This window comes from Paenibacillus sp. 1_12, from assembly GCF_900114475.1.
In the GTDB taxonomy this organism is placed as follows: domain Bacteria; phylum Bacillota; class Bacilli; order Paenibacillales; family NBRC-103111; genus Paenibacillus_S.
On the sequence record NZ_FOTE01000010.1, the window covers coordinates 173015 to 263053 of the forward strand.

Annotated in this window: 83 protein-coding genes and 1 pseudogene (1 of these 84 running past the window's edge); 18 read left to right on the forward strand and 66 right to left on the reverse strand. The window is 44.6% G+C overall.

Features of this window, described 5'->3' with window-relative positions:
- Positions 1–159 carry the 3' portion of an ASCH domain-containing protein gene (locus BM210_RS21765; RefSeq protein WP_076228557.1) on the forward strand. 171 nt of this gene lie to the left of the window's left edge, so 159 of the gene's 330 nt are visible here — the last part of the coding sequence; its start codon lies off the left edge, out of view; it ends in the stop codon at positions 157–159.
- 41 nt (positions 160–200) lie between these two features.
- Positions 201–677: a DUF2269 family protein gene (locus BM210_RS21770; protein ID WP_091173413.1), complete on the forward strand. Its 477-nt coding sequence runs from the start codon at positions 201–203 to the stop codon at positions 675–677.
- Positions 678–728: 51 nt separating this feature from the next.
- On the opposite strand, the gene BM210_RS21775 is transcribed toward BM210_RS21770, so the two are convergent.
- From BM210_RS21775 to metH, 28 genes are all read right to left on the reverse strand, one after another.
- Positions 729–1019 carry a Dabb family protein gene (locus BM210_RS21775; RefSeq protein ID WP_091173415.1) on the reverse strand — a complete coding sequence of 97 codons (291 nt, stop codon included), beginning with the start codon at positions 1017–1019 and terminating at the stop codon, positions 729–731.
- 356 nt (positions 1020–1375) lie between these two features.
- The gene (locus BM210_RS21780; protein WP_091173417.1) at positions 1376–2938 is read right to left on the reverse strand and encodes an ABC-F family ATP-binding cassette domain-containing protein; all 1563 of its coding nucleotides are present in this window, start codon (positions 2936–2938) and stop codon (positions 1376–1378) included.
- Positions 2939–2990: 52 nt separating this feature from the next.
- Positions 2991–3863 (reverse strand): PP2C family protein-serine/threonine phosphatase, encoded by an 873-nt coding sequence (locus tag BM210_RS21785; RefSeq protein WP_091173419.1) that lies wholly within the window; start codon positions 3861–3863, stop codon positions 2991–2993.
- 3 nt (positions 3864–3866) lie between these two features.
- Positions 3867–5558: a DUF6382 domain-containing protein gene (locus BM210_RS21790; RefSeq protein ID WP_091173422.1), complete on the reverse strand. Its 1692-nt coding sequence runs from the start codon at positions 5556–5558 to the stop codon at positions 3867–3869.
- Between the two features lie 18 nt (positions 5559–5576).
- A complete protein-coding gene (locus tag BM210_RS21795; protein WP_091173424.1) occupies positions 5577–6089 on the reverse strand; it encodes an A24 family peptidase in 513 nt (170 codons plus the stop codon).
- Complete coding sequence (locus tag BM210_RS21800; RefSeq protein ID WP_091173426.1) at positions 6089–6760, reverse strand: hypothetical protein; 672 nt, start codon at positions 6758–6760, stop codon at positions 6089–6091. The genes BM210_RS21795 and BM210_RS21800 overlap by 1 nt, the downstream gene beginning before the upstream one ends.
- A gap of 154 nt (positions 6761–6914) precedes the next feature.
- The gene (locus BM210_RS21805; RefSeq protein ID WP_256223905.1) at positions 6915–9197 is read right to left on the reverse strand and encodes a hypothetical protein; all 2283 of its coding nucleotides are present in this window, start codon (positions 9195–9197) and stop codon (positions 6915–6917) included.
- A gap of 14 nt (positions 9198–9211) precedes the next feature.
- Complete coding sequence (locus tag BM210_RS21810) at positions 9212–10213, reverse strand: hypothetical protein (RefSeq protein WP_091173428.1); 1002 nt, start codon at positions 10211–10213, stop codon at positions 9212–9214.
- Positions 10214–10239: 26 nt separating this feature from the next.
- A complete protein-coding gene (locus BM210_RS21815) occupies positions 10240–10476 on the reverse strand; it encodes a Flp1 family type IVb pilin (RefSeq protein WP_371263515.1) in 237 nt (78 codons plus the stop codon).
- A 57-nt stretch (positions 10477–10533) separates the two neighbouring features.
- Positions 10534–11349: a type II secretion system F family protein gene (locus tag BM210_RS21820; RefSeq protein WP_256223907.1), complete on the reverse strand. Its 816-nt coding sequence runs from the start codon at positions 11347–11349 to the stop codon at positions 10534–10536.
- Between the two features lie 61 nt (positions 11350–11410).
- Positions 11411–12130, reverse strand: coding sequence for a type II secretion system F family protein (locus BM210_RS21825; protein WP_091173594.1), 720 nt, complete (start codon positions 12128–12130; stop codon positions 11411–11413).
- A 174-nt stretch (positions 12131–12304) separates the two neighbouring features.
- On the reverse strand, positions 12305–13528 hold the full coding sequence (locus BM210_RS21830) for a TadA family conjugal transfer-associated ATPase (RefSeq protein WP_091173430.1): 1224 nt from the start codon (positions 13526–13528) through the stop codon (positions 12305–12307).
- Positions 13515–14642, reverse strand: a complete 1128-nt coding sequence (locus BM210_RS21835) for an AAA family ATPase (protein WP_256223918.1) — start codon at positions 14640–14642, stop codon at positions 13515–13517. Before BM210_RS21835 ends, BM210_RS21830 begins: the two co-directional genes overlap by 14 nt.
- Positions 14643–15012: 370 nt before the next feature.
- On the reverse strand, positions 15013–15417 hold the full coding sequence (locus BM210_RS21845) for a hypothetical protein (RefSeq protein ID WP_091173437.1): 405 nt from the start codon (positions 15415–15417) through the stop codon (positions 15013–15015).
- 185 nt (positions 15418–15602) lie between these two features.
- Positions 15603–16109 (reverse strand): pantetheine-phosphate adenylyltransferase, encoded by a 507-nt coding sequence (gene coaD / locus BM210_RS21850; protein WP_091173439.1) that lies wholly within the window; start codon positions 16107–16109, stop codon positions 15603–15605.
- Between the two features lie 148 nt (positions 16110–16257).
- A complete protein-coding gene (locus BM210_RS21855; protein WP_091173441.1) occupies positions 16258–16908 on the reverse strand; it encodes a class I SAM-dependent methyltransferase in 651 nt (216 codons plus the stop codon).
- A 64-nt stretch (positions 16909–16972) separates the two neighbouring features.
- Positions 16973–18010 (reverse strand): SAM-dependent methyltransferase, encoded by a 1038-nt coding sequence (locus BM210_RS21860; protein WP_371263516.1) that lies wholly within the window; start codon positions 18008–18010, stop codon positions 16973–16975.
- Entirely contained in the window at positions 18007–18783 is a 777-nt protein-coding gene (locus BM210_RS21865) for an ABC transporter ATP-binding protein (protein ID WP_091173446.1), read from the reverse strand. The genes BM210_RS21860 and BM210_RS21865 overlap by 4 nt, the downstream gene beginning before the upstream one ends.
- Positions 18784–18792: 9 nt before the next feature.
- The gene (locus tag BM210_RS21870) at positions 18793–19176 is read right to left on the reverse strand and encodes a cyclic-phosphate processing receiver domain-containing protein (protein ID WP_256223909.1); all 384 of its coding nucleotides are present in this window, start codon (positions 19174–19176) and stop codon (positions 18793–18795) included.
- 164 nt (positions 19177–19340) lie between these two features.
- The gene (locus BM210_RS21875) at positions 19341–20771 is read right to left on the reverse strand and encodes a ribonuclease H-like domain-containing protein (protein ID WP_091173448.1); all 1431 of its coding nucleotides are present in this window, start codon (positions 20769–20771) and stop codon (positions 19341–19343) included.
- A complete protein-coding gene (locus tag BM210_RS21880; protein WP_091173450.1) occupies positions 20768–23053 on the reverse strand; it encodes a DEAD/DEAH box helicase in 2286 nt (761 codons plus the stop codon). Before BM210_RS21880 ends, BM210_RS21875 begins: the two co-directional genes overlap by 4 nt.
- 189 nt (positions 23054–23242) lie before the next feature.
- Complete coding sequence (locus BM210_RS21885) at positions 23243–23455, reverse strand: hypothetical protein (protein ID WP_091173451.1); 213 nt, start codon at positions 23453–23455, stop codon at positions 23243–23245.
- A 69-nt stretch (positions 23456–23524) separates the two neighbouring features.
- The gene (locus BM210_RS21890; protein ID WP_091173453.1) at positions 23525–24481 is read right to left on the reverse strand and encodes a lysophospholipid acyltransferase family protein; all 957 of its coding nucleotides are present in this window, start codon (positions 24479–24481) and stop codon (positions 23525–23527) included.
- Positions 24482–24503: 22 nt separating this feature from the next.
- Positions 24504–25274 carry a GNAT family N-acetyltransferase gene (locus BM210_RS21895; RefSeq protein WP_256223910.1) on the reverse strand — a complete coding sequence of 257 codons (771 nt, stop codon included), beginning with the start codon at positions 25272–25274 and terminating at the stop codon, positions 24504–24506.
- Between the two features lie 151 nt (positions 25275–25425).
- The gene (locus BM210_RS21900; RefSeq protein WP_091173455.1) at positions 25426–26118 is read right to left on the reverse strand and encodes an LrgB family protein; all 693 of its coding nucleotides are present in this window, start codon (positions 26116–26118) and stop codon (positions 25426–25428) included.
- Positions 26105–26458 carry a CidA/LrgA family protein gene (locus BM210_RS21905; protein ID WP_091173458.1) on the reverse strand — a complete coding sequence of 118 codons (354 nt, stop codon included), beginning with the start codon at positions 26456–26458 and terminating at the stop codon, positions 26105–26107. Before BM210_RS21905 ends, BM210_RS21900 begins: the two co-directional genes overlap by 14 nt.
- Before the next feature lie 74 nt (positions 26459–26532).
- Positions 26533–27480: a ribonuclease Z gene (gene rnz, locus BM210_RS21910; RefSeq protein WP_091173601.1), complete on the reverse strand. Its 948-nt coding sequence runs from the start codon at positions 27478–27480 to the stop codon at positions 26533–26535.
- Between the two features lie 91 nt (positions 27481–27571).
- The gene (gene metH / locus BM210_RS21915; RefSeq protein WP_091173459.1) at positions 27572–31015 is read right to left on the reverse strand and encodes a methionine synthase; all 3444 of its coding nucleotides are present in this window, start codon (positions 31013–31015) and stop codon (positions 27572–27574) included.
- Between the two features lie 232 nt (positions 31016–31247).
- Between metH and BM210_RS21920 the strand changes: the two genes are divergently transcribed.
- Complete coding sequence (locus BM210_RS21920; RefSeq protein WP_091173461.1) at positions 31248–31790, forward strand: 1,2-dihydroxy-3-keto-5-methylthiopentene dioxygenase; 543 nt, start codon at positions 31248–31250, stop codon at positions 31788–31790.
- Positions 31791–31883: 93 nt separating this feature from the next.
- Here BM210_RS21920 and BM210_RS21925 read toward each other — a convergent pair whose 3' ends face one another.
- From BM210_RS21925 to BM210_RS21945, 5 genes are all read right to left on the reverse strand, one after another.
- Entirely contained in the window at positions 31884–32681 is a 798-nt protein-coding gene (locus BM210_RS21925; protein WP_091173463.1) for an HAD family hydrolase, read from the reverse strand.
- Between the two features lie 15 nt (positions 32682–32696).
- Positions 32697–33206, reverse strand: coding sequence for a hypothetical protein (locus BM210_RS21930; protein WP_091173466.1), 510 nt, complete (start codon positions 33204–33206; stop codon positions 32697–32699).
- Between the two features lie 24 nt (positions 33207–33230).
- On the reverse strand, positions 33231–34220 hold the full coding sequence (locus BM210_RS21935) for an aldo/keto reductase (protein ID WP_091173468.1): 990 nt from the start codon (positions 34218–34220) through the stop codon (positions 33231–33233).
- 18 nt (positions 34221–34238) lie between these two features.
- The gene (locus BM210_RS21940) at positions 34239–34451 is read right to left on the reverse strand and encodes a DUF896 domain-containing protein (RefSeq protein WP_091173471.1); all 213 of its coding nucleotides are present in this window, start codon (positions 34449–34451) and stop codon (positions 34239–34241) included.
- A 153-nt stretch (positions 34452–34604) separates the two neighbouring features.
- Complete coding sequence (locus BM210_RS21945; RefSeq protein WP_256223912.1) at positions 34605–34985, reverse strand: LysM peptidoglycan-binding domain-containing protein; 381 nt, start codon at positions 34983–34985, stop codon at positions 34605–34607.
- Positions 34986–35129: 144 nt separating this feature from the next.
- Here BM210_RS21945 and lexA point away from each other — a divergent pair, with 144 nt between their 5' ends.
- Positions 35130–35753 carry a transcriptional repressor LexA gene (lexA, locus tag BM210_RS21950; RefSeq protein WP_091173473.1) on the forward strand — a complete coding sequence of 208 codons (624 nt, stop codon included), beginning with the start codon at positions 35130–35132 and terminating at the stop codon, positions 35751–35753.
- A gap of 191 nt (positions 35754–35944) precedes the next feature.
- Here the strand turns inward: lexA and glnA are convergent, their stop codons facing one another.
- The 6 genes from glnA to BM210_RS21980 form a co-directional block, all read right to left on the reverse strand.
- On the reverse strand, positions 35945–37282 hold the full coding sequence (gene glnA, locus BM210_RS21955; RefSeq protein ID WP_091173475.1) for a type I glutamate--ammonia ligase: 1338 nt from the start codon (positions 37280–37282) through the stop codon (positions 35945–35947).
- A gap of 78 nt (positions 37283–37360) precedes the next feature.
- The gene (locus BM210_RS21960) at positions 37361–37774 is read right to left on the reverse strand and encodes a MerR family transcriptional regulator (protein ID WP_076228527.1); all 414 of its coding nucleotides are present in this window, start codon (positions 37772–37774) and stop codon (positions 37361–37363) included.
- 95 nt (positions 37775–37869) lie between these two features.
- Complete coding sequence (locus tag BM210_RS21965; protein ID WP_091173477.1) at positions 37870–39120, reverse strand: methionine gamma-lyase family protein; 1251 nt, start codon at positions 39118–39120, stop codon at positions 37870–37872.
- Positions 39113–40435: a GTPase HflX gene (gene hflX, locus BM210_RS21970; protein ID WP_091173480.1), complete on the reverse strand. Its 1323-nt coding sequence runs from the start codon at positions 40433–40435 to the stop codon at positions 39113–39115. The genes BM210_RS21965 and hflX overlap by 8 nt, the downstream gene beginning before the upstream one ends.
- On the reverse strand, positions 40432–41427 hold the full coding sequence (locus BM210_RS21975; protein ID WP_091173482.1) for an AAA family ATPase: 996 nt from the start codon (positions 41425–41427) through the stop codon (positions 40432–40434). The genes hflX and BM210_RS21975 overlap by 4 nt, the downstream gene beginning before the upstream one ends.
- Positions 41428–41547: 120 nt before the next feature.
- Positions 41548–42474 (reverse strand): histidine phosphatase family protein, encoded by a 927-nt coding sequence (locus BM210_RS21980; protein ID WP_091173483.1) that lies wholly within the window; start codon positions 42472–42474, stop codon positions 41548–41550.
- Between the two features lie 214 nt (positions 42475–42688).
- On the opposite strand from BM210_RS21980, the gene BM210_RS21985 reads away from it, so the two are divergent.
- Positions 42689–43477, forward strand: a complete 789-nt coding sequence (locus BM210_RS21985) for a GNAT family N-acetyltransferase (protein WP_091173486.1) — start codon at positions 42689–42691, stop codon at positions 43475–43477.
- A 176-nt stretch (positions 43478–43653) separates the two neighbouring features.
- Here the strand turns inward: BM210_RS21985 and BM210_RS21990 are convergent, their stop codons facing one another.
- From BM210_RS21990 to BM210_RS22045, 12 genes are all read right to left on the reverse strand, one after another.
- Positions 43654–44274, reverse strand: a complete 621-nt coding sequence (locus BM210_RS21990) for a YdcF family protein (RefSeq protein WP_091173487.1) — start codon at positions 44272–44274, stop codon at positions 43654–43656.
- Positions 44271–44930: an alpha/beta hydrolase gene (locus BM210_RS21995; RefSeq protein WP_256223914.1), complete on the reverse strand. Its 660-nt coding sequence runs from the start codon at positions 44928–44930 to the stop codon at positions 44271–44273. The genes BM210_RS21990 and BM210_RS21995 overlap by 4 nt, the downstream gene beginning before the upstream one ends.
- A 37-nt stretch (positions 44931–44967) precedes the next feature.
- Positions 44968–45672, reverse strand: coding sequence for a peptidylprolyl isomerase (locus tag BM210_RS22000; protein WP_091173490.1), 705 nt, complete (start codon positions 45670–45672; stop codon positions 44968–44970).
- Positions 45673–45818: 146 nt separating this feature from the next.
- Positions 45819–48671, reverse strand: a complete 2853-nt coding sequence (locus BM210_RS22005) for a transglycosylase domain-containing protein (RefSeq protein ID WP_091173493.1) — start codon at positions 48669–48671, stop codon at positions 45819–45821.
- 127 nt (positions 48672–48798) lie between these two features.
- Complete coding sequence (gene hfq / locus BM210_RS22010; RefSeq protein ID WP_076228519.1) at positions 48799–49044, reverse strand: RNA chaperone Hfq; 246 nt, start codon at positions 49042–49044, stop codon at positions 48799–48801.
- Between the two features lie 19 nt (positions 49045–49063).
- Positions 49064–50023, reverse strand: coding sequence for a tRNA (adenosine(37)-N6)-dimethylallyltransferase MiaA (gene miaA, locus BM210_RS22015; protein WP_091173496.1), 960 nt, complete (start codon positions 50021–50023; stop codon positions 49064–49066).
- Positions 50020–50817 (reverse strand): class I SAM-dependent methyltransferase, encoded by a 798-nt coding sequence (locus tag BM210_RS22020; protein WP_256223915.1) that lies wholly within the window; start codon positions 50815–50817, stop codon positions 50020–50022. The genes miaA and BM210_RS22020 overlap by 4 nt, the downstream gene beginning before the upstream one ends.
- Positions 50818–52758 (reverse strand): DNA mismatch repair endonuclease MutL, encoded by a 1941-nt coding sequence (mutL, locus tag BM210_RS22025; RefSeq protein ID WP_091173498.1) that lies wholly within the window; start codon positions 52756–52758, stop codon positions 50818–50820. It abuts the gene before it with no gap.
- Between the two features lie 20 nt (positions 52759–52778).
- Positions 52779–54230 carry a S41 family peptidase gene (locus BM210_RS22030; RefSeq protein WP_091173500.1) on the reverse strand — a complete coding sequence of 484 codons (1452 nt, stop codon included), beginning with the start codon at positions 54228–54230 and terminating at the stop codon, positions 52779–52781.
- 72 nt (positions 54231–54302) lie between these two features.
- Positions 54303–57011, reverse strand: coding sequence for a DNA mismatch repair protein MutS (gene mutS / locus BM210_RS22035; RefSeq protein WP_091173502.1), 2709 nt, complete (start codon positions 57009–57011; stop codon positions 54303–54305).
- Positions 57012–57079: 68 nt separating this feature from the next.
- Positions 57080–58516, reverse strand: a complete 1437-nt coding sequence (locus tag BM210_RS22040; protein ID WP_091173504.1) for a putative amidoligase domain-containing protein — start codon at positions 58514–58516, stop codon at positions 57080–57082.
- A gap of 141 nt (positions 58517–58657) precedes the next feature.
- Positions 58658–59224 (reverse strand): outer spore coat protein CotE, encoded by a 567-nt coding sequence (locus BM210_RS22045; protein WP_091173506.1) that lies wholly within the window; start codon positions 59222–59224, stop codon positions 58658–58660.
- A 276-nt stretch (positions 59225–59500) separates the two neighbouring features.
- Here BM210_RS22045 and BM210_RS35410 point away from each other — a divergent pair, with 276 nt between their 5' ends.
- Positions 59501–59617 carry a YjcZ family sporulation protein gene (locus BM210_RS35410; protein ID WP_218184959.1) on the forward strand — a complete coding sequence of 39 codons (117 nt, stop codon included), beginning with the start codon at positions 59501–59503 and terminating at the stop codon, positions 59615–59617.
- A gap of 160 nt (positions 59618–59777) precedes the next feature.
- A complete protein-coding gene (locus BM210_RS34370) occupies positions 59778–59924 on the forward strand; it encodes a lmo0937 family membrane protein (protein ID WP_143101078.1) in 147 nt (48 codons plus the stop codon).
- A gap of 51 nt (positions 59925–59975) precedes the next feature.
- Here BM210_RS34370 and BM210_RS22050 read toward each other — a convergent pair whose 3' ends face one another.
- The 4 genes from BM210_RS22050 to BM210_RS22065 form a co-directional block, all read right to left on the reverse strand.
- Positions 59976–60932 carry an aromatic acid exporter family protein gene (locus BM210_RS22050; RefSeq protein WP_091173509.1) on the reverse strand — a complete coding sequence of 319 codons (957 nt, stop codon included), beginning with the start codon at positions 60930–60932 and terminating at the stop codon, positions 59976–59978.
- 157 nt (positions 60933–61089) lie between these two features.
- Positions 61090–61941 (reverse strand): ABC transporter permease, encoded by an 852-nt coding sequence (locus BM210_RS22055; RefSeq protein WP_091173512.1) that lies wholly within the window; start codon positions 61939–61941, stop codon positions 61090–61092.
- Positions 61931–62719 carry an ABC transporter ATP-binding protein gene (locus BM210_RS22060; protein WP_371263519.1) on the reverse strand — a complete coding sequence of 263 codons (789 nt, stop codon included), beginning with the start codon at positions 62717–62719 and terminating at the stop codon, positions 61931–61933. The genes BM210_RS22055 and BM210_RS22060 overlap by 11 nt, the downstream gene beginning before the upstream one ends.
- Before the next feature lie 33 nt (positions 62720–62752).
- Complete coding sequence (locus tag BM210_RS22065) at positions 62753–63766, reverse strand: ABC transporter substrate-binding protein (RefSeq protein ID WP_091173516.1); 1014 nt, start codon at positions 63764–63766, stop codon at positions 62753–62755.
- Positions 63767–64007: 241 nt separating this feature from the next.
- Here BM210_RS22065 and BM210_RS22070 point away from each other — a divergent pair, with 241 nt between their 5' ends.
- The 4 genes from BM210_RS22070 to BM210_RS22085 all read left to right on the forward strand — a co-directional run bounded on the left by BM210_RS22070 (position 64008) and on the right by BM210_RS22085 (position 69358).
- The gene (locus BM210_RS22070; protein WP_091173518.1) at positions 64008–65069 is read left to right on the forward strand and encodes an FUSC family protein; all 1062 of its coding nucleotides are present in this window, start codon (positions 64008–64010) and stop codon (positions 65067–65069) included.
- Between the two features lie 80 nt (positions 65070–65149).
- Positions 65150–65629: a MarR family winged helix-turn-helix transcriptional regulator gene (locus BM210_RS22075; RefSeq protein ID WP_091173521.1), complete on the forward strand. Its 480-nt coding sequence runs from the start codon at positions 65150–65152 to the stop codon at positions 65627–65629.
- A 77-nt stretch (positions 65630–65706) separates the two neighbouring features.
- Positions 65707–67473, forward strand: coding sequence for an ABC transporter ATP-binding protein (locus BM210_RS22080; RefSeq protein ID WP_091173522.1), 1767 nt, complete (start codon positions 65707–65709; stop codon positions 67471–67473).
- A 67-nt stretch (positions 67474–67540) separates the two neighbouring features.
- Entirely contained in the window at positions 67541–69358 is a 1818-nt protein-coding gene (locus BM210_RS22085) for an ABC transporter ATP-binding protein (protein ID WP_371263520.1), read from the forward strand.
- A gap of 91 nt (positions 69359–69449) precedes the next feature.
- Here the strand turns inward: BM210_RS22085 and BM210_RS22090 are convergent, their stop codons facing one another.
- Positions 69450–70457 (reverse strand): ABC transporter substrate-binding protein, encoded by a 1008-nt coding sequence (locus BM210_RS22090; RefSeq protein WP_091173525.1) that lies wholly within the window; start codon positions 70455–70457, stop codon positions 69450–69452.
- A 233-nt stretch (positions 70458–70690) separates the two neighbouring features.
- On the opposite strand from BM210_RS22090, the gene BM210_RS22095 reads away from it, so the two are divergent.
- From BM210_RS22095 to BM210_RS22105, 3 genes are all read left to right on the forward strand, one after another.
- A complete protein-coding gene (locus tag BM210_RS22095) occupies positions 70691–71698 on the forward strand; it encodes a FecCD family ABC transporter permease (RefSeq protein WP_091173611.1) in 1008 nt (335 codons plus the stop codon).
- The gene (locus BM210_RS22100; RefSeq protein ID WP_091173526.1) at positions 71699–72745 is read left to right on the forward strand and encodes a FecCD family ABC transporter permease; all 1047 of its coding nucleotides are present in this window, start codon (positions 71699–71701) and stop codon (positions 72743–72745) included.
- Between the two features lie 65 nt (positions 72746–72810).
- Positions 72811–73635 (forward strand): ABC transporter ATP-binding protein, encoded by an 825-nt coding sequence (locus BM210_RS22105; protein WP_091173529.1) that lies wholly within the window; start codon positions 72811–72813, stop codon positions 73633–73635.
- Between the two features lie 100 nt (positions 73636–73735).
- On the opposite strand, the gene BM210_RS22110 is transcribed toward BM210_RS22105, so the two are convergent.
- A complete protein-coding gene (locus BM210_RS22110; RefSeq protein WP_091173530.1) occupies positions 73736–75256 on the reverse strand; it encodes a carboxypeptidase M32 in 1521 nt (506 codons plus the stop codon).
- A 155-nt stretch (positions 75257–75411) separates the two neighbouring features.
- Between BM210_RS22110 and BM210_RS22115 the strand changes: the two genes are divergently transcribed.
- Together BM210_RS22115 and BM210_RS22120 are read left to right on the forward strand one after the other, a co-directional pair.
- Positions 75412–75744 carry an iron-sulfur cluster biosynthesis family protein gene (locus BM210_RS22115; protein WP_091173533.1) on the forward strand — a complete coding sequence of 111 codons (333 nt, stop codon included), beginning with the start codon at positions 75412–75414 and terminating at the stop codon, positions 75742–75744.
- A 64-nt stretch (positions 75745–75808) separates the two neighbouring features.
- On the forward strand, positions 75809–76387 hold the full coding sequence (locus BM210_RS22120) for a beta-class carbonic anhydrase (RefSeq protein ID WP_091173535.1): 579 nt from the start codon (positions 75809–75811) through the stop codon (positions 76385–76387).
- Between the two features lie 54 nt (positions 76388–76441).
- Here BM210_RS22120 and BM210_RS22125 read toward each other — a convergent pair whose 3' ends face one another.
- The 4 genes from BM210_RS22125 to BM210_RS22140 all read right to left on the reverse strand — a co-directional run bounded on the left by BM210_RS22125 (position 76442) and on the right by BM210_RS22140 (position 80188).
- Complete coding sequence (locus BM210_RS22125) at positions 76442–77065, reverse strand: hypothetical protein (protein WP_091173538.1); 624 nt, start codon at positions 77063–77065, stop codon at positions 76442–76444.
- 408 nt (positions 77066–77473) lie between these two features.
- Positions 77474–78919: a sensor histidine kinase gene (locus BM210_RS22130; RefSeq protein WP_091173541.1), complete on the reverse strand. Its 1446-nt coding sequence runs from the start codon at positions 78917–78919 to the stop codon at positions 77474–77476.
- The gene (locus tag BM210_RS22135) at positions 78912–79652 is read right to left on the reverse strand and encodes a response regulator transcription factor (protein WP_091173543.1); all 741 of its coding nucleotides are present in this window, start codon (positions 79650–79652) and stop codon (positions 78912–78914) included. Before BM210_RS22135 ends, BM210_RS22130 begins: the two co-directional genes overlap by 8 nt.
- Positions 79649–80188, reverse strand: coding sequence for a DUF309 domain-containing protein (locus BM210_RS22140; protein WP_091173545.1), 540 nt, complete (start codon positions 80186–80188; stop codon positions 79649–79651). Before BM210_RS22140 ends, BM210_RS22135 begins: the two co-directional genes overlap by 4 nt.
- A gap of 217 nt (positions 80189–80405) precedes the next feature.
- Between BM210_RS22140 and BM210_RS22145 the strand changes: the two genes are divergently transcribed.
- On the forward strand, positions 80406–82319 hold the full coding sequence (locus BM210_RS22145) for a glycosyl hydrolase family 18 protein (RefSeq protein ID WP_091173547.1): 1914 nt from the start codon (positions 80406–80408) through the stop codon (positions 82317–82319).
- 91 nt (positions 82320–82410) lie between these two features.
- Here the strand turns inward: BM210_RS22145 and BM210_RS22150 are convergent, their stop codons facing one another.
- The 5 genes and pseudogenes from BM210_RS22150 to BM210_RS22170 form a co-directional block, all read right to left on the reverse strand.
- Positions 82411–82782: an ArsR/SmtB family transcription factor gene (locus tag BM210_RS22150; RefSeq protein ID WP_091173549.1), complete on the reverse strand. Its 372-nt coding sequence runs from the start codon at positions 82780–82782 to the stop codon at positions 82411–82413.
- Between the two features lie 78 nt (positions 82783–82860).
- A complete protein-coding gene (locus tag BM210_RS22155; RefSeq protein ID WP_091173552.1) occupies positions 82861–84873 on the reverse strand; it encodes a chemotaxis protein CheA in 2013 nt (670 codons plus the stop codon).
- Between the two features lie 15 nt (positions 84874–84888).
- Complete coding sequence (locus BM210_RS22160; RefSeq protein ID WP_091173554.1) at positions 84889–85317, reverse strand: chemotaxis protein CheW; 429 nt, start codon at positions 85315–85317, stop codon at positions 84889–84891.
- 18 nt (positions 85318–85335) lie between these two features.
- Positions 85336–86922, reverse strand: a complete 1587-nt coding sequence (locus BM210_RS22165; RefSeq protein ID WP_091173556.1) for a methyl-accepting chemotaxis protein — start codon at positions 86920–86922, stop codon at positions 85336–85338.
- A gap of 391 nt (positions 86923–87313) precedes the next feature.
- Positions 87314–89401 (reverse strand): annotated as a pseudogene (locus BM210_RS22170) (thioredoxin domain-containing protein).
- 356 nt (positions 89402–89757) lie between these two features.
- Between BM210_RS22170 and BM210_RS22175 the strand changes: the two are divergent.
- Positions 89758–90039, forward strand: a 282-nt coding sequence (locus BM210_RS22175) for a transposase (protein WP_177237941.1), incomplete at its 3' end; no start/stop codon positions are given.

Below are 90039 nucleotides of genomic sequence, written 5' to 3' on the forward strand. Positions count from 1 at the left end.
GTGTACCAACAAAGTTTAGGCGAATTGACCGATGAAGCAGTTCAAACCGAAGGCTTTGAAAACGTGGAAAGCTACAAAAACCACATTCTTGGCATGCACGCTGGAATGCCTTGGCTTCCACATATGAAAGTATGGGTTCACGAGTTTCGCGCCGTATAAAGCAGCAGATACCAAAAACAGTGTAGTACTCATCTAAATGAATGCTACACTGTTTAATTTATCTTTTCAAGTTTGGAGGCTTCATCTTGTATTTATGGCTCATCTTTATCCACGCCGTTAGTGCTATGGTATCTATCGGTCCCTTTTTCGTGCTTATTCCTATGCTTTCCAAACTTCGTACTGCAGAGGGCGCAGTTTTGAATTCATATCTGGATTCGTTTCATTTTACAGTACGATTATCCAAGCATACGGGCCATGTACTCGTTGCCTCAGGACTGCTCCTGATGTGGCTTGGTGGTTGGCCTTGGAGCACGCCATGGATTGCCGGCACTTTTATTGTTTTATTTGCTTCACTGCTTTTTATGGCTCGTGCCTTTTCTCCAACGATTCGCAAGCTGCGCCAACCGGAGCATGACCGTAAATTACTCGTGAATAAGCTCTCTCGAGCTTTGTATATGTATATGTTTGTCCTGTTCGTTATGTTATGGCTGATGATTATGAAACCGACTCTATGGTGATCTAGAATCCACCAGAGTCGGTTTTTTTGTTATGTACACAATGCTGCTGAATTACGATTCAAAATCAACACAAACACTCGTCCCATTCAGCACTTCTTTCATGTGTTTCTTAACTTCCAGATGCACAGGATGAACATCATATGCAGATAAATCTTCCAAGGAGTCAAATTTTGTAACCAAAGCAATATCATAAGAACGTTCCTGATGCAGGATGTCTAGTCCAACCTCAATGTGTTTGAGAACTGGAATTTGGCCTTCCATGTCGGAAAGTACCTTTGCTGTTGCTTGAATGGATTCAAGACTGCGGTCCTTTAGTTTGAAAAAGACGATATGAGTAATCATAAATTTTCTCCTTTTTACCCTGTTTAGGGTTGATATTACCCTCCCAAACCCTCCCTAGCTGTGAGAGATACTGTTGTGTTCTCTGAACGCTTTTCGTCCCTACGGGACACGCTTGGGTTTGGGTGTTATGGGTGTGTGTTGATATGAGACTTTTTGTGTTCTCGGAGCGCTTTCGTCCCTGTGGGACACGCTTGGGTTTGGGTGTAGTAGGGCGTTGTGCAGCTCATGATGACAGTAAGAGTCCACTTGTTGGGCTCGCTTTTGTCCCTCTGGGACACGCTTAGCACTTTGTGTTGAAGGGAAAGCGTACTGCTGGGTGAGTACTGAGTTTGATAATTACTGCCTACTGCGGCTTCTTACTTATGAGCTAAAGCTTTACTAGACCATTCTTCGACGTCCCATACCTTGGTTACCCAATCTTCGTAGAAATCAGGTTCGTGGCAAACCAACAAAACCGTGCCTTTAAATTCCTTGAGGGCGCGTTTCAACTCATCCTTGGCGGATACGTCCAAATGGTTCGTAGGCTCATCAAATAGAATCCAGTTACTTTCGCGAAGCAGAAGCTTGCACAAGCGAACTTTGGCCTGTTCGCCACCGCTCAACATGCTCATAGGACGCGTGATATGCTCATTTTTCAAGCCGCAGCGAGCAAGAGCACCACGAACTTCATTTTGGTTCATATGGGAAAACTCATTCCATACATCATCGATAGGTGTAAGATTGGCAGCTTTAACCTCTTGCTCAAAATAAGCCGGAAACAAAAAGTCACCACGGTAGGTTTTACCGCCAAAAGCTGGCACTTTGCCAATTATCGTTTTTAACAGTGTTGATTTACCGACACCGTTGCAGCCGACAATAGCGATTTTATCACCACGTTCAATGATCATATTCATTTCGGGGAGCAGCGGTCGATCGTAACCGATAACCAGCTTTTCGCCTTCAAATACGACCTTGCCGCTGGATCTGGCATCCTTAAATTGAAATACAGGCTTGGCTGCAGTTTCCGGACGGTCAATTCGATCTACCTTTTGCAGCTGCTTCTCGCGGCTTTTCGCTCTTCCGGAGGTCGATGCACGAGCCTTGTTACGTTGGATGAAGTCCTCTTGCTTTTTGATATATTCCTTCTGCTTTTCATAAGCATCAAGATGCTGCTGTTTATTCACATCAGCCATCTGCAAAAACTTCTCATAATTAGCAGTATAACGGGTCAGCTTGGAAAATTCCAAATGATATACGATGTTAACGACCTTATTCATAAATTCCGTGTCATGTGAAATCAGCATAAAAGCGTACGGATAATTTTGCAAATAATTCGTTAACCAATCAATATGCTCAACATCCAGATAGTTCGTAGGCTCATCAAGCAGCAGCGCCGTTGGTTGCTCCAGAAGAAGCTTGGCCAATAATACCTTTGTTCTTTGTCCACCGCTAAGCTGTGATACATCACGATCCAGTCCGATAGCATCCAGACCTAATCCATTGGCCATTTCTTCGACTTTTGAATCCAGTAAATAGAAGCCGCTGTTTTCCAAACGGTCCTGGATTTCTCCCATTTGCTCTAACAAAATCTCCAGCTTTTCCGGGTCGGCATCACCCATCTGTTCCGTAATCAGCAGCATTTCTTTTTCCTGCTCGTACAACGATAAAAAAGCATCCTTAAGTACGTCTCGGATTGTTTTGCCGGGAGTCAACTTCGTATGCTGATCCAAATAGCTATAATGAACTCGTGGCGTCCACTCGACTTTCCCCTGATCCTTCAGTAATTGTCCAGTCAATATATTCATCAGCGTAGATTTGCCTACACCATTTGCACCAACAATACCCACATGCTCTCCTGCAAGTAATCGAAACGATACCTCTTTAAATAATACTCGATCACCAAAGCTATGGCTTAAATCTTCTACAGTCAACAAACTCATTGCTCTTCGATTGGCTCCTGTCCAGTAATAAAATGTGTGACACTTTATTATATCACTTTCGCCACTGCACAGGGAATAAAATCTGAAAATTTTTCGTCCTATACCACAATCTTTGCCAAAAAGTGAAACTAGCGTTCAATGAACGCAGCAGAACGACGCTAATATTATCATTGGAACGATTATCCAAAGCCATGTCGATCAGCATATCACTCATTTGCTGCAGATCCTGCTGTTCCTTCTCGCCTTCGCGGAGAAAGCGCTCTATCCTTGAATCGGGCAACCGATCGTAAAAGCCGTCACTACAAAGTAAAAACAAATGCTCCGGAACAAAAAAACCGCTACGTTTAATAAGCTTCAGTTTTTTCTGATAGCCAAGACATTCCATGAGCACATGACGCTTGGGATGCTTTCTCGCCTGCTGCCTCGATAATCTGCCTTTGCGAATCTGCTCGTAAATCCAGGATTGGTCTCGTGTTAACTGTCGAATATGCATCTTGGGGTTTACTTTGTAAATGCGGCAGTCTCCAATATGACAAAGAAAGTAGGTTTCATTCAGCAGAAAAAGCAGGGTCAGAGTCGTACCAACCTGATTGCCTGCATCCTTGCCGATTTGTATGAGTCGATCGTTAACCTCGTAAAAAAGCCGCTCGATGGAATTATCCAATTTGCCCCAAATGATTTTACGACGCAAAATAGAGGGGAGCTGTTTATCCAGCCAATGCCTGACAACCTCCGTTGCCACTTCGCTGGCTTTCCCCCCATCCCCACTCCCACCCATGCCATCAGCTATGACGGCAACTGCATAAGGTTCACCATTCTCCGTGGAACCGATTCGGAGCAGCGACCTATCCTCATTAATCATCCGAAACCAACCCGAATGGGTAGCCACTCCATACTGCCAGTTTACGGCAAACGTTGTTTTCAACCCTTACGACCCCATTTTAAATACAAATTCAGTGCTTATTACTCTAACTATATCACCTTCCATCAGAGAATACATCCGGTAAGGCACTAAAATTTCACCATTTTTGAAGGTTCCATTTCGAGATCCTAAATCTTTCAGCATATATTGTCCATTTTCCGACGTTAATTCCGTGTGCAGCCTAGATACGCCAGGCTCCTCAATTTCAAAATCAACTCCTGAGCCTGACCTGCCCAGCAAAAAAGGGAATTTCTCGAGCCAGATCACTTTACTTAACCCATTTGAGTTCCATTCAAAATAAGGTCGAGCTGTCTTCACACCAAGCTGCAAGGAGGAAACACTTAAAAAGACGGTCGCATCCTGAGATGATAGAAGAGTCGTGTGCTGTTCAAGATTTTTATAATAGGAATCGGTTTCCTTGGAAACGTCTGTCTCCTTCAAGCCTTCGAGTCTTGATTCCAATCGTGACTTGAATAATCCATCCGCTTCTGCAATTGTTTGACTTGCACTGTTCTTGTGTGATGAGTCCACAGTTTTTGGAGTATAGAAAGGCTGTAAGACTGAGGAACCCTGAAGCTGCTGACGTTCTTGGAAAAGCTCCTTATGAACCGAATCCCATGATGCAGGTTCGACCGTTTTCACTCCCGGCTTCCAGATTTTCAGTATAATAAAAACGAGATCGATAACAAGCAGAGACAAGCCACCGCATACATATAACCAGCCTTCAGTTGCATGATCCAGATACAGCTTCCAGATTAAACAAAAAGCAAGGACTCCGCTCAGCAGAGCAGGAAATCGAAATTTATTCTTCTTTTCAGCTTTCTCCTGCTTGTCATCCTCTTCAAACCAGGATGGTGAAAAAGCCGGTGGTGTATGCACAGGTGACGCGGCTTTTGTCTCAGCAGCTGCCGCCGCAGTCGGTATTGCTGCTTGAATCGGTGGCACAATTAATGGGACAGAGGGCGATGATTTGACTGAATGTGCAGCTGACGAGCTAGCACCGCTCAAAGAAGCATTCAAGGATTTCGAAACCGTAGAAGTAAATGTTTGCTGAGAAGGGACAACCTCCCTTTGCTGCGAACCAGACGATTGGTCATGAGGTATGGAGGTTTGTCCAAGTCGATTTCTATGCTTGAGCAGCAGCTGTTTAAAAACCGGTATGTTAAATGATTCTTCCATCAGGTAATTCATGATTTCCTGATAGCCACTCCCCGAAAGCTCGGATACTTTATGAATTAAGCGTGAGGCCAAATGCTGTAGGTCAACAGACAAGGTGTTTTTTTCAGTTAACGTGTCCTTCGGAATATAGGTTAAGTGAACATCAGTTAGATCTTCCCCACAATAGATGTAATCCTCTTTAAGCACATATCTGCCTTCCTGAAGCATGTAAATATTACTCTCTCCGACGATATCCACAATTGCAAATAACAAAGAAAAAAATTGTTTAATGTTTATATTTCCCATTCGCAGCCATTGAGTAAGCATTTTTTTGCCTGTAATATTGTAATATAGCTTAATCTGTTGATCATGCTCCTCAACTTGAAGATCAAGTAAATGCGGGACTTTGTTAGCAAGCAGCATGTTCACTTGAAAGCTTGAAAGCTGGTTCCTGTTCAGTCCGTCATCAGCAGACAGCACCATATAATGCCCATTACGAGTTGCAAAATCGACCTTTAAACCATATAACAGCGCATTCAAAGTTGTTGAACTCCTTTCCTAGCTAATTTGCCAAAATACTGTTGCAGTAGCAGGCATGACAGCCCACATAAACGGAAATCGAAGATGATGGGCTGATTTACGATAGGTATCCAGCGGTTTAAGCCGCTTCCAAATCATGATCCCCATCAACATTGTATAGATAGGTCCCCCGCGAGCCTTCCACTCACGTCGCCAGAACAAAATCAGACATCCGATCAATGCTGCATAAATTAATGAATACATCAAGCTTTGCAGTACAAATTCTCCACCGCTCAAGGCTCCAATCGCAGCAAAAAGCTTCACATCCCCTGCTCCAACTGCCCTGATCATATAAAGCAGAAGCAGAGGCGCAAATCCAAATAATGCACCCAGTAGTGCATAGCCAATACCCGCTCCACCTGAAATCAAAGCATGATAACCGATTCCCGCTATAAATCCTGCAGCGCATAGCAGATTAGGAATCTTTCTTTGGGTTATGTCAGTAATGAACGCGGCTGTGAGCAGCATGCCTGTCAATAGCATCATCCCCATCAGCTTCCCCCTACCCAAGCATGCTCATAGGCATGTTTACGAATCACAATTGCTTTTCTAAAAAAAGGAACCGTCAAAGGAACCTCATACTGGGCCTCAATTCCGATAAACGCTTCCTCTTTGTTGTTCAGATCGGGCATAATGACTTTCGTCACTTGCAGGCGTTCCGGCTTCAAACGGGATTTGTTGGCATACGTAACGACCAGTGGTGTGACTGCGCTGTTCAGCATTGGTTTGTATATGGCCTCGATTTGCTGCTTAGCCTCCTCAGTCCCGGATTGACTCATAGCTTCAAGCTGCTCCCTCTGATTTTTTTCCCATTGCATCAGCTTGATGACTGGCTCTGGAATCCATCTCTCGTATTCATCAACAAATTCCTCCCCTTGTACAGCCTTTGACTTGACCATATCGATTTTATCCAACGTTGTATCCATCAGTCCCTTGGCCGAGCTTTGGTCCCACTTGGATTTAGTTTCCTGATAGAGCAGATCAATCGAATACATATTGGTTGCGACCACCTTCGTCGTATCGGATACTGCGGATTGTAAAGCCATTTCTGCTAATGAAACCTGGATAAATGCAATTAACAATAAAATAAAAGATAAAAATAGTGGCAAAACGAGCGAAGCCTCCAATACGATACCACCATCTTGCTTATCAAGGAACTTCACTTTTCACCTCCCAAATTTTTCGTAGAAAACTCACTTCGAAATCTATACTCCGTTTTCTTGGAACTTACTCTGTAAGCTCATTCATTTTCGCAGAAAATTACAAAAGCGAATCTCAACTTCCAATAAACTTGCCGTGAAAGCTTAAGACGTCTGACTAATAAGACATTGCACCCGTTTTGATCAATTGACATCGATTCAAGGTGACCTCACAAGGAAATAATTCAGCAGATCCGAGCAATTTCATGATTCCCGGTAAAAACCACAGCCTTATCGAGGTAGCTGCGGTACCTGACACATACGTTGTACTTAACTGCAGGTCCTTCCCCGTGTTTAATTGGATCAAGCCCTGCATGCGGGACATCAGCACCTTATCTCTGCTATGCAAAAGAAGAAAAATTCGTAAATAATCTTTATACGTTAATGTAACGAGACTACCTAGCTTTTTAGCCAGTGGGACGGCATCTCCCTGTACCAGCTTGACCATATCCAGTTGTGCTTTAATGGCACCTTCGGCTACTGCTGCCAGCAGCATCAGCAAGGGAGAACCCGCGTTCATCGCTTGAATATGCGGCTCCATTAAGGCTTCTGCAGTACCTACTGCCAAACGAAATGCGAACATTTCGCCATAGGCCATTGAGTAATTACTCAAGCAGGAATTACCTCCATACAACAAATATTCAACCTCTTGATTCGTCAATGGGTGGCGGTCGGGCTGTGACGCTTCTCTGGACACCTTAATGGAACCACTCACATCTTTTTCCAGCCCCAACGTACGGTAATTGAATTTGCTCAGTGCATATTCATCCATATAAAACTCATCCCGTACATCGGTCAGTATGGATTCAAATGAAGTAATTAAACTCATCGCACTGTCATTCGCTTTATCGGCATCCTTGAAATCCAGGTTAGGAACAGGTTGAGCGATATTGGCTTGTTCGTTAGTCATCATGTAACCCTGATAATAACCAACTGTACCCTTAGAAGGATCTCCTTGAAGCCTAATATAACTTGCTTTATAAGGGTCCGTAGTTTCAATCAGACTGCAGCTGCCCATTGCCTTCATAATCTGATCAAGATAAGGTTGGGCCTTTTTCCTTTGTTCCTTTTTCGAAGTCTTTACACTGTCCTTATTCTTATTCCGAGCCATTTCCTTTGGACTTTGCTTGGTAAACAAATCATTCGCCTGCTGCCAAAATGATTCATTCGCTCTAACCGCATTCTGATAGTTTTGTGCATCAAACAGCCAGATACTGCCTAGCTGTGCCTGTAGACCCGAAAATAGAGCCACACTAGATGCTGCTTGAGCTCCATAATCATCCAATTCCTGCCTGCTGATCTTATATATATTTTGAAATACCTGATTTGCAGGAAAATCAGACGTACCGCTAGAACCGGATTCTATTGTGCTCAGCTCTGCGTTTAATTTATCATTAGCGGTTTTGGCCAAATTAAGCGCCGTTTCGAACTTTTCGAGAGAGCTTTTTAAAGCATTTAAATCTGTTGTCGATCGAAGCTTAAGTATGGTAAGTAAGCTGGCATATTTAATCGTATCCTCCAGCAGCTGCTCCAAGTCGCTTACTTTTTTAAATATCTCGTTCAACTGCTCATTCAGCTTATTTCTGCTTTCAGAAAGGCCACGAATCGAATCAGCAGCTCCTGCACCGGCCTTCGCCAATGAATCAATGCTTTTATCAATACTTTTGATTTGCTCCTCCAAATTCTTCAAATGATCCTTTGCTTCAGTCAGAGACTGCCTGACCTCATCTACGTTATGAATGCCCACCTTTTCACTTAATTTGTTTAAATCTGATAGTTGAGTTTTATAAAACGGATGCATAGTTTGCGCCTTTTTATACATGGTTTCCCATTCATCCCACGCATCGTCCAGCTTGTCATCACGATTCTCAATCCATTTTTCAATGGAAATTGCATTTTTAGAAAATTTCTGTGCTTGAGACATTGTTGTTGAAAGGCCTGTCTTTTTAAATTTATCTATTAATTCCAAGGAATAAATCATTGGAGCCCGATATTTCATATCTTCCAAAACTTGTTTCTTAAATATTTTATGATTGGCTAATGTATACATCGAAGTCATACTTGAATCATCTTTTTCCAAACGATGGTCAATAAATTGGAAATGAGCTGCCTGAATAGAACCGGAGAGATTGCCGTCCACTGTTTTTAGAAATAAGGCTTCAGTCTTTTCCAGTTCCTGATCGAGAGCAAATAATCCGTAATTGTGCAGCTGTGGGGAGAAGGCAGATAGTACAGATCGAACTCCTGTTTTGACCGCATTTTCAGCTTCCTTCTCGGCAACCTTAATACGCGAGAAATCAATCAGCAGTGCACAAAATAAAAAGATAGGTACAAGAATCAATATTAAATACAAGGAGACTGCACCTTGCTGTTCCTTTATCAGCCTCCGCAGCCGGTTCAAACGCATCCCTCCCGTTACTCATGGATCACAATTACGATGCCTTTACGCTGAAGCTCTTGTCGAAAGCCCGCAGATAAAATTACCGTATCTCTGTTAGATTGCTTAAAGAAATGCCAGACGACGCCTTTGATTTGAGTACCTTCTTGCAGAAGCTCTGCATCCTTAGGCATTTGTACTTGTCGCAGTTGACTTTCAGTAAAGGTATAAAAGGCTTGATGTGCAACCTGATTGGCATCCAAGGCATCTAAGTGGCGCTCTGTTGCAGCATTCACCTTGACAGTTATGGCTTTGCCGTTTACAAGCGTTTGTAAATACTTAACTGCACTCGCATGGCTATCAATGACAACCCTCTGCTCAGGAACTGAGGTTGGCTCCGTAAAAGTTTCAACTGCAGCACGCGGCGACAATCGTCCCTTTACTTCACTGATAAACGTTCGAGTCAGATCAATAATACGAATAGATTCTACGGGATCAACCACTTGAGCTTGTGCAGAAGATTCCACATCATGAAAAAGCAGCTTTTCTGCATACTTAGGTGTATGGAACGGTTTATTCAAATATATGGATACTTCTCTAAATATGCCGCTATTCCGGTACTGTATCGTCCCCTTCCATTCCTTGGAGATTGCAGCACCCACACGACGCAGCTTTCCCTCAGGACCTCGATCTCCATTAGTGACTGCAGTAGGCAAAGTTATTTGAGAAGCAGCATTGGGAATCAGAAACGCAAATAGATCCGAAATGCTGTCACTATGCAGCCGCCAATACAATCCATCATCCTCACCAACATTATAGGCACCCGTGACCGTATTTTTCGTGCTGTTATCCCAAACAAAAGCAGCACGGTCAGCCGCAATCCCTGCAGATTGCTGTGCGGATGATGATTGAAAAACGAATAGTGCCAAGAATAAGAGCGACAAGGTGCTGATCAGAATAAGGGGCATCACAAAGCTGGCCTCAATGGTAAACGTTCCGTGGGTTTCGTGGAGCAGTCTGGTATATGCCGACTTGTTCATGGGATTAGGATTGCTATTACTTGTTCTCAGGGATTCACCTTACCTGCATCTTTTTTAAGAGTATCCGTCATCGTACCCTCGCCTTTAAACGAATCATTTGTCGACGTAAAAAGCTCTTCGATCCATTTAATAATCCACTTACGAAACGCAATGGCAACAATAACCAGCACCGCAACAATTAACAAAATTTCAAGTGTACCTAATCCTTCCTCATCGCTCCACAATTTCTGAATACCTTTATTGATTATACTTATATTCATCATACTTACACGCTCCATCCTCATTGTAGTCAGTTCATCACATACGTAAATTGTTTACCATTATTGGTCCATCATCAAAATTGCCGGTGCCGCTACCACGATCATGACGACCATAAATATAAACACCATCGGAAATACCATTTTGGAGGACGCTTCTTCTCCCAACGTTTTGGCTATTGCTTTTCGTTTTTCCCATAGTGTAAAAGATAGCTCCTTCAGCGACATGACCAGCTCATCTCCACCTCTTTTGTAATTGAGCAGCAGTGTGGTCGTGAATAAGGATACCTCCTGTATCCCGCAGCGTTTGTTGAAATCCTCCATCGATTTGGTAAAAGAGGCGTTCATCCCGATTTCATAAGCGGCGATTGCCAGCTCGGATAATAAAGGGCTTTGTTGTACATTCGGATTTCGTTCGATACAGCGCAATAATGCTTTCTGAACGGTTTCTCCTGCATTGACGAGCAGCACAATTTGATTCACCATTTCCGGCAGATCAAGCAGCATTTGTCTTTTTTTCTTGAGAAGCTGACTTGCCAAATTTTTGTACAGGAGAAACGGTAAAAAGATAACAAGTCCTCCTCCATAACCAAGCATTTCCGCACCGACATCCGAAGCCCATCCAAGAAAAGTACTTCCTATGACGATCAAAATCGAATACGTAAAGACTCCTGCAATAAAGCATTTGGTGCGAATCATGGCGGTCTTGCTTCCGTACAAGCCAAACATGATATGATGTATCCTCGAAATACTTTCAGGCAGACGATCGGCAATCCTGAGCTTATCCATTAGCCACAACGATACGGGCGCAGCAACTGAAGGCTTTAGATACATCTGGTTGTCTTTGACGAAACCTTTATATACTGGGGTTGCCAGCATTAGAAGGACTCCAGCTATCACAAGCTCCACACACAGTAGTGCCAGCATGTACAAGTGATCATCACACCTTAATATTCATAATCATTTTTGTAATCCCAAAACATCCAAGTAATATTAGTAAAGCTGCGGTCATAATCAAATATCCCGTTATCCCTTTGTAAATAGGTTCCATATAGTCAGGGGAACTGAAGCTAAGCACCGCAATTACGATAACAGGTGCAAAAGCAAGAACTCTCGATTCAAAACGCTTTTGTGCCATCATGACCGAAATTTCCTGCTGAATATCCAACTTTTCCTGGATAATGGAGGCGGTACGACGGATTACATGAACCAGATTGCCGCCCGTTCGCTTGCAGGTTGCAAATACTTCCGTAAACTGCTGGATATCATCGATCTGTGTTCGCTCACTCAAATCCTTAAGTGCCATTTCAATCGTTTCCCCATTTTCAATGCGCCGATTAATCGTTTCCAGCTCCTTCACAATAAGTGCCCGCGGATCCGGATACAATAATCTTAAATCAACCAGTGTTTCCTGAAATGCATTCTCAACCGATTTGCCAGCCCCCAATGCCGATGACAACGAAGCCAATGCTTGCTTGAATTGCAATTGAAGCAACGCCTTGCGTTTACGTGTAAGATCTTTTCTGCGGATTTTGGGATAGTAAAGTCCGGCTAATGAGATGAGTATTGCAGCAAGCACATTCTGATAAAATACGTAACCAATCCCACCCAAAATCCCCATTGCTATAACCACGGTAACGATCGTTTCTGTTAAAGTCATCTCGTACACATTGTACTGGAGCAGTTGAGGACCCTTTGTTATCCTTTTAGATTCACTTTTAGATTCATTCGAGCGTTTGGAAGAAAAAAAGATCCACAACCCTCCACCCAGCAGTACTGCTATCACAATAATATACAGGCCATGGCCTCCTTTCCTTTGTCGTACCGGTACACCTTATAAAGCGTAACCCGACATTGCTAGCTTATCTTGTTTGGTCAGCACATTCCCGGTCGGTTGTAGCTCACCGATCACTCGTCCTTCTTGGTCATCTCCCCTTTCAACAAATTCGAACAACCGATTTAACTTTACCTCGCCTCCCTCCATACCGATGATTTCACTGATCTCGGTCACTCTGCGCGAACGGTCCCGAAGCCGATGGAGGTGAATCATGATATCAATAGCTGAGCAAATTTGTTTGCGAACAACCTCAACCGGCAGTGCTGCGCCGCTCAACACCATCGTTTCTAGTCGGCTCAGCATATCCGTACTTGAATTAGCATGGCCAGTGGAGAGTGACCCATCATGCCCGGTGTTCATGGCTGATAGCATATCTAACGCCTCTGCGCCGCGCACTTCACCGACAATAATTCGATTCGGTCTCATCCGCAACGAGGAACGGATCAAGTCACGGATCGTGATCTCGCCTTTACCTTCCGTATTGGCATTTCGAGTCTCCATGCGCACCAGATTTGGTACCGTTCTGATTTGCAGCTCGGCTGAATCCTCAATAGTAATAATCCTTTCATCCTCGGGAATATATTGCGACAAAGCATTCAGAAAGGTTGTTTTTCCAGAGCCTGTACCGCCTCCAATGAACAGATTATATTTGGCCTTCACCAAATTTGTCAGAAAATCAGCAGCTTCTTGGGTCAATGCCCCCTTAGCTATTAAATTGTCCAGCGTCAATGGGGATTCCGGGAATTTACGAATCGTCATGGCAGGTCCCTCAAGTGCAATAGGTGAAAGGACAACATTCACACGGGAGCCGTCCAGCAGCCTTGCGTCTACTATCGGATTAGCCTCATTGACCGCACGGTTCACCTTGGCAACAATCGCCTGGATAACATCCTCCAGCTTCTCCTTGCTTTCGAATTTCACTTCCGTTAATCGGACACGACCCTCCTGCTCGATAAAAATTTGATCATGACGATTTATCATAATTTCAGTGACCGCCGGGTTATCAACTAAGGGCTGCAGAACATCTAAACCTCGAAAGGAGTTAAACAGTCTCAGTACGAGAGCATGCTTTTGCCCTGCGGTCTGATAGCGGTCAAAGGATCGTGCGAATACCTCCTGCTCCACCATATCCATCAGCTGCTGGTCTGTGACGGAGAAAGATAAATCGAGTTTCTCTTTGATTGCTTGCTTTAACCCAGTAAAATCTTCATCCGACAGCATACGTATGCGCCTCCGCCTGGAATGGGGATAGTAATGAAAGCTTTGACAGCCCTTCACTGAAAACCCCTCTTACCTGCAAGATTTCAACACCTGCATATGATTTCCATTCCGGTATGTAAGGTAAATATCCTGAGATCGCAACAGGCAGAATTGAGCGTTCATTCAATAAATTTCCATTAAATTTATTCACAACTACATAAAGCTTACGTCCCCAATCCACCTCATAATCATCATGGCTTGAAAGCAGCTGATTCATTAATGCTTGTGTCTTCTCCCAATGAACACGATCATCCAGCACTAACCATACAACCTGATCACTGATCCGAAGCGCAGCTTTAGTTCTGTGTTGAAGCGCTGAATCTAAATCGAGAATGATATAATCATAAGCCCCCGTTGCAAGCACCGAACGTATCAATGATTGTGTATCCTTTTCCGAGATTTCCTCCATTTCTGCTGGCTCGCACACACCAGGAAAATAATCAAAACCCATAACCGGGTGCTGCCTCTTATAAAGCTCTACCTTTGCTGTCTGCAAGTGTTCACCGATTTTCCCATAATACAAAATGCGCGAGAAATTATTTTCTGTCTGCTTTAACCCGCTCTCAAGCCATGAGTAGGACGGCATCTGCTCCAGGTTCAAATAAAAAATACGTTTCCCCTGATAAACTAGCTCTCGCGCCAGATGAGCCGCAGTCACCGTTTTACCGCTGCCACCCACTGCGGAGTATACTGAAATAACCTCTGCTGAATGATCACCTCTTAGTCTTGGGCTCGTTGTATACTCATTAAAATGAGAAATAATGTGTGAAAAAAACTGATTCAGCGGCTGGTACTTGCACAAGACTGGATATTCCATCACGTCGGCTGCCACAGAAGTATCGCTTAGAATGATCAAACAACCGTGCTGCTGCTGAAAAACTCTTTCCGGGAGCGGCATAAAGCTTTCATGCACAAGTAAAATATACGGTTCTTTGGACCGCTCAATATAATCAAAGCCTTGTTCTTTGTTTGAAAACGTCGTGAACATGAACTTTTCTGCATGCTCAGAGGTTCGAATATAGGAAGAACACATATCAACGAAATAACGATCTTCCTCCAACAAAACAAGTCTCATTTTCACCAAACCGATGTAACCCTCCTCCGTTATTGTCATTCCAATATGAACCGCGATTCATTTTTTACAAAGATTTCTTGTTGCAATTAGCGCTTCTACATCTCCCCCTTTACCTGCATGATTCCACTGGCAAAAAGAATGACCGCCACAATGGCCAGTACAATGGCAGCCTTTACGTTATTGTTAATGTGCGCTCCTCCTTTCCCTAATACGAACGAAAAAAAAGCACCGCTAAACAAGAAAATTTCTTGTTTAGCGGTGCTTCCGCATTTGTTTTTCATATTTACGTTGATTATAGCACAATAAATGGATTTTTCAACCATTATATTGTAAATTTCATCTGTAAAGATGAGTCTCCCATTAAAAGAAATCAGGATTCAATAATTTGAATCAGCATTCCAAATAAATATTCCAATTCGGTAATCGAGATATCGAGGGCTTTGGCTTGAAGAGAAAAGCTGAGATTTGGGCTATCCTTGAACAATCTTAATAAATCTATTAACCGGTTTAAGGATGGGTTATCTATCTCAGAGCTTTTTCTTTTATAAACATGATTAGAACCGACCTGCTCAATAATCCCAAAGTCGATCAGTTTATTAATCCATTTACTAATATCCGCGTGGGTCACGTCTAGAAAGTTAGCCATTACTTTAAGAGGAAGTGTACAACTGCCCTCCTCCAAGCATTTGAGGTCTATGAGTTTAAGCAGCCTATTGTAATTTTCAATACGTTGGATCAGAGGATCTACAATATCTGCAGTAAATAATGGTTGCATACATTCTCCATGAATTCGTAATTAAAAAGCATGATGACAAACTGCTGCTTAAGCTTACGTTATCCAAACAAAAAGCAATGCAAGATGGCTGGATCCCTTGAACAAGCAAAATGGATTTATTGGCAGTCATCCCCATTCCTGTTCTCGCATGGAAAACCATATATCCATTTATCGAACCAGGAGTTCTAGTTGAAAGGCGGCTGATTCGTCTCCTGCATATAGCATATCGCTTGATCGTAAGCATCAGGAGTCATATAGTTAAGGGCAAGCGTATATTTATTGGATTGGAAAAACATCCGAACTAAAGAACTGCTAGTTTGCATATAAGGTGAGTACGGTGATAAATAAATCGTATCTGCTTCCGTCGAATTACGAACAAATTGCTCCAGTTGGAGCTCGTAATCCAAATCAGTTGCATTACGAATTCCCCGAATCACGACATCAATTTTCTGCTCATTGATATAATTGGCCACGATGCCTTCAAACGGAACAATGTGGGCGCGCGTTCTATATTCCGCAGGAATCGACAGTCTTACTAATTCTGTTCTTTGCTGCAGTGTGAAATAATGGGACTTGGCCCGATTATTAGCAATAATGATATGTACTTCGTCAAACAAGTTAAAAGCACGTTCAATTACTGATACATGTCCTAAGGTAATAGGGTCAAAGCTTCCTGCGTATACAGCTTTCATGAGTACTCACTCCTTAGCAGCTACAAGTCTGTTAAACACTGCTTATCCTACGGGCCTCAATAATTGTATTATTATTCCATTCATCTCATGAAATACAGAAATAGTCGCGAATGCTCAAGCTTTACCCATTATGATCAGGCTTCGGTACTTATTTCAAATTTTTCACGGCAATTTCCCATAGAGCCTTTGGTTTACCATAACGATGCAGGACAGCTTCTTCTATGTAAGTGATTTGCCATTGATCAAATAGCTGCTCAAGACGATCCTTATCAAAAAATCTCTTCCTGTGCCCTTCATGCTCATAGTACCCCGGCTCGATTTCCTGGCCAATTCCAGCTCCAAAGTTCACATCCTTGATAGAATTCACTCTGCAAAGTAAATAACCACCTGGATGCAAAACACGCTGCAGCTCTTTGGTAATTGCTAGTGTCGCTTCCCATGAAAAGTAGTGTAAACTCAAATCAGCGATAATTACTATCGCACTTTGATCTGCAAAAGGCAGCGGCTCCAGCAGATTCAGCTGAAGTGTTTCCACAAGTGGAATATGCTGCCGCACTTTCTGCAGAGCTTCCTCTGACCAGTCACAGGAGATGACTTCGAAGCCGCGTTCGGACAGAAACAGACTGTCACACCCTATTCCACAGCCGAGGTCAAGAACAGCTATGTTTTTGGAGGCTTCAAGTAAATTTGTATGCTTTATAAGCCAATCGTCATATACTGGAGGCTTATCTTCTTCTTTTATATTATAAATAGAGCTCCATTTTGATTTCTCATCATTTCCTGCATACTCTCTTGTCATTCTGAGCCTGGCCTCCTTCATCAATTTCACGAATCGTGCTTATGTGCTTCTTGTAAGCCTGCTGCTATGACTTGATGAAAAACAAGGTAAGCTCCTCACGATTATGGAATAATTGTTTGGCCTTTTGTACAGTAAGATCCGGGGATAAATCACCCACAAGCTCCCGAACCGTTTGAAAAGCCTTTTTATGCATCAATTTAACCGTAATGATTGCCGTTCCACCTGTAATAAGTGCTGGCAAAAGTCCTTTAATAAGCTTACCCATTTGTCTTGGACTCCAGCTCATATCACATACGATCAATTCAAAGGAATCATCCTTCAGCTTCACATCAGCAGCGTTTTTTTGATGAAAGGTCAGATTTTTGTTTTTTAGCAAATCCTTATCCAGCTTGGCGGGATCGATTGCTGTTACCTTGATTCCCCGTTCGAGCAGCAGTGAAGTCCAGCCACCCGGAGCAGCACCAACATCCAGTGCTGTCTTGTATTGTGTTAAATCGAGACCAAACACCTGCTCAGCCTCCAGCAGCTTGAATTTAGCACGAGACAGCTGGCCTTCTTCTTTACGAAAGCGTATCGCTCCTCCAGACCAGTCAGACAAGTTTTCTTCCGGCTTGGAGAGTCCGATATAAGCACTCCCAGGAACCAGATAGAGGGAAACAATAAATTCTGAGCCCTTGGCAACAGGTACTGTCGCATAGGTTTCGGTCAATATATGATCAATCGCTTGTTTATATTCACCTTGAGAAACACCCGTCGTTAACTCCTCGGTTTTACGAACCTGTACCGCAATCAAGCTCTCTGCATTTAGTTGTATAGAACCAGTAACCCAAGTCAGCAGTGATGCCAACTCGCCATCCCAAACAAGCTCCGCATCTACAGGCTGAATATGACGGAGAAACATCGGCTCTTGCGTTGTTAGCTTGTTAATAACATCAGATTTACTTACAGGAAGCTGGAAAAGAAAGATTTCATTGGGAACCAGATGTGTAAATTTGATAGGCGATCCGAATAACCTCAAAACTTCTTCCTGAGCCTGCTGTCCATAGCCGCGATTGGCCGTACCGATAAAAGTGCTGCTTTGCAGCTCATCCACATTCATCATCCGAGCACCTTTATCCAAGGACGGCCTTGAAACCACTCCAGAGTAACCGGAACCTGAAAAGCTTTCAACAAATTCTCTTCATTCAATACGTCTTCCTTATTGCCTGAGGCCACAAGCTTACCATCATCAATCAACGCAACATGTGTGAACATCGGCATAATTTCCTCGATATGATGTGTGACGTACAATACGGTAATATTTTGCTTGCCTAACCGATTAACGGTTTCCAGCAGCCGTTCCCGCTCAAACAAATCCAATCCCGAGCAAGGCTCGTCCATAATTAAAATCGAGGGACTGGTCATTAAAGCCCGTGCCAGCATCACTTTTTTGCGTTCCCCTTGAGAAAGTGTGCCAAGTGGCTGCTCGGCCAAGTGTGAAAGGCGAATTTCATCCAGCATCCCCAGTGCCTTGGTACGTACCTCGGGCGATATTTCCTGATAAAAACGCAAAAAAGCATACTCGCCGGTAGCAATGACTTCCCATACGGGATCGGCCGGATTCAGCTTCTCATATAAGGACTGACTGATGTACCCGATTTTTTTGCGTACTTCTCTTACATCACATTGACCATAAATCTGATCCAGAACCTGTACCTGGCCTTTGCTCGGGAATTGGTATCCGTTAATCATCTCCAGAATCGTTGTTTTACCCGATCCGTTTTTCCCGAGAACGACCCAATGCTCACCTGTGTTTACCTGAAGCTCAATATTCGATAAAATCGCCCGTTCTTCACGGATAAAATGTACATTGCTTAATGATATAATGTGCTGCATATTACAAGATCACAACCTATTCTTTGCTGTATTGGCAATGGTTTGAAGCGTATCGTGAGGCATCGGTCCGTTCACCAGCTTAACGTTATCCGGTTTACTCTGGTATAAAAGCTGATACATGGCTTCCTTACCGCTCCAACTGGATGTATGCAAATAAATTTCACTGGGAAACCGCTTTGAAGAAGCTAGGAAACTGGCTACCTGCAGTCCGGTTGGCTGACCCCAGCCCAGATCAAAGTCAAGAGACAAGACGCCAACCTCGCATTCCTGCAGCAGTAATATACATTCGTCTGCATTATGGGCTGCTACAAAACCAACAGGGCACAAGCGTACGTCGTCCAAAAAAACATGAATGATAGCAATCACCCTCCATAGATTCTCAATGAGCAGCATGGCATGACCGTACCCCTCCGAAACTACCTCATGCAAACATTGTATAATATTTTTGCAGCCTTGTAACGCTTCGAGCTGAAAATGATGAAAACACACGTCTCCATTATCTATATATTCCCATTAAATGATCTTAAATATGCCAAGTTGACAGGCTTTTTTCCACATTAAATCAAGTTATCCATAGACATGCCAAGATTTGATTTTAATTGACCTTTGCTACGAGCAGCATTCGGTTTCTTAACAGCTCTTGACTGATTGTTGACACGCATAGACTTTTGTCGCAATCTTTGGATTCGTTTTTCCAAATCCGCAATCCCAATCTCATGCTTATTTTCTAGTGATTTGGTTGCTTGGCGTTTTCCAACAGTTCTAGCGCCTCCAATGCCATAGGAACGCTTCAATGACTGCTGCCGCCACGCTTTATCAAGTGCTTGTTCAGCATAGGTTAAAGCCACACCGTATTGCTTCTCCCGATGCTCGTAATGCATGGACAACTCAACATACGCGTCTAATGAAGCGGTCGTCCGATCTCCCTTTCGCTCCACATACAACTCCCACATCTCACGTGCCGCTATGTAGCGATGTTTCTGCTTATATACCTGGGCAAGCGGTAGTAGATAGTCATCTGCTCCTTGCTCTGCCACAGACTCTGAGCCTATTAACCGCTCTGCTAGACACTCCAATGCCTGATCTGCCAACCATTGCTGGCCCAACTTGTCCAGCCACACACCCAGCCTGTACAGCTCTTCAAGTCCCATATCGATAAGATTGCTTTTTCCGCTCAATATCCTTGCAAAATGTATGGATAGACCTGCTAATGATAAAATATCGAGTTCATTATGAATAAATACGCCCTCGACAATGGAGACATTACGTTCCGCCAAATACTGAAAATACAGCACAGGAGCGAGAGCACCGGAAACATCATCCTTGCGGACAACACCAAGGCGCTCCTCCTCAACCTTACCCAATCGGCATGAGGGCAGTGTGTGCTTCCATAGGCTGCGAGATGGATACAAAAAGTCAAAATGTCCCGCAATCGGGTTTTCCAGCTGCATCCGATTCAAAATATAACGATTCTTAATGATCGGCCAATCAAAGGTTTTACCGTTATACGTCACCAAATAAGGATGTTTGGCTATTTTCTCGTGTAGATGATGAAGCATACCTAGTTCTTCACCTGGATCACGAATAAACATCTGCTCCACGATAAACTGCCCTTCCTCATAGAAGCCGATACCGATCATAAAAGCCACATTACCCGCACCTATGCCAAGACCTGTAGTCTCTGTATCGAGATAAAGTAATTTTTCATGAGTAAGACCATCAAGCTCGTCTGTGGACTCTTCATTTCCCAACAGATGAAGCAGTTTGTCGGATTGACTTGCTAATTCACTCAGCACGTAACGGCCATGCACCGCCTGTTGGTCGTACCGCCGTCGCCTCATCACAAATGAGCCCCATTCGTTGTGTTCCATATGAGCGTCTATGACAGACCATTCCCCACTCTGCTCCGAATCATCCGGTACAGGTGCTGGTTTCGCTTGGTTTCCCGTAGATTTGTGGCGCAGCAGCCTTTCACGAAGCATACTCATGGTGCTACCTCCAGTCGACGCAGTAAGCTGAGAGAAAGCTGCTTGCCCAACAACCCAACCTCTTCAATGGGCCCGACACAAGCTGGACATCCACTTAAACATGGACAGTTTGAAATCAATCTCTTTGATTCGGCGATTAATTCACCATGGACGTCATAGAGTCGTTCACTCAATCCAACACCTCCAGGATAACGATCATAGAAAAATATCGTTGGCAGCTTATTGTGAATTGCGCGCACCTGCGGTACAACGCGAATGTCCTGCGGATCACACATCAAATAGAGCGGTGCGATATGCACCAGTACATTAGATAGACCAAGCAGTGCAAACTGCATATCATTAACTGTAGTATTTGCCGAGGCTTCCTCCGAAAAAGTAAACCAATAGGAACTGGTATGCAGCTCCTCTTCGGGTAAATGGATCGGACCTGAACCAATGTTCTCGTGAGTCCGCAATCGGATTTTTTTGAAAATAGTCGGCTTTGCATTTAGAGTCACTTCGCCATAATTACGCTGCAGTCCATGTTCTTCTACTTCACGGTGTACATGAAGCACCTTTAATTGAACGGCCATACTTGCATCAGTATAATAATCGACATTAACTTGGCGTACAAATGCCTTTTTTTCCTCATAATCAAGCTTTTCCACCTGAAACTGAATGCCCTCATGGATATATATAGCTTCTTCATGAATCATAGTAGGTGCACTGAACCGATCCACCTCACCTATAACTCGCGTACCATGAGTTATGTCTACAATCACGAAGTTTTCTTGGGCTGCAGAGCGTAATGAAATATCGTGGGCGGGAAATGATTGATCCATCCAATACCATCGATTCTTAACAACATGGAGTATGTGCTCCTCTGTCAGAAATTCCAAAACATCCTTCAAGGATTCTCCGCCAAACTGCTCACCCTCTTCAAAAGGAAGCTCATACGCCGCACATTTAACGTGGTCGACCAGTATGATCAAGTTATCGGGATGAATTCGCGCCTGCTCAGGTGGACGTTCAAAAAAGTATTGCGGATTCTGGATCATATATTGATCAAGCGGATTGCTGCTCGCAACAAGAAATGTAATTGAGCTTTCCTGCCTCCTGCCCGCACGTCCGGATTGCTGCCAGGTGCTGGCTATCGTTCCAGGGTATCCGTTAAGCACACATGCCTGCAGCTGTCCGATATCGATACCCAGCTCCAGCGCATTCGTACTGACGACTCCACGAATTTCACCATTACGCAAGCCACGTTCGATTTCCCTGCGAAGCTGTGGCAAATACCCTCCACGATAGCCGCGTATCGACTTCTCACCCAGTTCGTGCTTAATCAGATCCTGTAGATAGGTTAGCAGCAGCTCAACTCGAACACGACTTCGTGCAAATACGATCGTTTGTACACCTTGCTTCAGCAGCATTCCAGCAATTTTACGAGTTTCCAATACGCTGCTCTTACGAATACCCAACTGCTGGTTTACTACAGGAGGATTATAAAAAACAAAATGTTTTTCACCAGCCGGAGCTCCATTGCGATTAACTAATGAAACCGGTTCGCCGATCAAACGCTCAGCGTGCTCCTGCGGATTATCAATGGTTGCCGATGCACATATAAATTGTGGAGAGGAGCCATAGAATCGACAAATTCGTTTAAGCCTTCGAATCACATTAGCTACATGGCTGCCAAATACACCGCGATATGAATGTATTTCATCAATGACGATATATTTAATATTCTCGAACAGCTTGACCCATTTGGTATGGTGGGGAAGAATGGCGGAATGAAGCATATCGGGGTTCGTTACAACGATATGTCCCGCATTGCGAATAGCCTGCCGAACTGTTGGAGGTGTATCCCCGTCATAGGTGTGCGTCTTGATATCCGCTCCCATTCGATTGACGGTTTCCTGAAGCTCTGCTACCTGATCCTGGGCCAATGCTTTGGTTGGAAACAAATAAAGCGCACGAGCGCTGTCATTGTTCAATATCTCCTGTAGCACCGGCAGATTATAGCAGAGGGTTTTACCGGATGCGGTTGGGGTGACAGTAACCACGTGGTGACCTGCCGCCGCCTCACGAAACGATTGCTCTTGATGCGTATACAATCCCTCGATCCCTTTGGACTTCAGCGCGGCTAATAAAACTGGATGAAGCTCTGACGGGAATGCAGCATACATCGGATCACGTGGCGGAATCGTATGCCAATGCGTGACCTGAGACATCAGTTCTGGGGTGTTTCTAACTAAATCGATCATTTCATCTATGGATTCAACCTTACCGGTTAATGGGTTCATAGGATTCAAGCTCCTCATTCAAAAGCCGAATTGTAGTAGCTTATATTATAGCGAATGTACGTTCTTATATCAATTATTTGTTTCAATATTTATTTTTCATATTCCGAACATATAAAAAGCCCTGAACGGAAAACCATTCCGTCAGAGCCAGAAGTAAAGCTAGTTCAACAAACCTTATACAAAAAAGAATTACAGCATATCAGAAGAATCATCGTAATCGTAACGCAATCCATCATGTTCTACCTTTTGCAGATAAGTACCGTTGAAGGCCGCAGCCGAATTGCTTTGCAGCTTGACTAACACTTCACGAAACTGCTGCGTCTTTGAATCGTTACCTCCCATACGCATGGCCAGATGCAAGGCTTGTTCGATTACTGCAATATCGTGACTTGTAAAATCCATGCTGCAGCCCTCCTGTAGTAGTTTTTCACCTAAACTAGTATGACCCAAATTTTAGAGAATATGCATATTTTAAGATGAAACAAGACGTATATTCTCAAGCTCTAAGTTCTTTTCTATTTCTTCTTTTACATCGATTTCAAATCGTTCTTCTGCATTAAACCAGTAAAACCATTGATCCGGATGCTCACGTATGACTGATTCCATATAACCATTTAGTAATCGTGTAGCTTCAGACCGCTGTGAAGTCTGGTAGCTGGCATATAAATGCAAGGGCCGCTCAAACGTGAGACAATGATTGAATCCCCTATCTCTCCGTCCATGAAAAGGAATGATCGGCACTCGTTGATCAATCGACAATAATGCTGCACCCTCAGGTGTACGACTCATTCGCCCAAAAAATTGAGACTTTGGAAAGGTAGGCCGCCAAAAATCCCCAAGTATGAACACAACTCCATTGCTCTTCAGATGTTTTCTTAACTTACGAAGCAACAACAGTGGCGGCGTACTATCGTAATCCAATCCTTCACAGCCCATCTGCTGAAACTGTTCATATAGCGGCCGCAGCTCAGGACTATCGGTAGTCGCTATCGTGAGACAGTTGTACGTTTGACTCAGGTACCAGTAATAATAAAAGAAATTGCCTTCATGTGGAGCGTAAACGATAGCGCCTCTTCCAAGCTGTAGTGCTTCCTTAAGATAATCCTCACCTTCAGCTCGAAATCGCCAGAAATCACTTCTGTCAAGACGTTTAGAATCCACAACGATTTCATACAGAATAATGATCAGATTTCTAAAAAAACGATGACGTATTTGAGTTAACTCCTCGGTGCTTCGAGTCTTAAGCAAAAAGCGCAAGTTGGTCTCGACCTTTTTACGCATTTGCCTGCCGAAAAATGAATACTGTAAAATAAACGCAGCGCATTCACATAGTATAAGTATACAAGGCTTGGGTACCCATCTGCTCCATGCTGCCAATCTTTGTATTATTAAAGGATTTGCAGTTATTTTACCAATCCATTCATACATAGATTGCCTCCCGCATTACTATTTATTGTTTTAGAAAATGCTTTTTATATTTTCGTGCCAAGCGATCCTTCTCCAATACAATGAAAAAATCTACCGTCTCAAACCACTTATCGTAAGCTGGATCACCTCCGATTTCCGCTCCCAAATATTGATACCCCTTCATAAGAGGAGGCAGATTGCGAAAAATTTCTTTTTCATCCAGCTCAATCATGACCTGCTGCAGCCCATCGATACGATGCGACTCCAAAGGCTGGATACCATAACGGTCTGTAAGTACCTGCTTGATGCGCAGCATGCTATAGATGACGTTTAGATCCTCAATGGAGTTCACGTGTACACTTGCACAGCCAATTAAATACTGATAATGATGCTCGGCAATGTATTTCGCGATACCTTCCCATAGCAGTTGGATTGCTTTACCACCGCGGTAAGCTGAAGCAATGCAGCTTCGCCCCAACTCCAGTGTATGCGGCTTGCACTCTTGAAATGAGCTCAAGTCAAACTCGGTTTCCGAGTAAAAGCCGATACTCGCCATTGCGCGTAAACCCGGTAAAAGTCGGTACGTCCCCACAATTTGTTCCCGTTCCAAATCCGTTATAATCAAATGATCACAAAACATATCGTACTGATCCTGTTCCAAGCCACTTTCATTCAACATTTGCAAATTCTTTTCCTCTTCAACAAACACCTGATACCTTAAACGCATGGCTTGCTCGATTTCCCACGAATTGGATGCCAATTTCACAGTCAAGTTAGATAGAGGTACCGGATGAGCAGCAGTCGGAATCATCATCAACACGCCCTTCTTCAAGAAAGTTGATTTAGTGATACCTCTAGCGTAACAAACAATTATTAAGTTGACATTTTCGTGTTATGAATAATTTGTAAGCTTTCTTGGGCAAATAAAAAAACCTCAAATCATTGAGGTTTTTCGGATATAGACATTAGTGCAGCCAACTATAAAGAGGAATAAATAATAGCGAAGTTATTATCGCAGCTGCGCCCATCGAAAATCCGCTAATGCTGCCTTGAAGCTCTGAATCTCTTATAACCCTTGCAGTTCCGATTCCGTGGGATGAGGTACCCATAGCCACCCCTATCGAGATATCGTCACTGACTCCAACTAGTCGCAACAGACTGCGTCCAAACATGCTGCCGAACAGTCCGGTCAGTACCGTCAGTACAGCCGTTAGCTCTGGAATGCCTCCGGCTTTTCGTGATATTTCGAGTGCAATTGGTGATGTCACTGACTTCGGCATCATTGTCACCATAAGCTCCACGGTACCACCAAGACTCCATACCAGAACACCTGAAAGCAGCAGAGCTGAAATGGAGCCTATTGTGATTCCACCCAAGATAGCTGCAAGACTGGAACGGATGCGCCGAGCATTTTTATATATCGGGATACCCAAAGCAACGGTTGCAGGCCCCAGCAGCAAAATCAGGAAATCGCCACCAAGACGATACGACTCATAAGGGATATGGGCACACAGCATAAATCCTATAATAAGGCCTGAACTGATAAACAGCGGATGAAGCCATTTCCACTTTTGGTTTAACTTGAGAGCTGACGCATAGGCAATAACTGAAAGCGCAAGCCCAAACATGGGCTGCTGTGGAAAATCATGGAGACTCATTACTTTTCTCCTTTCCCTTCAACAGCTTGACACTCCAGCCTGTAATCATGAGCACTCCAATCGTACTTACAAATAGACTGACAAGCAATTGAACCGCATTTGCCCCGATATAAGGAAAGAATACCATCGTTCCGACAACAAAAGGTATAAAAAATAACAGCATATGCTTAATCAAAAACTCTCCTGCATCCTCTACCCATTCAAGTTTAATGAGCTTAAAAAAGAGACTCATTGTAAATAGTATGAGCCCTATTACATTTGCTGGGATGGGAACCTGTAATCCCGTTTGAATTACCCATCCCAGAACATAATATCCAATTAATATGGAAAACCCTAACAACTATTATCCCTCCGAAAGGCGGCTAAGACAACTTGCAACCTGTTTGATATCTTACTGGCAGAAGCTGAAAAGCCCTAATTATAGCTCCTTTTGACACGCGGCACCTCAAAGCTCCAATGGTCACGGGCCAAATAAACGTCTTCAAAAATTCGCTTCGCTTCCTCACTTAAAAGAGCAGCCTCTTCCTTCTGATAGCGCGAGCTAATATGCGTTAAAATCAAAGCATGTGCTCCGGCTTCTAGCGCCGTACGAGCAGCATCCACCGAGGTCGAATGATCGTAGGCAACGGCCAGATGCTTCTTGCCCTCTGCGAAGGTAGCCTCATGAACCAAAACATCTGCATCACGAGCAAGCTCTAGCGAATATTGGCAAGGCTGTGTGTCACCTAAAATGGTTACGATCCTGCCCTGAACATCAGGTCCGATAAAATCCTTTGCCTTAAGGATTGTGCCATCCTCCAAGGATATATCCATTCCCTGCTTGATTTTACCAAACATAGGTCCTGAAGTGATTCCAAGCTCCTTCAGCTTATCAGCTTGCAGGCTGCCTTTTTGCGGTTTCTCTACGATCCGGTAGCCATAGCTTTGAACCCGATGAACAAGTGGCGCGATGTACACCTCAAATTGCTTATCCTCGAACAATAGCTGCTGATCGGTTGGTCCGAATTCAATAATCTTAAGCTCATAGGTTAAATGAGCCTGACTTACAGCCAATGCAGTGCGGATAAATAACTCCGTACCCTCAGGACCGTAAATCGTAAGCGGGTTGTCACCACCCTGATATGAACGGCTCGTCAATAGTCCTGGCAGTCCATACAAATGATCACCATGCAAATGAGTAATAAACAGCTTCTCCAGCTTGCTCGTCCGTACAGGAGAACGCAGAATCTGCTGCTGAGTCCCTTCTCCGCAATCGAACATCCAATAGCTGTTGTTTTCGGCCAACAGGTTCAACACGATCGCAGACACATTTCGTTCTTTCGAAGGCATTCCTGCCCCGGTGCCGAGAAAATATATTTCCAAGCTCATCTTCTCCATTTCCTAAGTCGTGCTGAGTCTCTATACATAGTGAAGGAGTCGAGCCCATATGACCCCACTCCTTCACTAGTATGTCCTAGACTTTATCCACGTTAAAATAGCGTGCTTCCGGATGCGCAAATACGATTGCTGATACGGATGCTTCCGGCTCCATCATACTGCCTTCAGTCAGCTCGATACCGATATCCTCCGGCTTCAATAAAGCAAACAGCTGCTCCTGATCATCCAGATTTGGACAAGCAGGATAACCAAAGGAGAAGCGTTGACCACGATACTTGGCGCCAAACATCTCGCCCATGGTCATACCAGCCGGATCCGGGAATCCCCAAACATCACGCATCATTTGATGCACTCGTTCCGCTAATGCCTCCGCTGTTTCAAGTGCAGTAGATTGAAGAGCATGTGAACGCAGGTAATCACCCTTTTCTCTCCACTCCTGTGCTTTCTCGCTTATGCCATGACCAGCTGTAACGACCATGAAGCCAATGTAATCCATTTCGCCGCTATCTGTAGATTTCAGATAATCAGCTAGACAGAAGAAGGGTTCAGTCTGCTGTCTCGGGAAAGAGAATTTCTGCAGCACTTTGGTCAGATCATCCTTGTCATAAATGAAAATATCGTCACCCGATGATTGAGCCGGGAAAAACTGATACATACCATGTGCACGGATAATACCCTCTTGCTGTGCTTCAGCCAAAATCCCGTCTACGGTTTCTTTCAGTTGAATAGCTTTTGGGTCTTTATCTGCAAGCAGTTTATCGACTTTGCCTTTCAAGCCAAGGTGATGACCAAGCAGCATCTGCATATTGATATAAGGCATTACATGACTCATTGGATAATCGCGAATAACGCGTCTTTCCAGGCTTGGCGGCACTTGTACCGGCAGCGTGCGGTCAATTGTCGATTTAAGCACACGGGTCAAGACTGGCATTGTTTCTGCCTTTTTACCAGACTCCTTGACATCGGATTCCATTGCATCTCGTAATTCATCAATTAATTGCTGCTTTTGAATTGGATCGCTCAGCTTGTTGGCAATATCCAAACCATCCATCGCATCTTTGGCATAAAGCACTACGCCTTCGTACTCAGGTGCAATACGCGTTTTGGTGAATTTTCTCGTCAATGCTGCCCCACCTACAAGAATAGGCACATCAATTCCTGCAGTTTTTAAATCCTGAGCGGTAATGACCATCTGCTGTGCAGATTTAACGAGCAGGCCCGACAATCCGATAGCATCAGGCTTTTCTCTGCGGAACGCTTCAATGATTTGATCTGGCGGAACCTTAATACCCAGGTTAATGATTTTGTAGCCATTGTTGGATAAAATGATTTCCACCAAATTTTTCCCAATATCGTGAACATCGCCTTTGACAGTCGCCAGCATGATAGTTCCTTTAACCGCACTATCCGCTCTTTCCATAAACGGCTCCAGATGGGAGACCGATGCTTTCATGACCTCCGCACTCTGCAGCACCTCTGCTACAATCAGTTCGTTATTATTAAACAGTCTCCCTACCTCTGCCATCCCTGTCATTAAGGGTCCGTTAATAATATCCAGCGGTGCATAAGTGTTCATCGCTATATCCAAATCCGTTACAAGGCCTTCCTTTGTACCTTCAACTACATAAGACGCCAATCGTTCTTCAAGTGTAAGATTAGAGATTTTCTCCTTCTTATCGACCTTTTTCTCACGGAAATGAGCGACAAATTCTGCAAGTGTATCGTCATTAGTCTCAAAGATCAGCTTTTCAGCAAGTTCTTTCTCATGATCTCCAATGGATGCGTAACGCTCCAGGTTTTCCGTATTCACAATGGCAAAGTCTAAACCCGCTTTTGTACAATGATACAAGTACACCGAATTCAGAACCTCACGTCCAGCAGGCGGAAGACCAAATGATATATTACTAAGACCAAGAATCGTTTTACATTCAGGAAATTTTTCTTTGATCATTCGAATACCTTCGATGGTCTCGACAGCAGATCCAATATACTGCGGGTCCCCTGAACCTACTGGGAACATATTCGGGTCAAAAATAATATCTTCCGGGTTCATTCCATATTTCTTGGTCAATAGCTCATAAGAGCGTTCGGCTACTTCCATCTTGGCTTGCCGCGATACAGCTTGTCCGCGCTCATCGATAAGAATCATAACAACAGCAGCGCCATATCGATGTATTAACGGCAAAATAGCTTCAAATTTGCTCTCGCCATCTTCCAGGTTAATCGAGTTAATAATTGCCTTACCTTGCGAATATTTCAAACCCAGCTCGATGATATGATCATAGGTCGAGTCAATCATCAATGGGACTTTAACTTTTTTGACAACCTCTTTCAAAAAGTTTTCCATCGCATACACTTCATCTATATCGGTATCCTGTACGTTGATATCAATGACATAAGCGCCATTTTTCACTTGTGCACGGGCTATTTCTGCTCCCTCTTCAAACTTTCCTTCTTTCATCAATCGTTTGAACTTACGGGAACCCGAAATATTTGTACGTTCTCCAACCATATAAGGACGGTTCGCATCTTCAATATAGACGGTTTCAATACCCGAAACTGCCGATAAATGAGAAACGGCTTGCTCACGAGGTTTATACTGAGATAAAGTCTCGGCCATGGCACGAATATGATCAGGGGTCGTTCCACAGCAGCCGCCAGCAATATTAAGCCAGCCCTGCTCGGCGAATCCACCCATTTTCTTAGCAAGTGATTCAGGTGATTCATGATATTGACCATTCTCATCCGGTAATCCGGCATTCGGATAACAGCTGACAGCCGTAGTAGCGAGTTCAGACAAGGAACGAATATGGTCACGCATAAACTCAGGTCCCGTTGCACAGTTAAGACCAATGGAAATCGGTTTTAAGTGCTCCAGCGAGATATAAAAGGATTCGATATTTTGACCCGCAAGCGTTGTACCCATCGGCTCAATCGTTCCGGAAATCATTAATGGAAGCGTAATTCCCGTTGTTTCAAAAGCACGGCGAATACCAATGCTGCCCGCTTTTACATTTAAAGTATCCTGAGACGTTTCAAGAAGCATTGCATCTACACCAGCTTCAATCAGTGCTACAGATTGCTCATAGTAGCTGTCAACCAGCTCGTCAAAAGTGACGCCACCAGTTACGGAAAGTGTTTTGGTAGTTGGTCCAAGTGCACCTGCAACGTACCGCGGCCACTCCGGTGTGCTGAATTTGTTAGCTGCTTCTACGGCTAGCTTTGCAGCAATCAGATTCAACTCTCGGGCTCGATCTTGTAAATCATATTCAGCCAGAACGACACTAGTCGATCCGAATGTATTCGTTTCGATAATATCAGCGCCTGCTGCAAAATAAGCCTCATGTATTTTCGAAATAACGTCAGGACGTGTAATGACCAAATATTCGTTGCATCCATCAAGGTCTTCACCACCAAAATCTTCTTCGGTTAGGTTTTCTTGTTGGATCATTGTGCCCATAGCACCGTCCAAAATCATAATTTTCTTCTTAAGCTGTTCTTCTAAAGCTATTTTGCCCATACTAATCTTCCTTTCAACGGCAACCGTCCAATTGTAACCCTTAGTGTACCAGAAACCACCCATCATGAAAAGATAATGCGACCACAATCCCGATGAATCAAATAAAGTTCAAACAATTTACATTTTCTTATTATTCACATCGGAATTATCAATGAAACAGATCGACAGAAGCATGAAATTCTATTATAATGTAGCTTAGAAACTTATTAAGGGTAAAGAAAGAGGGATGACCGTGGCTGAAATCCGTATTCGCAATACTAATGAACGCATCTCTGGTGAAAGTAACGTTCAAGCATTTTTGGAAAAGCAGGAAGTACTTTACGAACATTGGAATGCTGGCAAGCTTCCTGCAGAATTGCAAGAAAAATTCATATTGTCCGATGAGAATAAAGCGCAAATTCTATCGACATTTGACGAAGAAATTCAAGAAATTGCGGCAAGACGCGGTTACAAAACATGGGATGTTATTGCATTGTCCGAAGCAACACCTAATATCGAAGAGCTTCTAACAAAATTCGAACAGGTCCATACCCATACCGAAGATGAAGTACGTGCTATTGTTTCTGGCAAAGGCATTTTTATTATAAAAGGCACTGATGATGTAGGCTATTTCGACGTTGAATTGGAAGCAGGAGATGTTATTTCCGTTCCCGAGCACAAGGCTCACTTTTTCACGCTAATGGATAATCGCCAAATTGTCGCTATCCGATTGTTTATTGAAACTGATGGCTGGATTGCCCATCCATTTGCGGACGAATCCTTTCAAAAAGCATAATCCGTTATCATCTATAAACACAATATGAACAAAACCCGTCAGCCTGTTACTCAGCGCTGGCGGGTTTTTGTTATCCAATTAGACTTTTATACCTTATGAACTTATGGAATCAATAACTCCTTGAATTTCACGTAAACTTGTGATCTCATAAGCAGGTATGATTTCGTCGTCTCTTTGTAAAGCATGTCGATTAATCCACATGTTGCGCATATGGATTCGGTTTGATCCCAAAATATCGGTTGTGAGCTTATCACCAATCATAACCGCTTCATCAGCTGAAACCTGAAGCAGGTCAAGGGAGTGATTAAAAATCGACGTAGCAGGCTTGCCTTCTCCGTGATTCCCTGATATAACAATATGGTCAAAATAAGGTGCAAGCTCAGGAACACCAGCCAGCTTTTCCTTCTGTAAATCAGGAGACCCGTTAGTTAAGAGCAACAGCTTATAGCTGCCTTTTAACTGATCCAGTACCTCGAACGTTTCCTCATATACAATGGGGCGACTGCGACGTTCCATTGGAAATCTTTCCCCAAGCTCATAGCCAAGCTTTGCATCTTCAATACCTAAAGCTTTAAGACCTCGGGTCCAAGATTCGGTACGATATTGAGGCGCAAGCTGCTCAAGCTTTCGAAAATTCTCGTTATCGCCTTCAGTAAAGTTAGCCCACAATCCTTCAAAAGGATTGATACCGATCATTTTGGTAAAAGCAAAGGTGTCGTATGACTCATATAGTTTCCTCGCTTCTTGTCTTACCGCCTGCTCGAGTCTTTCAGGGTCTACATCCACTTGCTTTGCTGCAGCTAAACAAGTTGCTTGAAAAGCCTCTTTCACACTACGATCATCCCATAATAACGTATCATCCAAATCAAATAAAACTGCCTTAATAGCCATTGAGCCTCTCCCTCTCTACTCCACCTTCAAAGGTACTGCATGATTAGCGGCGAATTCCTTCAGCCGCTCTGACATCGCCGAAATATCCATTCTGTGATAAAAACGTGTAAACGTCCACTTTACTTTGCTGCTATTCAGTGAAATGATTACAGAATCGGAAGATAATGCGATTTCTTTAATATCCGAAACAGGTACTCTCTTATCTCCAGTAAACCGACGGCTCCCCAGAAAATCTTTACCAATTTTAAGCTGCGGGCGTCTAACACCAAACATGAACAAACTCAGTAACATATAACTACCGCCTGTTAACCAGTACAAATATTCATCTTGATTCGTATTCTGAAAAGCAATAAAACAAAAAATACCTACGCAAAATAAAAATAATGATAGAGTCCAATTACGCCCCTTAATAGTAACCGAACCATCTGATACAGCTTGGCTGATCGTTGGCTTGCCATGTTTAGCCCTACTTTTGTTGACTACTTTCGTATTTTTCTTAACCATTCGTTCCCACTTGCGAGACATAGGCAATCTCCTTTAATGTACGGGCTACACTTCTCTTTTAAATTTTTCTATAAATCGGTACGGATAATCATCCTCAAGAGCACTAACAGCATCCAAGCGATTCCAATGATCTGTTGAAAGCTGCCAACCCGTGGCGCCCATGTTTTCATGGTATTGCTCCAACGTTCTTGCACCAAATATGGGTGAAGTAATACCCTTTTTATGTATTAGCCAATTCAATGCTACCTGAACAGGTGTTTGTTCAACTTCAGATGCAACTGCAAGGACTTCCTCAAGAATTCGGAAGTTTTTCTCCGAGTTGCGTAATGCCCAGCTGCTTTCTCCAGCTTTAGCTGAAAGCCTTCCTTCTAGCGGAGCTTCACCTCGTGCATATTTACCGGATAAGAACCCGCCACCAATAGGTCCCCAAGGAATGACACCTACATTTTCTTCTATACATAATGGAAGTACTTCCCTGTCCATCTGTCTGGACACCAGACTATACTGGGGTTGATTGGAGATAAACCGAGCATATCGATGATGATCACTGACGCCAAGAGACTTCATAATTTGATACGCCAAAAAGTTGGAGCATCCGATGTATCTGACTTTTCCAGATGTCACCAAATCATCCAACGTACGCAAAGTTTCTTCAATCGGTGTAATTTGATCCCAGACATGCATTTGATATAAATCGATGTAATCCGTATTTAAACGTCGTAAGCTTGCTTCTACCCCGTCTAAAATATGCTTGCGTGACAAGCCGACATGATTTACATTATTCGCTGTTGCAAAACGTACCTTCGTTGCCAAAATTACGTCTGAGCGGCGACCGCTGATTGCCTTCCCTACAATTTCCTCAGAACGTCCCGATACATACACATCCGCAGTATCCAAAAAATTCCCGCCTTGATCCAGAAAATCGTGGATCATGGACGTTGAGTCTTCTTCGCTTGTTGTATTACCAAAGGTCATGGTACCTAAACACAGTTCTGATACCACAACCCCGCTTTTACCCAATACTCGATAATGCACGCAACGATTCACCCCTAATTAATTGTGTTGTTTCGAGTCACCATCCGATTGATCCTCATCGACAAATTTAATTGTCTCCAACTGATTGCGAAGAGAGCCCTTAAAAGCTTCTATATAACGTTTACGAAGCTCATTACGTTCTTCCAGCTCATCATCTGTCAGACCTACTGTTTTGGCCTTGCGTGCCAATTCATTGATCCGTTTAATATATGGCTCTGTTCCATTATCCATGTGAATCCTCCCGATCTTATACAAAAATGCTTGTTAAATGCATCAAAGTATACTTTGACATTATGGAATAGCATTGTCAAGAGTTAAGGAGGTGTTCGTAATAATTCTCAGAGCTAGAACGACAAAACCGACATACAAAATTAAAAATTATACTTAAGGTAGTCTAAGTCTTTGTCCTTCTTGAAGTATGCTTGATTTTAATCCATTCAACTTCTTAAGGTTGTAAATATATTCACGGACATCCTGTCCATTATGTACATGCATAGTGGCAATCGACCATAAAGTATCGCCCTTAACGATTTCAACTGAATATTCAATAGGCGTGTTATCCGAGGAAGCATACGCATCCTGATCCCCACCAAGCAATGAAACAAACAAGCTGATCAAGAGTATGATGACCGCCAATGCGAACAAACCTGTATATCTCAGAAGTATTTTTTGAATAGGAATAATGGAAACGTAACGAAAAGGATAGTCACACGTTTCCTTCGAAATAGGATCTCTCTTTGATAACAGTTGTTCATTCATGTACATAACAGCGCCCCCAAACATTTGTTCTGTTTTTAAAATAACACGAACAAATGTTTGTGTCAATTGAAAATTAGAACTTATGTTTGTACGAACTCCGGTTCTATGTTATACTCTCACTAGTTATTACCAAGCATTGGAGTGATCCTAATGAGTAAGCTATCCATTCGACAATTGGCAATCTTGGATTTTATTAAGAATGAAGTGAAAGATAAAGGATATCCACCTTCCGTTCGTGAAATTGGTGAGGCAGTTGGTCTAGCATCTAGCTCTACTGTACATGGACATTTAGAGCGATTGGAGAAAAAAGGACTTATTCGTCGCGATCCTACCAAGCCAAGAGCCATTGAAATTACGGACGGCTCTCTGACAGACGGCAGCAGCTTTGCATTATCTGTTGTTCGCGTACCTTTGATCGGACGTGTTACTGCAGGTGTTCCTATCACTGCTACTGAAAATATCGAAGATTACTTCCCGCTTCCAAGTCATTATGTTGGCGATTACAATGTGTTCATGTTGAGTATTGAGGGCAGCAGTATGATTGATGCCGGCATTAACGACGGGGATTACGTTATCGTCAGACAGCAGCAAACGGCCAATAACGGAGATATCGTTGTCGCGATGACTGAAGATGACGAGGCTACTGTTAAGCGCTTCTACAAGGAAAAGGATCATATTCGTCTGCAGCCTGAGAATTCTACCATGGAACCGATTCGTTTAAAAACCGTTACTATTTTAGGAAGAGTCGTAGGGTTGTTCAGAGACATTGTTTAATCATCATGCAAATATTAAAGCTGACATCAGGACTACCTTCCTGGCTGTCAGTTTTTTTTATGTGCAGTATACAAGCGCCTCTCTAACATAAAAAAGAAGCTTCCCCTCAGTAAAATTTCTACTTTTGGGAAGCTTCTTGCACAATTGTTTATTCAAAGAGAATTATAATGATTCACATGAGGATACAAATCTTAGTAAAGCGTCAAGTACTGCTCGCGCTCCCAAGCATGAACCTGAGTTCTGTAGATATCCCACTCGATCTCTTTAAGCTCAATAAAGTGAGCCAAAGCGTGGTCACCTAGTGCATCACAAATCACATCATCACGCAGCATCTCTTCCAACGCAACCTTGAGATTAACCGGAAGACTTGGGATCCCTTGATCTTCGCGCTCTTCCTCCGTCATAACATAAATGTTCCGATCTGTAGGGGGAGGAAGTTGCATCTTGTTCTTGATTCCGTCAAGTCCGGCTTTTAGCATTACAGCTAACGCCAAGTATGGATTAGCAGCAGGATCGGGATTACGAACCTCGACACGAGTACTTAAGCCTCTGGACGCAGGAATACGAATCATCGGACTCCGATTGCTGGCAGACCAAGCAACATAACAAGGAGCTTCGTAACCAGGAACCAGACGTTTGTATGAGTTTACGGTTGGGTTGGTAATAGCTGCAAACGCACGAGCATGGCGTAAAATGCCTGCCATATAGTATCTTGCTGTTGCACTTAAGCCCAGCTTGTCATTTTCATCATAAAATGTATTCGTGGAACCATTAAACAACGACTGGTGAGCATGCATACCAGATCCATTCACACCGAACAATGGTTTTGGCATAAATGTAGCATGCAAACCATGCTGTCTGGCAACGGTTTTGACAACCAGTTTGAACGTTTGAATTTGATCGGCTGCTTTGATCGCATCCGCATATTTAAAATCGATCTCATGCTGACCTGGAGCTACTTCATGGTGAGAAGCTTCAATCTCAAATCCCATTTCCTCCAACGTCAGTACGATTTCACGACGGCAGTTCTCACCAAGATCCATAGGAGCCAAGTCAAAATATCCGCCTTGATCATTCAATTCCATAGAAGGATTGCCATTCTCATCGGTTTTGAACAGGAAAAATTCTGGCTCTGGTCCTACATTCATAGCTGTGAAGCCCATATCTGCGGCTTCCTTCAACGCATTTTTCAAGATACCGCGCGGATCTCCAGGAAAAGGTCTTCCATCCGGCAAGTAAATATCGCAGATTAAACGAGCTATGCGATCTTCAACAACCCATGGAAAAATAACCCAGGTACTAAGATCAGGATATAGATACATGTCGGATTCTTCAATACGAACATAACCTTCAATAGAAGAACCATCAAACATCATTTTGTTATCCAATGCTTTTTCCAGCTGGCTAATAGGAATCTCCACATTTTTGATCGTTCCAAGCAAGTCGGTAAATTGCAAGCGAATAAATCTTACATTTTGTTCCTTGGCTATCTTGATGATGTCCTCTTTTTTATAATTCTTTTCAGTCACGGTACAAGTTCCTCCTTAAATTATGCGAACCATCTGCAATTTGGGGATATACACGTATTTCATTAAAAAGGAAAGCGCTTATTTTTTGAAAAATCTGGAAAGCTCGCCTTGGATCAATGACACCTGTCCCAATCGTTTACCTCCACCAAGCAGCTGCTGCTTTAACATCCGGTGAAGCTGTGAATCCGTCATTTCTCTGCGTTTAACTTCCGATTGCTCATTAAGAACAGTTGCATCCTCTGAATCCTTGGACATAGGCAGCAGCACTTGCTTAATTCCAGCGATATTCACGCCTTTCTCAATCAAGTCTTTTATTTCCAGCAATCGTTCTACATCATTAAAGGAATAGAGCCGCTGGTTACCGCCAGTCCGAGCTGGTATAATTAATTCATGTTGTTCATAATACCGAATTTGCCTAGCTGTTAAATCTGTCAACTTCATTACGATACCAATGGGGAATAACGCCATATTACGACGTATATCATCAGCCACGACTCATCACCTCTGTGTACTTAAAACCTATCCTCATTTTACTCTTCCTACATAAATGTGTCAAGTTATGTTAGGTTCATGCAAAGTATAAGTCATTATTTTAATAAACCCTGTTCCATCATGCTGCTCAGCGCGGTTAATACACCAAGCTTACAATGTGAATACGTCAATCCACCTTGCATATAAGCAATATATGGTTCACGAATTGGAGCATCTGCAGATAGTTCTAGGCTCCCGCCTTGTATGAAAGTGCCTGCAGCCATGATTACCGGATGCTCATAACCAGGCATTGCCCAGGGCTCAGGAACCACGTGCGCGTCTATGGCTGATGCTTGCTGAATGCCTTGAACAAAGGCTATCAAATGCTGGGCGCTTGTGAATTTTATCGCTTGAATCAGATCCGTGCGCTTGTCACTCCAGTGTGGATGTGTTACGAATCCAAGCTGTTCAAATACAGCAGCTGCAAAGATAGACCCTTTGACGGCTTGTCCCACCAAGTGGGGCGCCAGAAACAAGCCTTGATAAATACCGCGGGTAGTATCCAGCATGGCTCCAACTTCTCCGCCAATACCAGGAGCAGTCAAGCGATAGGAAGCTAACTCCACATACTTGAGCTTACCTGCAATATAACCGCCTGTTGCAGCCAAGCCCCCCCCCGGGTTTTTAATTAAGGAACCTGCCATCAGATCTACGCCGACCTCAGTCGGTTCCTGAAGCTCCGTAAACTCACCATAGCAATTATCGACAAAAACGATTACATCCTCTTTTAGTTCTTTTACAAACCGGGACATCTCTTCAATTTCTGAGATATGGAATGAAGATCGCCATGAATAGCCACGGGACCGTTGAATGCCAATAACCTTGGTACGTGGTGTGATGCTGCTGCGAATCGTTTCATAATCCGGTTTTCCATCCTCCAAAAGAGCAACCTCGTTATAAATGATTCCCCAATCCTGTAAGGAGCCCTTGCCATCCTGAGGTTTTCCAATCACCTTGTGCAGCGTATCATAGGGCCGCCCTGTGATCATGAGCAGCTCGTCACCTGGACGAAGCACCCCGAATAATGCCGTGCTGATGGTGTGGGTTCCAGACACAAAATGAGGCCGCACCAGGGCAGCCTCCGCTCCAAATACATCCGCATACACTAGATCCAGCACCTCACGGCCTCGATCATTATAACCATACCCTGTAGAACCAGCGAAATGGTAATCACTGACTTTATGCTTTTGAAATGCGCGGATCACCTTCCACTGATTCTGATCAATGATCCGTTCCACTTCTTTAAATTTACCCTCAATCCGCTGTTCGGCAAGCTCCATCCATGCCGTTATGCGTTCATTAAACATACAACTCATTCTCTCCCTCGTCCATTACCTGATCTGTGGCGTATGAAGTTAATAAATGACTGATCTTTTCGTATTCCTGTTTGTCTATACGGACCTGGAATACCATATCATTACCTTCCACTTCATTCTCCAAAACTTCGCCAATCCGGTACATTAATGAAATCATATCGCCCTTCTCAACAGGAATCCGAAACTGCTTGCTATCTCCCATCAAGCGGGCTTCAATAAGTTCACACACTTGTGCCAGATCGTTTTCATTATAAGCGGACATCCGCAAGAAGTCACCCTCTGTAGAGAGCATTTGTATTTGTTCAGGTGTACATTGATCAATTTTGTTAAATAAAGTAATCTGATCTTTCCCATGTGCTTGGAGTTCCGTAAGTACTTGTTTGACAACGCGCATCTGTGTTTCCATCATATCAGCTGAGCTATCTACCACATGTAAAATAAGGTCAGCCTCACAAACTTCCTCTAAGGTAGCACGGAAAGCAGCGACCAGATCATGCGGCAAATTTTGAATGAATCCAACGGTGTCCGTCAATACAATTTCCTTACCGCCAGGCAGCTTCAGCATCCTTGAGGTCGGGTCGAGCGTTGCGAACAATTGGTTCTCCACATATACATCAGCATCCGTCATCTGTCTTAAAAGTGTGGACTTCCCAGCATTTGTATACCCCACAATGGCTACCTGGAACACACCCGTTTTTTTCCGGCGTTCTCTGTGCAGATTGCGATGCTTTACAAATTCAAACAACTGCTGCTTGAGCTCATCAATTCGATCTCGAATGTGTCTGCGGTCAGTTTCCAGCTTGCTTTCCCCCGGCCCTCTCGTTCCGATACCGCCACCAAGGCGTGACAGATTTTTTCCTTGACCGGATAACCTCGGCAGCAAATAACTAAGCTGGGCCAGCTCTACCTGTATAATCCCTTCGCGGGTTTTGGCTCTTTGGGCAAAAATATCCAAAATCAGTTGAGTTCGATCGATAATTTTCACATCCAGAAATTCTTCCAGATTCCGCACCTGAGCTCCGGACAATTCTTGATCAAATATAGCCGTATTGGCACCATGCTCATCAATGAGATCCTTAAGCTCGGAAGCTTTGCCTTTTCCTACAAACCATTTGGAATCAATCTTTTCCTTGTTTTGCGATAAGGTGGCCAATACTTCTACGCCTGCGGTTTCAGCAAGGCTAACTAGCTCTGCCAAGGAATATTCTGCGGAATAAGACTGCTCTCTTTTTTGCTGCGGGGTAACGAGGCTCATAAGAACGGCCCGTTCCAATTCGTGATCAATGCTGTGTGTGGTTGTTTTCATAAATATTTATGGGTCTCCTTTGATTGTTTTCTTTCCAGCTTGACGTCTTCAGCTCGAAGTGTCATCAAATCCTGCTTACTGGGCTGCTGGACATGGCTATTCAGCAAACGTACGGCATGGTTTCGCATCGCTTTTTCAATTAAATTACGTACAAAACGTGCGTTGCTGAAAGAAGCTTCGGAATCATTCTGCTGCTTTTCGCTGATGATTTGCTGCCGTATTTTGCTCTCAGCTTGTGTATTCAATACGTATTCCCGTTCCTTGATCATCATTTCAGTAATTTGCATGAGCTGTTCGACTGTGTAGTCAGGAAATTCCAGATGGATCGGAAAACGGGACGGAAGTCCAGGATTGGTCAGTAAAAATTGATCCATTTCTTGCGAGTACCCTGCCAAAATCAAGATGAAATGATTTTTGTGATCCTCCATCGCTTTTACAAGCGTATCAATCGCTTCCTTGCCAAAATCCTTTTCACCGCCGCGCGCCAAGCTATAGGCTTCATCAATAAAAAGCACACCACCAATAGCCTTTTTTACCATTTCTCGCGTTTTTAATGCTGTGTGCCCTATGTACTCACCCACCATATCAGCGCGCTCTACCTCGATAAGATGACCTTTACTCAACACACCCATCGTTTGCAGCAATTTCGCTATGATACGTGCTACCGTCGTTTTTCCAGTACCCGGATTTCCTTTAAAAACCATATGGTACACCTGCGTATTCGCCGTCAACCCCACCTCGGCCCGATAGCTGGCAACCCGAAGCAGTGCATAAATTTCGAACACAAGCTCCTTGATTGACTCCAAACCGACCATCCGGTCGAGTTCTTTCATAATTTCCCCAAATTGACCTTGCTGGGATAATGGCTTACCGTGAAATTGAGGCTCGGAATCAGGTGCTGCAATGGGTTCCGAGTTGCGTAATATCACATTGATTTGATGAGCATTTTGTGTAATTTGGATCTGGTCTGTTGGCAGGACACGTCCACTCATGCATATCACCTCTTTACTTGGTGTTAGCAGTATACGCAGAAGCCCAGATGAATGTGCTCATTTTCTTCCTCTATTGTATAGTGAAACGTCGAAATTTCAAAACATGCCCGTCCACCGCTGCTAAAAATGCTTGTCAGTATCCCAAATTCGCTCCATGGAAAGCAAGCTGCTCCGAATAAAGGTAAGTCTGTATACATCTGGATTTGTCAACCGACTCCAATCTTCAAAACCAGACTGCTCCTTATAATAACCCAGCAGGAGAGCCATCAAATTGCCGTGCGTGACTACAGCAAACGTGTGCCCATCTGACGCAAGCAATTCCTCCATAACGGAAACAACTCGCTGTGATGCTGAATGGCTGGATTCTCCACCAGGATAGCACAACAGCTTATCGCTGAAGGTCCGCTCCAAATGGTTACGCCAATTCGCCATGGACTCACTGCTTAACACTCGTTCGGAGAGTCGATTATCAATAACAACCCCTTGTCCAGTTCGCATGGCAACAGACTTAAGGGTTTGTTGTGCTCTCAACATAGGACTTGACCGGAATTCATCAATATGAATAATCGATAACATTCGGCCTAGCTGCTCTGACTGCTTCATGCCCTCAGACGTCAGGAATGCTTCTGCTGCTTGCCCTTCGGCCTGTGCATGACGAATTACATATATGGTCTTTAAAGCATCTTTAAGCTTATTGTAAGCCTCCCAGATAGGGCGTGTCACTCGATCCCATCTATTCTCATCCGATAGCGGCACCCATTCGGCTGAAACAATGGTTTGATTGTCCGGGTGTTGAACATCGATAGCTAGTTGACCACCAACAATTTCCACGAGGAATGTATATTTGGATTCCGAGCGATTGAGCAAATGTGTAATCCTCACGTCATATCCAGTTTCTTCCTTCACCTCACGAATACAAGCCTGCTCAGGTGACTCACCCTGCTCAATCCCGCCACCGGGAAAGTTCCATACCAAATCGCCTCGTTCTACATATTCGTTAAGCATAAGCACGGACCCGTCTTTAATAAGCAAAGCTTGTGCCAGCATCCGATATATCACCTCTTTTATCAATCTTACATCCTGATCTAAGTATCGTACAATGACCAGACAGAAGATGATAGAGATTTTTTATTTATTAGTCAATGTTTCATACAAAAATCCGAACATAAATCAGGTTTAGCAAAAAATATATTGAGTTTTTATTCATTAAATAGTATATTTATGCAATTATTATAAAATCATATTAGGAAGGATAGTGCACATGAATTCAACAAGCTCCTCCCCCGATCAAACTCAACTTCAGTTTTATCAGCAAATTGAACGATGTGCTTTTAACACATGGCCTGCAGCCACAAATGCTAAGCAGGGGGATTGGGTCATGCGTGTAACAGATGGCATCACAAAAAGAGCAAACAGCATCTGGACAGGCGCAGGCAATTCAATTCCTAATGGAAATTGGCTGATGGAAGGACTGCACTTTTATCAAACACATGGGCTTCCAGTTCGGTATCATATCAGCGATGCTTCCCCGGTGGGGCTTGATGCTTTATTGGAACGGGAAGGCTTTCTCCAGGAAACTCCCTGTTCAGTGCTAATTGCTGATACAGAGCAGGTCATCTCCCGTACTTCATCTGAATTCAACAATCTGAGCGCAGAAATCCTGTCCTCTCACAGTGAACAATGGTTGGCTGATTTCATCGAAATGGAAGGCTTTGATAAGAGCAAGTTGTTTTTTTATGATTCACTGTTTTCACGTATTACCCAACCCAAATGCTTCTGTACACTAGAATGGAATGGTCAATGCGCCGCAGTTGGTACGGCTGTCGTTGAAGCAGGCTGGGCCGGACTTACGAATATTGCTGTAAAATCCGAGCTTCGGGGACAAGAAATCGGTAAGCGGCTGCTGAATGAGCTAGCCTCGTGGAGTATGAACAACGGCGCACAACGAATGTACCTGCAGGTCGTTAATGATAATGAGCCCGCGCACCGTTTATACCAAAAAGCAGGCTTTACTTCCTTGTTCCAGTTCCATTATCGCGTTCAACCTTAAAATGATCATCTTGATTGATCATAAAAAGAGTAAGGTTCCAACAAAAAATTGCTGGAACCTCTTCCCTCTTCATTTATAGTTCAATCAAAATTACTGTTTTAGTTTAGAGCTTTACGATAATTCCCAAAATACTACTGTCGAAAGAATAATTGATATTCTTTTTAACTTTTTGGATTTTATTGCCGACCATTTATTGTAATGAACAGTTGATCGAGCATCCATTTGCCATGAGCCAATGTTTCACGAATCAAGTTCCAGCTATTATTCACCGCTTTGGAGTCTACTGGAAAAGCCTCTACCTGCTCGTAATTCAAAAATGCAGCCATCTCCATCGCTCTGAGCATATGATAACGGTGTGTAATAACTACCGCTGAGTGCCAATTCTGCTGCTTCATGATCTGTTGACTGAACAATAAGTTTTCATAAGTACTAGTTGCTTCCTGTTCCATCACTATCACGTTGTCCGCTATACCGCGTTCCAACAAATAATTTCTCATTCCCTCAGCTTCGGTCAAATGAAACTCACTTCGATCCAAACCGCCAGATACAATAATATGCTGGATCTTCCTCTCTTTAAAAAGCTTAATGCCGCCCTCCAGACGTTCGCGCAGTGAAGGTGTGGCAGCGTTATCTTTTAAAGAAGAACCTAATATAATACCTACTTCTCCATGAGCTAAAGTATTGTCTGGAACATTAGCCATTCGGTATTGCAGGATGGTCACCCATAACAGTCCTACAACAGCACACAACCCTATAATTCTTCGTGTCCGTTTCCACGATGGCCGCTGCTTCATCATTTAGTCAAAAATCGTTCAACAGAATGAAATACAGACAGCGCACCAGGCTCCAGACAAATCATATGACGAGCTTCAGGAAAAAACTCAATTTCCTTTTCCCCTTGAAGTTGATTAAATAAATAATGAGCACTTTTCGGATGAATAATACCATCCTGTTCGCCTTGTGCGATTAATGTCGGCACTTTAATCCTCGGCAATTCAGGACGCATTTGTTTATTCAGCATTAAAAACTGCCTCGTAGCCTTAAATGACGTCCTTTTTACCTTTCCCCAATTCGACCAGTCGTCCATTCGAATCCTACGCACCAGATCTCTCATAAATCGGTAAGGACTAAAATAAAAGACTGCTGCGTTTAACAAAACAAGTCTACGGATTGGATAACGATTGGCAATATAAGCCGAGATCAAGCCACCCATTGAAAAGCCAATCAGATCGATCTCTCCATACAGCGTGATTAAGCTGGAAGCTTCCTTAGCGGAAGCCTCCAACCAATCGTGCCAACTTGTTTCGCCCAATGTTCTAAGCTCAGGGTCATGTCCAGGTAAAGTTGGTACATGGCATATGGCGCCCAGCTCGGTTAAATACGCTGCCAATGGAGTCAGTTCATAAGGCCCTCCAGTAAAGCCGTGGAGCATAAGGCAATGTCTATTTTCCAAGGCTGCACCTCTTTAGCTAACAAAGATTATCCTCGATTTATTTTTCAGTAATGGCAACCGATTGGATGACGACTTTTTCTGTGGGAGTACTTTTCTCACCTGAAGGGCCACCTGTAACAGGGGTTGCAGCAATTTTTTTGACAATATCCATACCTTCAGTCACCTTACCAAAAATCGTATAGTTCGGAGATTTGTTCAAGTTCTTGCTATCTTCACCTGTGCAGATGAAAAACTGGCTGCCGTTTGTGTTCGGTCCTGCATTGGCCATAGCGACAATCCCAGGCTCATATTTGTAAGGGGTCTTCAGCTCGTCCTGAAAGCTGTAGCCGGGTCCACCACTACCGACTCCAAGAGGGTCTCCGGTTTGAATCATAAACGATTCGATAATGCGGTGGAACACAATATCATTATAAAAGCCTTCTTTGGCTAGAAATACAAAATTGTTGACCGTCAGTGGCGCATCCTTCGCATATAGATCAATTTTGAAGCTACCTTTGGAGGTTGCAACCGTTGCTTGATAGGTTTTCTTCACATCAATGGTCATAGCCGGTGGAGCCGTCCAGCTTTTCTTCGCTGCTGGCTGCTGCGTATTGGTTGCTGGCTGACTGCTGCCCTGTGTTGTCTTTCCAGTAGAAGCCGCATCCTTCTCTGCAGGCTTGGTACCGCAGGCCGACAGCATAAGCGCGCATACCACTGCGATAGCTGCCCATTTGGTCATCTTAGTTGTAGATATTGCTTTCATTGTTAATTCCTCCAGATCTTTATCTCATATTGGGAACGCCCCTAAAGTATTATACTACGAGAGGGTAAAAATTAACAAAGCCTCCTGATGCTTAACACATCGGAGACTTTGATATAGTCTGTACGAACCTGCTTACCTATTACGAGTTAACGAACAACATTGCCAGTTCCAGTCCCTGGGTTCGTCCCTGTTCCAGTCCCTGGGTTCGTTCCCGTTCCGGTTCCTGGGTTCGTTCCCGTTCCAGCCCCTGGGTTCGTTCCTGTTCCAGCCCCTGGGTTCGTCCCTGTTCCAGTCCCTGGGTTCGTCCCCGTTCCAGCCCCTGGGTTCGTTCCTGTTCCAGTCCCTGGGTTCGTTCCTGTTCCCGTTCCTGGGTTCGTTCCTGTTCCAGTCCCTGGGTTATTCCCCGTTCCAGCCCCTGGGTTCGTTCCTGTTCCCGTTCCTGGGTTCGTTCCTGTTCCAGTCCCTGGGTTCGTCCCCGTTCCAGCCCCTGGGTTCGTTCCTGTTCCCGTTCCTGGGTTCGTTCCGGCTCCTGGGTTAGTTCCCGTTCCCGTTCCCGTTCCTGGGTTCGTTCCTGTTCCATTTCCTGGTTTAGCACCTGTACCCGTTCCCGTTCCCGGTGTTGTCCCGCTTCCTGAGCCAGGTTTGGTTCCTGCATCAGGTCCAGTCCCCGGCGTCGTTCCGGTTCCCTGACCTGGTACTTGACCTGGTGGTAAAGCACCCTCAGCAGGGATGACCACAGTCACAGATGGCGACTGAGCACCTGTCTTATCAGTTTTGGGATCGTACGCTACAACCGCATATTGATAGGTTTCACCCGGCTTTATTGTAATGTCCTTGACTTCCGTTTGAGTGGTTGTCAGCATCGGTTCAGCTGAAAAGTCTTTGTCCTTATCCGTTTTACGAAGTAAACGGTATGTCACATTATCACCAAGTGATGACCAGCTTAACATTACAGATGGACTTCCGTTGCTTTTGACGTACTCTGCCTTTAACTCACCCATGTCCTTCACTGGAGCTGGCGGCTCAGGCTTAACCAAATCCGGAACACCGTCCGGTTTAACAAACTTCGTCATCGGACGATTCGCCAATGCCTTTTGCATAACTTCCTTAAAAATGACTGCAGCGCTGCCGCTGCTCATCGTAACATAATGCTTCGCATCCGATTTATCAAAACCGATCCAGACAGCTGCACTCCATTCCGGTGTAAATCCGGTAAACCAAAGATCACGGTTATATTTCTCCAGTCCTTTTATAACCGTTTGTGTGGATCCCGTCTTACCCGATACCGGACGTTCGAACTTGGCTGCGGTTCCCGTCCCGCCTGGCTCTACTACGCTTTGCATGAGCAGCGTCATGTAATAAGCAGTTTTAGCGCTCATGGCTGGAGTAACACGCTCCTGCTTGAACTCTTTGATCGTATTACCTTCATCATCTACAATTTTTACAATTGAATGGGTCGTGTTCAAATATCCGTTATTCGCTATCGCGCCATAGGCAGCCGCCATTTGTAACGGAGACGCACCTTTGGTCATGCCTCCAAGAGCAATCGCAAGATTTCGATCCTTTTGAGGTTCAAATGGAATTCCCAGCTTAGAAGCAAAATCCATCCCGGTTTTTACACCGATCTCATTAAACAACCATACAGCAGGCGCGTTTATTGATTTGCGCACCGCTTCAAACATATCTACTTGTCCTCTATAAACACCATCATAATTTCGTGGTGCATAGCCATTATAGTTGGTTTCCTTATCCTCCAGCATGCTGTACGGATTGTACTTACCGCTCTCTAATGCAGGTGCATAAATGAGAAGCGGCTTGATTGAAGATCCTGGCTGCTGAGGCACTACCGCACGATCCAAGCCAGTTGGCACGTAATCGCGTCCTCCGATGATGCCGACCAACCCACCATCCTTGTGATTGATAATCGCCATCGCTCCCTGCATTTTTTGCTCAGGACCGTTTTTCTGAAAAAACTTTTCGTTGGCAAACGTCTGCTCCATAATCTTCTGTGCATTGGAATCCATCGTCGTATAGATTTTGTAGCCGTTACTCAACAATTCAGCCTCGGGAATGCCATATACCTTATCAGCTTCATTAATCACATAATCAATAAAGGTTAAATAGTCTTTACTTCCGACAGCTGGAGGTGCTTCATAATCGACTGCAGCTGCTTCAGCACGCTCAGCCTCTGTGATATACCCCTGTTCCTGCATCAGCTTCAGGACGACAGCACGTCGCTCCTTCGATTTGTCAGGATTGGCAATCGGATTGTATACGCTTGGTGCTTTAGGAATCGCCGCGAGCGTAGCCATTTGCCAAATTTTCAAATCCTTCAATTCACTTACATTGAAATATTTCTTCGCAGCCGCTTTAACCCCAAACACTCGATTTCCAAAAAAGATTCGGTTCACATATTTGGCCAAAATCTCATCCTTGGTGAATCGATCCTCCAAAGCAACGGCAATGGACATCTCAGTCGCTTTACGGAAAAAGGTTTTATTATTATTCAAAAACATATTTTTGGCTACCTGTTGAGTGATGGTACTTCCGCCTTCGACAGCACTGCGGGCCACGATATCCTTCACAAGGGCACGTCCTATGCCAAGAAAATCGATACCTGTATGCTGCTCGAATCTACGGTCTTCTGTTGCTATAAATGCTTGCTGCAGCTTTAGAGGGATATCCTCTGCTTTAACAATCTCCCGATTATCATGTTCACCATGAAGGACAGCTACTTCAGTCCCGTTCACGTCAATTAAGTGTGAGGCTTCATCCATATCCATTTTATCCTTATTGGCATCTAATATTTTGTTACCATTGATTATGATAAAAATGTAGACGCCCAAGGCGCATATGATCCCCAGAACAGCCGTTACAAAAGCAAACATTAAAGCTTTGCCAACGCTAAATTTCCGCTTTTTCTTTTTGGGTGCTGTTTTTTTTGCAGTTGGTTTTGCTGAAGTTGGTTTTGCTGTCGGTGGTTTCTTTTCTGTTGCCATCCTCTGCCTCCCCTGATCTCTCTTTAAAGTAAAAGAACAACCCTAGCGGAACGGGTTGCTCTCATGGTTCCTATTCAATAAACGAATGCTCGACTCAAAAAGTTGCCAAGTTGCACTAACAAAGCACTTAATTGTCGGAGCTGCTATCCGGCTGCTGCATTAAAGAAACCGAACGCTGTGGTGTGAAGGTAGAAATCGCATGCTTGTATACCATCTGCTGGCGGCCTTCACTATCAATGATAATCGTAAAATTATCGAACGCCCGTATGACCCCACGGATCTGAAACCCATTGGTCAGGTACACCGTAACGGGAATATTTTCCTTGCGCAGCTGGTTCAAAAATGTATCCTGAATATTGATCGATTTATTCATCATGGGCCCCCTTGTGAGTTTAACGTTCGAATTTTAACTTATCTGCTATTATAGCATGAACTTCATTGAATTGTGCAGTAGAATTTGTAAATTCAGTCATATCTACCCAATTAATGTCCTTCATATGACGAAACCAGGAAAGCTGTCGTTTGGCAAATCTGCGGGTGTCCCTTTTTAATAGGATCACGGTCTCTTCCCAGGAACTCTTGCCTTCCAAATAATCAATGATTTCCTTGTAGCCCAAACCCTGCATCGATATGTATTGCTTGCCGTAACCCTGATCCATCAGACGCTTGACCTCATCCAAGAGACCCTCTTGCAGCATAAGATCAATTCGCTCTTCTATACGTTTATATAGCAAAGCTCTATCCATTGTCAACCCGACGATACATAGTTCGTAAGGAGACTGTTTTTTTTGTACCTTCAATCGTTCGGACAACCGTTCTCCCGTTAAATGGAACATTTCCATCGCACGAATGATACGCCGTTGGTCATTGGGATGCAGCCGCTCTGCACTTGCAGGGTCTATTTCTCGCAGCTTCTCCCAAAGCGCTTCGGGTCCATAGTGCTCAGCATATGCCTGCTGCTCTTCACGGTACGCATCATCAGAACCGGATTCACTAAATTGAAAATCATAGCAAACCGATTCCACGTAAAGCCCGGTTCCACCCACAATGAAAGGCAGCTTGCCGCGACTGGTAATGTCAAGGATCAGTTTACGTGCGGTATCTTGAAATTCTGCTACTGAGAACGGGTGATCCGGATTATGAATGTCAATCATATGATGAGGAACCTGCTGCCGCTCCCAGACAGTCGCCTTTGCTGTTCCAATATCCATTCCCCGATACACCTGCATGGAATCTCCGGAAATAATTTCGGCACCATATTCAGCGGCCAATTTAAGGCTAAGTCCTGTTTTCCCTACTGCGGTAGGTCCTACCAACACCAGCAGCTTGGGTTTGGGTGTTGCCTTTGTCACAATCGTATCACTCCGTAAGCTATTTTCGTGGTGGAACGTTTTATTTCTTCGAAGCCCAGACGAACAAATTCATCACTACCTCTGTGCTCTTTCATAATGACAGCCCTTCTTGCTACACGCAGTGCTTCTTTAATGGTCTGTTCACTTACAGGTCTGGAATTTGCCAATACACGTATCGCGCTGATTGAGCTGGACTCATGAATCGGTTGCCGAAACATCGGATCCAGATAAACCACATCAAAGGCATTGTCAGGCTCTCGCAGTAAATATTCACTGTGATCCATCTGTATAACCTGTATGCGATGCATAGCCTCATTCATTCCAGGAATGTCGGAATCATAGGCCTTAAGACCTTGCCGAAGCATTAAATAAGGAACAGGCTCGCTCTCAAGAGCTACCACTTCTCCATTACCCTGCACCGCAAAAGAATAAACAAGCGCATCTGAACCAAGACCTGCTGTACAGTCTAAAACACGATCACCCGGCTGTATGGCAGAAAGCTCCATTAGGGGATCATGCTCGCCATTCACAAGCCTCTTGACTCGAATTGCTGCCGTGCTGGGATGGAAAAATAAAGCAGGCTGATCTTCATGATAATACTCTATCCGCTCCTTTGAAACAAGCAGGATATCAGAATCATTATACAGCTGCCGAAGTCGAGCTAGTGAAAATCGCTTTCTTGAGACGAGTCGAACCGGTTTTACTATCCCATGAAGCTGCTTGATCGATCTGGTAAGCTGCGCTGCAGCCTCCAGGTGTTCAGCTTGCGGGTCGTAAGAGGTCGTTACGAGCACTTACATCACCCTTTTAAATAATTTTTCGAGCTCATAAGTAGAAAAGCTGATAACAATAGGACGTCCATGTGGACATGTATAAGGATTTCGGCATGATGCCAATCGATCTAGTAAAGCTTCCATTTCATTCACCCGCATGCTCTGATTCGCTTTAATGGAAGCTTTGCAAGAACACATAATAGCAGCTTTTTCCCGTAATCGACTCACATCTACACTTTTACGCTCTGACAACAGCCATTCACTCATCTCATCAATCAGTGCTTTCTCTTCTCCATCCGGAAACCAATGTGGGTAGGCTCTAACCAGGAAAGAATTGCCGCCAAATGGCTCCACATATACACCAGCCTGCTCCAGTAATGGCAGCTTATCTTGGATCCGCACTGCATCCGATGCTGTAAATTCCAATGTGATCGGTACAATCAGCTCTTGGCTGGCTTCTGCAGGATTACCGAATTTTTCAAAATAATATTCGTAATTAATACGTTCATGAGCGGCATGCTGATCAATCAGGAACAAGCCTTCCTCATTCTGGGCGATGATATAAGTGCCGTGCATTTGCCCGATGGGAGAGAGCTTAGGAAACGATGGAAGCACAGGAGCAAGCGTCTGGTCGTCAGCAGTCAATGTACGCAGGAGTGCCTCATTGGCTGCGGCCTGCTCCTTGAAGGACTGTACTGGTTCATTGCGCGATGGTTTGTCCCTCTGTGCGGTGTCACGGGCCGTGGACTGGATTGGATTGACCGTACGCTTCGCTTCATTGTCCCGTTCAGTGCGAAGATCTGCCTGCGACCAACGATTCAAGGTCTCGACGTCCTGCTTGCGACTATTTTCCTTATCAAAATTGCCATTGACCGATTCCGGCGCGGGCGGAGCAGAACGATACAGCTCCAGCTGCTCCTGAATATGATTAATGGGTTTAGACTTGGTAGGTACTGCCCCTGTCGGAATCAGGACCTGCTGATTGAGTACAAAGCGTACCTGTTCTTCAACAAATTGAATAAGCTCCTGCTCTTTGCTGAATCGAACCTCCAGCTTCGCCGGATGAACATTGACATCAACCAACGTCGGATCCATTTCAATATGAATCGCAGCAACAGGAAATCGATTAATTGGCAAAAAAGTATGATAGCCCTGCAGCAATGCATGAATTAAAGTGAAATTGCGCACATAGCGTCCATTGATGAATGTAGAAATCCCATTGCGATTGGCCCGAGTTGTCTCTGGTTTACCAATAAACCCGCGAATGGAATAGTCCAAATGCTCACCCTGAATTGAAAGCATCGTTTTGGCCACTGTGGTTCCATAAATGGCAGCAATGACGCCTTGCATATCCTCATTTCCGAGCGTTTGGATCATCACACTGCCGTTGTGCTTCAGTGTGAAAGCTATTTCGGGATGGGCCAATGCAAGTCGATAAATAAAATCGGACACATGACCAAGCTCCGTCTGCACGGTCTTCATATATTTCAACCGCGCAGGTGTATTATAAAATAGCTCGCGCACTTGAATATCCGTTCCACGCGGAGCTGCTGATTCTTCAGATACTTTAACCGTTCCACCTTCGATCACAAGCTGATGTCCGAGCCCGCTTGAATTGGTGGAGGTCAGGCAAGTAACCTTGGAAACGGCTGCGATACTCGGTAGTGCTTCTCCTCGAAATCCGAGTGTCCGAATGGAAAACAAATCCTGACTGCTCACAATTTTACTCGTAGCATGGCGGAAGAAGGCTGCTTCACAGTCATCTGGTTGCATCCCCGAACCGTTGTCGCTCACCCGAATCAACGCAAGACCGCCTTCTTCGATCGTTATATCGATTCGACTGCTGCCTGCATCGACTGCATTTTCCACAAGCTCCTTTACGACTGAGGATGGGCGCTCAACGACCTCACCTGCCGCGATCTGATTGGCAATATGTTCATCTAATACTCTGATTATTCCCATAGCCTTATGCTCCTTAGCGCTTACTTCGTTGCGGTTAGCGTGAGCTGCTCACCATCATCCGACCAGCTTAATTGCGGAAAGCTTTCTGCAAAATGATCGACACTTACATAGCCAGAACCATTCTTAAGCATCAATTCCCCGGATGTTGATGGATAGGACTTCGTAACGCCAAATGCGGATACATCAATAGATTTCAAGGTATCATTCCAGGATATGCTGCCCCCGAGTAATGAACTTAGCACTCTGGAAGGTACATAGACGCTGCCATTCTCACGAATGACATTAAAGCTGTCCAACACGGGGACATCGTTTACCGTAACCCCTTTTTTGTTCAATGCCACTTTGATTTGGGGAATTCCGGCTTCATGCAGAGCTGTAACCAGCTGTGGCACCTCGCCATCGACCTCAATATCTGGTGTAATGCCAATCTTGTTAACCTTGCGCAGCTTAGGCGTCAAATATTCCTCTATTGTAATTTTCATAGCCCCGCCGCTCACCATTGAGAAGATCGTCTGCACACTGCCTTTACCGTAGGTTTTCATTCCGATAACCTTGGTTGCGACATTATAGTCCTGAAGTGCTCCTGTAAGTACCTCAGAGGCACTTGCGCTGTATTCATTCACCAAAATGTACAAAGGAAATGGCTGTGTCGTTCCGTTGCTGAATTTAACAGGCTCGTCCACATTGTTTTTATCCTTTGTATGGATCATGATGCCTTCCTTTACGAACAACTTGACCATGTTGAGCGCCGTATCCAGCAAGCCCCCCGGATTATCGCGTAAATCAAGAATCAGGCTGTTGATTCCTTGTGCTTTTAACTCGGCAAGCTGTACCGCTGTCTCTTCATCTGCATCACCAGAAAAACCGGTTACACTTAAGTAGCCCACGCCTGGATCAAATCTCTTGTGTGTAACCGATGGCAGTTGGATCGTTTGACGAGTCATGGACAATGGAATGCTTTCCTGCCCCCGTTCAACCGTAACGGATACCTTTGAATTTTCAGGACCCGTAATCTTCTTTACAATATCATCGACTTTATCTCCGGTTACTGATTCTCCATTAACGGCAGCAATTCGGTCACCAGATTTCATCCCCGCTTTGGATGCAGGTCCATCAAATACCTCGGTGACAAATACACCTTCCGGAAGCTCTGTTACCCGAATACCGATTCCAACGTAATTATTTTGCACGGCACTCTCAAAGCTTTTCAATTCTTCAGGTGTAAAATAGACAGTGTACGGATCATTAAGAGAGCTTATCATCTCTTTAATAGGCTTATCCGCTAGATTCTTTTTAATAGGAGCACTAACGTGATATTTTTCCAGAAGCTCCATGACTTCTTTCGTCCGTGCGGCTTCTACGTCTGTTTGACTTGCCCCCCAAGCAGCTGAAGCTGTAGGAAGAAGCAGTGAAAGCGCGATTGCTATGGACGTCGTATGCCGCCAGAAGGAGCGATTGCTGTTCTTTGTCATGTATTAGGGTCATCCTCTCATCTAATAAAAGGTTATCAAACTATTAAATCTAAATGTATGGATAAAAAAATACTATAATTGCTTTTTCAAATCAAATAAAAAATTCATCGCCATCATCGGTGTCATATTCATTAAATCCACTGTCTTTAGCTGCTCAATTAACTGTTCGGCTCTCGCGTCAGCCTTTTTCTTCGTACGATTCGAAGGTTCTTCTTGAAACAAGCTTAGCTGAACGGCCGCGGCGGTTTCATTAATTTGTTCCGTATGTGCTCGATTAATTACTTCCACAGCAGGTGTTGATTGGAGCTCCTTGACAGAAGGAGCTTGCTGTTTATGTGTAAGATTCGAAGCATAAGACGGCGGTTGATCCGTAAGAAGCTCCGCTCTCTGCTCGAAGGCATGCAACAGCTCGTAAGACCGATCAATGATGCCTCCTGGTAAACCAGCAATTTGTGCACAATAAATACCGTAGCTGGTGCTTGCGGCGCCCGGAACCAGCTTACGTAGAAAGGTTACCTGTCTTCCACTCTCCTTGACAGCCATGCAGTAGTTGCGCAGCGACAGCAGTGTTTCCTCTAAATGAGCCAATTCGTGAAAATGAGTAGACACGAGTGTTTTACAGCCGATTTGGTCGTGCAAGTGCTCAATTACGGCTTGCGCAATAGCCATCCCTTCACCTGTCGAGGTTCCGCGACCCAACTCGTCGATAATAACGAGGCTTTTGGAGGTCGCTTTATCGGTCATTACTTGAATGTCCATCATCTCAACCATAAACGTACTTTGACCACCGATTAAATCATCCGCTGCGCCAATCCTCGTAAATATGCGGTCAATAATAGGGACAGTCGCCGATTTCGCAGGCACGAAGCAGCCGATCTGCGCCATCAAACAAATGATTGCCACCTGACGCATATAGGTGCTTTTCCCTGCCATATTCGGTCCGGTGATCAACAGCATACTACCATCATTTGCGTTTAAAAGCGTATCATTCGCAACAAAAAAACCATCCTGCATGACAGCTTCCACAACCGGATGCCGTCCTTCTTCGATATGCAGCTCATAGAACTCGCCAATATTGGGCCGTGTGTAGCGATTAGCTGCGCTTACTGCCGCCATCGATTGATACACGTCAACAGCCGCAATCTGCTCGGCAAGCTTCTGCAATCTGGATATATGTGCGGAGAGCTTGTCCCGCAGCTGCATGAACAATTCATATTCAAGATCGACCATCTTCTCTTGTGCTTCGAGAATCAAACCTTCTTTTTCCTTTAATTCCGGGGTAATAAATCGTTCTGCATTCGCAAGCGTTTGTTTCCGTTCATAACGGCTTGCCTCCAATGTGGACAGATTGGATTTACTGACCTCGATATAATAGCCAAACACTTTATTATAGCCTATTTTCAAAGACTTCACGCCGGTTCGTTCGCGCTCCTGTTTCTCCAATGCCGCAATCCATTGTTTGCCATTCGTGCTTGCCTCACGCAGCTGGTCCAAGTAATCATGGTAGCCTGGCTTGATCATACCGCCATCACGAATCGAGATCGGAGGTTCCTCGCTAATGGCTTCTTCAATCCAGTTCATCACATCTGTGCAGGGGTCCATCTGTGAAGCAAGCTTTGACAGTGTGGTCGACCCGGACGATTCGCACTCCTGCTTCAACAGCGGTATCTGCTGAAGAGTGACCTTCAGTGAACATAGATCTCTTGCATTTGCGTTTCCGTATGCAATTCTGGCAACGAGTCGCTCCAGATCGTATACTTCCTTTAAAGATTGCTTAAGTCCATCGCGAACGATCAATTGGTGATACAATCGGTCTACCGCTTCCAGACGCTCTTGGATCGCTGCTGCGCTCGTGAGTGGCTTTTCTATCCAACGACGCAGCAGCCTGCCGCCCATTGCTGTGACGGTCTTATCTAGCAGCCATAGCAGCGTGCCCTTCTTCGCACGATCACGTACGGTCTCGATCAATTCCAGATTGCGGCGGGTAAACGGGTCCATAATCATATATTGATTCTGTTCATAGACACGAATATGCTTGATATGTCCAAGTGAGCGCTTTTGCGTTTCTATCAGATATTCCATCAATTGACGAACAACAGCTTCTCCACCAATAGGTAATGCAGCTAGCTCAGACTCGGCAAAAAAGGCGCTTAGCGCCAAGTCTTCACGTCCGGACAAAGGTTCACGTGGTGTTAATACTGTCGAACCTGCCCAGGCATTACCTTGCTCACCCAACTGCTCCAGCAGGTCAGGCGTCGCCAGCAGCTCTGAGGGGTGATATACATTCATTTCGTCCAGAACGAGAGCCAGCGTGCCTTCCAATCGGGTAACGAACAGTTCACCCGTTGAGATATCGCAAGCCGCAAAACCATAGCTTCCCGCAGCCGTCACCATGACAGACACCATATAGTTATTCTTCTCGCTCAAGGACCTTGCATCCATCACGGTACCCGGTGTCACAATACGCACGACCTCGCGGCGAACGACTCCTTTGGCTTGTGACGGGTCCTCAACCTGTTCACATATCGCAACCTTGTAGCCCTTTTCGATTAACCGGGCAATATAGTTATCTGCCGCGTGATGGGGGATTCCGCACATCGGTATGCGTTCCTCGGCCCCCCCTTCCCTACCGGTCAGCGTTATTTCCAACTCTCTTGAAGCCAGAATCGCATCCTCAAAAAACATTTCATAGAAATCACCTAAACGAAAAAACAAAAAAGCATCCAATACCTCCGCCTTGATGGCCAGATATTGCTCGATCATCGGCGTGTATGTCGCCATGCTGCAACCTCCATGCACGTATGCATTCATAATGTAATAGTCAATTTTATTGATATTTTTCTATTATATCATGAATGCACGGACGATTCTTCTTTTCTATGATAAGGGCCGATTTGCCATTTTCTCCTTAAATCCTGCTGCTCATCCCATGCTTCCATTTTAAGCAGCATAGCTTTAAGTGGTACGAGCCAGCGTTCATACTTGCGATAAGCAGGAAGACGAACCAGATCATTCCACAAAGTGGGCAGTAATGGGCGAATTGCTAGCTTGTCACCGGCATAATACGCTTCCTGAACAGACAAATCATGAAGAGGACGCGCAGGCAGCAAGCGATAATGATCTGCTATGAGTTTGGCGAGAGCGAACACACCCTTGGTAACCTTCGGGGATATGAGCCAGCTTGGCAATACACGATATTCAAAGCCACCATGGCGCTGCTTGCGGTAATCCCCAAGAAATCCGTATTTGGGCTTTCTTCGTCCAGTAGTAGGTGCCTCAATCAACGTAAGCGGCAAAGCCAGATAGTTATCCAGTACACGCAGAAGATCCACGTTTAACCAGACTCCACTAAAATGAAGGTGTCCACCTAAAGGAAAGCCTTGAACTGGCATCCCGCCTGACAACCATTCGAGCGTACTGTCTGTTATTCTTCTTGATGCCATTTGCATCGTACGGTACAGCTGGTTAGCCAATTGATCGACCTCAAGGCTCGGTTCCGGTCGCAGCTCTGCCAGCGGATAAATTTTCCGGAAGCTCGGCAGCACAATCGCATCACAGCCAACCGGACCGTCTTTAGTCAAAAATTTGGAAGCAAACGTAACTTTGCCTCTTGTGTCACGCAATAAAAATTCCGGGTCTGCACCCAGTAATGCTACCTCTTTGCTTATGTAGGAAGCATCTAGTTCTTCGGCAAAGCTATGGATGGCATCCGCGAACAGCTCCGCAAGACGTTCCGTCAGTTGAGGAGCTGCCTGTACCTCAAGCACGACAAGCTCCCCTCCTGGCCGTACCCCTATATGAACGATGCCATAGTCCAGACCGAGTGCATAAAGCGCCTTAACCGCCTCACGTTTCGAGCGAACCGCATGATAAGAAAGCGTCACAATAGACAGTTCCTCGAAATCGTCCACCTCTGATTTTGGTCGTGATGTCGGCAGCTGCGAACCATAAAAAACAGCCGATTGCTTTTGATATAGGCTCAATGCCTGTAAATGAAACACAGGAATCCTATACTCATAAGAAAATCGCTGTCCTACTGATTCCCAATCACTCTGAATCCCATGAAGCTTCAACAATGCCGAAGCTTTCTCAGGATTCGCTGCACGGAGCTGGCTTTTTACCGGCTGCAGAGTCAGCTGCTCCTGTCTTTGAGGCTGAAAACAACCCCAATGAATGATGCAGGTCGAATCAAGCTGTACAGGCAAACGTGTACCGTTAGGCACGCGAAGACGATCAAGCAATAGCGGTATTGTCGGTTCATTTGAGTGCAAGAGCCATACCCTCATGATACTTCCCCCCAGTGGTCTTTTTACATGAAGTGAAGCTCCAATTAGAGAAGCACCGGAATCAAAGCCAATTCGAACAAAAAGAGGGCTGACGCCCTCTGTCGAATTGAACTTAAGTGTCATATAATAAAAGCAGGAGCATCAGTTCAAATCGTCATCCAGCAGATCCGGATCCAAATCTTCGTAATCATCGCTGCCTGCATCATCAAACTCCACATGCTTATCGTCAAAATCATTGCAGCCGTTCGCGGACACCACTACGCAAACTTTTGTTTCAGCGATCATTTCCACCTTGAATTCACGTTCCACCCGTACAATTACACTGTCACCACGTGAAGAGATACTGGCTTCCACGCAATTGGGCTCCTGAGTAGCGACAGCCGATACTTCAGCGGTTATCGGCTTGTGGCGTTTATCCAGGTAAGAAAGCCCTACTACCTCCACGTACGAAATCGTTTCTTTGGCAACATCCGTCTTGGTATTTTTATTGTAGGAGTACCAGATATTGATATCGTAAGTACCCACCACCTCGACGTTTTCGCCAGATTTCACCGCCTCATACTGGTTGTTGATAATCCATGCACCCAGTATACTTGTCGGAGCATGAGGCGGAGTGACCGTATTGGTGACTTGCGAAAATTTGCGTCCTTTTCCGCAGACAGCTTTTGTATAGATCTCTCTGGTTTGCAAATCTTTATCTATTGACATCTGTTCTACCTCCTCCATTCAATCATTCATTACATTTGTATGCAGGACATGGGCGAATGTTGATAAAATAAGCATAGATAAATCTAGATAGTTATTAAAATTCATATGCAATGCGGTTTGAATTTAGATTAGGGTCTGAGTAATATATTCATTACGCAGAAAATAGACGTTGAAACAACCGCATTGTCGGGGCATTCACCCATTTTGAGAACCGTCCAATCATTAAGTCACAGACATTCATACCATACAGTAGGCAGGGCGAAAGGAGGGGTCAATATGGGTGTAGTAGCTGGAGTTGGTGGAAGTTGCGGAGGCTATGGCTGGGGCACTACCACAGGCGTCATACTTGTACTCTACATTTTATTGGTGATCATCAGTCGCACATTTATCTAATTAAATGGTTGAACCGCCTCCAAGCAATTCAAAGGCGGTTTTCTTTTTTTTGCCATGAATCTTCATAGCATTTCTTCTATAGTGATTTAATGGAGTCTAATATGGTTAAGAATGAATATGAAGTTGCAAGCATTCTTCAATACGGAAAGGAAGTGTCGATATGCTTTGGACTATTTTTGTAGTGATACTTGTCCTATGGGGCCTTGGCTTTGCGTTTGACATAGCGGGTAACTTAATACATATATTACTTGTTATCGCAGCCATTTCACTTGTATTCAATCTAATCAGCGGTAGAAAAACACGTTAGCCACAAGCATCATCAGTTACGGGATTTAACTTTGCATGATCCAGCGGCTGCTCAATGAGCAGCTGCTTTTTGTTTTTTTTCCCGCTTCGCCACTGCCAGGAAAGCATCCAATTCCACAGCCAGCTGCAGCAGAGCGGCTCGCACCTCAAATTCAACGCGGGTGACCGGCAGCGGCATTTGACGGAATTCATCCTGCAGTAAACGAAGCTTCCCTTCTGACCTGCCCGTGTAATACTCTACTTTGACATCTTCGCTCAGTTCGTCGAATACGGACGCCAACAGCTCGCCGTGAGGCAGCGTCTGGTAAACCTGAGCCACATACTCCAGCATCCGATCAATTGAATCCAAGTGCTGTTTGCGCATATAGAAATAAACCATCCATAAAGCGTCTTCTTGCAATAACGTATTCTCTTGAGAGCGTCTGGCCGTCACAAGTGCTTCCTGTACAAGTTGATGAGCTTCCAATAGCTCACTACCACTCCATACGTGCCCATTATCCCGCAAATGATTGGCAATTTCCGAGAAAATATGAGAAAAACAGATTTCCAATCTAATCCGCATGTCCGATAATTGTTTATCTGCTTTGGGCATATAAACAATATTGATCAATGTAGCGGCGCCCAGACCTACCAGCAGCAAAGAGATCTCATTTGCAATCAGATCGAGACTATACCGTTGTTCGTTAAAGATATGAAACATTACGACAGAGCTGGTGACTATGCCTTCCTTCAATTGGTAGCGAGAAAGGATTGGATATAAGAGGAGAATAAACAGACCGATAACCCAAATCTCAAAGCCCAACAGCCAGAACAACAAAATCGCGACAAAGAGACCGATGCATGATGCTATCAGCCTTTGGAAAGAGGTTTGCAGACCTCTTTTTTTGGTCACATCAACACCGAGGATCGCCAATAAGCCTGCTGCATTGGGAGTATGCAGGCCTAACAAATGAGCTAAATAAATGGCAGCTATGACGGCTGCAGCCGTCTTAATAATTCGAATTCCCATTGAATCCTCCGGTTGTGTATAGAAGTAAAATGACTGTTTTGTTCATAGCCAACACAAATAAAAGATAAGATTATGAAATATCTTATCTTTTATTTGTCGAGGATACAACCTCCATCACAATATCCGACTAAAAGCTGCCTAATATTCACTTTTGATTCTACCTTTTCCCCATCAGCTTTCGTTCGAGAAAGGCTACACCCTGATACATAACAGCAGCCGCTATAGCTATCAGAATGACGCTGCCAATGACCAGCGTAAAATTAAAAACCTGAAAGCCATATATGATTAAATAACCTAGTCCCTCTTTGGAAACGAGAAACTCTCCAACAATCACACCGACCCAGGAAAGTCCGACGTTCACTTTTAATGTTGAAAGAATAGTTGGGTAGGAAGCAGGCAGAATCACCTTTTGAAAAATATGACCGCGTGTTCCCCCGAAAATCCGGATAACCTTAGAGTAGTTGGGATCTACCTCTTTAAAGCTATTTGACACAACAAGCAGCGTAATAATCACGGTCAGAGAAAGTGTGGTTGCAATAATTGCGAACTGTCCTGCACCGAAGGCAACAATAAACAGCGGTCCTAAGGCTACCTTCGGCAAGCTATTAAGCACGACAATATAGGGATCAAGTACACGGGATAAAAAAGGCGACCACCAGATTAAGGCTGCAGCTGCTGTGCCAAACAAGGTCCCCAGTACAAATCCAACAATGGTTTCCCAGATGGTCACTTCCAAATGTATGAGTAAAGAACCATCTATTGCCTTACTATATAGAAGCGCCGCAATCCGGCTCGGATAGCTGAACAATAACGGATCAATCCATTGCAGTCTGCCTGCCAGCTCCCACCAAATCATAAATACGACCAGTATTAATAATTGTGATAATCGGACAATCCAAGTAATCCTCCTTGCATTTTTGCGGAATCGCCCATGCTCCTTCTCGGCTAATTGAGCTGTGTGGCCTGCTTGAGCAATCGCACCGATCTGCTTGGCTGCTTCATCCTTCATCTACAGGATACACCTCCTTCTCCTCAAGATGCTTCCACAACTCATGGAATAGCTCATGAAAACCGGGTTTTTCACGAGCCGTTAAAGGAAGCGCTTCGCGAATCGCCTTGGGTACCTCGATCTCAGTCCTAATTCGTCCCGGATTTGCCTGCAGTACAATAATGCGATCACTCATAGCTATCGCCTCTGTAATATCATGAGTAACGAGAATGACCGTTTTGTTCAAAGCACTGAGTGTACTCGCAACCAAATCTTCCAGCTGCAGCTTGGTCTGGTAATCGAGCGCCGAGAACGGCTCATCGAGCAATAATGTATCGGGTTCTGTCGCCAAGGTGCGTACCAGCGCCACACGCTGACGCATGCCGCCGGACAGCTGATGCGGATAACTGCCGAGGGCATGGGACAAACCCATGTCACTCAGCAGCTGATTCACGATCTCCTTATCCGCAGCTGTTGTTCGTCCCATTAATTCAAGACCAATGGAAGCATTTTCGTAGATGGTAAGCCAAGGAAACAAGTAATCCTGCTGCAGCATATAGCCAACTTTGGAGGTAGGCTGGCTTACAGGCTCGCCTGCGACTGAAACCGTTCCTACTGTGGGTGTCAAAAGCCCACTGATGAGTGAAAGCAACGTTGTTTTGCCGCATCCGCTAGGTCCAATTAAGCTGACAAACTCCCCCTGCTTAACATTGAGGTTCATATGCTCCACAGCAAGAAAGGCGCCACGATTGTTCACATAAACATGAGAAACTTCTTTAAGTACTACTGAATCCAGCAGCATATGCCACCCCTCCCAAAGTTCTTGTATAGCTCACTTTACCGATTTTTTGGCTTGCTCCGCGAATTGATTATTGACCAAGGTCTTATAATCTACACGCTGCTTCAATTCTCCTGCCGCTTGCATAACATCCTGCAGGTTATTCCATTCTTGTTCGTCAATCAGCCCATCCGTTGCAAAAGAGCCTTGATCCTTGTAACGTTTAACCACACTCTGGATAATTTCACTTTGAGTATCTGGAAAATAGGTGCTGATGGTTTTGGAAATATCTTCGATACTCGCAGACTGCACCCAATTCTGCGCTTTTTGTACGGCATTCGTAAACCGCTGAATGGTTTCCTTGTTTTTGTTGATGTAGCTTTGCTTAGTCATAAATGCAGTATACGGGAGCTTACCACTTTCAACGCCAAAGGAGGCAATTACATAGCCTTTTCCTTCCTTTTCCAGCATTGACGCCTGCGGCTCAAATAACTGTACATAGTCTCCTGTACCTGAAACAAACGCCGATGGAATATTGGCAAAATCGATATTTTGGATCAGCTTCAAATCTTGTTTAGGATTAATGCCAAACTTCTTCAAAGTGAATTCGCCCGCCATTTGCGGCATGCCTCCAACACGTTGACCAAGAAAAACACTGCCCTTCAACTGACTCCAATCAAACTTACCTTGCAGAGGCTTGCGTGTAACCAAAAAAGTACCGTCTGTTTGTGTGAGCTGATCGAAGTTAATAACCGGGTCACTACTTCCCTGCTGCTGCACATAAATCGAGGTTTCTGAGCCGACCAACGCCACATCAATACCACCGGAAAGCAGGGCAGTCATCGTTTTGTCTCCTCCAGGAGTTGTGGTAAGTTCCACATCCAGTCCCTGTTCAGCGAAAAAACCCTTTGCGATTGCCACATATTGCGGAGCATAAAAGATGGAACGTGTCACTTCACCGATCCTTACCTTCGTTTTTTCTTCCGCTGTTTTTGGTCCGCATGCCGTTAGAGTCAGTGATAGTATCAGCGTCACGGCAAGTATAATGCCCAAGCATTTCTTGTTCATAGGCCAGTCCCTCCATATTTGTGCTTCTTTTAATGCTATAGAGTATGCTGCTGCCTATAAAAAGGTTAATAAGAACTTATAAGTCTGTTCTTTTGCAAATCACGGGCCAACCTGTGTATGATAAGAAAATATATATAGAGGTTGAAAACAAAGATTATTCTTACATAGTAAGTTTTCTACGAAAACAAAGTGGATGCTTACGAAGTAAGTTTTCTACGAAAACTCTAAGGAGGGGCTCACCATGTCATTTGGCGCAAGAGTATTAAAAACAGGGATTGCAGTGACGTTGTCCCTCTACATCAGTATTTGGCTTCAATTTTCACTTCCGGTTATTGCCGCTGTAGCCGCAATTTTTGCGATGCAGCCATCCATTTATCGTTCATGGCGCTATTTTCTGGATCAAATTCAGACCAACACGCTTGGTGCGGCATTAGCTATGCTTGCAGGTACTTTTTTATCCAAGGAACCGATTGCAATTGGACTCGTCTGCATTCTCGTTATTATGATTTGCTTGAAGCTCAAAATGGAGGAAACGATCGGCCTTACGCTGGTCACCGTGATCGCGGTCATGGAGGCTTCCGGCCAGTGGGACTTTGCCCTTAACCGTTTTTTACTGAGTTTGATCGGAATTGGTTCGGCCTTTTTAATCAATATCCTCTTTTTCCCGCCCAATCCCAAGGAACAAATCGTGAAACAAATTCATACCGTATTTGCCAAAATGTCACTGCTGCTGCGGACAGCGGTTTCTGATGAAATCAGAGAAAAAGTATTTCGGGATGAGCTGAAGGCATTGGAGGACTCATTCAAATCGCTCTCAGCCAAGTATAATTTGTTCGAGGAAGAGCTCAAAAAACTAAAGCGCGCCAAATACAGCACTTCACAGCATTTGGTCGTCTTCAAGCAAATGCTGTCTACGCTGCAAAAGGGTCTGGAAACGCTGGATTCTGTTGAGCAGCACTATTTTAGATCTACACGGAGAGCCGAAACCAATCTCTATTTTGACCACCATTTGGAGAAACTGATCAAATACCACGAGCATGTCCTGCTCAAGTTCGAAAATATGTTAAAACCGGAAATATCTGAAGCCGCAAGAATGGAAGAGGATAACGACAAGTTTATGGAAACCATGATTGCAAGCTATACACAAGGGAACACCGAAGTTTTACGTTTATTTATTGTAGCTGCTGGAATGTACGACTACTGCATACAAATCGCCCGTCTGGATAAGCTGATCGAGCAGTACAATCGCGGACAAGATGAGAAAGAACCACTCGGCGCCCTGTTTTTTTGGATGAAAAAGTAAAGAACTTCTTTTCACCTATTGACGCCGCCACGAAATCGTGGCATAAATATAGTTAGCCGACTAATCAAAAGGGGTGACCCATGGATATTTATACATCCGATTCGCTGCATTACGTGTTTTCCAAGGTAATGCGAACGCATTGGCACAAGATGCATCAGCTTCTGCAGGATCAAGAAGTTTACCCTGGACAGCCTCCGCTGCTATTCGCCTTGAAACGCAAGGACGGTCAAAGTCAGAAAGAGCTGGCTGAGCAGCTGCATATCCAGCCCGCCACGATCACGGTCATGCTTAACCGTATGGTAAAGACCGGCCTTGTTGAACGTCGGCAGGATGATAAGGATCAAAGGGTTTCAAGGGTATATCTCACAGAAAAAGGAAGGCTGGCCCAAACAGAGGTTAAAGAAACATTCCGCGCTATGGATGCTCAATGCTTTGGTAATTTTTCCGAGGAAGATAAGGTGCTGCTTCGCAGATTGATGCTGCAGGTTCATGAGAACCTCACTAACGATTCTTCTGCCCATTGTCCTGAAAAACCCTCCATCCCATCAAGCGATTCCTAAATGGGATCGCAGCATTATTAAGTACAGTTGCTGCAACTACATGAAGAAAGTTTACTATGATTACGAGGAGTTGACACATGCTTAAACTGTTACCTTATTTAAAGCCTTATTGGAAAGCAACCCTGCTGGCTCCCTTGTTCATGCTGCTTGAGGTTTATATGGATCTATTGCAGCCCAAGTACATGGCAAGCATCGTTGACCAAGGTATCCTGACAGGAGACTTAGCTCATATCCAAAAAACAGGTGCACTCATGCTGGGTGTCGCACTGATCGGACTGATCGGCGGTATCGGGTGTACGTTCTTTTCCAGCACAGCTTCACAAAACTTTGGAGCGGATGTGCGAAAAGATTTATTTACCAAGGTTCAATCCTTTTCCTTTGGTGTACTGGATACCTTCAAGGCAGGATCACTTGTCACCCGATTAACGAACGATGTGGTTCAAGTGCAGGGTGTCGTGTTGATGACGCTGAGAATGCTCGTTCGTGCTCCGCTGCTTGCCGTTGGCAGTATTCTGATGGCGATATTAATCAGTCCTCGTCTCGCAATCATTTTGGCGGTTGTCATTCCACTGCTCGTTGTGGTCCTAGTCATCATTATTCGCAAAGGTTTTCCATTATTCAGTAAGGTTCAAAAAAAGCTCGACACCGTAAATACAGTTCTACAGGAAAATTTAACTGGAATTCGTGTAGTTAAGGCTTTCGTTCGTGCCAACTATGAAATAAAGCGCTTCCGCAATTCCAATGATGCTCTGATGGACATCTCGATTAAGGCAACGCGGATTGTCATGCTGATCATGCCCATCATGATGCTCATCATGAATGCAAGCATCGCAGCAGTTATTTGGTTCGGAGGCTTGCAAACGTGGCAGGGTACGATTCAGGTGGGTGATCTGGTTGCTTTCATCAATTATGTTACACAGGTTCTTTTCTCGCTAATGATGGTCAGTATGGTGCTGATGAACGTTTCCCGTGCCAAAGCTTCTGCTGAACGAATTCATGAAGTCATGGAAACCGAACCAGAAATTCAGAATAACGAACAAGCACAAACCAATGTGATCCGCGCAGGTAAGGTTGTGTTTGATCACGTATCGTTCGCTTACAACACTTACACAGACGATAAGCAACTGAATGGCCCTACACGACAGGAAAATGCGCTGACCGACATTAATCTCGTATTTGAACCTGGTCAAACTGTCGCTATTCTGGGCGCAACGGGCTCTGGTAAAAGCTCCTTAGTGAATCTAATCCCAAGGCTTTATGATGCTACGGAAGGAACTGTACGTATTGATGGTATTGATGTCCGTGATATGGATCTGACCCATTTGCGTAGTGAAATCGGAGTTGTTTTGCAGGAAGCTATCCTTTTCACAGGGACGATCAGCGAAAATATTGCTTTCGGTAAACCCGATGCTTCGCAGGAAGAAATTGAAGAAGCGGCCAAGGCGGCGCAGATTCATGATTATATAACCAGTCTTCCTGACGGTTACCAAACGATCATTGGTCAGCGGGGTGTTAACTTGTCCGGCGGGCAAAAACAGCGGGTTTCCATCTCAAGGGCCATTCTTGTCCAGCCTGCCATTCTTATTCTCGACGACAGCACCAGTGCGGTTGACCTTGGGACCGAATCACGGATTCAAAAAGCATTGAAAAATCAAACCAAACGCAGCACACGAATCATTATTGCACAACGGATTTCCTCCGTGCTGGAGGCTGATACAATTGTTGTGCTGGATGACGGTAGAGTCGTCGCTCAAGGCACGCACAAGGAGCTGATGGAATCGAGCCCTGTTTATCAGGAGATTTACAGATCCCAGCTGGGAAAGGAGGCGGTTGTCAGTGGCTAATGATAATAATCGCCAGCGTGGACACGAAGAATCCCCCAGAGGACCTGCGGGTGGACCTCCAGGCGGTATGCCACCTATGGGTATGGGTGGTGGCCCGATGGGCGGCGGTCCCGGACGCGGCATGATGATGCAGAAGGCGCGGGCTAAGAATACGAAGGGAACGCTGCTGCGGCTTTGGAATTATTTGCGGCGTCAGCGGCTTGGTCTTATTGCCATCGTTCTGCTTACACTGTGCAGTACATGCCTGACGCTGGCTGGACCTTATCTTATCGGTATTGCAATCGACCAATATATCATACCCAAGAATTATAGCGGCTTGCTCTGGCTGTGTCTCTCATTGCTTGGTGTGTACGTACTGAGCTCAGCCATGTCGTGGGTACAATTATACGTCATGACCGGAGTATCGCAGCGTACAGTTTGGGAACTGCGCAACGATTTGTTTGCCCACCTGCAACAGCTACCACTCCCTTATTTCGACAGCAAAACACATGGCGAACTCATGAGCCGCACAACCAACGATATCGAGAACGTGAGTAATACTTTAAATCAGACAGTGACACAGCTGCTCTCGAGCTTTTTGACGGTGATCGGGGCAATTGTTTTAATGCTCAGTCTGAACGTATGGCTGACGCTTGTAAGTCTCGTGGTCATACCGATGGCGATGCTGCTTACGAGTCAAATTGCCAAACGGACACGCAAGCATTTTTCCAGTCAACAAAAAAGCCTCGGTGAACTGAACGGGTTTATTGAAGAAACGGTTTCCGGACAAAAGGTTGTCAAAACCTTCAATCGGGAAGCCAAAGCAACCGAGCAATTTCATGCCATCAACTCCAAGCTGCGGGATGTAGGTAGCAAAGCGCAGATTCTATCCGGATTTATCGGCCCTGTAATGAACGTCATTAACAATATCAGCTATGCGTTAGTTGCAACCGTAGGCGGCTGGATGGCATTTAACGGGCTGGTTACGATCGGTGTTATTGTCAGCTTCCTAAATTATTCAAAACAGTTAGGAAGGCCGATCAATGAGCTTGCGAACCAATTTAATATGATCCAATCGGCCTTGGCCGGTGCGGAAAGAGTGTTCGAGGTTATGGATACTCCAACTGAATATGAAAGAACGGACCATAAAGAGAAGTCAGTGCATACAGTCAAAGGCGAGGTTATTTTCAAGGATGTGTCCTTCAGCTACAAAAAGGAAGTTCCGATTCTCAAACACATTTCGTTAACTGCATTGCCGGGGCAGACGATTGCCCTTGTCGGACCTACAGGGGCAGGCAAAACCACTATCGTTAATCTACTCACGCGATTTTATGATATTGATAACGGGATGATCACTATAGATGGTGAGAACCTGCGTAATCTGGAAAAGGACAGCTTGCGCAGCCAGCTCGGTATCGTGCTGCAGGATGCCTACTTGTTCTCGGATACGATACGTGAAAATATCCGATACGGTAGGCTTGACGCAACAGAAGCCGAAATCGAGAAAGCTGCTCAGATGGCTAATGCGGACAGCTTCATCCGCAAGCTGCCTCAAGGCTATGATACCCTGCTGAGCGCTGAGGGCAGTAACCTCAGCCAAGGACAGCGCCAGCTGATTACGATTGCACGTGCCATCCTGGCTGATCCTGCAATTCTGATTCTGGATGAAGCGACCAGCTCTGTGGATACACGAACCGAGATGATCATTCAGGAAGCTATGAACTTGCTGATGAAAGGCCGTACCAGCTTCGTCATCGCCCATCGACTTAGCACCATTCGCGAGGCCGATCTCATTCTGGTTATGAATGGCGGGGAAATTATTGAGCGCGGCTCCCATCAGGAATTGCTAGAGGTTAAAGGATTTTACTACGATTTGTATACGAGCCAGTTTAATAGGGCTGGTTAACCAAAAAAAGCCTTCAGGCCGCTAAACATTGCGGTTGCTGAAGGCTTTTTTTGTAAACTCATGGTTTCATCATGTGATAGCTGCTGCCCAATTATGGTTTAACATCGTAAATCTTGTACATATCGTCCAGCATCAGGTTCGCTGCTTTCACGCCGCCTGATGTATTCCAAGTTGCATCGTTAACTTTGACCAGCTTGTTGTTTTTCACAACATTAAGATTTTTCCAAAGCGGATCGTTCATCCACTCATCTTCCTGCTTCTTGCCTTTGCCATCTCCAACATCATAGGTGAAGTAAAACACTTTATCCGCCGTATTCAGCTCTGTTAAGCGCTCCTTCGTAATATCCTCAAACGATTTTTCATCACTTTTTGGATCGTTCCGTGGAATTCCCATTTGCTTGAAAATGACACCTGTGAACATTTCACCGTAATAATATCTTGTTTTACCACCCATGAAGCGAACTACAGCTACTTTTTCCTTCAGCTTGTCGCCAGCTTTTTGCTTGAAATCATCGATACGCTTATCGAATGCGCTGATGATTTTATCGCCTTCAGCCTTTTTATTCAAAGCGTCAGCATACACTTGAAAGTTGCTTTTCCACTCACCACGAAGCGTTTCTGTGTAAACGGTTGGCGCGATCGCTTTCAACTGCTCGTAAATTTTCTCGTGGCGCATTTTGTTGCCCAGGATTAAATCCGGTTTCAGAGAAGCAATGAGCTCCAGATTCGGCTGTGATTCGCCGCCGATGTTCTTAACACCTTCCATATCCGCTTTTATATGATCATACCAAGGGTTTCCATAATAGGAATCCACCGCGGCAATCGGCTTAACACCTAGAGCGAGCAAGGCTTCTGTCCCCTCATTTGTCAATACGATAACCTTCTTAGGTTGTGCAGGTACTTCTGTCTCACCCATAATATGCTTTATTTTACGTGGACCTTCAGTAGTTGCAGGTGCTGGTGTAGCAGCTGCTCCTTGCTTTGTCCCAGCAGCTGGCTGTGATGATTGTCCGCAAGCAGATAAAACGATGGATAATACAAAAACGATGGCAAGCAGAGCTGCCGATTTGATTCGTAATGAATCATTTCTAGAAAACATGTAGTGGACCCCCTATTTTTCATGCAAAGATGATCGAATTGATAATAATTATCATTTGTCTCGGTTTATTTTAGGGGAAAAACACGCCGCTTGTCAATCTTTTTTTGATAATGATTCTCAAAGTCATTGACAGAGGAACACTAGCCTCATTACAATATACGTAAGACAGCTAATATAAATTTATATTTAACCAACAGCTTAACTTTGACAGGAAGCAGGCAAATGACTGAATGATGCGAAAAGAACTATTAACATCCTCCTTTAAAACCGCAGGCTTGGTAGCTGCCCTACTCTTATTGGCAGTTGCTTTTGTTTGCAGCCTTATGTTCGGCATTAATACCTACTCGTGGGATCAGATTGTTCAGGCTTACTCAGCATTTAATGGGTCAAACGAACACATCATTATCCAGACAACCCGTATGCCACGAGCCTTAATCGCAGCACTTGTCGGCGGAAGTCTGGCAGTTGCGGGAGCTTTGATGCAGGCCATTACTCGCAATCCACTTGCGTCCCCAAGCATTTTTGGCGTCAATGCCGGAGCCGCTTTTGCTATAGTGCTGGCAGTGGTGTTTTTTAATGTCACCAATCTGACACAATATACATGGATCGCTTTTTTCGGAGCGGCGGTAAGTGCCGGTGGTGTATATCTATTGGGCTCAATTGGGCGCGATGGCTTGACACCTATCAAAATTACATTAGCAGGATCCGCGATGACAGCTTTCTTCGCATCCTTGACACAGGGCGTACTTCTCTCCAATGGCAAGGCATTTGATCAGGTACTGGTGTGGCTGGTCGGTTCGGTTGCAGGACGTACGATGGAGATGTTTGATTCCGTCTTCCTTTATATGCTCGCTGCATTAATCGGCGCTATACTGCTCGCTCCTCACATAAATGTGTTGGCGATGGGGGACGATGTTGCCAAGGGACTTGGACAAAGTACCATATTTATTAAATCAGCCGCAGCGATTGTCATTGTTGTACTTGCCGGAGGCTCGGTTGCTCTCGCAGGTCCGGTTGTATTCATCGGCATTATCATTCCACACATTGCTCGCTTTCTGGTTGGCGGGGATCATCGGTGGCTTATCCCTTATTGTGCCGTTCTCGGGGCGCTGCTGCTCGTGAGTGCCGATGTCGGTTCCCGTTTCATTGCTATGCCAAAGGAAGTACATGTTGGTGTGACAACAGCTTTGATCGGTGTTCCTTTCTTTGTTTATATTGCTCGCAAAGGAGGGCGCTTCTAAATGACTACATCCAGCAAATATATAACAGTTCGCGGCAAAGCGTATTCGTATCTCGTCAGTAAAAAAGCGATACTCGTATCTATAGCACTCCTCATTGCCGTCATTGTAATTTTTATTCTGAGTACAGGTATCGGCAGTGTATACATATCACCCATACAGGTCATTCGCTCCATATTTGGGGTGGGTGAAGACTCCAATATGATGATTGTTCGTTCTCTTCGGCTTCCACGTATTGTTATAGCTGTATTGGTTGGCGCATCGCTGGCGGTAGCTGGCGCACTGTTGCAAGGGGTTATTCGTAACCCGTTAGCCTCTCCTGATACCATAGGTATTACTGGAGGAGCTACACTCGGGGCCGTCTCTTTCTTTTTTTTCTTTTCTGATAAAATCAGCATTCATCTACTCCCGGTTTTTGCTGTGGCTGGAGCCTTTACATCCGCGCTAATCGTTTATGTATTATCCTGGAAGCAAGGCGTCACACCACTGCGACTTGTTCTGATCGGAATCGGTTTCTCGGCGGCAATGAGTGCTCTATCGTATATGATGATGATTTCAGGTCCCATTATTCTCGCCAATCAGTCCATGACGTTCATGACAGGCAGTGTGTATGGCGTGTCATGGGCCAAGTCTGTGATACCTCTGCTGCCATGGGTTGTTGTTCTGCTGCCGCTGATGTTCGTGTACTCACGACATATTAATATTCAGGAGTTCGGTGAGGACATAGCCCGCAGTGTGGGCAGTCACGTTCAACGCCAAAGATTCCTGCTATTGATCTTCAGCGTCGCACTCGCGGGCGCGGCTGTTGCTTTCGGAGGGGCTATCGGATTCATTGGACTGATGGCACCGCATATTGCACGTAAGCTTGTAGGTCCAAGCTTTGGCGCTTTGCTGCCGGTTTCCGCGCTGATGGGAGCCATCGTATTACTGGTAGCTGATTTAATCGGCAGAACGATATTTTCGCCGCTCGATATTCCCGCAGGTGTGTTTACGGCTTGTATCGGCGCTCCATTTTTTGTTTACCTGCTCTACCGTACACGTAACCGTTAGTAAGCATATTGCTGGAAGCACCTGAATTATTTAACCATACGGCTTTAATATAAGGAGATCTGAACATGACGGCTATTCAATCCAAGGATTTGAGTCTATTTTACGGGGACACATGCATTTTCAAAGATCTCGACATAGCCATTCCAAAAGGAAAAATCACCGTGTTTATCGGAAGTAACGGCTGCGGCAAGTCTACGCTGCTCCGGTCGCTTGCAAGGCTGCTCAAGCCTAAAAGCGGGCAGATCGTACTGGCAGGCAGTGACATTGCTACACTTTCAACCAAGGAGGTAGCCCGTCGCATGTCCATTTTGCCGCAGGGACCTTCCGCTCCGGAAGGATTAACTGTCCTTCAGCTCGTGAAGCAAGGCAGGTATCCGTATCAAAACTGGCTGCAGCAATGGTCAGTTGAGGATGAAAAAGAAGTCCGCCGCGCTTTGGAATTAACCCATATGGATACATTGTCCGAGCGTACCGTCGATTCGCTATCCGGTGGACAGCGCCAGCGTGCCTGGATTGCCATGACATTGGCTCAAGGGACACCAACCATTTTGTTGGATGAGCCTACAACTTACCTGGATTTGGCTCATCAGATTGAAGTATTGGACCTTCTCTACGATTTGAACCAAAAGGAACAAAGAACCATCGTGATGGTCCTGCATGATATTAACCTTGCCTGCCGTTACGCTCATCATGTGGTAGCGATCAAGGATAACAAGGTGTATGCAGAAGGACACGCAGATCAAGTGATTAACGAGAAGCTGATGCTGGATGTATTCGATCTGCCCTGCCAAATTATTCAAGACCCTTTGTTCCAGACTCCATTAGTTGTCCCTTACGGTAAAGGCGTTAAACCGATTCATCAACAGTTAGCGCCTGTGGGAGTTAATTGAACGATAATGAACCGAAACCAATAACAAAAGCCGATCAAAAGGAGTATATGTCCTTTTGACCGGCTTTTCTTTATTTGATCTTGCTTAACTAAACCGTTTCTCACAGCTTGTAAATGTCTCCGTACTTTTGCTGGAAATAGTCGACCAAATAATCAGGGTTCAGTTCTTCTCCTGTAACTTCAGTAATAATTTCGGTCGGCGTGAGCAGCTTGCCATGACGATATACTTTTAAAGCCAGCCAATCTTTGATCGGAATCAGGTTCCCTGCCTCCAATAAGCCATCGAAATCCGGCAGCTCCTTGCGGATCGTCCGCATCATTTGTGCGGCATACATATTTCCCAGCGCATAAGATGGAAAATAACCAAAGGCTCCGCCTGACCAATGAACATCCTGCAGTACCCCTTCTCCATGATGAGTTGGCGCTACACCCAAATAATCCCGATATTTCTCGTTCCATACTTCTGGCAAATCAGCTACCCGAACCGACTCGCTAAATAGCTCTTTCTCAATTTCATAACGGACCATAATATGTAAATTATAAGTCAGCTCATCTGCCTCAATACGAATCAATGAAGGCTTAACCTCATTGGTAGCCCGATAGAAATCCTCGACTCCCACAGAGTCAAATTGCCCCGGATAATGCTTCTGCACATCCTGATAATATCGATTCCAGAATGAGCGGCTGCGTCCGATCATATTTTCCCAAAAGCGCGACTGCGATTCATGAATCCCCATCGAAGTGCCACTGCATAGCGGTGTGCCGATTAGATCTGATGAAATATTTTGCTCATACAAGGCATGGCCGCCTTCATGAATCGTTCCGAATAAAGCACTGTTCACATCATCCAGCAAATATCGTGTTGTGATCCGCACATCGCCCGGATTTAAACCCGTTGCAAAAGGATGCACTGTTTCATCGAGTCTCCCCGCATCAAAGTCATAGCCCATCTGTCCCAAAATAAACAAGCTGAATTTTTTCTGCTGCTCTTTATCAAAGATCTGCTTCAAAAATCCAGTTTCGGGCTTATGCTTGGAGGCTTGAATGGCACTGAGCAAAGGCACTACCTTCTGACGTAATGCGCCAAATACCTGATCCAGCTTCGTTACAGTCATTCCAGGCTCGTACATATCAAGCAAAGTGTTATATTTGTGACCCTGATAACCCCATAATTCGATAAATTCCAGATTCGTTGCGACGATCTTCTCCAGATATGGCTGAAACATCGCATAATCAGAAGCATGCTTGGCCTCTTCCCATACGGATTCAGACTGAGAGGTCAATACTACATAATCCTGATATTTTTGCGGAGGAATTCGTTTGCTTCGGTCATAATCCTTTTTGCATTCTGCAACAATCTTGCGTTCGACGTGGCTCAGTCTGGCATCCTGCTCTGGTTCTGAAAAGTAATCAAGCCATTCTCCCATCTCGCTAGCCACCGACATTTTGAAATGCTCTCCGGACAGCACGCCGACGACTTCGGAGCGGGTTGCTATCCCTTTCTTGGGAGCGCCCGTGCGCATATCCCAGTAAATCAGTCCTATTGCTTCCTCATAGCTTTTCATTTTTTGGAGATACTGCTTGAAATCGTTTAAATTGTGTTCAAATGGTTTGGTTGTCATAGATCTTCCCCCTTTATTCAAGTTTATATTGATCATACTTCTTAAGTAAAAGAGAAGCAAACCCATTGCGATTGTGGTAAAATATATGGATGTACAATTGATGTCCCATCTTACGAAATCAGTTAAGCTTCACAAAACACGATGGAGGAAACCCTATGCATATTACATTTACGGATGAAGCTGTCCAACAAATTAAACAAAAGCTCCCTCCTGGTTCAGGCGAGCTCAAACTCGTATTTGATTCAGAAGGATGTGGCTGCTCAGCCAATGGAGTGCCTTCTTTGTGGATCGTAGACAAACCCGAAGAGCATGATTTGCGAGCAGACGGCTCACCTTTTGAATTATGGTATGAAAAGAAACAAGAAGTATACTTCGAAGACTACATGACACTAGACTATCGCAGTGCAAACAGGAGCTACGTCCTGAAAAGCAAGGGACAAATTTACAACAGCCTCATGCAGTTGACGGATAAAAGAGAAAAAAACTAAAAGATTACGGATATACGATAGACCTTACAAGGTTAGTCTGCACACAATCAATTGGAGGGGTACCATGGATTCACTAATGTCGACCATTATTAACCATAATCAAGATTTTGTTAAAAATAAAGATTACGAACAATATCTTACAACCAGATTTCCCGATAAAAAGATGGTTATTGTTACTTGTATGGATACACGATTGACGGAGCTGCTGCCGCGGGCTATGAATCTGCGAAACGGTGATGCCAAGATTATTAAAAATGCCGGTGCCGTCGTTACTCATCCATTTGGAAGTATAATGCGAAGTATTATTGTTGCTGTTTATGAGCTCCAAGCTAAGGAAATCTTTGTTGTGGGCCATCATCAATGCGGTATGATCGGTCTTAACGCACCCGAGGTTCTGGAGAAAGCCAAGGAGCGCGGAGTCACCCAGGAAATGATCGAAACTCTACATCATGCAGGTATCGATCTGGCAAGATTCCTGAGAGGTTTTGATGATGTTCAAGACAGCGTGCTCAGCAGCGTAAAGCTGATTCGCAACCATCCTTTACTGCCCAAAAATCTGCCGGTTCACGGGTTAATCATCGATCCAGAAACCGGAAAGCTGGATGTGGTTGATAACGGATATGAATGGGAAACGACTCCCTGAACAACAATCATTACATGCTAAAAGACTGTCGGCGTGATTGGCCTGACAGTCTTTTTAACGTTCCGGTGTTGGTTCCTTCCTGATCTTCGCTTGCAGGAGATCAATGAGCTGCTGCTCTACATTTTTACCGTTACCGAACCCTCCTGATGCAGGCGGCGGGTGTGGCGGGTTACCGTGGGTACCCTCCTCTGCTGCTTGAGCTGGTGACTTTCTCCCAAATTCAGCATCTCGTTCTAGCTGTCGTCGTGCTTCGAACTCATGAATCATGGCCTCACGTTCCTCGATACTCGAAGGATCTTTTTTCTTGAATTCCCTCATGTTTTGCTCCTTGATACGAAGACGTTCCTGAAATTCGTTGACAAATTCCTTCTGTCCGGCTGTGAGCTGCCCGATAATGAGTTGTTGATCCGCTAGTTCCAGCTCACCGACTTGACTATTGCGTACGACCATCGGAAGCAGTTCTTTAGCTTGCTTGATGCTTAATCCTAAATTTTCACGTCGATCCATTTGAATTAAGCTTTGAAATAAAATAACCATTTGCCGTTCAAATGTATTCTGGATCTCGTCCCTTTGAATGACGGCTTCTGGGATGGTGAGGCTGACCGGTGCTGGATTGATGCACCCGTTTAACAACATAATCAGGCTGATGCCAATCCATCGCATCCACCGATACCCCATTAGATCCCTCCTTAAATTTTCTTAGAAAATCCACTTGTAACAAGTTACGCAGCTTTGATCTGTTATCAACAGCATATAGCGCAATTTCGATGAAACTATGAGAGATTTGTGAATATTATGTAAAATCTTATTGCTGTGTGTACGAAGAAACACTATTGGTTTTGGAAATTTTTAAAGAAGCTAATTATGAAAACTACTTAGCAGGGATCTACATCATGGGCTGTATGGGAATCGGAATGCAGTGGAATCTATGAAACTGAACAAATATGAATAATATGGATCGAGAGTTCATAGATTGATAAATTCGGGGAAATATTCATTTTGTGGCAAGCCGTTACTTCTTTTCGTGGAAATATTAGGGGAACAGAGCTGTACAACGTTGAAACCGAAGAGAAGCGAGCATGATGACTAATTGCCATCATGCTCGCTTAATGGAAATGACAGTTTAAACTCGGTTCCTACGCCTACCTCACTTGCCACCTCAATCGTACCCTTCATCCCGTTAACCAGATGCTTGACGATGGTAAGCCCAAGCCCTGTTCCCTCCGAACGGGATATCCGCGAATGCTCGGCTTTATAAAAACGCTCCCAAATCCGCTGCAGCTCATCGCCCGATATGCCTATACCCGTATCAAGTATATAAATCGTGCCGTGACCCTCTTCTTCACATACGCAGACTGTGATCGTGCCCCCGGATGGAGTGAATTGAATTGCATTATGCAGCAGATTTTGCAATATTTGTGCAAAACGATCATCATCCAAATCGGACACGATCGGATGATACGTCTCATCTGGAAGCTGCTCGAGCAGGGAAATTTTTTTATCAGCAAGGGTGGGCTTGATCAGATCCAGCACTTCTCGGGTTTTACCAACGATATCCATGGGATAAGTGAGAAAGACATCCATGCCATTCTGAATTCTTGCCAGATCCAGCAAATCATTAACAAGACGCTGCAGGCGCTGTACCTCGTAATCGCATATTTTTAAATAGTGACCGTATTTTTCCTCGGGAATAATTTTGTCGTTCATCGCGATGATAAGCCCTCGCAGTGAAGTTAAAGGTGAACGCAGCTCATGAGATACATTAGCCAAAAACTCCTGTCTTGCATCCTCCCAATTCACCAGCTGATCGACCATAAAATTAAAGCTGCTGGCCAGCTCCCCGACCTCGTCCTTGGAGGTTACTGGCACCCTAACCGTAAAATCTCCACCTGCCAGCTCCAGTGCCGCCCGGTTCATCTGCTGCAAAGGGCCTGCCAGCTTGCGGGAGAGCATATACAAGATCAGACCTACCGTCAATAGCGAAAATAATAAAGGGACCACAATGTTCCAACGAACCGCAGCCAGCGCTTCACTGACCTCAATGGCAGGCACGTTCAAGAAAATAACGATGGGCTTTCCATTCAGCTGCGAGGGAGCATAGTAGGTCAACGTCCCACTTCGCTCCCGAACATCCAGCTTGTATTCCCCCGCAACAAAGCCTGACTGCCCCTTCAGGCCATCGATAAACATCGTGTCCACAACCTTGGGAATCAACGTACCTTCACGCTCTGATGAGCCGTTGAGGATCATCCCTGAGCTATCAACAAGCCATATTTGACCGTTTATGCTGCGGGCGATAATCCGTACACCAAAGCGCATTTCTCGTGTTGAAATCGTTCCTTCTTGAATAGAAGGCAGCAGCTTGGCGACTTCACCGAAGCGGGACGAGAGCATTTCTTTTTTATCCTTATAAAATAAATCCGTAAAGTAGTAATTCCAGAACAAGGCCAGTCCCACAAAAAATAAAATACAGGTGACCAGAAAGGTTAAGAAAATCTTGATATAAAAGCTGCTGAACCATGGTTTACGCATGCTGCATAACCTCGAATGAATAGCCAATCCCCCAGAGGGTTTGAATCGCCCAGTCTGAGCTGGCGCCAAGCTTTTTACGCAAATTTTTGACATGAGCATCTACCGTACGTGTGCCACCGCTAAAATCAAAGTTCCACACATACCCAAGTAAATCCTCGCGTGAGTATACCCTTCCTGGATTCGAAGCCAGAAAATAAAGCAATTCGATCTCCTTAGGGGTCAAATCGACCCGTTTACCCTCCAATGTGACCTTATATTGACCTGGATCAATCACCAGCTTTCCCATACGCAGTAATTTATCACGATCCGGCTCGGCGAGCGCGTTCGTTGCCGTATTTTGCTGCTGTGTCCGGCGCAGTACGGCTTTGATTCGGGCTATCAGCTCGTTAGGATCAAACGGTTTCACAATATAATCATCGATACCCAGATTAAAGGCTCTCAGCTTATCAATCGACTCGCCCTTAGCCGTGAGAAAAATGATCGGGGTATGCGCCAAAGCTCCCGTTTCATTGCGAATGCGGCTGCACAGCTCGAAGCCGGAATGATCCGGCAGCATGACATCCAGAAGCACCAGATCAGGCTGCTGATGTCTCACCGTTTGCAGCACCTCTCCACCCCGATAGGCGATGATCGGCTCGTAACCTGCATGCTCCAGATATAACCGGATTACTTCAACAATGTTGGGTTCGTCATCGACGATCATAATTTTCCCATGCTTAAATTCTTTGCTCATCCTTTGTCCCTCTTTGTTAACAGTTTCAGCTGCATGCTGCGCTCTCGCTCTAAAATAACGGATGAACGATCCCGCAGTGTATGCTTATGGATAAGTTGAGTGTTGCTAAGATCACTGGGGCTAAGCCATGTCAATTCATTCCTGCTGCAATGCTGCAAGCAGAGTGCCTCCAGCTGCGAGTCTGCAAGCGGGATGTCCAAGTCCTCGTATTGACCATTTTCGAGTGTCTCCAGTACCTCCAACCGCTGTGTCAGTCTTGCGCGAAAAGCCTCTGGATCGATTCCCAACTGAGTCATATCTGTATCTCTCAGCATCTTGAGCGCACTGCGCAGCATTTTCACAGCTCCCGCATGATTATGCCTGCGCCAGTGGTATAAGGAAACGGCAACTTGTATGAGTCCCACATAGGTCGAACCCAATACATCACCGGGATGTTCCTTCCAGTACTCTTCCAAAACCTCATGACATTCAAAATAATCTCTTTCCGAATGAAAGTGTATCAAATAATTAATATAAGCCTGTGGATATTTCAGCATACCGACAACCGCCTTTTCCATACATCCGTCATAGCCATAGCTATAGATATTCTTATTGTATCAAGAAGCCCCGAAAACGGAAACTATTGATTCTATTTTACGTGCCAGAATGGCTCTTAATCCGGAATTATTTGCCTTTCTATTATTTTCCTCGCAACTTCTAGGTGCTATATTGCGTTTAATAGATTAGTAACTAGTAGAAAGAGGCTGATGCATTTTGAAGCGCAACACCGTTCTGGTCATATCCATATTGGCGCTGCTCCTCACTTCATCCGGTTCGGCTCTTGCCGCAGATAAAACGTCCAAATATCGGGTTTATCAGGATGACCGTATTTTAGTAGAGACCTCCGATTATAGCACTGCCGAGAATTACGCCAAGCAATTTACAAGTACTCATGTCGAGGAAATCAGCTCACGAAAATGGCTGTGGAACAATTATCCCCGATATAAGATATATCAAAATGGGGTAAGCAGCACCTCCTGGGAATTTGCCACTCTGGATCAAGCGGTTCGTGAAGCATCGAATTGGGGACACGCCAGTATTCGCGATCTTCGTTCAGATGGTTGGGTCTGGAATAACTATCCACAGTACCGCTTATATCAAGGTGATATCACGCTAGACTCATGGGAATTTACTAGTTTGGCCCAAGCCAAAGCCGAGGCCGGTAAATGGAGTAATGTACATATCATCGATCTTCGTGATCACCAATGGATCTGGGATAACATTCCGGAATCCAGCAAGAATGAGCTTCGCGCTGGCCCTAAGGTGTATCAGGTATATCAAGGCAAATCGACGCAGGACAGCTGGACCTTCGCCTATTTGGAGGATGCCGTACGAGAGGCTGCCCAGTGGGGAAATTCCAGCGTTGTCAGAACGGATAAGAATAACCAAACCATTTTATCCAATGAAAAAAATTATAAGGTTTATCAATATGCATCACTGCTGAATTCCTTTCTTAGTCTTGATGATGCGATTGCCTACGCAAGGTCTTTTGATCATACCCGTATTTTTCAAGATGCACTACCAAAAAGCATATGGACTAATTATCCGTACTATCAGATTTTTCAAAATGACAACTGGATATCGGACTCATCGATTTTACCGGATGCTGTCAATTACGCGCTTAGCTACAGCAATGCTTCCATCCGATTGCTGGATGATAGCTTCAAGGTTTGGGACAACTTCCGCATGCTGCAGTTCTGGGGCTGGAACGGAAGCTCCAACAATGATACGATTCGCGGACATGTGAACAATACGGTGGGACTGGATGTGGTATCTCCCACGTATTTCACTCTTGCTGATGCGTCAGGCACCTTGACGGATACCTCCAATAAGGACACTGTCGCTTGGCTGAAAGCTCAAAATGTTCGTGTGTATCCTTTAATCAATAATCAGTTTGACGCCGCGTTAACGACCAAATTTTTGGCTGATGCCGGGGCACAAAAAAAGTTTATCCAAGCCTTGGTTAGTAAAGGCAAGCAATTAGGGGTCGAGGGCTTAAACATCGATTTTGAAAGTGTTGCCGGTAAAGATCGCGCAGCATTTACAGCCTTTGTCAAAAATTTAACGGCTGCCGCTCATGACGAAAATCTTAAAATTTCGATCGATTTGCCTCGTGGAAGTGTGAAGTGGAATGCATCGACGGCTTATGATCATGAAAAGCTGGGAGAAACCGTCGATTACATCATCACGATGACCTATGATCAGCATTGGAGAACAGGACCGGAGGCTGGCTCGGTAGCTGGGCTTCAGTGGGTTGATGAAGGCGTTCGAGAGTTCCTGTCTTATGGTATTCCAAGAGACAAGCTGATTATGGGAATTCCTTTTTACGTGCGTGAATGGCAGATCGATGAAAACGGTCAGCTGGTCGATAATCGCGCGCTGCTAATGAAGGATCTGCCTGCATTGATCAAAAGTAAAAAAGCAACTCAAACCTGGGATGAGAAATTCAACCAATACCGGGTCGAATACGAGCAAGATGGAAACAAAAGGGTATTCTGGCTGGAGGATGAGGCTACAGTTAAGGCTCGTCTGGAGATTGCCAAAAAATACGATATTGGCGGTGTCGCAGCCTGGAGACTTGGGTATGATTCGGCCGATCTGTGGAAAATGATGATTCAGGAAAAATAAGACAAAGCCCGCAAGCAACGGTAGTGACCGATGGCTTGCGGGCTTTGCCATGAAGAGAATTACTCAAATTAATGAGGCAGCCAAGTTCAAATTAACCATGCTTCGTATGCTGCAGAGTCTGCACAAAAATTTCTTCGATATGAGAATCATCCAGTGAATAAAAGACGGTTTTTCCGGCTTTACGACGTTTCACGATTCTCATGTTGCGCAGATAACGCAGCTGATGGGATACAGCGGATTGTCCCATTTCGAGCAGCACGGATAAATCGTGAACACACAGTTCCTTTTGAAGCAATGCACCAATTAATTTAACGCGGGTCGGATCACTGAATGCTTTAAACCAATCAGCGAGCTGAACAGCGGAATCCTCATCAATCATCTTTTCTCTGACTTGATTGAGGTCTGCTTCTGAACCAAAGCACGATGATTCACAATCCTCGACGGTACCAAGAGACGGTTCCATTTGATCACACCTTCCAATCCAGACAACTATCCCATCATTATAGCAAAATAATCAAGGGAACGGAATCATTCTTATTTGTTATAGGGTATGAACCAAATGTCCGACCTTATGCTTGTTTATCATTTGTATCAAATAAGCTATTTCCAGAATGAGAGCTACCCGTCCATTACCAAGTATGGTCGCACCCGTAATAAATGGAATTTTACCTAAAAAAGTACCTAGTGTCTTGATAACGATCTCTTGATTACCTAACAATTCATCGACAGCCACAGCTAGTTTCTTCTCCGCTGAACCTACCACGACAATAGGAATAAATTTATTCTTCATATTCCCTCTTTCAAGCTGCATAGCATCATGCAGCCAAATGAGAGGAATCACTTTATCCCGAATGACAATTACATTTTCTCCATGAACGGTTTGGATATCCTCAATAGGGATGCGGACAATTTCAATAACGTTATTCATGGGAATGACATAATCGCGTCCGCTAACCTTTACCATAAGTCCGGTAATAATGGCTAATGTCAGAGGGATTCGCACGGTAAACATAGTACCCTGATCCGGTTTCGACTCAATATCAATCAATCCGTTCAGCCGCTCAATTTGATTACGAACGATATCCATCCCAACTCCGCGACCGGATACCTCACTAACCGACGCTGCAGTCGAAAATCCAGGGCGAAAGATTAAATTTATCGCATGAAGATCCGAAAGTCGTCCCGCTTCCTCATCGGTAATAATTCCTTTACGCAGGGCAGAGGCTATCATCTTGTCGGGCAGGATTCCCGCACCGTCATCTTCTACGGTTATAACAACTTGATTATCCTCATGAAACGAATTTAAGCGGACGCGCCCTTTCATTCTTTTCCCCTTGCTTGCACGCACATCAGCCGTTTCTATACCGTGATCAACCGCGTTGCGTATTAAATGAATCAAGGGGTCCCCAATTTCTTCGATCAACGTACGATCGAGCTCAGTTTCCATTCCTTCCAATAACAGCTCAATATCCTTGCCAAGCTTCTGGGACAGGTCTCTAACCATCCTTGGAAAACGATTGAATAAATGCTCGATCGGCAGCATCCGTGCTTTCATAACGCTTTCCTGCAGCTCTTCCACAATGCTAGACATATGATCGCTTATATCACTAAGTCTTTCCACAAAATCCTCATTCGCGAACCGGCTTGACACCGAATGTTTCAATTCGTTGAGTGAGGTCTGATCAATTAATAGCTCTCCCACAAGGTTCATCAGATGCTCCAAACGCTCCACACTGACACGTATCGTTTGCGGTCCCTGTTTGCTCTTATCTTCTTGAGCTGGTTCTTTGTCTTTGGGCACAGATACTGCATTCACAGCCTTGTTTAACGGTTTGTACAAATCTACCTTAGCCAATCTAACATCCGTAAGTGTTGATGCCTGCTCTTGCACGTCCTTCATGTCTAATGAAGTACTCACTAGAAAGATGGCTTGCGAATAATCGCTGTCTTCATTATTAGGATCAAATAAAACAGACGGCTCCGAGCAAATTATAGTACCATATCTAGCAGTGATTTCTTGGGCAATCAATTGAAGCCGCGCAGCCATCATCGGACAATCGTCACTTAAGTGTATCCGAATTTTCAACAGCTGCAGCCCCAATTCAACAGCTTCATCAAGCTGCAGCGATTGCTCCAGAGTAAGCTCAGGCAAGCTTTTGACTGGTATTTGCGTATCTGCGACCTTCGTGAAATTTTGCAGATCATACAGTAATTTTGATATATCCGAATAAGATTGCCCTCGCATATACTCATCCCGCAATACTTTCAATACATCCAACGCGTTAAACAGCAAATTAATGAGCGAGGAGTCGACCTCTAGCTTCTTTCCCCTGATCATATCCAATAAATGCTCGACTTCATGGGTAACTGACTTCATTTCATCAAAACCCATTGCAGCTGAGGAGCCCTTAATCGTGTGTGCGGCGCGGAAGATGGATTGAACGGTTTCTTCTAATACTTCATTTTCCATTGAAAGCAGGTCTTGCTCCATTCGTTCAAGCTGATCCACCAATTCTTCAATAAAGGCATCCCGATAGGCTGACAAATCGTTCATAAATAACAGCCTCCCCTAGTCGCGCAGCAGCACTTCATCCAGTTTTAAAATTCCAATCAGTCTGTTATCACGAAGCCCGATCCCTAAGAAATAAGCTCCACTCACACTCCCTACATGCTCAGGTGGCGGCTGGATATCGGGGAATGTAGTCACTTTATTAACTTGATCTACAATAATTCCGACTGATTCTTCCCGATGCTTGACAACTACAATACGTGTTGTTTTGGTAGCTTCCTGCTCAGGCAAGCCGAATAAATTTCTGAAGCTGACGACAGGAACTACCTTGCCTCTTAAATTAATGACGCCCTTCACGTACGGTTTACAATGCGGAATTTCAGTTATGGTTTGCAGCTTAATAATCTCATGAATTTCTTCAATTCTGACGGCATAGGCTTCAACGCCGACAGTCATCTCAATGTATTGGTCCTGCTGTAATGTTGCCATAGAATCACATCCACATGCTTAAATTTTGAAAATAGAGACGGAGGTATTCAGCTCATCAGCAAGCTGTGCAAGCGATTGACATGTTGCCGCCGTTTCTTCCGAGGATGCCGCCGATTCCTGACTGGAAGCGGATATGGACTCAACCGATTGCATAACCTCGGATGCCTGAGCCGATTCCTCCTCGCAGGCCGCAGCTATCTCGTTCACCTTTTGAGAAGAATCATTGACCATGTGAATAATATTTTGAAAAGCTTCACCGGTTTGAGACGATTGGGCCACGCTGTCCAGAACTGCATTTACACTTAGCTTCGTATTCGCTTGCATCACTTTTATGATGGAGGATATTTGCTTCGTTGCTTCACTACTTCTTTCTGCGAGTTTACGAACCTCATCGGCTACTACGGCAAAACCTCTGCCCTGATCCCCTGCTCGCGCCGCTTCAATGGCAGCATTCAACGCCAACAAATTGGTTTGATCCGCAATATCATCAATAACCTCAATAATGTCGCCAATTTTCAAGGAATCCTCTTCTAACCGCGTCATCGTCTGGTTTACAGCTTGCATACCCGCTATAGATGCTTGTATCACTTTATCACCTTCACTAGCGGTCCTTACCGTTACATTGGATAATTCTGCGGCTTGTTCAGCGCTTTCAGCGACGGAATTGATAGCTACACTTAATTCCTTGAACAGCTCTGTTATGGATTGCGCCGACTGTGCTTGAGTGATGCTGCTGCTGGCAATCTCCTCTGTACTCGCTGAGATTTCTTCAGATGCGGCTGCCACACTTTGCGAGGATTGGATAATGCCGTTAATGAGATGTTGCAGGTTGCTAATCATTTGATTAATAGAAGCAGCCAACTGGCCGACTTCGTCCTTCGTATCAATATCCGCTTTCTCCCGCAAATCCCCGTTAGCCACCTTGGTCACCAAATCTACGATCCGATGCAGCGGACGAGCAATCGATTGTGCGATACCATAACCCATTACAATACTGAGGATAAAAGCAATTCCAACAATAATAATGGTTGTCATGCGTGCTGACTTATAGGCTTCGGCTGATTCAGTATTTTTCCCTTCTGCCAGTTTCACGTTGGTATCGATCAGCTTCGTTAAGCTTTCCCTGACCTTCGTGCCAACAGGAATTAATTCACTGTTGAGAAACTTGTTATATTCGGTCTTATCCTCCTTTTCTCCCAATTTCATTGCGGAAGCCAGAACTTTCGTATAGGCAGCAAAAGCAGTATCATAGCTTTTTAGCTGATCTTTTTCAATCAGGGTAATCGTTGTATTGCGGTAGATATCAACCTCGTCCTGTAGCTCCTTGATGTAGCCTTCAATATCACCCTGTAATTTAAGCTCGCCTGCAGAATTGTTACTCAAGCTGATATCGCGAGTGGCTACACGTATATTTTGATAGCTGTTGAGTCCAGATGACAGCCTTTGTATAGATGTCAAATTATTGTTGTACATTTCATTAATATTACCGTCCATCATACTCAAGTTAGATATTGCATACATTCCTACAACGGCTACGATCATTGCAACCATACCAAATCCAGAAATTAATTTTACCGATGTTTTCAAATTATTGAACCACTTCATAGTATCACCCTCTGTTAGTTAGAATTGTGTGCTGCTGTGCTTACGCTCGGGTTTGACCGTTTTTCAATATCATCTCCTCTATCAGTTGTTATGCGTGTTAAATAAGTGACGCCGCTTTTAAATTAATACTGTGTTAATAAAATTTTACATAAATGGAGTTTACAAAAAATTCCGCCAGTATAGAATGGTTCTTTGTACCTATATTCGACTTTTTTCAACATAATTCAACATATTTTAATCATTTAATTAATGATATATAGTCGCTTCCAAATTAAAACCAATTCTGAATGCTTTTTTTGCTATCAATTTGTGTGTTTTTCTGTTTATGGATTCCAAGCTGACATAGCAAAAAACGTGAGAATCACTATGATCCTCACGCCATCTTTCCAAGCTATTCAACTTCATCCAGCTCATCCAAATCAGTAACAGGAGCATGGCAGACAAAATTTTCGCAAATGTAGGCCGTTGCCCTACCGCCAAGCACAACTTTATCCTTCAAGAGCGGAATTAGACTCCTTGCAGCGTTCCCCTGCTCTCCACTGGGATGCAGCATGAAAATCGCGTACGGTAAAAATCTGCGCTGCAGCTTATCCTTCATCGCTTGCAAATCCGGTTTACCAGGGTCACCCGCAAGAACAATCTCCGAAGGAGCGCTTAAAACGTAATCTAATGCAATCAGGAACAAGGCATGACCAGATGGATACTTCTGAACAGAACCAGCGAACGCCTGAAGCTGCTCGTCCGTTTTTTGCGATAAGCCTGCGTCATACGTATATCTGGCCAGCTTGGCCATATTAAGTGCAGCAGCCGAGTTCCCCGATGGCATCGCACCATCATAGATTTCCTTCGGACGTGTAAACAGCTGCTCTCCGTCATTTCCATAAAAGAATAATCCGCCCTGATCCGCATCCCAAAACAACCGCAGCATTTCTGCATTCAGCTCCATAGCCAGCTTCAACAGTTCGACATCGAATGTCGCCTCGTACAGCTCGATCAGTCCCCATACGTAGAAAGCATAATCGTCCACATAACCAAGGTAAGCGGCCTCTCCATCACGGTAACGGGCAAGAATCCGTCCATCCTCACGGCGAAGTTCGTTGGCTATAAAATCCGAAGCACGGCGTGCTGCTTGCGCATACTCTGGCTTGTTAAGCGCCTTGGCTGCTTTGGCTAGGGCCATAATCATCAGCCCGTTCCACGAGGTAAGTATTTTATCATCCTTATGTGGGTGAATCCGCTTCTCCCGATGCTCGAATAACGTTTGACGAGATACTTCCAGTCTTGCTCTCAGCTCAGTAAGTGGTATACCTTTTAATCGGGCTGCATCCTCGATGGTGGATTCGATCAGATTCGGAATGCTGTGTCCTTCAAAGTTCCCGCGGTCGGTGATATCATATACACTGCAGTAGAGCTCGCCCTCTTCTTCACCCAGCAGCTGCTTGATTTCCGTAGGTCTCCATACATAGAACTTGCCTTCTTCGCCTTCGGAATCTGCATCCTCTGCACAATAAAAGGCACCCTGGCTATCCGTCATATCCCGCAGCACATAAGCAATAATCTGCTCGGCTACGTCTGCATACTGTTGTTTGCCAGTTACCTGATAGGCTTCAATATAGGTCATCGTCAGTAGAGCATTGTCGTAAAGCATCTTCTCAAAATGCGGCACCAACCACCGTTCATCTGTCGAATACCGTGAAAATCCCCATCCTACATGATCATACATCCCGCCGCGATACATGCTGTCCAGCGTCTTCTCCACCATAGCCAGCGCCTGCTCATTGCCAGTCTTCTTATAGTAACGAAGCAGATAGGACAAGTTATGCGAGGTCGGAAACTTAGGCGCATCACCAAAGCCGCCATACTGCGGATCAAACAGCTTTTCATACATTTGAAAAGCCTGCTCCAACGTCTTGTCCGAGATTTCCCCCTGCAGGTTGGCTATCAGACGGCTCTGCGTCTCCGCAATAATCTGATCACCCATCTCCGATATTTGGGCACTGTCTTCATTCCACTTGGCCGTTATCTGCGGCAAAAGATCCATCAACCCTTTACGGCCATACTTACGGCCTTTTGGGAAATACGTCCCCGCGAAGAAAGGTTTCTTCTCCGGTGTCATCATGATCGTCAGCGGCCATCCCCCTTGCCCGGTTAAAGCCTGGCAGACGGACATGTACAGGTGATCGACATCAGGACGCTCCTCACGGTCTACTTTGATCGATATGTAATCCTTGTTTAAAAGAGCTGCGACTTCCTCGTCTTCGAAGGATTCGTGCTCCATGACGTGGCACCAATGACAGGTTCATGTGGGTAACCAACGTTAGCTATACCCAATAGATAAGAAAATAGGCTTATTTTCTCTTCTCGCTGTTTCAAATGCTTCATCACTCCACGGGAACCATTTCACGGGATTGTAAGCATGCTGGAGCAAATATGGGGATTTCTCAGCGATTAATCTATTGGGTATGGAATTAGTTGTCATAGGGCATCACCTCCTTGGGTTTGGATTATTTTGGGTTTATAATTTAAGCTTAGCATACCCAGCAACAAAAAGAAAAAACCTAGCTATGATAGCTAAAGGTTGAAGGTTTCCTATAGAATAAAAAATTACAAATTAGTAAGCAATACATGAGTAAAACCATCGTTGTTTATTGCCAACCTGATATCATATTCAGACCAAAGCCATACATGCGAATCACTTATTAGGGGTACGAATTGATTACTTTGAAGTGCTTCTTTAATTTCATTGCGAAATCGTTCCTCACGAGTCTGTAAAATAGTTTGTGTAAACTCCTAAACCTATTAAAATGGAAGTATAGGAAAGGTTGGGGAGAACACATGGGATTATGGACAAAGCAGCAGCTCCGCGAATTTATCAAGGAAAATAAGTTGGTAACAGCTCAAGATGCCCAAAACGCATTAAAGAATCTATTTGCCGAGACGATTCAAGAGATGCTGGAAGCGGAAATGGATACGCATTTAGGCTACCAAAAGCATGAAGTAGAGAACAAAACAACATCAAACAGCCGTAATGGAAAGAGTAAGAAGAGAGTAACCAGTGAGTACGGAGAGCAAGAGATCATCATTCCGCGCGACCGACAAGGCGAATTTGAACCCCTT

Excerpts from the sequence above, each read along its gene's own strand:
- BM210_RS21820 (WP_256223907.1), bottom strand. The coding sequence starts at position 11,349 with ATGCTGGCAACCCCAGTATATAAAGGTTTCGTCAAAGACAACCAGATG.
- BM210_RS21810 (WP_091173428.1), bottom strand. The coding sequence starts at position 10,213 with ATGAACAAGTCGGCATATACCAGACTGCTCCACGAAACCCACGGAACG.
- BM210_RS22080 (WP_091173522.1), top strand. The coding sequence starts at position 65,707 with ATGCTTAAACTGTTACCTTATTTAAAGCCTTATTGGAAAGCAACCCTG.
- mutS (WP_091173502.1), bottom strand. The coding sequence starts at position 57,011 with ATGGCGACATACACGCCGATGATCGAGCAATATCTGGCCATCAAGGCG.
- BM210_RS21990 (WP_091173487.1), bottom strand. The coding sequence starts at position 44,274 with ATGATGAAGCAGCGGCCATCGTGGAAACGGACACGAAGAATTATAGGG.
- BM210_RS21860 (WP_371263516.1), bottom strand. The coding sequence starts at position 18,010 with ATGATGAATGTGGATGAGCTGCAAAGCAGCACTTTTATCGGTACGGCC.
- BM210_RS21980 (WP_091173483.1), bottom strand. The coding sequence starts at position 42,474 with ATGCTGGCACAAGCTTTGCTTATTAAAGACGGGTCCGTGCTTATGCTT.
- BM210_RS22135 (WP_091173543.1), bottom strand. The coding sequence starts at position 79,652 with ATGAGCAAAGAATTTAAGCATGGGAAAATTATGATCGTCGATGACGAA.
- BM210_RS21845 (WP_091173437.1), bottom strand. The coding sequence starts at position 15,417 with ATGCAACCATTATTTACTGCAGATATTGTAGATCCTCTGATCCAACGT.
- BM210_RS21795 (WP_091173424.1), bottom strand. The coding sequence starts at position 6,089 with ATGGGGATGATGCTATTGACAGGCATGCTGCTCACAGCCGCGTTCATT.
- BM210_RS21775 (WP_091173415.1), bottom strand. The coding sequence starts at position 1,019 with ATGATTACTCATATCGTCTTTTTCAAACTAAAGGACCGCAGTCTTGAA.
- BM210_RS22000 (WP_091173490.1), bottom strand. The coding sequence starts at position 45,672 with ATGAAAGCAATATCTACAACTAAGATGACCAAATGGGCAGCTATCGCA.
- BM210_RS22085 (WP_371263520.1), top strand. The coding sequence starts at position 67,541 with ATGCCACCTATGGGTATGGGTGGTGGCCCGATGGGCGGCGGTCCCGGA.
- BM210_RS22095 (WP_091173611.1), top strand. The coding sequence starts at position 70,691 with ATGCGAAAAGAACTATTAACATCCTCCTTTAAAACCGCAGGCTTGGTA.
- BM210_RS21870 (WP_256223909.1), bottom strand. The coding sequence starts at position 19,176 with ATGCTGCTCATTGAGAATCTATGGAGGGTGATTGCTATCATTCATGTT.
- BM210_RS21900 (WP_091173455.1), bottom strand. The coding sequence starts at position 26,118 with ATGAGTCTCCATGATTTTCCACAGCAGCCCATGTTTGGGCTTGCGCTT.
- BM210_RS21865 (WP_091173446.1), bottom strand. The coding sequence starts at position 18,783 with ATGCAGCACATTATATCATTAAGCAATGTACATTTTATCCGTGAAGAA.
- hflX (WP_091173480.1), bottom strand. The coding sequence starts at position 40,435 with ATGAAAACAACCACACACAGCATTGATCACGAATTGGAACGGGCCGTT.
- BM210_RS21825 (WP_091173594.1), bottom strand. The coding sequence starts at position 12,130 with ATGACTTTAACAGAAACGATCGTTACCGTGGTTATAGCAATGGGGATT.
- BM210_RS21815 (WP_371263515.1), bottom strand. The coding sequence starts at position 10,476 with ATGATGAATATAAGTATAATCAATAAAGGTATTCAGAAATTGTGGAGC.
- BM210_RS21880 (WP_091173450.1), bottom strand. The coding sequence starts at position 23,053 with ATGAACCCATTAACCGGTAAGGTTGAATCCATAGATGAAATGATCGAT.
- BM210_RS34370 (WP_143101078.1), top strand. The coding sequence starts at position 59,778 with ATGCTTTGGACTATTTTTGTAGTGATACTTGTCCTATGGGGCCTTGGC.
- BM210_RS21930 (WP_091173466.1), bottom strand. The coding sequence starts at position 33,206 with ATGTCTCGCAAGTGGGAACGAATGGTTAAGAAAAATACGAAAGTAGTC.
- lexA (WP_091173473.1), top strand. The coding sequence starts at position 35,130 with ATGAGTAAGCTATCCATTCGACAATTGGCAATCTTGGATTTTATTAAG.
- BM210_RS22160 (WP_091173554.1), bottom strand. The coding sequence starts at position 85,317 with ATGGCAACATTACAGCAGGACCAATACATTGAGATGACTGTCGGCGTT.
- BM210_RS21835 (WP_256223918.1), bottom strand. The coding sequence starts at position 14,642 with ATGAGACTTGTTTTGTTGGAGGAAGATCGTTATTTCGTTGATATGTGT.
- BM210_RS22090 (WP_091173525.1), bottom strand. The coding sequence starts at position 70,457 with ATGTTTTCTAGAAATGATTCATTACGAATCAAATCGGCAGCTCTGCTT.
- BM210_RS35410 (WP_218184959.1), top strand. The coding sequence starts at position 59,501 with ATGGGTGTAGTAGCTGGAGTTGGTGGAAGTTGCGGAGGCTATGGCTGG.
- BM210_RS22065 (WP_091173516.1), bottom strand. The coding sequence starts at position 63,766 with ATGAACAAGAAATGCTTGGGCATTATACTTGCCGTGACGCTGATACTA.
- BM210_RS22155 (WP_091173552.1), bottom strand. The coding sequence starts at position 84,873 with ATGAACGATTTGTCAGCCTATCGGGATGCCTTTATTGAAGAATTGGTG.
- BM210_RS21855 (WP_091173441.1), bottom strand. The coding sequence starts at position 16,908 with ATGACAAGAGAGTATGCAGGAAATGATGAGAAATCAAAATGGAGCTCT.
- BM210_RS21770 (WP_091173413.1), top strand. The coding sequence starts at position 201 with ATGCTACACTGTTTAATTTATCTTTTCAAGTTTGGAGGCTTCATCTTG.
- BM210_RS21925 (WP_091173463.1), bottom strand. The coding sequence starts at position 32,681 with ATGGCTATTAAGGCAGTTTTATTTGATTTGGATGATACGTTATTATGG.
- metH (WP_091173459.1), bottom strand. The coding sequence starts at position 31,015 with ATGGGCAAAATAGCTTTAGAAGAACAGCTTAAGAAGAAAATTATGATT.
- BM210_RS21975 (WP_091173482.1), bottom strand. The coding sequence starts at position 41,427 with ATGAGTGGACGTGTCCTGCCAACAGACCAGATCCAAATTACACAAAAT.
- BM210_RS21890 (WP_091173453.1), bottom strand. The coding sequence starts at position 24,481 with ATGTATGAATGGATTGGTAAAATAACTGCAAATCCTTTAATAATACAA.
- BM210_RS22105 (WP_091173529.1), top strand. The coding sequence starts at position 72,811 with ATGACGGCTATTCAATCCAAGGATTTGAGTCTATTTTACGGGGACACA.
- BM210_RS22110 (WP_091173530.1), bottom strand. The coding sequence starts at position 75,256 with ATGACAACCAAACCATTTGAACACAATTTAAACGATTTCAAGCAGTAT.
- coaD (WP_091173439.1), bottom strand. The coding sequence starts at position 16,109 with ATGAAAGCTGTATACGCAGGAAGCTTTGACCCTATTACCTTAGGACAT.
- BM210_RS21940 (WP_091173471.1), bottom strand. The coding sequence starts at position 34,451 with ATGGATAATGGAACAGAGCCATATATTAAACGGATCAATGAATTGGCA.
- BM210_RS22115 (WP_091173533.1), top strand. The coding sequence starts at position 75,412 with ATGCATATTACATTTACGGATGAAGCTGTCCAACAAATTAAACAAAAG.
- BM210_RS22070 (WP_091173518.1), top strand. The coding sequence starts at position 64,008 with ATGTCATTTGGCGCAAGAGTATTAAAAACAGGGATTGCAGTGACGTTG.
- BM210_RS21830 (WP_091173430.1), bottom strand. The coding sequence starts at position 13,528 with ATGCTGTCGGATGAAGATTTTACTGGGTTAAAGCAAGCAATCAAAGAG.
- BM210_RS21965 (WP_091173477.1), bottom strand. The coding sequence starts at position 39,120 with ATGTTTAATGAACGCATAACGGCATGGATGGAGCTTGCCGAACAGCGG.
- BM210_RS22165 (WP_091173556.1), bottom strand. The coding sequence starts at position 86,922 with ATGAAGTGGTTCAATAATTTGAAAACATCGGTAAAATTAATTTCTGGA.
- BM210_RS22130 (WP_091173541.1), bottom strand. The coding sequence starts at position 78,919 with ATGCGTAAACCATGGTTCAGCAGCTTTTATATCAAGATTTTCTTAACC.
- BM210_RS22030 (WP_091173500.1), bottom strand. The coding sequence starts at position 54,230 with ATGACAAAGAACAGCAATCGCTCCTTCTGGCGGCATACGACGTCCATA.
- BM210_RS21985 (WP_091173486.1), top strand. The coding sequence starts at position 42,689 with ATGAATTCAACAAGCTCCTCCCCCGATCAAACTCAACTTCAGTTTTAT.
- BM210_RS21780 (WP_091173417.1), bottom strand. The coding sequence starts at position 2,938 with ATGAGTTTGTTGACTGTAGAAGATTTAAGCCATAGCTTTGGTGATCGA.
- BM210_RS21875 (WP_091173448.1), bottom strand. The coding sequence starts at position 20,771 with ATGAGTATGCTTCGTGAAAGGCTGCTGCGCCACAAATCTACGGGAAAC.
- BM210_RS22120 (WP_091173535.1), top strand. The coding sequence starts at position 75,809 with ATGGATTCACTAATGTCGACCATTATTAACCATAATCAAGATTTTGTT.
- BM210_RS22055 (WP_091173512.1), bottom strand. The coding sequence starts at position 61,941 with ATGAAGGATGAAGCAGCCAAGCAGATCGGTGCGATTGCTCAAGCAGGC.
- BM210_RS22075 (WP_091173521.1), top strand. The coding sequence starts at position 65,150 with ATGGATATTTATACATCCGATTCGCTGCATTACGTGTTTTCCAAGGTA.
- BM210_RS22045 (WP_091173506.1), bottom strand. The coding sequence starts at position 59,224 with ATGTCAATAGATAAAGATTTGCAAACCAGAGAGATCTATACAAAAGCT.
- BM210_RS22100 (WP_091173526.1), top strand. The coding sequence starts at position 71,699 with ATGACTACATCCAGCAAATATATAACAGTTCGCGGCAAAGCGTATTCG.
- BM210_RS22150 (WP_091173549.1), bottom strand. The coding sequence starts at position 82,782 with ATGGAACCGTCTCTTGGTACCGTCGAGGATTGTGAATCATCGTGCTTT.
- BM210_RS22005 (WP_091173493.1), bottom strand. The coding sequence starts at position 48,671 with ATGGCAACAGAAAAGAAACCACCGACAGCAAAACCAACTTCAGCAAAA.
- BM210_RS22040 (WP_091173504.1), bottom strand. The coding sequence starts at position 58,516 with ATGAGGGTATGGCTCTTGCACTCAAATGAACCGACAATACCGCTATTG.
- BM210_RS21895 (WP_256223910.1), bottom strand. The coding sequence starts at position 25,274 with ATGATGATTCCGACTGCTGCTCATCCGGTACCTCTATCTAACTTGACT.
- BM210_RS22125 (WP_091173538.1), bottom strand. The coding sequence starts at position 77,065 with ATGGGGTATCGGTGGATGCGATGGATTGGCATCAGCCTGATTATGTTG.
- BM210_RS22050 (WP_091173509.1), bottom strand. The coding sequence starts at position 60,932 with ATGGGAATTCGAATTATTAAGACGGCTGCAGCCGTCATAGCTGCCATT.
- BM210_RS21945 (WP_256223912.1), bottom strand. The coding sequence starts at position 34,985 with ATGTACATGAATGAACAACTGTTATCAAAGAGAGATCCTATTTCGAAG.
- mutL (WP_091173498.1), bottom strand. The coding sequence starts at position 52,758 with ATGGGAATAATCAGAGTATTAGATGAACATATTGCCAATCAGATCGCG.
- hfq (WP_076228519.1), bottom strand. The coding sequence starts at position 49,044 with ATGAATAAATCGATCAATATTCAGGATACATTTTTGAACCAGCTGCGC.
- BM210_RS21885 (WP_091173451.1), bottom strand. The coding sequence starts at position 23,455 with ATGGATTTTACAAGTCACGATATTGCAGTAATCGAACAAGCCTTGCAT.
- BM210_RS22140 (WP_091173545.1), bottom strand. The coding sequence starts at position 80,188 with ATGCTGAAATATCCACAGGCTTATATTAATTATTTGATACACTTTCAT.